This is a genomic window from Bordetella genomosp. 4 (assembly GCF_002261185.1).
GTDB lineage: Bacteria > Pseudomonadota > Gammaproteobacteria > Burkholderiales > Burkholderiaceae_B > Bordetella_A.
In genome coordinates this window covers 1-115,343 of sequence record NZ_NEVQ01000008.1, presented here as the reverse complement: position 1 = coordinate 115,343, position 115,343 = coordinate 1, and the positions used below count along the sequence as shown (strand labels likewise).

Here is a 115,343-nt window from a genome sequence, read left to right as displayed (position 1 = left end):
GTCAAGCCATTGCCAGCGATCTTGGTCCGGTACCGCGCCCCCACGTCTACGCGCGTCGCGGAAGGGATCTTGAGCTCGTTGGCCTGATCGACATATTGCGAGCCGGTGTAGACCACGCGCGCGTTCACGCCAAATCCGGGAGTCATGACATTGTCCCAATCGACGCCCAGAGACGCCTGGACACGGGGCACGCCAATCGCATCATTGCCTTCGTAAACACCGTCGGCCATTTTGTCCAGCTTTCCACGCATCAGGGTCAATCCCCCAAGCACGCGCACATCACGCACGACTTCGCCGAAAGCGTTGAACTCGATACCGCGATTGATCTGCTTGCCGTTCTCTGACAGCGCGCCATTCATGGTTGTCGCGCTGGGCCGCTTGATCTGGAACAGGCTGATCGTCGTCGCAAACGTGCCCCAGTCATACTTGGCGCCGATTTCCATTTGCTTGGTCTTCATCGGCGGCAAGGCCGTGGCGGTCGTCACGGTGGGCGGCAACGCCGACGCGCCCAGGGACAAGCCCTCGATGTAATTGGCGTAGAGCGACAGATTGGATACGGGCTTGACCAACAGTCCCACTACCGGCGTTACCGCGAACTCCTTGTACTTCTCGCCAGAGGGCTCGTGAGTGAAAACATCGTAGTTCTGGTTTTCCACGGATTGCCGTCGTGCGCCAACAGTCAGTTGAACGCTGTCATCCAGAATGGACAGCGTGTCGGCCAACGCGTAGCTGGTAAGCGTAGCCCGCTGGTACGCCCCAGTAGGATTACTGATGCCATCCGTGCTGGGCGTGCTCGCAGACGTGGGCGAATACAGATTGCTCAGGTACACGTCGCTCCAGGGAAACACGAAACCTATGTCCGCACTGTCGTTCAGGCGCGAGAAACTGGCGGCTACCTTGTGTTTGATCGGACCAGTTTCGAATTGGCCGTTCACGCCGAATTCCATGCTGGTGGTGGCGGGCTTCATGATTTGCCAGGCGGGTGAGGAAACAAAATCACCCTGCTCGTTCAGCAATGTGATATTGCCCGCGATGGCGTTCATCTTGTCGTAGCGGCGGCCGATAGCGCCATGCACTGAGAGATTGTCGTTGATGTCATACTCGACCCGCCCCGCCACCATCGTGTCCTCGACAACACTACGGCCATATCCGGGATAATTCAGATCCGTATCCGGTGCAGAGGGGATCGAGGTGAGGCCAGGCGACATCGCAAATTGACGCACCACGTTGTCGATGGTCTGCTTTTGGTTCATCACATCGAACGACGCCCGCAAGCGTTCGCCCCGATAATCCAGGCCTAGCGAGATCAAGTGATCTCGCTCGCTCTGCTTGTCAATCGTCGTACTGCCATCGCTATACATGGCGTTGAGCCGGATACCCCACTCGTTGTTTTCCCCGAAACGCCGTCCCATATCCAGATGGGCTCCAACCTGCGAGTCGGACACGTAGTTGACCGTGACCCGTGTCAGAGGATCGTCATAGGCGCGTTTCGGAACGATATTGATGGCGCCTGCCACGTTGCCGCCCGGCGCCATGCCGCTCAACAACGCGGATGGCCCCTTCAACACCTCTACGCTCTCGGCGATTTCCAGCGGCACGCGCCAGTATGGCGACAAGCCGTACATACCGTTGAAGGCCACGTCCTGACTGTTGAAATTCAGCCCCCGGATCGTGAACTGTTCCTGGATATTGGTGCGCGCAGAACCCAAGCGAACAGAAGGATCATTCTCCACCAGATCGGCAAGCGAGCGCGCCTGTTGTTGCTCGATCAACTCTGACGTATAGCTGATCTGATTGAACGGCGTGTCCATGAAACTGGTGCTGCCGAGCAGCCCGAGATCACTGCCGGCATTGACTTGCCCGCCCGCAAAAGGCGTGTTCGCCGGGTCGGTGTCGATCGCGCCCGTCACGGTCACCGCAGGCAAGGTGGCAGCGTCAGTCGCGGTTTGCTGAGCGTAGGCCTGCGCCGAAAGCGCCATGAGGACAAACGCCGAATGCATGGCGATAGCAAGCGTGCAGAAACCCCTGGACTGACCAACATCTCGTCCATGCGCGTGATGGAAAAATGAATGCATGACGTTCTTATGCTTCCCGATACGAGAACAAAGACAGGCTGATTCAGCCAACGCCGGCATTTTATTGAATAAAAATAAGAATTGTTATTATTTTTTCATAAAAATTCATTACGCAAGCGGTTCGGGAGATCCCGGAAAGGCTTTTAGCCTACGCATAGCCTGGTCGGATAGGGATTTACCCGTAGACAAAATCCCTTCCTTTTTTGCGGGTGCCTAGCTCAACGATTCACGAGCTTTGCCGGAATCATCAGCACCAACAGCGCGCCGACCAACAACACTGCCGCAGAGATATACATTGCGATCGTCGAACTCTGGGTCAAATCGCGCAGCCATCCGATGAAATAAGGGCTGACAAATCCAGCCAAGCCTGCAAACGCATTGATCGCCGCTACTCCTGCGGCAGCAGCACTGCCCACCAGGAATGCGGAAGGTAAAGCCCAGAATAATGGCCCCGGTGTAATAACCCCGGCCGCGGCCAGCGACAGCCCGATCAACGCCATGGGAACGTGATTGCCAGACATCGCAACGATGAGATACCCGACCGCCCCCATGAGCATGGGAATGATGACATGCCATCGACGCTCACCCGTACGATCAGAGCTGCGTCCGAAACTCAACATCGCGACGATCGCCACGATATAAGGCACGGCCGACAGCAAGCCGATATTCAACACCCCGGTAACGCCCGAAGCCTTGATCAGCGTGGGCATCCAGAATGTCAACCCATACTGCCCCATGATGACGCAGAAATAGATCAGCGACAGCAGCAGCATGCGCGGATCTTTGAAGATATGCGCGACAGACGACAGCACCTGTCCATGGAGATTGCTGGGCACCTCCAGATCCTTGGCAATATGGGCCTTTTCTGCTGTGCTCAACCACTTCGCTTTCTCGGGACTGCTATCGAGCACAAACAGCGTCGCCACCCCTAGCACGATAGATGGCAACGCTTCGAGAAAGAACATCCACTGCCATCCCGAATACCCATGAGTCTGGTGGAATGCCGAGATGATCCAACCGGAAATCGGCCCACCCAATATGCCCGCCACGGGAATCGCCACCATGAACAGCGCAATGATTTGTGAACGTCGTTTCGGCGGATACCAAGACATCAAGTAGTAAATCACGCCGGGATAGAACCCCGCTTCGGCAGCACCAAGCAGAAACCGTAGAACGTAGTATTGCGTCGGCGTCGAGACCCACACAAAGGCCGCAGAAATCAGCCCCCAGGTGAGCATGATCCGCGCGATCCAGACTCGCGCACCGACTTTACGCAGAATCAGATTGCTAGGCACCTCGAACACGAAATAGCCGAAAAGAATATGCCCGCCCCTAGCCCATAAACGGTTTCGCTGAAGCCTAGCTCATCCAGCATCTGAAGCTTTGCAAACCCGACATTCACTCTATCAATGTACGCCGCCACGTAGCAAAACATCAGAAACGGAATCAGGCGCCAAGTGATCTTGCGATACAAGCGCTTTTCCATATCCATCGGTAACGTAGCAGGTGACGAAAGCACAGCGTTATTCACGGTTTCCCCTCGCTTTATCAATTGTTGGACTACGAACCCGCCAAACTCACCAGCACCTCAGTCAACACTCTCGCCCCATCGGCCGCGTCTGCCGCGGTAATCGATTCGGCCTCGTTATGGGTAATGCCCTCGCGACAAGGGATGAAAAGCATCGCCGATGGGCAGATCGGATGCAGATATCTCGCGTCGTGCCCGGCCGCCGACAAGATCTCCATCCGGGAAATACCCAGCGTATCGGCCGCATCGCGGATGCGTTGCCGCATTGCCTGCGGAAACTCCAGCGACATGGCGCTGGAGAGCTCCTCGACGCGGACCTTGCAGGGTGCAGCATGGGCGTCGCAAATACCTGCGATGGCATCGCCCAGCGCAGTGAGCACCGCCGAGTCCGGATGACGCAGATCGATAGAAAAGCGCACGCTGCTGGGCACCACCGAGGGCGCATTCGGCGTCACGTTGATCCGGCCTATCGTGAATTTCACGATGTCTTGCTCGTCATGCATGCGCGCGGTCAGCGCCTGAATCATGCGCACTGCCGCCAGCAGCGCATCCTTGCGCTCGCTGCGCAACGACGTTCCCGCATGAGAGGCTTCGCCATCGATACTTACGACAAACGTGCGTTTGCCCTGAATCCCACTGACTACACCGATGGTTTTTTTCAGTCGTTCCAGCAAAGGGCCCTGCTCGATGTGCGCCTCTACATAGGCGAAGACCGGTCCTCCAAAATCTCGCGGCGGAATATCGGCCAAGGCTTGTTTGGCATTGCTCAGTGCCTGGCCCACGGAAATGCCCTGTTGATCTCGGACGGTCTCGATGTCGGCGAGGCTGCGCACGCCCGCAAACACCGCTGCACCCATCATCCCGGGCGCAAAGCGCGACCCTTCTTCGTTCATCCAGGCCACCACATCGATCGGTCGCTGCGGCTGAATACCCGACTCGACGATCGACTGACACGCCTCTAACGCCGCCAACACACCGTATGCGCCATCGTATTTTCCGCCCGTAGGTTGGCTATCCAGATGCGAGCCGGAAATGACAGGCGTCGCCAGCGCATCCCTGCCAGCCAAGCGCAGAAAAATATTTCCCGCCTCGTCACGCGACGGCTGCAGGCCGAAGGATTTTCCCCATTCGATCAGTTGGCGACATGCGGCGATGTCCTCCAGCGACAAGGCTTGGCGGTTGACGCCACCTGCCGCAGTAGCGCCAATGCGTGCCAGCGATTCGTGGCGATCCCACAAACGCTGCTGCGACACGTAGGAAGATGCCCGCTTGCTCATCCGTGACCGCTCCGATGTGAAATGGGGATACGTTGTTTTCTGAAAAACCGCGACGTCACGACGTTTTCATAATCTGCGACGGCATCGCGCGGGGATCACGAGGCAGCCAGCGGTTCTGCGACACCGTGGCCAGAAACTCGGCGACCAGCTGATTGAACAGCGCAGGCTCTTCGATATTCAACGTGTGGCCGGCTTTGGGCAGCACTGCCAAACCCGATGCAGGGATAGTCTTTTTGAGGAAAATGCCAGGTTGCAGGCAATGATCGTCTTCGTCTCCGACTACGATCAATGTGGGGACCGGCATGGCTTTCAGCTCATCCTCCAGATCATATAAAGAAGGCCTGCGCGCCTGGACGCCGCGCATCGTCATTGCGGATCCGGTCGCTGAATGTTGCGACAACTGTTCGGCAAACTCCGCCCAGCCACGTGGATCCTTGAGCAAATAGGCAATACGCGATGCCGCCATCGCGTAGGTTTTGGAAAACTCCTTCGATCCTTGTTTTTCGAACTGAGCGGCGACCTCGAGCGACACATTACGGAAGTATTCCTCGTGCTCCTTTTCCGCGCCGTAACCCGCACCGGCCACGACCAGCGACAGCGCGCGCTCGGGTGCGATCAAGCCCAGATGAACCGTGGCAAAACCTCCCATCGACAATCCCACCACGTGAGCTTTAGGGATCTGCAACGCATCGAGCACATCGACAATATCCAACGCCGCACGACGTTGCGAATACTGCTCCAGATTCTCTGGCACATCGGACGGCGGATAGCCCCTGGCGTTGAACGCAATGCAGCGATGACGCCGTGAAAAATAGCGCATTTGCGGTTCCCAGCTACGCATATCGCCGCCGAACTCGTGAACGAAAATAATCGGCTCGCCCTCGCCCGCCTCTTCGTAATAGAGCTGGATATTGTCGGAAGTCGTGATAGTCGGCATGTGCGCTCCGCTCAGAACAGGTTTTCAGGGACATCGATGGTGCGCGCCAAGGCCACCATCTCGGGCAACAACTCACAAAAGCGATCTGCCCAGGCCTCTGGCACCGTCAAGCTCACCTTGACGAAACGATGGCCAAAGCGCTTGGTGTGATAGGAGCCCTGGCGAATCATGACGCCGCGCGTCTGATACGCGGCGACCAATGCTTCGGGTTTGATGCCCGCGTCTATCGTTTCGATTACCAGCAGGTTCGCGTGCGACGGATAAACCGGCACCGCAAAACCCGGGATCGCCAATGCCGCACGGGCGACGACCTCCTGATTGCGGCGCTGACGCCGCCATATCTCGGGAAACCACTGCGCCTTGGTCCTCAACCCGGCAATGGCTGCACGCTGTGAAAGCACATTGCTGCCGAGATTGTTGGGCGGGGCCGATGCGAAACGCTCCACCAGATCCTCATGAGCCAACACGGCGCCCAGGCGCATTCCCGCCAAGCCCAACCATTTGGAAAAACTGTAGATCTGGATAGACTTTTCTGGATAGAAGCGGAACGCGGGCGTGAAGTGCTCGGCGAAACTGCTGTATGTCGCGTCGTGAATCAAGTACGCCCCGACCGACCGTGCAATCTCGGTAAAGGCCTTGATTTCGTCCTCGGTGTGGCAGGTACCCAGCGGATTATTCGGATCAACCAGATAGATGACCCGGGTCTTTTCTGTGACGGCTGCGCGCAGTTGCCCGACTGTCAGTTTGTAGTGCTGTTCGGCGTTGTAGATGGGCAGCTCGATCACATTCGCGCCGGCCTTTTTAGCGAAATGGATCGGCCACGCCCAGCTGGGATCCGTGGTGACGAAATCCGTGCCGGGCTCGCAGATATTGCTGCAGACGTTGTAGAGCGCTTCGACGGCGCCGTCGGTCACCAGCACTGAGGCGTCGGGGATGCCCATGTCTTCGCGGATGAGCTGACGCAGTTCCTCGAAACCGGCAGGCGGCGCGTAGGCGTGGTATTCACCGCTGTCGAGGGCCTGAATCACGGCATCGCGCACGGAATCGTGCGGCGGATAGTGGTTGGTGTTCTGGCCCAACCACATCAATCCAGGGGTGTTGCACAGCTTGTCAAAATATTGATTGCGGACTTGGAAGTTTTTCATGGTGTTCTACAAAGGATGAGCAGTCGTCACACCACGGCGCGGCGCGAAGCAATGCCGCCATCGACCGTGAACACCGTTCCCGACGTGTAGCCGGAACGGAAAGAGGCCAGGAACAGGAATAGATCCGTGATCTCGTGCACTTTGGCGGGCCGGCCTAGCGGATAGCGTTCCAGCAGTTCCTCATACCGGTCTGCGTCGCCGAGCCGGTTTTCCGCGAATTTCTTGAGCATGTTGTAGATGCGGCTCGTATCCACCGGACCGGGGTTCACGCCGACGACGCGGATGTTGTCGTCCAGGCTGACGCCGCCCAGGGCGCGCGTGAGCGCCATCAGCGATGCATTACCGGCTGCGCCCTCGATGTAGTTCGGGTCGCAGACCTCGCCGCCGTTGCCGATATTGTTGAGAATGACGCCCCCCCCGCGCTGTTTCATCCGGGGATAAACGAGACGGATCATGTCGGCGTAGCCAAAGCCTTTCAGCGCCCAGCCGTCGCGCCATTTCTTGCCGTCGATGTCGAATAGCGTGCCGCTGGGGATCACGCCGGCGTTGTTGATCAAGACATCGACGTCGCCCGCCTCGGCCACGATTTGCTCGCACGCGCCCTCGACAGTCATGTCGACGGCGGTCACGGTGACTTTGACCTGCTGGCGCTCCTGGATCTCTCGGCGCAATTCATCCAGCTTGTCGGCCGAACGCGCCGTCAGGTGCAAGTCGCAACCTTCCGCAGCAAATGCGTGGGCCAGGCCTTCCCCTATGCCCTGCGAAGCCCCTGTAATGAGAATTTTCTTCCCTGTCAGCTGCAAATCCATATTCCCTGAATCCTCTTGTGAGCACGTAACGGCGATTTATGTATACATGATATGGATTAAATGCATACACAAACAGCTAGGGTTAGTACTTAAAGGCAGACATAGCACTTCCAAACTGGTGCTCATTCAGGAAAATTCGATGTATACAAGAAGTGCGCCCACCCTGAAACGGGGCGGGCAATCAACGGCTGTGCAGGTCAAGCCGCGTCTATGCGATGGGGTGTAAAGCGCGATGAGCACGCACCAGGAGCGTTGGAGGACGTCAAGACCTGCGGTTGGCAAGCGAAGCCCTCCCTACTGTCGTCGGAACGAAATAGGTACCCAGCCTGATAAATAATTAGATCGCGCCGAAGCTCGTCATCGAAGCCTACGCCAGGCAAACTGTGAACCAGCGTGCAGACGCGGATACGCCTGCTCATGATCGATGATCGCCAATCTCAAATCGGGCGCATATTTGATAGGTACAGTTGCACCCTGCTTCAGCCAAGCCGTCGCACCCTTCATGAAGAGTTGTTCTATATGAGCTTGGCGCTCGCCGGTCAAACCCGGCAGCGGAGCCATTTGGACAATAACTTGATACCAGTCTGCCCACACTCTGTCGCCGACCTCTTGCTTGCCGCTATGCTCGACGGCAACCACCCGGCCGGTTGTACGTACTCCGTGTTTAACAACCCGTTCAGCCAAAAAATCAACCACTAAGGCACGAGCTTGGAACAACAAAATACCGAGAAAAAAGGCCCCCATTGCCCACTTCAAAACCGATTCATTACCAAAAAAACCGGTGACTAGTACCATCAGCGCAAAGTAACCGATGAAAAAAGCTACTGCGCCGATCAATAGCACATAGCCAAAGACTGTCGCCAGACGATAGAGGGCCATCGTAAATATCCGTGCGCCACCGTCAGAGAACGATCGGCATCAAGCAGCAAGAACCAGCACTTTTTTCTGGTCCATCTTCAGATACATGCCTAATGTATTCCAGAAATTCTGAAGCGCCAGGCACAGCCAGCGAATCACGAATCCACCGCATGCAATCACCGTGAATGAAAACAACGCAATAGTGGCGCCTAACATAAACAGCGTCCCGGTCGCCACCCCCAGAACCCCCGAAGGCAAGTCTATCGTCAATGGCGCCACCGAAAAAATGTTGTGTGCCGGTTTCTTCTGAATAAAGATGTTGGTGGTCGGCAATTTCATGCAGCTAAGCATGTCATTCTTCGAAACGCCGGTAAGATAAGGTCCCAGCCCGATACTGCGGCCACTACCCATACATCCCCAAAAAGGCATAGTTTTCTCCTGAAGGATCAAGCACTCCACAGTTCGGCTTCGAACAACTCGTCATCACGCTCTACGGCGCCGAGACGTCGTTTGATATCGTCCGAATCGACCAATGCCCTATGAAACCGGGTATTGTTCATCAAGACGCCATCAAAGCCGCACGATTTCAAACCGGAATACGAAAAATCGGCATACTGCATGTCGCTGTCGCGAAACTGGCAATGTTCAAAAGACGTTCTGTTGAACACACTCATGCCGAGATCTGCGCCATCAAAATCCGCTCGCTGAACCAACGCGCCATTCCATATGCTCTGGTTCATCGTGGCGCCAATAAAGACCACGTTCTCCATGGTGGCGTTAATAAACAGGCTATTGCGCAGATCTGCCTGAGCAAAGCTCGCATCCGTGATTTCGGCATCACTGAAGTTGCACATCACTAATCGGCAATCTGCCAGATTCACGTTCGTCAGTATCGCTTCGTTCAATTGCGTGCCAGACAGGTCTTGACCAGAGAGATTCTGGCCTGCCAAATTGCAGCCCGACATCCCCATGTCCTTCATCACCGCCCGGGTGAAAACAGTGCTGCGTAAATCAAGCTCATGAAACAGGCATTTGGATAGATCCGTGCCCGTAAAATCTGTCTCGGTCAGACACGAATCAAGCACATCGGCATCACGTAGGATCAAATCGCGCAGAACGGCCTGCGTTGCATCACAGTGAGAGAATGCCACTTTTTCGAGTTCGCAATGGCGAACAGTAGCATTTTGCAAGCCACAGTCGTCGAACTGCGTCTCAGACAAATTACATCCGTCGAACATCGAGCTTTTCATCGTGCACGATGAAAACAGGCTATGTGCCAGATCGGACCCGTGAAACAGTGTTCCTGAGAACAAACAATCAATAAACACGCACTCGTGCATGATGCAATTCAGAAACCGGGTACCCGAAAAATCGACTTGATCGAATACCATGCCTGTCAACGCATCCCCTTGGAATACTTCATTGCGAACATCGAGGTTCGCCATTTTTTCCAACGTATGGGCGTGTGCAAGAATGTGCGCTTTGCTCATACCGCTCCCCCCCCAAGGCGTGCGTGCTGCCCCTGGCGATAGGGAGCCAAGCGCGTACGTCGCACATAGGGATTCTCAATCCTGGTAGACGCATCCAGCAGCGTCTCAGACATGTCAGCACGGAACAGATTGCAGCCCGAGAGATTGGCCCCCACAAAGGTCGCTTTCTGGAAATTTCCCTGCATCAGGTTGCTGCCCGACAGATCAGCCATATCGAAGCACGTCCGTACAAACACAGACTGCGGTGTCTGAATTTTCCGCATATCGCATCCATAGAGATTGGCCTGCGAAAAATCGCATTGGTCCAACGTCGCTCCCTGAAAGCTCACGCGTGAAAAATCCACGGCGCGGAATGTAGTTTGCTGAAAATGATTCCCTCCCAGTCTGCATTCGCTGAACTTGATATCAGTCATGAAGGCACATTTGCTCATCAGCGAACCCTGCATATGCCAACGATGAAAGGTACTCTCAAGCATAACGCAACCGTTTATCACGCTCGCCTCGATACGTAGATCATCAATACTCGATTGCTCGAAGCTGATCTTGTCGAAATGCGTATCAGCGATATCAACGTTGGAAAAAAGCGCGTGCTCAAACGAAACGTCGCTCAGCTCCATATCACGCATCACGCAATCCCTGAACTCGCTGCGTTGCATACGGAATCGCGTCATTTTTCCAGACTCGAAAGTGCAGTGATCGAACCGCACCGGCAGCTCACAGATTACCTTGTCCAGCGTCGCACTGCCAAACGAGGTATTTGTAAAAACGGCGTCGCTAATATTGGCCCGCGTAAAGACCGCGCCATCCAGACGGCAATCAGTAAAGGAGCCTCTTGCCAGTACGGTTTCTTCAAACTTGGCGCCAGTCAGATCGGTATTCGTGAAGTCGACTTTCTCCAACCAGGTACGCGAAAAATCTGCTCCTGACAGATTCATACCCGACAGATCTGCTCCCGTTAAATCCATGTCGGACAGATTCTTGCTCAGCCGGTACTTTTTCTCTACCTGTTCACGAATTTGCTGTGCGCGATGCGGCCCCACACGAGCCACCCCTTGCTGATAATGTACTGAATAGAGATAGATCTGCTTCAGGGCTCGCTTGCTATGGTCATAAACTTCGCGGGGCGTACTGCCAGCGGCCTCTTTGCCTGAAAATGCCTTGCGCAGCGATTGGCGCGAATCCGATGAACGGACGGTCTGAAATACCGCGTCCAAATCGGGCGGGCCGACCTGGGGCAGAGTGATCCCGCCATCTTTGGGTGACGTGGCCTCAGCAATGGCACTCAGCAACGCAGCATCCTCTTTGGAGCCGCTGCTTTCCACGCTGCGATGCATCTCCTCAAATGCCTTTTGTCTTTCTTTTTGGTGACTCGCCATGATCTCGTCATGTGAGACCTGATACTGCTCCGCCATCTCGGTCAGATCTGCCAGCGTCACCGGCTTGACCGGCCCGATGAACCCTCCGGATGGGTAGGCTCCCGTGTCTCGGCGCAAACGATCGGTCAATTTCGACACCAGCGCCTGCTTCCCCAGCGGGACGTCTTCCAACCACGGAGCCAGAATATCTGCAGGCATCAAGTCAGCGTCGCGTAGCGTATCGAGCGCCGCGGTGTCGAAATTCGTACGCCGCGCATAAATATGCCGATAGTGATCCATGGAGCGTTCCTGAGCTTGATGCTCCATGGCCGCCATGATGGCTTGCACATCCATCGCATCATCATCGGCGATAGGAATCTGCCCATGAAAAATCAGTACATAGCTGGTCCGATTCGGCAAAAACCAAACGGTCGTGGGCCTCAACGGTACCTCGTCCAGATCATCGGCGTCCTGACGTTTGATGAAACAACGGGCCCGAACGTCCAGCAGACGACCCGACCAGCAATGCAATTCTGGATGCATATTCCAGAACTCGAAGTCCTCGTCCATGAACAGCGCATCGCGATCCTGCCAGACCTGGTCATCGGGCGCAGCATTGAAAGCTGACAATTGCAGATCGTCAAAAAAGCCCGCGCCAATGGTATTCACCCATTTTTCATCGCACGAACCGAATTTCTCTAACCGCTGCGGCCAGTCAACCCGAATCTGTCCGAAGTTATAGGGTTCGACGCGCTGGCCGCGCGTGTGAATACGCTCAACGGGAGACTCCAGGTTGGGTAGACGAATTGCCTCAATGCCATTCACCTCAACCGCATCAAGCCCCGTGCCCAAAGGGTTTTCGGGAAACGTACTGCCGCCGAATGAATTGCTCCAGGTCAAAGGCATGGCCTCAAACGGCTGAGGCTCGGTGATCCGGTCTCCCATCCAGTAACGATTACCGAAGACCAGACCATCCTTGCGCTTGTCGCCGACACGCACACTGACAACGCATCGCGTCTTGTCCTCCTGATGCACCGTATAGGCGCTGCCGCTCACCATGTACTCTGGATGAGGTTTCGGCATGACAAAATCCAGCACCTCATCCGCATCCAGTTCAGGCAACACATCATTGACTAAGGTATGCTCCGCCTGAATGCGGGCCCCTTCGCTTCCGTGGTGTACCAGAGCAGCAACCGCCACGGACAAGCCCACCTGGCCCCGCCACCGATACGGGCGGGGCATCACAGTCAGTCGCACCGGCTTGATAATTTTCATGGGCCAGAGTTCCCGCTACGAGAAATCTTGCTCTTGAGCTTGGAGGAGAGGCTGCCAAGCATCGGAGGAATGCTGCTGAATTTTGGATTTCCTCCCAGGAATGTCAGGGTGCTCTTCAACTTTATTTTGATCAAACCTTTATCGGCCATCCGGTGCGCACTCGACATAGTCTTGTCCACGCCCTCTACTGTCATCCCGGCATAATAGAAGTCTTTCTTTGCCTTGGTGACTTTGATAACACCGGGGGAAATAATGTCTTTATAGACAGAGCCGGTCGCAACCGAGGCTCCCACCGACATGCCGGTGAACGTCCATGGATCCGGCGAAGTCATGTAATAGCCGGCCAAATATGTATTCAGCGCATAGGTACGACGGCTGACATCGCGCTGCGCGTGTGCATGGTAATAGTGACAATCCACCGTCAAGTCGACAGCCGTATTCTGAATAAAAGCCGCGCCGATGATCCAGTCTGTCTTGTTTTTGACTTCATGCCGTTCGTTGCTGAGGTTCGTTTCTATCACTATCCCCTGCACCATCGCCTTGAAATAGCCAAAGACTTCCAAGCCTGACGCGAATTCCGGATTGCTTGCTACGGCACTAGCAACCGCAGCGGTGGCCGCAGATTCCGCAGCCATTTCAGGGCTAGCGCCTTGTTTAAGAGCCTCTTTGGCTTTGCTTTCCGCCAGAGTTTTACTCCCACCGGCTTTCTCTGCCTCGATGCCAGCAGCTTCGACGGCCAGCTTCTCCCGATCACTAAGGCTCAAATCACCGCCGGCACGGACTGCTTGACGAGCATTGTTGCCCGCCACGCGAGGGTCAGCGATGGCTGTACCCACCAGACTTTCGGTCAGCGGCTTCAACTCGATATTCGGGTTATTCGTCGTGACCTGACGGGCGGTCTCATTCAATGCTGACGCCGTGACCGGATCCACGTGATACTGCTTCAAGATCGGCCCGATTTGTTCTTCGAAATTAGCCAGGGTCAATCCATCCAGGTCCCGCACTGCCTGGACAGCGTTCGCAGCATCAGATCCGGGTAGAACGTTGAATGGCAAGTTCATTAATTGAACCACTTTGTGATGGTACGCTGGATAGCCTGTTTGGCCTGCTCAACGGTGAGGACTGATGTTTCTCGATGGTCCCTGTCCTCTTCGATAGCTCGGTTGTACATGACCATGTCATTGTCTATGCCTGCCAAGTACAAGCGCTTCTTCGTTCCGTTTAGGCTGTACAGCGTAAATGGTCGCCACTGCATCCCGAGCTTGCCTACTCCGCCATAAAAACTAAAGGCAGACGTCATGAGTGCTTTGTACGTGCCAGGATAATTGCCAACGCCCAGGCCGATATGAAATCGTCCATTCAAAAACTCATTCGTCGATGATGTTTGTATCGTGTCGCACACGATATCGAAGTTATATGCCGACATGTCGTATTTGACGCTCTTCATATGAGAGTGGATAGCACTACCCGAGACATTGAGGGTCTCCGTATTATTGAAGACATACTTGACATCGCCATGCACCAACATAACCAGATAGCCGAAGATCGATAGAGAGTCCGCTACAGGTCCGCCTGCAGCCAATGCAGGAGCGGCAGCAGCAGCGGCAGCCACCTCAGGACTCGCGCCTTGGTCGATATAGTCGTTGATACGCGTTTTCAGGTCGGCATGCGACTGGGTATCCGTGATGCCCGCGCTACGCAGAGCGCCTGATGCCTCGTCGTAAGCCAAGGCTTTTTGTTCGTCCTTGGTCAGGCTGTTCAGTCCACCGCGCTCGGCCACACCACGCTGCACATTCTCGCGAATACGATCACTGATCGTATTGGGATCCGATACCGCTTTAGCAACGATATGCTCGGCGATACCTTGAGTATTGGCGGGATCACGCTCCGCCATGACAGTGACTGTACGCGCCGATGCCGCAGCCGTTACTGGATCACCGCCATACTCGACAATGACGTCTTTGACATACTGCTCCAGCACCGGCAACTGCAAGCCAGCGCCTTGGTCCGCAACATATTGACCCACCTTGGCGACCGCCTTGGCCGCATCCGAACCGGGAAGCACTGTCGGAGGAGACATAAATCCGCCTACTAGATAATAAAGAGCATCGTGAAGGCTGTAGCAATGAGATTCGCTGCCCTGTCCGACTTGGAAGTAGCGCTCTTGAGCGCGACAAATTTTTTGCCATTTCGAGAATCACCGTAATGGCTCATAGCGGCGGCCGTACCCAGCCGGATTGCCCCCAGGCTCATATTGAATACTGAGAAGTCCCCGGCAATGCCAGTTACAGAGTTGTTCGATGTGGCCGTCAGCAAGCCTGAGAGCGAGCCCACACTGATATTGGTGGCATAGCGGTATGACTCCTTGCTGGCTTCTACCGTATTCTTCTCTATCCAGGCATTGATATTGATTTTCGATGCTTTCAAACGCACGTCGGTTGCGTCGATCTTTACCGGCCCCTCGTGGTGGTATACGGTCTCGCCCAAGGTGTTCTTGATATAGGAGTCTTTGAAAGTCAGGACAACCTCATCATGAACCGTCGCGGTCAGCTTCTGTTTGAATTCGAGCCCCGCTGCTATCAACGTGCCGCCTGCCGCTGCATTGACACTTGCCGCAAGTGCTTGTTCGGCAACCGGTGGAGTAACCGGAGCCGCCATGGAACTCGTCCCCAGCCAGGGAATGCCGTTACTGCTTGCGAACGTGCTGATCAGATTCTCGGCTGCTTTGCTCTCCTGCGGCGACAACGGCGCACCGTGGTTCGAAGCGAGATCGGACACCTCCTGAAGCGTCGGCGTTCTCGGCGCCTCGGCCCCCTGGCTAATGCGCAACTCATCGGTAAGCTTTTCCAGATCCGATTTACTCATACGAGCCACCTGTAGAGTTAAATGGAGAAACCGGGTATCCCGATTGCCATGAGCACGGCTTCGTCAACCGACATTGCCGTGGATGACCAATTTGAAATCGCCAAAATGGGTCGAACCATAATTGCCTGTCAGGCTGTGCGTCACGTCGCCTTCTTCCGTCACGGATTGCGCACCGACCTGCTTGGTTGTCAGCACTCCTTCTGTAGAGGCGCCCACGTCGCCCGTCGTCTTGGTAATGACCGGCCCTTCGATAGTGCGGTTATAGGCTTTCATGTTGACCGTCGTCTGCGCTTTGTGCGTCAGATCGGTCGTGCCTTTGATCAATACCCCCAATGAGCCAGCCGTGATGCTGTAGTGTCCGCACACGTCTACGGTGTAATTACATCCGACGGTGTGATTGTGATCGTTCACCACTTCATGACAATGATCCTTCTGCGCCCGCTGATGCACCAACTCCGCCCCCAGCGTGTCATCGAAGATCATCTTGTTGCACATCGTCGGATCGCCATAGACCGACTGGCTGCGGAATCCGCTTTGGTTCGCATTTCCGGGCAATTCCACCGGCGGCATGTTATTGGCGTTATAAACGCGCCCCAAGACAATCGGCCGATCGGGGCAGCCGCCGATGAAATCAACAACCACTTCGTCATTTACCCGCGGCAGTTGCAGGCCGCCAAATCCACCACCGGCCCATGGGCTAGATACCCGTACCCAGCACGAACTGCTTTCGTTTTTCTGACCGTAGCGATCCCAGTGGAACTGGATTTTGATCCGGCCGTATTTGTCGGTCCAGATTTCCTTGCCCGCCGGTCCGACCACGCGCGCCGTCTGCGGGCCGTGCGTGCGCGGAATCGGGGTCGTGCGCGGCGCGCGATATTGCACGTTCGAGGGCAGTGCCGAGAATGACTCCTCGTAGAACTCCTCGGTGCCGCTGCCACTGGAGTAGCCGCCTACGCTCATCCGGTAGTTCACCATCACCACCAGATATTCGCGGTTTTCCGCTTTGCGTGGGTGATTGCGCAAGGTAAACAAATGCCCCGGCGCCAGGCCTCGAGCGTTGCTCAACCCCAGGTTTTGTTCCTGAATACTTTGCAATTCCTCCAGACGAATACGAGCGTATTGCTCGCCATGCTGAGCCTCTTGGAAACCGCCCTGCCATTCGAACATTTCGAGGTTGCCCGGCTCTGAGCCGCCCTTGCGCTTGGACATCGCGTCCAGGCTCGCCCCCGGCTTTGTAAAGTCGTAGTCCACCGTGGCATAGCCATCGGGTGTCACCTGGGCCGAGACTTCCCACATCGAGATGCACTCTTCCTGGGGCGTCGCGACCCGGTCAGGGCCGTAATACGGAATCGTCTCGTAGCCAGGCACGGGGCTATGCGAGGCAATATCGTCAGTCATGACCAGGGTGTGCTGGTCTTTATCATGCTTGAAGTAGTAGTAAATCCCTTCGTGCTCCATCAGCCGGCTGATGAAGGCAAAATCCGTTTCCTGATATTGAACGCAGTATTCCCACGAGCGATAGCTGCCCGTGAGTTTCATTTCGAACGGATATCCGTATTCCCCGAGCACTTCTTTGATGATATCGGGGACGTTTTTCTGCTGGAAAATCTTGTTATCCGAGGTCTGCGTCAGATACCACAGCCACGGTTTCACCGTGGCTTTATATATGTAATTACGCGAGACGCTGTTTTCGCGCCCGACCATGACGCAACGCACCACGTGCCCGCCGAGATAACGCTTCGCGGATGAGGTCGCTAATTCCAGGGTCAAGGGCTTGCCCAGCAGTTGTTTCAAATCCAGGTTGAAATTGTCCGCCAGCAGCTCGACTTCGAACTCGAACAGTTGCGACAACCCCTCGTATCCTGCCATTTGCCGGAATGTCAGGCCGTTGACTGCCGTGTGGGCAATGATGGGGCGAGACTGAAGGACGCTAGGAATATCCACAAACTTTCTCCAGAGACTATCTCCGGCCGTTGCCGCAGGCACACGACTGAACATCCACGGCGTTCATGCCAATGTCATGTAAACCACGCAAAATGGCCCGTTATAGACTAATCATCGCAAGCTACTGGAAGAAAAATAGGGACTCAAGGCGGTTTTCCCTAATAGATGCAACGAATCTATAACTATCTGAAACGCCAGCAGATTCTGCCCAATAGGATGCCTGGCCTCGCGGCTACCTCTTGTTACCACAAAGCCTGAGGGGGTTCCTGTTACAGTGACGGCCGTCACTTATTTTTCGAGGCGCTGCCTGGCGCCGGCTGCCGTGCCTGTCCTTCCCTCTGCTTCGTCCCCCTTTGTCGTGCTGGATGCCTGTGTCCTGATGTCCGGCATCATGCGCCGCCTGATGCTGAGTCTGGCGGCCCATGGCGTCTATCAGCCTGTATGGAGCGAACGCATCGGCGAGGAATGGCGCCGGAATGCTGCTCGGCTCTGGGATATCCCCCTGGATGTGCTGGAGACGCAATGGGCGGAAATGAACGAACGGTTCCCGCAAGCAAGCCAAGGCGATCTGCAGGCATACGAAGCCGGGTTACGTTACAGCGATCCCAAGGATTTTCATGTCATCGCGGCGGGGCTCGCCCAGCGAGCCCGCTGCGGTTTGCAGCAACCGCCCCAGGTATTGGTGACCACCTGGAATCTGAAAGACTTTCGCCGTTCCGAGCTGCGGCGCCAGGGGATGGATGTATTTAACCCAGATAAATTGCTGTCTCAATGGTGGCAAGACGATGCGGACCGGCTGCGTGCATCAATCCGGGCGATACCGGCAGACTATATTGCGCTGGGGCGGGATCCAGAACCGCTGGACGCAACGCTGCATCGCGAGCGGCTATACCGGCTGAAGGCATTGGTCGCGCGCGACGGGCTGTGACGCGCGGCTCAGACGCTCAATGATCGTGATTGCTCGCCGCGAACCCTGCGGCATTCAACACATCGATCACTTCCTGAATATGCTCGGGGCCTCGGGTCTGCAATACGAAATCGACTTCGACGTTCCGTACGGGCAATGCCGTAAAGGCGCGTTGGTGGTGCACCTCGGTAATGTTGGCCTGGGCATCCGCGATCAGTTTGGTGGCGTGCGCCAAGGCGCCGGGCAGATCGCGCAGATCTACCCGGATACGCGCCAGCCGGCCTGCGCGCACCATGCCGCGTTCGATCAACTCGCCCAGCATCAAAGGATCGATGTTGCCGCCGGTCAGCACCAACGCAACGCGTTTGCCGTGGAAACGTTGGCCGCCTTCGGCTTGATCGCGTAGCAACGCAGCCAGGCCGGCCGCTCCCGCCCCTTCGACAACGGTTTTTTCGATTTCCAGAAGCACGACGATAGCGTGCTCGATATCGCTCTCGCTGACCAATTCGATACGATCAACCGCGCGACGAACGATCTCTTGGGTGATCGCGCCTGGGGATTTCACCGCGATGCCTTCTGCGATCGTGTAGTGGCCGGCAGTCATCGACGCGCCCTTCACGGCAGCGTACATGGACGGAAACCGCTCGGTTTGGACGCCGACGATTTCGATACCCGGTTTGATTGCTTTCGCGGCGGTCGCAATGCCGCTGATCAAGCCGCCGCCACCGATGGCGATGACCATCGCGTCCAGGTCTGGTTTGTCCTCCAGCATTTCCAACGCCAGGGTGCCCTGCCCGGCGATGACCGCCTCGTCGTCGTAAGGATGGATCATGATCAGGCCGCGCTCCCGTACGAGTTCGTAGCCATGGGCTTTCGCGTCGTCAAAGGTATCGCCATGCAAGACGACTTCTGCACCGAAGCGCCGCGTATTGGCGACTTTGACCGTAGGCGTGAATCGCGGCATGACGATCACCGCCGGCACCCCCATGCGCTGCGCATGATAGGCCACGCCTTGTGCGTGGTTTCCTGCGGACACCGCAATGACGCCCTTGCTGCGCTCTTGCGGCGTCAGCGCCAGCATTCGATTTAGCGCGCCCCGCTCTTTGAACGAGGCAGTGAATTGCAGGTTTTCGAATTTCAGCCAGATCTCGGCGCCCAGGATATCGGAGAGCGTGCGCGAGTGCGTAAATGGCGTTTTATGCACTTGCCCTTGCAGACGGGCGCGGGCGGCTTGTATGGCGGCGAGATCGATCACGGTCGAATCCAGTAAGAATCGTGGAATCCGCTTCTGTAAGGACGGAAATAGCTGTCAGATACATAGGCAGGTTCATCACAGCCACACGCGGCGGCCGGGACCATGAGTGTAAATCCTCATCGCACGGGCAGGAAATTAAAGAACAGCAGTCCCTGCGCATAATTGATCCCGATGCGCCGGTCGTTCTCGCCCAGCAGATTTGCAATCAAATCCAGTCGGCCAATAATGGCGCCGAATTCGCGCTCGAAACTGAGGTTGGTCACGGTGGGCGATATTTCGTTGGCCAATAACAAAGGCTCGTCTGCCACATTGCGGCGAGATGCGAGCAACCACGCAGCGGCCTCGACGTTGCGCGCGGCGTTGTAGATCCGTTGCCCATGCAGCACATCGGACACGTAAATACGCGTTTTGTCGTTGTGGGCAGCGATCAGCGTATCTGCCAGACCATAAATAAAGGCAGCGACGCGGTCGCGGGTATAGGCAGGATCCAGCGAGACAGCCAGGATCTGGATATCGCGCAAGCCACTCAGATCAGCAGGGGGCGTGCGGGTTTCGATCATTTTTCTCACCCGGGCCACGGCGGCTTCTTGTGTGGGGACGCCGGATTTGCGCCACTCGCGAGGATTGCGGCGATAGAGTTTATCCAACAAGCTGTACAGGCTGTCCAGGTTGTCGCGAATTTCCAGGGTGACGGTCCGGTTGAAATCAGTTTGCGCAAACTGATCCATGGACATCTCTTCGCTTTCCGGGCCGACGGCCTCGGGCTGCCCTAGCGAACAGCCGGCCGCCCACAACAGGCTGCCGCTCGCACATATCCAGGCTACCCACCGTGGGCACCTCATGCCCGTATGATTCCTGTACTAATCAATGAGCGCTCCATCGTATCGCTGCAGGTACACCATGTGCCCGCGTCCTTGCGTCCTTGCGTCCTTGCGTCCTTGCGTCCAGGAATTTACCGCAGATCAAAACAAAAACAGCACCTTTCGGTGCTGTTTTTGCTCAAGAAACGCAAAGCTTATTCAGCTTGCGGCGCCGATTGAGGGGCGGCTTCAGCACCGGGTTGCTGCTGTTGCTCGATCCCGCCGATGGCTTTGATGGACAGACGCAGACGGCCCTTGTCATCGGCCTCGATGACCTTGACGCGGACCTGTTGGCCGACCTTGAGCACATCGTTGATGTTGGCGATGCGGTAGTTGGCGATTTCCGAGATGTGCAGCAAGCCGTCACGGCCAGGCAGCACTTGCACGATGGCGCCGAAATCCAGCAGGCGCAGGACCGAACCGTCGTAAACCTGGCCGACTTCGACATCCGCGGTCAGCTCGACGATACGGCGCTGGGCTTCTTTGGCCTGAGCCTCGTCCACGCTGGAGATCACGATCGTGCCGTCATCAGAGATGTCGATCTGGGTGCCGGTTTCTTCGGTGAGGGAGCGGATGGTAGCGCCGCCCTTGCCGATCACGTCACGGATCTTCTCGGGGTTGATCTTGATGGTCAGCATGCGCGGCGCAAAGGCCGACAGCTCACCACGCGAACCCTCGAGGGCTTCGGTCATCTTGCCCAGGATATGCAGGCGGCCTTCACGGGCTTGTGCCAGCGCGACCTGCATGATTTCCTTGGTGATGCCCTGGATCTTGATGTCCATCTGCAGCGCGGTAATACCGTTTTTCGTACCGGCTACCTTGAAGTCCATATCGCCCAGGTGATCTTCGTCACCCAGGATGTCGGTCAGAACGGCGAATTTGCCGTCGTCCAGGATCAAGCCCATGGCCACACCGGCCACGTGATCCTGCAGCGGCACGCCCGCATCCATCATGGCCAACGAGCCACCGCAGACCGATGCCATCGACGACGAGCCGTTGGATTCGGTGATTTCCGACACCAGGCGGATGGTGTATTGGAAATCTTCGTGAGGAGGCAGCAAGGACACCAATGCACGCTTGGCCAGGCGGCCATGGCCGATTTCGCGGCGCTTGGGCACACCGATACGGCCGGTTTCGCCGGTCGCAAACGGAGGCATGTTGTAGTGCAGCATGAAGCGGTCACGGTACTCGCCCATGAGCGCGTCGATGATCTGCTCGTCTTGCTTGGTGCCCAGCGTGGCGACAACCAGAGCCTGCGTTTCACCGCGGGTGAACAAGGCGCTGCCGTGTGCACGGGGCAACACACCCAGGCGCACGCTGATGGGGCGCACGGTGCGGGTGTCGCGGCCGTCGATGCGGGGTTCGCCATTCAGGATCTGACCGCGAACGATGCGGGCCTCGAGATCGAACAGAATGTTGTCGACTTCGACTGCGTCGGGAGCGTCCTGGCCAGCAGCAGCGGCCTGCTCGGCCAGCTTGGCATGTACGTCGGCGTAGACGTCACGCAGTTGCGTCGTGCGGGCTTGTTTCTGGCGAACCTGATAGGCAGCGACCAGGCTGTCTTGGGCAGCGGCAGTCACTGCAGCAATCAGGGCCTCGTTTTTGGGAGCGGCTTGCCATTCCCAGTCGGGCTTGCCGGCCTCGCGCACCAACTCGTGGATGGCGTTGATGGCAGCCTGCATTTGCTCGTGGCCATACACCACGCCACCGAGCATGACTTCTTCAGACAGCTGCTGTGCTTCGGACTCGACCATCAGCACGGCATTTTCGGTACCGGCGACCACCAGGTCCATCTTGGACGACTTCAACTGCGAAGCGGTGGGGTTCAGCACGTATTGGTCATCAATGTAGGCTACGCGAGCAGCGCCGATCGGACCATTGAACGGAATGCCCGAGATCGCCAAGGCGGCGGAGGCGCCGATCATGGCCGGGATATCGGGGTCGATGTCGGGATTGACCGACAGGGTGTGCAGCACCACTTGGACTTCGTTGTAGAAGCCTTCGGGGAACAAGGGACGCAACGGGCGATCGATCAGGCGCGAGGTCAGGGTTTCCTTTTCGGAGGGTTTGCCTTCGCGCTTGAAGAAGCCACCGGGGATACGGCCCGCAGCGTAGCTTTTTTCGATGTAGTCGACCGTCAGCGGAAAGAACGTCTGACCGGGTTTTGCCTTTTTGGCGGCCACGACGGTGGCCAATACAACCGTATCGTCCACCGACACCAGCACAGCGCCGGAGGCCTGACGGGCGATCTCGCCGGTTTCCAGCACGACCGTATGCTGGCCGTATTGGAACGATTTAGTCACTTTATTGAACATGACGAGAATTCCTTACAAATGAAAAACCGTGGCCGCTGCGACATACGCCGCACCGACCACGGTTGTGTCATGGGGAGCCTGCCCCGTCGATCACTTGCGCAGACCGAGTTTTTCGATCAGTGCGCGGTACGAATCGGGATTGCGACCCTTGAGGTAGTCGAGCAGTTTGCGACGACGGCTGACCATGCGCAGCAGACCGCGGCGCGAATGGTGGTCCTTCATGTGTTCTTTGAAGTGACCGGTCAACTCGTTGATACGAGCGGTCAGCAGAGCTACTTGGACTTCGGGGGAACCGGTATCGCCTTGGGCGCGTTGAAACTGAGCGACGATGTCGGCTTTTTTGATGTCAGCTACGGACATGGAATGACCTCTTCGGACTGGCGGCAGGGCCGAGGTGCCCTACCGTGGTTTTAAAAACGGCAAACAGTTGCGCAGGCGCTGGCATGCGCGAAATACGACTTTTTGTACAACTTTTTGACGTGCGTTCAATATCAATTTGCCCGGCCATACACAATAGCCGGGCAAATCAAGGATGGAATTATAGCCGATTCGCTAGAATTACCCTACTAGGCCGGAATACCCGTCGTCTGGCCGCCCTTTTCGGGTGCTGGCCCCATGGCCGCCGCCCTCCGGAGAATCGCCATGCCCCGTCATATTTACCGCTTGGCAAGCCGCGCCGTGGCGCTGACCGCCGCGCTCGGTGCCCTGTCAGCCTGCGCCAATCTTGCCCAGGTGCCGCCCGGCGCCCCGATGGCCGAGGTTACCAGCCAGTTTGGCCGGCCCAATTTTGAATGCACCCGGGCCGACGGCACGCATCGCGTCATCTGGACCACCCAGCCGTCCGGCCAGTATGCCTGGGGCACGGATCTCACTGCCGACGGACGCACCGAGCAGATCGTTCCTATCCTGACCGATCCCTATTTCAAGCAGCATTTGGCGCAAGGCATGACGGCGGAGCAAGTGCAGTGCGAGTTCGGCCCGCCGGCCGATATCTCGGGCGTAGGCCTGCCCAGCGTGCGCGAAACCGTCTGGGCGTATCGCTATAAGCAGTCGGGCGTATGGAATTCGCTGATGTACGTCTACATGGGACGAGACGGCAATAGCGTGACCCGTTTTCATCCCGGGCCTGACCCGTTGTACGACGAGGACAGGCGTTGGCGCTGAGGAGGTTTTCCAGTCCTTAGGGCGCGCACACCACAGGACTGTGGCAATGCGCGTTTTGCCTCAATGCGGACTGGCTCAATCCGGGTGCGAGCGGCGTTCTTGCTGAAACTTTCTGGCGCGATTCCAGCGCCAGAACATCACTACCCATCCGGACAGGCCATAGAGCACGAACAGGCCGAACAGGACTACCGGGGGATCGCTGGAAACAAAGACGAAGACGGCGACCACGAGCAAAATGCCCCAGAACGGCACGCTACGGCCCAGGGCAAAGCTCTTGCCGCTGAAGAACGAGGCATTCGACACCATGGTGACGCCCGCATACATGGTCAGGGCGAACGCCACCCAGCTCAGCACACCATCCTGAAGGGGTAGCTTGTTATCGATCGCCAGCCAGACAAAACCCGCCACCAGCGCAGCGGCAGCCGGGCTGGGCAGCCCCTGGAAATAGCGTTTATCGACGACGCCGATATTGGTATTGAAGCGGGCCAGGCGCAGAGCGGCTCCTGCCACATACACGAATGCGGCCAGCCATCCCCAGCGGCCCAGATCATGCAGCGCCCACTCGTACATCACCAGCGCCGGCGCAACGCCGAACGAGGTCATGTCCGACAGGGAGTCGTATTGTTCGCCGAACGCCGATTGGGTATTGGTCAGCCGCGCCACCCGGCCATCCATCCCATCCAGCACCAGGGCAACGAAAATCGCAATGGCGGCGGTTTCGAAACGATCGTTCATCGCCTGCACCACGGCATAAAAGCCGGCAAACAGCGCCGCGGTGGTAAAGGCGTTGGGCAGCAAATAGATGCTGCGATGACGATTTTCAGAATCTCGCATTGAAAAATTGGGCATATTTACAAAAAGTGGCGGCGAATAGCTGAAAGGTTAACTCATTCGTAAGGAAAAAAGGCCGCTAACGCCGTGCTAACGGCTTGCTGGCCCATCGCAACTGGCGTGCCAGCCGGAATTTGCCGGGGCACCCAATGGTCTGCCGAGACTGCGCTGCACCGGGGCTTATGCCCCAAGGCCGGCGTCTTTACTGAGTCCGCCCGGCGGCAAAAAAAGCGCCCCCCCACGCTGCGCCTTCGGCTTGCTGCCCCCCCAAGGGGGCGCTTTTTGCCTTGGGGCGGCCCGGCGGCAAAAAAAAGGCATCCTTGGGAAAGGATGCCTTTCTTGCCCTGCCTCTTCGCGGGGCAAAGCGGGACTAATGCGACCTTAGTTCTTGGACTTGTCGACCAGCTTGTTCGCGGCGATCCAAGGCATCATGGCGCGCAGTTTGCTGCCGACTTGTTCGATCTGCGATTCCGCGTTGATGCGGCGGCGCGAGGTCAGGGTCGGAGCGCCGGCGGCGTTTTCCAGGATGAATTTCTTGGCGTACTCGCCCGTCTGGATGTCGGTCAGGCATTGACGCATGGCTTGGCGCGTTTGCTCGGTGACGACCTTGGGACCGGTCTCGTATTCGCCGAATTCGGCGTTGTTCGAGATCGAGTAGTTCATGTTGGCGATGCCGCCTTCGTAGATCAGGTCAACGATGAGCTTCAACTCGTGCAAGCACTCGAAATAAGCCATTTCCGGAGCGTAGCCGGCCTCGACCAGGGTGTCGAAACCTGCCTTGATCAGCTCGACCGTACCGCCGCACAACACGGCCTGTTCGCCGAACAGATCGGTTTCGGTTTCTTCGCGGAAGTTGGTTTCGATGATGCCGGCACGGCCGCCGCCGTTGGCGCTGGCGTACGACAGGGCCACGTCACGGGCCGAGCCGGACTTGTCCTGATACACGGCCACCAGGTGGGGCACGCCGCCGCCTTGAGCGTACGTCGAACGCACGGTGTGGCCAGGAGCCTTCGGGGCAATCATGATGACGTCGATGTCGTCACGGGGCACGACTTGACCGTAGTGCACGTTGAAACCGTGAGCGAATGCCAGCGCGGCGCCAGCCTTGATGTTGGCGTGAACTTCGTTGCGGTAGACCGCAGCGATGTTTTCATCGGGCAACAACATCATGACCACATCGGCGGTTTTGACGGCCTCGGCGACTTCTTTGACTTCCAGGCCGGCGTTAGCGGCTTTTTTCCACGATGCGCCGTCCTTGCGCAGACCAACAACGACCTTCACACCCGAATCATGCAGGTTCAGGGCGTGGGCGTGGCCTTGCGAGCCGTAGCCGATGATGGCAACGGTTTTGCCTTTAACGAGGGACAGGTCGCAGTCTTTGTCGTAAAAAACTTTCATGTTGTGTACTCCGGATTATTTTGAATTCAGTTAATGCAGTAGGGGTGTAGGCAAAAATGCCTGTTAGATCTTCAGGATCCGTTCGCCGCGCCCGATGCCGGACACGCCGGTGCGCACGGTTTCCAGGATGGCGCTGCGATCCAGGGCGTCAATGAATGCCTGCACCTTGTCCTGCGTGCCGGTCAGTTCAATGGTGTACGTCTTGTCGGTCACATCGATGATGCTGCCACGGAAAATATCGGCCATGCGCTTCATTTCTTCGCGCTCCTTACCGACAGCCCGGACTTTGATCAACATCAGCTCGCGCTCGATGTGCGGCCCTTCGGTCAGATCGACGACCTTGACCACATCGACCAGACGGTTCAAATGTTTGGTGATCTGCTCGATGACCTCGTCCGAGCCGACCGTCACCACCGTCAGACGCGACAAGGTCGAGTCCTCGGTCGGGGCCACGGTCAGGGTCTCGATGTTGTAGCCACGCGCAGAAAACAACCCCACGACGCGCGACAGCGCACCGGGTTCGTTTTCCATCAACACGGAAATCACATGTTTCATGACCGCCTCCTTACAGGTCTTCGGAACCGAGCAGCATCTCGGTCAGCCCGCGGCCGGCTTTCACCATGGGCCACACGTTTTCTGTGCGGTCCGTAATGAAATCCAGGAAGACCAGGCGATCCTTGTGCTTCTTGAATGCTTCGCGCAGCGCAGGCTCGACATCAGCCGGACGTTCGATACGCAAACCCACGTGACCATATGCCTCGGCCACTTTCACAAAATCGGGCAGCGAATCCATATACGACTCGGAATAGCGCGAGCCGTAATCGATCTGCTGCCACTGCCGGACCATGCCGAGGAAACGGTTGTTCAGGCAGATGATTTTGGGCGTCAGATGATATTGCTGGCAGGTGGACAGCTCTTGGATGTTCATCTGAATCGATGCTTCACCCGTGATCACGGCGATTTCCGATCCCGGATTCGCCATCTGTACCCCCATGGCATACGGCAAGCCCACACCCATGGTGCCCAGGCCACCGGAATTGATCCAGCGGCGCGGCTTGTCGAACTTGTAGTACTGTGCCGCCCACATCTGGTGCTGGCCCACATCGGAGGTCACGAAGGCGTCGCCGCCGGTGACTTCCCAGAGCTTTTCCACCACGAATTGCGGCTTGATGACCTCGTCGGAGGGGGCATATTTCAGGCATTCCTTGCCTCGCCATGCCTCGATCTGCTGCCACCATTTTTCCTGCGAAGCCGGCTTGGCTTCGGCTCTCGCGGCGTTGTATTGCGCGATGAGTTCGATCAGCACGTCCTTCACGTTGCCCACGATCGGCACATCCACCCGCACCCGCTTGGAAATCGACGAGGGGTCGATATCGATATGGATGATTTTGCGCGCGTTTTGCGCAAAATGACGGGGATTGCCGATCACGCGGTCGTCAAAGCGCGCGCCCACAGCCAACAGCACATCGCAGTGCTGCATCGCCATGTTGGCCTCGTAGGTGCCATGCATGCCCGGCATGCCCACGAATTGACGATTGGTCGCCGGCATGGCACCCAAGCCCATCAGCGTGTTGGTGCAAGGTGCACCCAGCAACTCAGCCACGCGGCGCAGCTCGTCCGAAGCATCCGACAGGATGACGCCGCCGCCCGAGTAAATCATGGGGCGCTCGGCAGCCAGCAGCATCTGCACGGCTTTTTTGATTTGCCCCTGGTGGCCTTTGTTGACGGGCGCGTACGAGCGCATGCTGATCTCGCCCTTGGCGGGGACGTATTTACACGGCTGCAGGCTGACGTCTTTGGGCACATCCACCAACACGGGGCCGGGACGGCCGGTGCGGGCGATATAGAAGGCTTTGCGCAGGGTATCGGCCAGATCCTTGACGTCACGCACCAGGAAGTTGTGCTTGACGCAGGGACGTGTGATCCCCACGGTATCGCATTCCTGGAAGGCATCCTCGCCTATGGCCGCCGTGGGGACTTGTCCGCTGATGATGACCATCGGGATCGAGTCCATGTACGCGGTGGCGATGCCCGTGACGGCATTCGTCACGCCGGGGCCGCTGGTGACGATACATACGCCGACCTTTTGCGACGCGCGCGAATAGGCATCGGCGGCATGCACGGCAGCTTGCTCGTGGCGCACCAGGATATGCTGAAATTTGTCTTGCTTGAAAATTGCGTCGTAGATGTACAGCACAGCGCCGCCGGGATAGCCGAAAACGTGCTCGACGCCTTCTTCGGCCAGGCAGCGCACGAGTATATCGGCGCCTATGGTTTCCATGATATTCATTTCCTGTTTCAGGACCGGCCCTGTTTTCCTGACTGTTGCACGCCCTGATACGGCAGCAACCGAACGAATACCAACGCCGACAACATGATCTGGCGCTTTGAGATTCACGGAACCTCGCCACCCAAACACCTTGCCAACCTGGCACGCATTCGTCGGGAACGCAGTGCAAAACGCCCCACGGGGACGTTCGAGGTCGAAATGGAAGCCTTGGCAACACACGCTTGTGACGCGGCCAACAGCAGGTATTACTGGGGCGTAGCGCCTGGAATGTAGTCTGGGCGGCACGCTTGCCTGAGCGCCAGCATCGGATAGGCAGACTGGCGCAAGAGAGCGAATTTACCGCGTTGCGGCATTAGGAGCAAATCGGCGATTAGCATATTCCCCACACTCATCCGCCCCCATAAAAAAAGAAAGCCCTCCGGGGACCGAAGCGATTCCTCAACCGTGAGTTTGCGGCGGCCCGGCCGGGATGGCAGGCGGGACTGTCGGAGGCTGCCCAGTCCGTGACTCCTCGGCGGGGGCAGTCCGGGGGCCATGTTTGAGCGAAGCGAGTTTGGCCCCCGGCCCGCCGAGGAGTCACGGACGCAGGCCGAGTCCCCGTTCAGGGGACGAGTCAGCCGACCAGTCCCGCCTGCCATCCCGGCCGGGCCGCCGCAAACGGCTTAAGAACCCTCCCGTACCGCCACGCCCGCGCCCAGACGCAGCTATCGCCCCCCACGCCCGCACTTGTTTCTATACTTGCGTCATCACATCTTCAAAGCGGCCCGTTCATGGACTTTCGTATTGCCAGTATTCCGCGCTTTCTTTATAGCCACTACTTTTTTGGCGGAGTACGGCAAGGGGTGGGCATGTTGCTGCCCGTCTTGGTGCTGGGCGGTATTTTTGGCGAATACGCCTTTGGTCTGGTCGCGACGTTTGGCGCACAGTGTCTGGCCATCATCGATCAACCGGGCGGTCCTCAACGGCACCGCACCAATGAGATGCTCGGTGGGGCGTTACTGGCCACGATGGCGGTCGCACTCACTGGCGCAGCGTCGACCTACCCTGTGTTGCTATGGCTGGCGATCATCGGTCAGTGCTTTATTTTTTCGATGTTTTCAGTCTTTGGCAAACGCGGCGGCCTGATTGGTTTCGGCGGGCTGCTGATCATGACGCTGACCATGCATTCGCCGATGACGCCGAGCCAAGTGTTGCCCCACGCCTTGGCGACCTTGGGCGGCGCGCTGTTTTATCTGGCGTTCAGCTTGGCCTTCAGCCGCGTATTCTGGCTGCGCGAAGAGCGTCAGGCCATGTCCGTAGCGCTATTTGCCACGGCGGACTACATGGCTGCGCGCAGCCGTTTTTACGATGAAACGACCGACCTGGACGACATCTACCGCGAGTTGATCCAATCACAATCGGTGATGACGGAAAAACATCAGTCAGCACGCGATATCGTGCTGCGCACACTGCCGCGAGGGCGCGGCTACGGCGACAGCGAGCGCGTCATGCTGTGGAACATGTTTGTCAACATGCTCCAGTTGCTCGATACGCTCGTCGCCTCGCATACGGACTATGCATCGTTACGCCGAGTACTGGCCGGCCATGATTGCCTGCTATTCATGCGTGACGCGCTGGTCAAAATGTCGCTGGAATTGAACCGCATCGCGCTGGACGTCTCGCGCGGACGCGCCGTGCAGTATCGCAGCAGCCCCAAGGCGGAATTGCGCGCCATCGAATACGAAATCGAACAGTTCAAACAACAGGGCATGAGCGAACGCGAGCCCGAAACGCTGGCTCTCATCGTGCAAGTATTGCGGCGGCTGCGCAACGCCTCGCGCATCGTGAGCAAACTGGCTGACCACACCGACGCGCGCATGGATGCGCAGCCTACCGACGAGCTGCGCATCGACAAATCGCTGACGCAGTTCATGTCGCGCCAGGAGCTGCGCATAGGGATGATTACCAGCAACCTGCGGCTGGATTCCCCGTATTTCCGCTATGCGGTGCGCGTCACGCTGGCCGCCGCACTGGCGATGGGATTAATCGGCCAATGGATGACGCCGCAAGTCTCCTCGGCACATAGCTACTGGGTTCTGCTGACGATCGTCATCATCATGAAGCCCGGCTTCGCATTGACCCGTCAACGCAACGGCTGGCGCCTGATGGGAACATTGATCGGCTGCCTGCTGGCGCTGCTGCTGTTTCACGTCACGACTCAGCCGACCATACTATTTGGCGTTCTGCTCATCGCCTGCATCATGGGCAATAGCCTGGTGCAATTGAATTACATGGCGAGCGCGATTTTCAATACGCTGTTCGTGGTCATGGTATTTCACTTCGTAGCCCCGGGCACAGTATCCATGGAGGTCATTGGCGAACGCGCGCTCGATACTGCCATGGGCTGCGCCATTGCGCTCATATGCAGCTACGTGTTGCCTTGGTGGGAAGCGCGTTATATGAAGCCGCTGGCACGCGCGGCCACCAACGCCAATCGCGAATACTTGCGTACGGGCATGAGCTATGTCAGAGCCATGCAGGCGGCAAACGCGGGCATGGCGCCATCAGACGACGTGCCCTCACCCGCCCAGGCCGATATCTCCTGGCGCCTTGCGCGCAAGAACGTGCACATTGCCTTCAGCAATTATGCCGAAGCGTTCTATCGCATGATGAGCGAGCCGCGCTCTCATCAGGTGAACGTGCCGGAATTCAACAATCTGCTCATTCAAAACCACATCATGGCCTCGCAGATCACGGCGGCCATTCCCTTGCTCGCGGGATTGAAAGAGACGCCCGAACCGATGCGCAAGGCGCTAAAGGGTATGGTGGATTTGCTCGACGACAGCAGCCCGGCATCGACGGACTTGCCCACTCAATTCGACACTACGGGCGAACTGGCGGCGCTGGCGTATCCCATCAAGCAGATGCTGCGCGCATCCACGCAAATCCGCCAGGAAATGACAGCGGTCGCAGATCCGCCGCAAAGCCGTCCGTCGGCCATACCCGTTCAGTCTTGATTGCGCAGACCGCGTGACGACAGGGGCGCAGCGGCCAGCGCCCGCGGGTCCACGAGCGCTGACGTCACCGTACGCGACGACACACGGTATCGATGGTGCCGCCGCGTTCGCCATGCATAGCACGCGTCACACAGCACGCTGCCGCTTGCCGCCCTTTTCCGGCCAGAAATACCAAATCGCAGCCGCTACTTGCAGGGCCAGCACGATTCCCCAGGCAGCCAGGTGTGCGGCCGACGGATACGTACCACCCTGCCCCGGCCATAAGTCGACCACCCAGCCGATGCCAACCTGGCACAAAAAGATCGTCAAGAACATCAGCAAGTTCGTCGTCGATGCGACGCGACCCAACAACTCTGGTGGAAACTCGCCCGCCAGGAAAGCGTAAACCAGGATGTTGGCCGAGCCGAACGCGCCATAGCCAGCCCACAGCATTTCCAGAGGCACGGGCGCACGCAGCATGATCAACGCCTGAGTCAGCATGAACAACACCATGCATAGCCCGCCAAACCCATACAACCCCAATCCCAGCCGCTCCATGCGACGAGCCATGGCGCCCAACCCCACATTACCGGCCATCATGGCAAAGCCCATCAACGACACTAAACCTGCCGCATGCGCGGCATCCAGACCGTTGACATCTGTCAGATAGGGCCGCACCCACAACGACTGCACACCGTAAAACGCGCCGCCCGTCATCACCGGCAAGGACACCAGGCGCCAATATCGCCCATCACGCAACAGGGCCCAGGTGCCACGCAGCTGTGACGACAAACTGGGGGCCCTGCGATGATGTGCGCTTTCGCGCGGCGCACCAAACCAGATCAACCCCGCTACGGCCACGGTGAAACCTGCCAATGCGATACTGATCGCCTGCCACGAGCTGCTGTGCAACGCCCAGGAAAGCGGCGACCCGACAAGTACGCCACCCAAGCCGCCGACAGCCATGACCAAACCGTTGATCATGGGCAGGCGTGCCAATGGAAAGGTTTGCGCCAAGGCCTGAAAGGCCGCGCCCAGACACACACAGACGCCAGCGCCAATCAACAAGCGGCCGACCATGAGGCCCGTCAATGTTTCCGACAAACCGTAAACCAAGGTGCCCGCCGCCGCGACGAGCAGCATCACTGCATTAACCCGCCGAGGTCCCCACGTGTCCAGAAACACGCCTGCGGGAATTTGCATCAACGAAAACCCCAGAAAATACAGGCTCGTCAACGTCCCCAGGTCGCCGGCAGTCAGATGCAGTTCCTGCGCCAGAATGGGCCCGAAACCGATATTGACGCCGCGGAACAGGTACGAAACCAGGTACCCCAGCGAGAAAAACAGAAAAACGCGCAATCCAGCGGACATAGTTGAACGGCGTATTAAACCTTGCGTCGAAACACCAGTTTGTCTGCGCTGGAGGCAGCGCCATCATAGGCGTAACCCTCGACGTCGAACTTCTGCAGGCCTTCGGGTTTGGAAACCTTGTGCTCAATGGCGTACCGCGCCATCAATCCGCGCGCACGTTTGGCATGAAAGCTGATGACTTTCCAGGCGCCGTTTTTCCAATCCTGAAAAACGCACTGCACCACGCGCGCCTTGAGGACTTTTTGGTCGACCGATTTGAAATATTCCTCGGACGCCAGATTCACGATGATCGGGTTTTTCTGGGTAGCAAGGCGTTCATTCAGATAGTCCGCAATGGTACTGCCCCAGTATTCGTACAGGTTCTTGCCTTTGGGCGTGACCAGACGCGTACCCATTTCCAGCCGGTACGGCTGCATCAAATCCAAGGGACGCAGCACACCGTACAACCCGCTGAGAATGGCAACATGCTCCTGTGCCCACTCCAGGCGGGCCGCCGACAGGCTCTCGGCCTGCAGGCCCTCGTAGACATCGCCATTAAAGGCCAGCACCGCCTGACGGGAATTGTGCTGCGTGAACTTCGTCGTCCAGGCCCCATAGCGGTTCACGTTCAACTCAGCCAGCGCGGGGCTCAAACTCATCAGATCGGAGACTTCCGAGGCTGACAGTTTCTTCAAGACCTTGATCAACCCCGCAGCCTGATTCACAAACAAGGGCTGCGTGTGCTGCTCGATGTGAACCGGCGTGTCGTAATCCAATTTTTTGGCGGGAGAAAGCAAAAACAGCATGTGCCAGAGTTCCTTGATCGATTAGAAATAGTTAGCGCGCGGTCCAGCCGCCGTCTACCGAGACGGTCGTACCCGTGATCTGCGCCGCAGCGTCGGAAGCGAGAAATACGGCCGTCCCGCCGAGTTGCTCCGGCGTGACGAACTGCAGCGATGGCTGCTTTTCGCTCAGCAGGTCTCGAGCGGCTTCGTCCTGATCCACATGATGTTGTTCCGCCAGGGCCGTGATCTGCTTTTCGACCAACGGTGTACGCACCCACCCCGGGCAAATCGCGTTCGCCGTCACGCCGCTGCCTGCGGTTTCCAACGCGGTTACTTTGGTCAATCCCACCACGCCGTGTTTGGCAGCCACGTAGGCCGATTTATTCGGTGAACCAACCAACCCGTGTGCCGAGGCAATATTGATGATGCGCCCCCAGCCTTGCTTTTTCATATGGGGCAGCGCCGCGGCGCTGCCGTGAAAGACAGCCGACAGGTTCAGCGCCAGAATGGCGTCCCATTTTTCGACGGGGAAGTCCTCGATGAGCGCGGTGTGCTGGATGCCGGCGTTGTTCACCAGAATATCGATGCGCCCCAACGATTGCACGGTATTGGCCACGAGCTGACGCACGGCTTCGCCCTTGGACAGATCCGCGCCGTCATAAAGGACGTTCACGCCAAACTGGCTCGCGAGGTCGGCCCGCAGTTTTTCAATCTCAGCGGCATCGCCAAAACCGTTGAGCACAATATCCGCGCCCTGCTGCGCGAAAGCCGTGGCAATGCCCAAACCGATACCGCTGGTGGAGCCGGTAACAATCGCAACTTTTCCTTTGAGCATGCAAGTTCTCCTGTGTGAGATCGGGCCGCGGCCTGTTGGCCGACGCTGAGTCCAAGTGTAACTGGCCTCGGCATGACAACCGTTCTAGGCCCCACCCGCATCGGGGACATAACAGGCCTTGTTGCCTTGCGAAAAATTCAGGTATAATGCTTGGCTTTGCTGCTCTACGTTCATCGGCGCGCGACCATGGTGCCGATCGATAAATAACCCGTACAGCACCGCCGGAGAGGTGGCAGAGTGGTCGAATGCGCCGGACTCGAAATCCGGTATACGTTTAGGCGTATCGTGGGTTCGAATCCCACCCTCTCCGCCAGGCACCCATTGCCTGGAATACGATCAGGCCCCGCAAGGGGCCTTTTGTTTTGCTCAGAAAAGCTGCTAGAGACGCTGCTTGCATTGATTGAACCAGCCGCTTCGTCAGTCTGCCTTCGACGCGGCCGGTCGATATGCCGCCATAACGGTGATGATCGCCGCGATAACATTTAATACAACGCTGGCCGCGATCGGAATCAAATAGCTCTGGCTGACATCGTAGGCGAAGCCAGCGGCGCTCGGCCCGATGAGTGCACCTACCGCGACGCTGGTATATAGAACGCCAATGATGCGGCCAGCTTGGCGCCCGCCGAACATGTCGGCCACCACTGCCGGCAGGATCGCAACCCAACCCCCATAAAACAGGCCGAAAACGATCGCGAACAAAGCGAGCGGATAGACGGACGAGCTGACAGCCCATATCGCAAAAGAAGCAGCCATGCCGATATACATGGCCACCAGAAACCGCTCTCTACCCATCTTGTCGGCAATGCCGCCGAGAAAGAAACGGCCTGCCGTACTGCCGATACCGATGGCACCAAGCAGCCACACCGCAGTTGCTGCGGAAGCATCGTGGTCGATCGCGTAAGGCGCCAGATGGACGAAAGGGACAAACACACCAAGCGCGCCAATGAGCGATGCGAGATATAACTCGATGAAGCGTCGCGTTCGGATGGCTTGTCCCACGGACAGGCCCGATTGCGGGGAATGGGCTTGCGACACAGGGGTACGATGCCCGCCGTCTGGCTGCAGTCCGCGTTTCGCCGGATCGTCCTCCATCAGCAAGGCTGCCAGAATGCCGAGAATGATGGAGACGATGCCGAGCGTCGTGTACGCGCTGCGCCACCCGATGTGCGAGATCAGCCATGTCGCGAATGGCGGCAGTAGGAGGGTTCCGACCCCGATGCCGCTGACCGCAAGGCCGGACGCAAAACCGCGACGAATGACAAACCAACGCTGCACCGCACCGAGTGCAGGCACATAGGCACTACCAATGCCAAAGCCGATGCCGACGCTATAGGCTGCATACACCTGCATAATGGATTGCGCCCGTCCGGCCAGAATAAGCCCCGACCCGACGAGAATCATCCCGGCTGCGGAAAGCACCTTTACGCCATACCGGTCTGAGAGCGGTGCGGACACGATACCAAGCGCAAAATAGAGAAACCCCGCCAGCGAGAAAACCAAAGATACTGACCCGCGCGACGCACCGAACTCATGCTGAAGCGACTCAAAGAATGAACTGAACGTGTAGGCGCTTCCGAAGCCGACGAAGGTTATGACAAAGGCCGCGGCGACAACGAGCCAGCCATAGAAAATGCCGAAAGGCAGCTTTTTGAAGGTCATCTCTTACGCCCATGAGCCGGATAGCACAGCATTTTCGCGCAACGAAACAGGGCGATGGCCCGGTCAGTCATGCTCATCCCGCTACTCCTGGAATCTGAGATCCTATCCGCCGCCCATCGAGGTCGGGGTGGCGGCGATGCCAATTCGTTACGCGCTGAAATGCCGACCCGAGGCTAAAAAGAGAAGCCTCATCGAATGAGGCCGCGATCAATTGCAGGCCGATTGGCACCCCTTCCGTCGAGAATCCCCCAGGGAATGCGAGTGCCGGATGTCCGCTCATATCGAAGGGGCAGGTATAGCGTTGCAGCTTCGCAATCAGTTCCGGCTGCTCTCCGAGCGTCGCGATTGTGCTTAATGCAAGGGGAGCAAACGGATGGATGGGAGTCAGGATGGCATCGACCGACGAGAACAAAGCTTCGACCTGCCCGCGGAAAATCGCCCGGCGGAGCAATATCCGTTGATATTCCATCCCCGAAACCACCATCCCATTCTCAATGACCGATGACAGAATAGAGCCGTACTGCTCCTTGTGTCGCGGATAGGTCGATTGATGCGCAACAGCTGCCTCGACAGCGCAGTTCGGCGTCCAATCGGCCACGATCTGGCGAACATCAGGAAACGACACGTCCACAATCTCGACACCAAGGTCAGAGAAGACAGCGCGGGCTTCGGTCAATGCCGCCTGCACCTCGGGATCAACATCTTCGCTATTCCAACGCCGGTCGATACCGATCCGCCTGCCGCATACGTCGACGACCGTATCGGCGATGTAGTCGCCGACCGGACGGCGGGTGGCCGTCGGATCATCGAGATCGTCCCCGGCTATTGCGCTGAGGATAGCCGCAACATCAGCGACGCTCCGAGCGATCGGGCCGATATGATCCAGCGAAGGCGCAAGGTCGAATGTTCCATAGCGGCTGACACGGCCCCAGGTTGGTTTGAGGCCGCTCACTCCATTAGCGGCCGAAGGCCAGCGAATGGACCCGCCTGTATCGGAAGCAATCGCCCCAAAACACAGGCCGGCTGCGGCCGCGACAGCCGAGCCGCTAGAAGAAATGCCCGCCCAATAGTCATCATTCCACGGGTTGCGCACCGGAGGTATCGAAGGATGGTAGTCAGAATACGCTCCCTCGGTAAGCTGCGTTTTACCGATCAGCACCGCCCCCGCTTCTTTCAGCTTTCGAACAACGGTCGCGTCTCGTGTTGGAACAAAATCCTTATGGATCGCAGTCCCAGCCGCAGTAGGGGCGCCCTCGACCCAACAGAGGTCCTTCACCGCGATGGGAACACCGTGGAGCGGCCCTCGACGAATGCCTGCCGCAATTTCCCGATCTGCCGTCTCCGCTTGGCGGATTGCGCTGTCGCCCAAGAGCCGCGCATACGCCTTCAATCCACCGTCTATCCGTTGAATGCGCGCCAGAAGCCCTTTAGTGACCTCCGCAGAGGTAAGCGCTCGCTGGGCGATTAGCCCACCCACATCGATCAGATCACGGAACTCTACCTCGAATGACATTCGTCTTAGCCCTGTTACCGGGCGCCCACGTCGAGCCGCGCCCATATGATTTAGAAACTTTAAATATCTACTCACCCGCCGCAACGTTGACGTGCGATAAATATGGAGATTAATCTGCCGTTATCACACTCTACAAACCAGAATAATTAATTCTATTGAGATAGATTTTCTAATTCATGGCTCGCCGACTTCCCCCTCTCAATGCTCTCAAGGCGTTCGAGGCCACTGCCCGTCATCTATCGGTCAAGCTCGCCGCAGAAGAGTTGTGCGTGACGCCGGGAGCAGTCAGCCAGATGCTCAAGATTCTGGAGGAAAATCTGGGAGTGAAGCTGTTCGATCGGGTGACGCGGGGAATCTATTTGACCGACGCCGGCCGCGACTACCTGCCTGCCATACGCAACGCGTTTCGTCAGATCACGGAGGCATCCGAGCGGATTGCGGCCCAGACCGAGTCTGGCCTGCTCACCGTTAGCGTCACACCCTTCTTCGCGTCCGCCTGGTTGGTCCCCCGATTAGCGTCCTTTCGTGAAGCGCAGCCTGACATTGATCTTCAGATTGTCACGAGCAATGCACTCGTCGATTTTTCTCGCTCGGACGTGGATGTTGCGATTCGACACGGGATGGGCCGTTATCCTGGCCTGCGCAGCGATCGTGTCGTGACGGTCGAGATGATCGCTGCGGCGACGCCTGATCTGGTAGAAAAATTGGGGGCCCCGACTCACCCGTCTGATCTTGCACACTGGCCGCAGGTTCACGATGCCGAACGAAAAGGTTGGAGCTTGTGGTTTGACGTGCACAACGTCGCTGAACGAATAGCGGTGCGCGGTCCGTCCTTCGACGACAGCGGGCTTATGCTCAAGGCGGTGCTTGCCGGTCAAGGCGCAGGACTTTTGCCAGCAGCCCTGGTCGAGGACGAACTGGCGAACGGAAAATTGATCCAGTTGCTTCCCGCCACGAACATGGAGGAGTTCGCTTACTATCTCGTCTGCCCCGACAACAGACAGCAGGTGAGGAAGATTGCCGCCTTTCGCGATTGGATACTGAGCGCGCAAGACCGTCCTCGCGCATCATTCAGCAATCATGCGGCGCCTTCACCTCAACGCTAGTTTTTACCAGCATGGATCTGCGGAGCACGTCACGGCATCGTGCTTCCGGGTCAGGCCAGTCACCTACTCGCCATTGACCACCTTGTTCATATACTGTGCAGGACGATCCATAAAGTCTTTGAACGAAGCAATATCGCCATATTCCTGGTGCTCGACATCCCAATAGCCGATGCGCTGGGATTTCGGATTCCATACGAGTAGAGTGTCCGAATAATCGCCCGATTCGCGACTTAATCGCAGCATCTTCTTGCGACCGGCCTTAATCGGCACCGTGTCCGTCAGCCCCAAAAACTCGACGAAACCGACGTCGCAGCCCGGCAAGTCGATGCGCCGTCGTTCGCTTTGCAAGAAATCCACCAATTCCTGCGGCAGCTTGTACGGCTTTAATTCGTATAGTTTGTTGATCACGCTGTGCAATTCCGTCGGTTCCAGGGACTTGAAATACGCTGCCAGTTCGTCATCGCCCTGCTCGACGGCGACGGTGTAAGGCCGTTCGCCATCGCGATTCGTAATCAGCGCGTCCGCACCGTGCTCCACCAGCAGGCGACACATTTTCGCGTCGCGATTACGGGCGGCAACCAACAATGGTGTCGCGCTATCGGAAAACACTTGATCCCGTGTCCTGAAATTGACATCCACACCGTGCGCAAGGAAAAACTCAACTGCCCGCTCATCACGATCAAACACAGCAGAACGAAACGCCTCCCCGCCATATTCTGCGACGCTATGGCCCAGCGACTCGATAACAGGGAGATGCGCTATCTTTTTGCCATACAACGCTTGTTGATAGGCATCGCCACCGACTTTCTTTCGAGCATGGACATCGGCGCCGTGCCGTACGAGATAGCGCATCATGTCGGGGTTTGCGTATCGAGCGGCGATCGGAAAAGCAGGCGCATCGGCTCGATTCAAATTGGCTCTGTGTTCGACCAGCCAATGCACAGAAGCACTCGCCTGCACCGCGAGCGCCAGCACCAGCGGAATCTCTTGTGTGTACTCGCTCAGCTCGATCTCGGCTTCGATATCCAATCCGCTCGCCAAGGCCGCATCGAGCGCAGCAATGTCACTCTCGATTAGCGCCGTCACGAGAGGAGGCACTGTTTCAAAGCTGCCGAAGTCAGCGATCTTCACCATGATTTTCGTCTTCCGAATAAGGCCGTTTTCATCGATTGGTCGGTCCGCGACTGTAAGCACGAGAGCCGAGCGGCGCTCAGCATGCTAGCGCAATACAATCTCTGGAAGTCAATCTCGATAGCAACGCGGTGTCCGCGTATCTCGTTCCTCAACCCCTATGCCTATCCGCGTCACTACTGTCATCCTGTCGCTCGCATTGATCACCCTGCCGGCGTACGCCCATGACTTTACCGAATGGCGTACCGGCGACTTGGTGTTCCAGGACTCCGCAGGGCCGCAGTCCGCTGCGATCCGCATCGCCACAAAAAGCCGCTACACCCACATGGGCATTGTTCGGCTGACTCCATCCGGCCCCGTGGTCATCGAGGCGGCTCGCACGGTTAGCGAGACGCCGCTAGCCAAATTCCTGGCACGGGGACAGCAGGGTCAGTATGCCGTCTACCGGTTGAACACAGCTACGCCTGAGAGTATCCAGACAGCGCTTGCCGAGGCATCTCGTTATACGGGCCGCCCTTACGATATTTTCTTTCGCCTCGAACCGGACGCGATCTATTGCAGCGAGTTGCCCTACTATGCGTTCAAGGCGGCGGGGATTACGCTCGGCAAAACAGAGCGTTTCGGCACGCTGGCCGTAGATAATCCAGCAGTCCGGACATTGTTTCTGGCACGATGGGAAAGACACCCTGACTGCCAGGCCACTGACCAGGCCGGATGCTGGCAACGAATACAAGAACAGTTGCTGGTCACGCCAGCCAGTATCGCGGCCGATCAGCAAATCACACGGATATTCAGCAATTTCCCGCAGGAATAACCTTCGGTAAACATGAATACTGCGGCAAGCTTCTATTGACTGAATTTCTCGAGCAACCCCAATAGCAGGGGACGAATGTTCTGCAGTTGTTCTTGATGCACTGCTGATAGGGATTCCAAGGTGCGCTCGGCCAAGGGAGTCAGGTGTAGCAACGCACGGCGTCCGTCTCTGGGGTCCGTCTGGCGTGTGATCATTCCCATGTGCGCCAGCCGGTTGACGAGTTCAGCAGCGGTGTGGGACTTGACGCAGAGACGCTGGGAGAGCTCGGTCACGGTAGGAGCCACCGCCAGGCCTTTGATCGCCAGCAACGCCTGATGCTGCTGAGGCGCCAGGCCGTGTGCCTGAGCCTCTGACTCGCTGAAGAGCGCGAAACGGCGCAATTCGTATCGGAAATCGGCCAACATGGCGAAATCCGACGACTGCAGCGTAGTGCGCTGTTCAAATGCGTGAGAAGCGAGAGTATCCATAGCACTGACGATGGTACGCATGCTCTGCGGCTTATGGTCATTACAGAATCATTAAGGATTGGCAATGTTGCCAGCAAGCTCTATGCTGTTCCAGGGCATGCCGGCACGTACGTTAGAATGCGCCGCTACAGCTCTTTCCATGATTAAAGGGGGGAACCATGTGGCGCTGCCTGATCGTCGAAGACGACGCCGATAATGCCCGCTATATCGCTAATGGACTGAAGGAACTGGGCTATGACCCGGTCATCAGCATGGACGGTCCCACCGCCTTGCAACGTGCCACCGCGGAAAATTGGGACGCCATCATTCTGGACCGCATGTTGCCCAATGACGTCGATGGGCTGTCGATTTTGTGGTCCCTGCGGGCATTGGGCAAGAAAACGCCGGTGCTGGTGCTCAGCGCGCTGACCGCTCTGGACGAACGGGTCCGGGGGCTGAAAGCCGGCGGCGACGACTATCTGACTAAACCCTTTGCCTTTCCTGAACTGGCGGCACGTGTTGAGGCGCTGATACGCCGTTCTTCACCCCAATATGACCGGCGCCAGTTGACCGTCGCGGATTTATCTCTGGATCTGGTCAGCGGACGCGTGACGCGAGGCGGCCGCCAGATCGCCTTGCAGCCGCGTGAATACAAGCTGCTGGCTTACATGATGAATAACGCGGATCAGGTGCTGACACGCACCATGCTGCTGGCTACGGTCTGGGGCTATCGCTATGACCCCCAAACCAATGTCATTGACGTGCACATCAGCCGATTACGGCAAAAAATCGATGGCGACACGGATACGCCCTTGATTCATACGGTGCGCGGCGTTGGTTATCGACTGTCTGCGCAGCCCCAAATCGAGGGCGACGGCAAACAAGGCGCCGCGTGATTCGCCGCCTGGGACAGATGCTGGGCGCCATCTGGAGCTCGGTCGCATTTCGCCTGACGCTGAACTACAGCATTCTGGCGTTGTTGACGTCATTGCTGTCTCTGATGTTTGTGTATTACCAGAGCGTGAAAATCCTGGAAGCGCAGTTCTCGCGCCAAGTCCAGATCACAGCCCAGCGCCTGAACGCGCACTTCGAGCAAGGCGGGCTGCCAGGCCTGGCACGCGAGATATCGCTGGAAATGGCAGATCACGTCAATAGCGACACAGAAATGTTCATGCTGCTGGATCCGGTCGGCCGTATGCTGGTGGGCAATATCGCGTGGGACCCCAGCGATGCTCCGCTCAATGGCAGCGGGGTGATGCGTTCGGTGCTGCTGCGAGGAGAACCGGCGCACGGCTATCTGGTGGCGCGCAGGCTGCGCGATGGTTCGATCCTGATCATCGGCCACGATTTACGCGATCTCTATGATCTGACCGACGTGATTCAGAAGGTCAGTCTGGCGGCAACGGGAGTGATTGCGCTGCTTGTCTTGCTCGGCGCTGCGCTGTTTCGCCGGGTCTTGCAGCGCCGTGTCGAGGTGATCCGCCACACGGCCGCCCAGTTTGGCGCAGGCCAGTGGGGGCAGCGCATCCCCGAACATCCCAAACAAGATGAATTTGCGCTGCTGTCCAGCGATATCAACGGCATGCTGGATCGCATCGAACGGCTCATGCATGGGGTACGCAATGTCTCCGATGCGGTGGCGCACCAATTGCGCACGCCGTTGACCCGTATGCAGGTGCGGTTGCGCACCATAGACTGGAACACGGCGACGCGGCAAGAGATTCGGGCGAACGTTGACCGCTTGTCGGCGGAGCTCGACGACCTGGTCAAAATCTCGGAAAAATTGCTCCAGATCGCGGAACTGGAGTCCGGCGCGCGACGCAAACATTTCGAACCGGTACACCTGGATGTCATCGCGGCAGACGTGGCCGATTTGTACGAAGCGGTGGCCGAGGAACAAGACGCCCGACTCACCTTGCACACGAGCGGGCCCGCCCCCCTGCGCGGCGACCCAGACTTGCTCGCGGGTGCACTGGTGACGCTGGTGGATAACGCCCTGAAATACGCGGGCCACGGCGCACGCATCCACATCGAGGTCACGCAGACCGCACATCACACCACACTGACTGTGACCGACAACGGCCCTGGCATTCCCACCGACAAGATCCACCGGATTGGCGAGCGCTTTTACCGCGCGCATCAGCATGTGCCAGGCTACGGATTGGGGCTGGCCACGGTCATGGCGATCGCCCGCTTGCATGCCGGCCAGATGACGCTCCACAATGCCGAACCAGGGCTATGTGTGCAGTTGCAGTTTCCCCAGGGGACCGATGCCAAATCGGCTCTGCCCAAACACCAGCCCATTTCCGGAGACGTCGCTTGATACTGGATTTTCTGAAACTGGTGGGCCTGGGGCTGTTCACGTTGCTGCCCGTCGCCAATCCTTTGACTAGCGTCACCCTCTTGCTGGCGTTGAGCCGGGGATATACCCGCGAGGAGCGCAACCGTCAGGTCGATCGGGCCACGTTTTACGTGGCAGGCATCATTTTGGTGTGCTTCTATGCCGGTAACGCGATCATGACAGGCTTTGGCATCTCGATTCCCGGCCTGCGCATCGCGGGCGGCTTGATTGTGGCCTATATCGGTTTTGGCATGCTGTTCCCCGATGTCAACCAAACCGAGGCAGCCGTGCAGATGGATATGGCGCCCAACGAACCCACTGTCCGTATCGACACGCCCCACGGACCGCATCGGCCGCCCCCGCGCGATATTTCGTTCATCCCTCTGGCACTGCCAGGTACAGCAGGGCCCGGCACGATTGCTCTGATCATCAGCAGCGCCTCCACCATGCACAGCGAAGGCGGCTTGAGAATCAGCGAGCACTTGGCGGTGATTGTGGTCGCGGCCCTCGTGGCCGCGGTTTTCTGGATTTGCCTGCGCAGCGCGGACCGCATCAATCGCGTACTGGGTCAGTCCGGCATCGACGCCATATCGCGCGTAATGGGCTTTTTGCTGATCTGCATGGGAGTGCAGTTCGGCATCAACGGCGTTTTTGAATTAATTGGAAAGCCCGTGCCGGCTTAGGCAAACCCCCGCCCTAGCCCCATTACAAGGCTGGGGGCTCAATCCAGAAAAACCGCTCGCCTTGCTGGATCATGTCGGCAACGCCCTGGGCTTGCAGTCTATAGTCCGTTCCCATCAGGGTCGCACCTCCGTCATCATGAATGTGAATGATGGCCAGGGGATCGCTCTCCATGGTGTACCAGTAATAGCCGGGCTTGAGATCGTGCGTTTTCGTTTCCATGAGTCCAGTATATCGACAAACCTTGGTGTTTAAATGTAACTGCAGCGTCTGAGCGCCAGTGTACCAAGGAAATTTCAGTCAATTACAGAGGGCTTCTCCGCCCTGCTGAGCTCACTCGAGGAGTCGCGCTGCAACGCGTCAATTCCGCTGTTGAACGGAACCGCTCTGTAGCGGATTGTCGCTATTGCAGCACGTTCGTTCACGTTCTGAATGAGGAAAAACCCGAAAATAGGGCCGTTCTATCAACTCGGCTGCTTTCAGCAGCAAGGCAGGTGCATATGAAAAAGTGGATTATTGCCGGGATCAGCGCTGCGGGGCTGCTGATGTCGAGCGCCGCCATGGCACGCGTCGATATTGGCGTCTCTATCGGTTTGCCGGGCATCATTTACCCTGCGCCAGTGTATGTGGCGCCGCAACCGGTTTACGTCGAACCCCGGCCTGTGTATTACGACCCGCCGGTGGTCTACCGTGCGCCGCGTTATGTTCGCCCAGCACCGGTTTATTACTACGGTGATGGCCACCGCCACTGGCGCGGCAAGCATGGGCACAAGTGGAAGGGCCACGGGCGCCACCATCATCATCGCCATTACGACGATTGATCTGTCTGCAACTTCTGCAGCGCACGGGGCGGCATGTCAATGCCGCCCTTTTTATTGGCCGGCGAACAGCCTGCCCAGAAATCAAGCGGCTATTGATCCGGCTACGCGTTGCCGCGCAGACGAACTATCTGCTCACCCGGCCGATTGATCACTGACGGGTGCAGGCTTGCTGGGCATGCGCCGCGGGGTGCTGGGCGCACGCCACCAGCCGTTATGCGGACGTGTGCGCGAACTCTGGTTCACCATTGAATCTCACTCCATTGATGCCCTCGAAGACCTGCAGGCTACCCTGCTCGGCTTCGGTGCGGGTTGAGAACGGCGACTGGCCGGGTACAGGCCAGCTTTTCTCGGGAGCGGTGCCTCCAACGCGGCGAGTCCAGACTCGCACTTTGAAGCCTAATTCGTCGTCTTCAACGACATCGCAACGCACACGAAAATCACCGATCATCCTCGAACTCATCTCTATCTACCCCCTTAATCATTGACAGCAAATTCCCGTTGTCGCGGGTGATGCATATTGTGCCTCAAAGATGCGGCCCTATTTTACGCACACACATTTGCTGACATCAAAGATCAGAGAATGGGTGGAAGGATACTGAGGCAACAAGACAGAAATATGGCAATCGGCCGGGATTTCATGCGGCCCAGACGCAGAACGCTAGATTGCGATGTGAGTGGGCCGGATAACTGAAGACTCTGTTGAAGGCGAGTTCAGTGGCAGGCCCAGATTATCCAGATAGCTATCGTGAACCAACTGCGCGGGCGTCACGACGCCGCGCAGCATGCCCAAGCCATCAATCACAGGCACGCAGTGCGCGGGCGAGTTCAGGACTTTCGGCGCGGCAACAGATAGCAAGGTCTGGGGCGTCACTGTCGGCGCGTCGGTAGACAACACATCACGCAGCGGTGTTCCCAGTCCGGCGGCCCCAGGCCAAAGCGCCCAGCCACCCCGGCCCGACGAACGGGCCCTCAATAAGAGATCGACCAGCGTCACCATTCCTTGATAACGCCCTGCTCCGTCGGCCACCGGCAACCCTGGAACGTCGAGACGCTTCAGTACCTTCCAGGCTTGGCGCATGGTGGTTGCGGGCCGCAAGGTCGCCGCGGCAGGCACCATCACATCGCTGCACCGTACGCTTTTGGTACGACGCTCGTGGGCGCGGGAGACGGCCTCGCGCAGTACCTGGTAAATGTCCTCGGAATCGACCGAGAGCAATTCATCCCGCTCGTCCAGGATTTGCTCGATATCCTGGCGCATGAAACCTGCCCACTCGTCCTCCACGGCAGCCTCGTCGTCCTTGCGAGACAAGACGTGCGGGTAATGATGGCGAGTAATGCCGTGGTAGAACAGCGCGCAGATCAAGATGACGCACGAATTCAGCATCACAGGTTCGAGCACAAAGGCATACCCTGCCGAATGCACAGCACTGTCGCCCAGAACCGCCGTCAAAGCAACGGCGCCTGATGGCGGATGCACGCAGCGCAACACAAACATGAGTGCGATAGACACTGAGACGGCAATCGATGCCGCCATCAACGGGTCCGGCAGCCATCTCGCGGCGGTGACGCCGACCAGGGACGCCACCAGGTTACCGCCGATCACGGACCAAGGTTGCGCCAAGGGACTGGAGGGCACCGCAAACAATAGAACGGCGGAGGCTCCCATGGGCGCAATCAACATGAAATGCGACCCTGAATGGCCGAACGCGCTCGACACCACCCCAGTGACGGTCAGCCCCAGCAAGGCCCCCACGCAGGCCCGGATACGCTCTCGCCCATGGACGTGCAACGGCTGAGGCCAGAAACGCATCAACCAGGAATAAAGCGAAGTTTTTATCGCGACCATGACGGCGGGGAGAAGACAGGAAAAAGAACGCTCGCGCGCGCCAGCCGCGAGGGACGCCTTGGCCCGGACGACACGATTTTTACTTGGGATGCGGACCGGACGTGCGTGACAGGGCCGGTGCTGCGCCATGGCAGCCTTGGCCCTGCCGGCGATATCAAGGCTGCAAGATCGTCAAACCGCCCATGTAGGGTTGCAGGACCTTCGGCACGACGATACTGCCATCGGCCTGTTGGTGATTTTCCAGCACTGCGACCAGAGCGCGACCCACCGCCAGACCAGAGCCGTTGAGCGTGTGCAGATACTCAGGCTTGCCTTGGCCGACACGGAAACGCGCTTGCATGCGGCGCGCCTGAAAGGTTTCGCAGTTCGAGACCGAGGAGATTTCACGCCAGGTGTTCTGAGCGGGCAGCCAGACTTCGAGGTCAAAGGTCTTTGCCGCGCCAAAGCCCATATCGCCAGTGCACAACAGCACGACACGATACGGCAGCTCGAGCAATTGCAGTACATGCTCGGCATGCCCGACCATCTCGTCCAGGGCTTCGTACGACGTATCGGGATGCGTGATCTGCACCATTTCGACTTTATCGAACTGATGCTGGCGGATCATGCCGCGTGTGTCGCGACCGCCACTGCCGGCCTCGGAACGGAAACATGGCGTATGGGCAGTCAGGCGAATGGGCAGATCGGCGCCCGCGACAATGGTGTCGCGCACCGAGCTGGTCAGCGTGATTTCCGAGGTGGAGATCAGGTATTGGTCTTCGCGGGCTACCTCGTTGCCGCGATCGTCCAGGACCTTGGGATCATCGTCTTCGCCGCCTTTGGAGACAAAGAACATGTCATCCTTGAATTTGGGCAATTGGCCGGTGCCGAACAGCGTGGAGCTGTTCACAATGTACGGGGTATAGCACTCGGTGTAGCCGTGCTGCTCGGTCTGGAGGTCCAGCATGAACTGAGCCAAGGCACGATGCAGCCGCGCGATCGGGCCGCGCATGAACGAAAACCGGGCGCCGGAAAGCTTCGCTGCCAGATCGAAATCCAGGCCCAGCGGCTCGCCCAGCGCAACGTGATCTTTAGGCTCGAACGCCAGGGGCTGAGGATTGCCATCGGCAGCGGGCTGACCTGGCAGCCAACGGCGCACTTCGACGTTATCGTCGGACGAGGCCCCGGTGGGCACGCTCGCGTGCGGCAAGTTGGGAATCGACATCAGCAACTCATTGAGCGACTGCTGCACGGCGGCGAGGTCTTCTTCGAGTTGCTTTAACTGACCGGGGATCGCTTGCGACTCTGCCAGCACGGCCGAGGCGTCCTGGCCTTGCGACTTGAGCTGGCCAATCTGTTTGGCCAAGGCGTTGCGGCGTGCCTGCAAGGACTCCGTTTCCGTCTGGACGGCCTTGCGGCGAGACTCCAGCTCATTGAACCGTTGCGTGTCGAATTCGACGCCACGGGTTTTGAGGCGGTCTACGACGGTTTGCAGGTCTTTACGCAGCAGGATCGGGTCTAGCATGAGAGGCAGGAGTCAGGTTAATGAAATACGGTGGCATGGCGGCCACCGATACGGTTCCAAATTGCTTTGGAAGTGGAAAAGTCAATTTTGCGGCGAAGCGCTAAAGCCAATTCGCGGCAAACCTTTGGATTTTAGCCTTTTATTTCTTGCCGGCTTCTTCGTCGAGCTTTCTCAGGAAAGCCAGCTTTTCCGCGATTTTGATTTCCAGGCCGCGGGGAACGGGCCGATACCAGCGGGGCTCGCCTATGCCCTCAGGAAAATACTTTTCTCCGGCAGCGTAGGCGTGGGGCTCGTCATGGGCGTAGCGATAGGCGTGACCGTAGCCGAGTTCTTTCATGAGCTTGGTCGGTGCGTTGCGTAAATGCACGGGCACTTCGCGGCTCTTGTCCTGTTTTACAAAGGCCCTGGCCTGGTTGTAGGCGTTATAGCCCGCGTTGCTCTTGGCCGCGACCGCAAGATAAATCACGGCCTGGCCGAGCGCCAGTTCGCCCTCGGGGCTGCCCAGCCGCTCGTAGGTCAATGCAGCGTCATTGGCAATCTGCATGGCGCGCGGGTCTGCCAGGCCGATGTCCTCCCACGCCATGCGCACGAGCCTGCGGGACAGATAGCGCGGATCGCCTCCGCCATCCAGCATGCGCGACAGCCAATACAAGGCCGCATCGGGATCAGAGCCCCGCACGGATTTATGCAAGGCGCTGATCTGGTCGTAGAACGCATCGCCCCCCTTGTCAAAGCGGCGCAAGTTCTGCGACAGCGAAATTTCCAGCCACTCCGCATCGATCTCGTCACGGCCCGCGGCCTGGGCCGACTCGGCCACGACCTCGACGGCACTGATCAATCGTCGCGCATCCCCATCGGCCCAGGCGGCTAATTGCTCACGCGCGTCGGGCTGGATGCGAATCCGGTTTGCCGTATCACGCCCTTCGTTCAGCGCCTCGATGGCCCGATCAATGAGCTGCTGCAGTTCCTCGGCGTTGAGCGACTGCAGCACGTAAACACGCGCGCGCGACAACAGCGCCGAGTTCACTTCGAATGACGGGTTTTCTGTCGTGGCGCCGATAAAGGTGAACAGTCCGCTTTCCACATAGGGCAAAAACGCGTCTTGCTGCGCCTTGTTGAATCGATGCACCTCATCGACAAACAAAATCGTGCGGCGGCCTTGCCCTTGGGCAATCTGCGCCGTGACAACCGCGTCGCGGATGTCCTTGACCCCGCCCAATACGGCGGAAATGGCGATGAACTGCGCATCGAAACCATCCGCCATCAAGCGCGCCAGCGTGGTTTTACCCACCCCTGGCGGCCCCCAGAAAATCATGGAGTGCGGACGGCCGGATTCAAACGCCACGCGTAGCGGCTTGTCGGGCCCCAGCAAATGGGACTGCCCTACGACTTCGGTGAGCGTGCGCGGCCGCAATCGCTCGGCCAGTGGAACATAAGGCCGGTGTGCGGGATCGGCAGCAAAGAGATCGTCGCTCATGACAGCGCTACGGCAGGATTACGGCAGGTTGCACGGCAACCCAGATCACATCTTGACCACGTCCACGCCCGCAGGCGGCACAAAGCGAAATTCGTTGGCGGGCAGGGATGGATTGGATTGAATCTGAGACAGATCGACGCGCGTGGTTTGCCCAAAGGAATCCAGCAACTCGACTCGCGAGGGAAGGTTGTTTTGCAGACCGATGTCGACTTGCGCAAACCCTGCGTCGGCGTTGCGAGGCTTGGCACGCAACCATTCCAGGCCATCGCGCGCAGGCAAGGGAGTCACCTCGAACGCCTGCTCCAGATCACCGGAGCCAAACAAGATGGCGGCTGGCGAGGTACCAATGGCCTGATCCACCTGGCGAGTCGTGACCTGAGCCAGATCAGGATCGTATTGGAACAACTGCTGCCCGTCGGATATCACCAGTTGCTCATAGGGCTGACTCACCGCCCATTTGAATTTACCCGGCCGCTGAAAGGCGAAGTCGCCGCTCTGTGCACGCTGCGCCCCCCCTTGTGGTCCGGTCGTGGTTTGCGTGAACTTGCCCGTCGCGCTATTGACTTGCGAGACAAAGGCCTTGAGTTGGGTGCGCGCATCGGCAGCCGCCGCAGTCAAGGGACTGAGCGACAACCAGACGGCGGTAGTGGCCGTCGCAATGGCGACAGCCCAAGGACGACGTGAACCGAGCATCAGGCTTCCTCTTTGGACGGCACCAGGATTTCCCGGTTGCCGTTGGATTGCATTGCAGACACCATACCCGATTGCTCCATTTGCTCCAGTAACCGGGCCGCACGGTTGTAACCAATTCGCAGATGGCGCTGCACGAGCGAGATCGACGCGCGGCGGTGTTTCAGGACAATCTCGCATGCCTGGTCATACATCGGATCGCTTTCGGCGTCGCTCATGCCTGTGACACTGCCCACGCCATCGCCCGTCTCACCCTCGAGAGCGCCCTCGAGCAAACCTTCGATGTAGTTGGGCTCGCCCTGGGCCTTCAGATGCTCGACCACGCGGTGAACCTCGTCGTCATGCACAAAGGCGCCGTGCACCCGCACCGGCAAACCTGTGCCGGGAGGCATGTACAGCATATCGCCCTGCCCCAGCAGCGTTTCCGCACCCATCTGATCCAGAATGGTGCGCGAGTCGATCTTGGACGACACCTGGAATGCGATACGCGTGGGGATGTTGGCCTTGATCAGGCCCGTGATCACGTCCACGCTGGGACGCTGCGTAGCGAGGATCAAGTGAATGCCCGCAGCCCGGGCCTTCTGCGCCAGGCGAGCGATGAGTTCTTCGATCTTTTTACCCACCACCATCATCAGGTCGGCCAACTCGTCGATGACCACCACAATAGTGGGCAGCGGCGAAAGCGGCTCGGGCTGATCCGGCGTCAGCGAGAATGGGTTGGGGATCGGGGCTTCACGCTTGATCGCGTCGCGGATCTTGGTGTTGTAGCCGGCCAGGTTGCGCACGCCCATCTTGCTCATCAGGCGATAGCGCTTTTCCATTTCGCCTACGCACCAGTTCAGCGCGTTGGCGGCATGGCGCATGTCCGTGACCACCGGCGCGAGCAGATGCGGAATGCCCTCATAGACGCTCATTTCCAGCATCTTGGGATCGATCAGAATCAATCGCGTGTCGGCCGGACCGGCTTTGTACAGCAGCGACAGAATCATGGCATTGATACCGACCGACTTACCCGAGCCTGTCGTACCGGCCACCAGCAAGTGAGGCATTTTGGCCAGATCGGCGACCACCGGATTCCCGGCGATGTCCTTGCCCAGCGCCATCGTTACGACAGAATGGCTGGCGTGATAGGTTTGCGAACCCAGGATTTCGGATAGCTTGACCATCTGACGGCGTGGATTGGGAAGCTCCAGCCCCATTAGGTTCTTGCCCGGGATGGTTTCCACCACACGGATACTGACCAGGCTCAACGCACGCGCCAGGTCTTTGGCCAGATTGACGATCTGGCTGCCTTTCACACCGGTAGCCGGCTCGATTTCGTAACGAGTAATGACTGGTCCAGCCTGGGCCGCCACCACCGTCACGTTCACGCCAAAATCGGCGAGTTTCTTTTCGATGAGCCGAGACGTGAACTCGATGGTCTCGGCCGACACCGTTTCCTGGTTCGGCGTAGGAGGATCGAGCAAACTGATCGCGGGCAGATCGCCCTCGCCTGACGGCGGGGCAAACAAAGTCTGCTGCTTTTCCTTTTCGACGCGATCCGACCGCGGCACCACCGTGATCGCGGGCTCGATGCGCACGGGCTGTTCGTGCGTCAGTTTTTCGTGTTTGGCTTCGACCTGCTCGGTACGGACGGCCTTGGCGACCTCACCGACCTTGCGATCCTGGCGAGCGGTATAGGACTCGCGTATGCGACGCGCCATCCCCTCGAGCCAGGCGCCGACGCGCTCGGCCACATGCAGCCACGAGAACGAGAAAAACAGGCTCAGGCCGATCGCGATCAATACCAGCAGCGCCAGGGTCGCGCCGGTGAAACCGACGCCCTGCGCGAGGTTGCTGGCCAACATTTGGCCGATCACGCCGCCAGCACCGCTTTCGCCATCGGTGCCGCCCGGCAAATGCATGCCCCAGCTATACAGTCGTAATGCCTCGATGCCGAGCGAACCGATCAACACCAGGAAAAATCCGACGCCTTCTTCCCAGTGGACACGCGGCAGGACCTCGGGCTGCTTGCCATCGGCGCGCAACTGGCTGGCCAGGCGACGATAGCCGGCCCGCACCCGATGCAACAGCAGGACTACCCACCACCAGGCGGAATAGCCGAACAAATACAACAAAATGTCCGACAGGTAGGCCCCGAGGGTGCCCCCTCGGTTGTGAATCGCACCATTAGTCACAGAATGCGACCATCCCGGATCGGAGGGCGACCAGGTGGCCAGCACCAGTGTCAGCCAGGCGGCCAGGGCGGCGAACAGAATCCAGCGGGCCTCGCGCAGCAAAGCGGAAATACGCGTTTGCAGCGGCGAAGGGCCGTTACGGGTGTTGCGCGAGGCGCGCGGAGAAGCAGTTGAAATACGCGGCATAGGGCTCATTATAATTGGGCATCCCCTTAAAGATAATGACCTATGTCCACGCCCAAACACGCTAAAGTTTTGATACTAGGATCCGGCCCCGCCGGCTACACGGCTGCCGTCTATGCGGCACGGGCAAATTTGTCCCCTGTCCTGGTTACAGGTCTGGCCCAAGGCGGCCAGTTGATGACCACTACCGACGTCGATAATTGGCCCGCCGACGTCGACGGCGTACAAGGTCCCGACCTGATGCAGCGCTTTCAGCAGCATGCCGAGCGCTTCAACACCGAGATGGTGTTTGACCATATCGCCAAGGTGGACTTATCCAAGCGCCCGTTCACGCTGACGGGCGATACCGGCAATCTGTACACCTGCGATGCGCTGATTATTGCGACAGGAGCTTCGGCCAAATATCTGGGCCTGCCCTCCGAGGAAGCCTTCATGGGCCGCGGCGTGTCGGGCTGCGCGACTTGCGACGGGTTCTTTTACCGCAACAAGGACGTCGTCGTGGTGGGCGGCGGCAATACGGCAGTTGAAGAAGCCCTCTACCTGTCCAATATCTGCCGCAAGGTCACCGTCATTCATCGCCGTGACAAATTCCGCGCTGAACCGATTCTGGTCGACAAGATGATGGACAAGGTCGCCAACGGCAATATGGAGCTCAAGCTGTTCCATACGCTGGACGAAGTCCTGGGCGACGACAGCGGCGTGACCGGCGTGCGTATTCGCAGCACCGAAACCGGTGAAACCGAAGACCTCGACGTCATGGGCGCCTTTATTGCGATCGGCCACCAACCGAATACCGGCATTTTCGAGGGACAACTCGAAATGAAAGACGGCTATATCGTGACCAAAAGCGGTCTGTCGGGCATGGCAACGATGACGTCGGTTCCCGGCGTATTTGCCGCAGGCGACGTGCAAGACCACGTCTACCGCCAGGCCATCACAAGCGCCGGCACGGGCTGCATGGCTGCACTGGACGCACAACGGTGGCTGGAGAATGCGCAATAGCAAAGGCGGCTTGGCCGATCTGAAACGTTTGCACCAGGCCTCGCAACAAGCCCGGGCACGGGCCGAGCAGGCAGCACGGGTCGCTCGCCAGACTGCTGAGGCCAATGCAGCGGACAGCGATCCCGACGCGTTTCGTCGTGCGACCAAGGCCGTCACGCCGCTCAAGCAACCCGGGCGTCGCATCCCCGAGCCAGCCGGCCCTGCCCCCGCGCCTCAGCATGGGAAGCCCGCTGCAGGACTTGCTCCGATCAGCGCTGCCGTCGCCATGCGCCGCGCAGCAGCCATGGGCGAGACGCCGAACCGCGCCGATGCCGGTTTTTCTGATGGGGCCGAAGTCGCCCATCTGCTCTCGGAGGGCGGCACGGCTTTTGTGCGTGCTGACGCAGCGCCCGATACCGCTCGCAATCTGCGCCGGGGCCAATGGCCCGCCGGCGCAGAGCTGGATCTGCACGGCCTGCGTGTCGAACAGGCCCGCCATGCCGTCCTGTCCTTTTTGGATGAATGCCAGGAACACGGCATCCGCTGCGTGCGCATCGTGCACGGCAAGGGCCATGGTTCGCAAGGCCTGGAGCCGGTGCTCAAAGACAAAGTCCGGACCTGGCTGGTCCAGAAAGCCGAAGTGATGGCTTTTTCTCAAGCCTCGGAACGCGAGGGCGGCGCGGGAGCTTTGCTGGTCCTGCTGCGCCAGACCGGCGGGGCCAGGCGCTGATCATAGCAATCCGGCGACGGCACGCCCTGCGGCTTTCCTTTCCGGCACGGTTGCCGGGCTTTCTCGGAATCAAACATGAAATGGGTTTATCTGGGCATCGCTATCGTGGCTGAAATCATTGCCACGAGCGCACTGAAAAGCTCTGAAAGCTTTACTCGGCTGGTTCCGTCCGTAATCACGGTGGCAGGATATGCCGTAGCCTTTTATTTTCTGGCCCTGACCTTGCGCGAAATACCCGTAGGCATCGCCTACGCGGTCTGGTCCGGCGTCGGCATTGTGCTGATTTCGCTGGTGGGCGCGCTGTTTTTTAAACAGCATCTGGATGGGCCGGCGATTCTGGGCATTGCGTTGATCATCGCGGGGGTGGTGATCATGAACGTGTTTTCGAAATCAGTCAGCCACTGACACCTGGAAACTGAGCGCGGAGCCGCGCGCCACGCTGCTCTCTGGACAACGGCACGGTCAAAGTGAGCACCCGACGCGCTCACTGCGATGCTGGCGGCTTGCCATCGGGCTCACGCAAATACTGCACCAGCATCGTCGTCGCCCGGTCGGGCGGCGGCGTCAACAATGACACGACGATGATCGTCAAGAACGCCGCCGGCGCGCCAAATACGCCTGCCGCAATCGGCTGAATCCCCCACCACAAATCCATCGGCTGGGCCCGGTCAATCCCGAATACCCACTCGCGCAACCAAGGATGCGTGTGCGCCATATAGGTGAATGTCACCACTAATCCGACAACCATACCGCAAGTTGCGCCCCATTTATTTGCCCGGCGCCAAAAGATGCCCATCACCAGTGCGGGAAAAAACGATGATGCGGCGAATGAAAAAGCCGCCGACACCATGAACAGAATGTCCGCGGGCTTGCGCGCTGCCACCCAGGCCGCGCCGAACGCCACGACCAGCAACAGTATTTTGGACACCATGACGCGACGTGCGGCCGACATACGTGGTGAGACGACTCGATACCACATATCGTGCGACAGGGAATTCGACAAGGTCAGCAGCAGACCGTCTGCCGTCGACAGCGCCGCAGCCAATCCGCCTGCCGCCACCAACCCTGAAATCACATAGGGCAGACCGCCGATCTCGGGCATGGCCAGGACCACCACATCGGCACCCATGCTGAGTTCGCCCAACTGCACCCGGCCGTCACGATTCACATCGACCAGATCAAGCAAGTTGACGTCCACCGCACTCCAGGCATGCACCCAACTCGGTAAAGACGCGAACTTCGATCCCACCACCTGCGTGTAGACCTCGTATTTGATCAACAGTGCCAACGCTGGCGCCATGAAATACAGCAGCAGGATAAATAACAACGACCAGCACACGGAACGCCGCGCCTCGACGACTGACGAGGTGGTGTATGACCGCATCAAAATGTGCGGCATGCCAGCTGTCCCCAGCATCAGGCATAACACCAGCGCCAGGAAATTGGTGCGCATATCCTGCCGCTCTTGAGGATCTTTCGATGGGAAAGGTTCTGCATGAGGTACAGGCGGCGAGCCCCGGGCCTCGTAAATCGCTCTGGCCTGCGACCAGGCGGCACGGGCTTCTTCGACACTCCCGGGATAGGTTTCGAGTTCGCGCTCCACCGTACGGATGTCGATCATAGGCGCGTTCGCAGCGGCCAGCTGCGCCAGTCGGCTACGCAACCGGTCTTTTTCCTGGGCCCAGGATTGCGGCAGGGCCTGCAGCCGCTGCGTCATTTCATCGGCCCGCGCTTTCCATAATTGCCGTACCTGCAGCTCGGACACGTCCTTGCCCATTTGCGCTTCGCGCTCGGTGATCTCTTGCAGCACCTTTCCGGCAGACAGCTGCGGCAGCGGCATATCTGTGTGTTTCATCGACAGCCACACGACGGGCACCAGATACGCCACTACCAAAATGATGTATTGGCCGACTTGCGTCCAGGTCACCGCACGCATGCCCCCCAAAAAGGAACACACCAACATGCCGCCCAGCGCGACAAAGATGCCGAGCTCGAACGAAATACCAGTCATACGGGTCGTAATGATCCCTACGCCGTAAATCTGCGCAACCAGGTACGTGAACGAACACAGCACCGCGCATGCCACGCCAGCCAGGCGCGCCAAATTACCGCCATAGCGGGCGCCCATGAAATCAGGGATCGTGTATTGGCCGAACTTGCGCAGATATGGCGCCAGCAACAGGGCCACCAGCACATAGCCTCCGGTCCACCCCATGATGTACGCCAAGCCGCCGTATCCCGTCAGATACAGCGTTCCGGCTACGCCGATGAACGAGGCCACCGACATCCAATCGGCAGCGGTCGCCATACCGTTATAAACGGCTGGGACGCGGCGGCCGGCCACGTAGTATTCGACCTGATCGGACGTACGGCACACGATACCGATGCCGGCATAGAGACTGACCGTGACCAACAGGAAAACATAGCCGATCCAGTCGCGCGCCATACCTGCGACCTCGGCTAACGCCAGCAATACGATCAGCAGGGCGAAACCCGCGGTATACAGCACGTAAATACGGCGCAGCCGGATCTTGAACTCGCGCGCGTTATCTCCGGAAAATGGCATCAACTGCCCCGCTCGCCGTCATTGCGAGCCTTTGCATCGGCGCGATTCATCAACCGGGCATAGATTCCTATCAGCACCAAATAAAACAGCGGGGCCCCGTAGGCAGCCATCCAAAACGCAAATGGCCAGCCGATGAAATCGAAGGATAGCTCGCGAGCAAAATAAGCAGGAACAAACGTCAACACCCCCCAACAGAGGATGAGCATGCCAATCAAGATCAGATTACGCCGCCAATAGCGCCGCATCGCAGAGGGAGTGGAACTCGGGGAATCCGGCATATTATTCATTTGTATCCACGTTGCCGCAGTCCGCCCATTTTGCAACATCTGGCGTTCGGAGCGCTATATGCGACAACGGCCGGCACCTGATGGTGCCAGCCGTTGTGCGTTTTGCTCTTATTAGGGTACTGCCAGTTTATTTATACCGGTGCCGCCGGTTGCCCTTTGTGGGCTATTTGTCTCCTCACCTGCATGGACATGATTGTGCACCATGACCGGGATTGTCACACTAGGGGAATGCCCTAAGGTGGCGCAAATACATCTCTCTATTTGCACCAATATGGTGCATTTCAAATGAGAAAATCGTCCAGCCACCGGCGGCAAGCTTTTCCAGCAGAACTGCTTTCGTAGGTAAAAAAAAGCCACCTACAAAAGTAGGTGGCTAAGAACAAGGTGCCCCGACTCCGCTCGGAAAAAGGGCGACCCGTACCTAGATTTTAGAAGCGGTGACGGATACCGACGCCGACGGTCAGCATCTTGTTGCCGTCTACGAAGGAAGCAGCGTCAGCATACGAAGCGACCGAGTACAGGTTGGTACGCTTGGACAGGTCGTAGGTGTAACCCACGCTGTAGATGTCCATCGCTTCCAAGCCCTTGTTAGGATCAGCACGCTGCCACGAGGCGAACACGTTGCTGGCGCCACCGATCGGTGCGCTCAGACCGACCAAGTACGAGTTGATCTTCAGGCCTTTCCACGTAAAGGCGTCGTTGGTATTGCCTTGGCCCTTGGCAGGGGTCGTGTCGGGAGCGACACCGCCCATGAGATCAAAGTCCTGGCCGAGGAAAACGCCATCCTTGGTGAGGCCGTAAGCCAATGCGAGCTTCAGCACTTCAAAGTCGTACGAACCGCCGATGATGAATTGCTTCGGTTGCGGTTGGCTCGGGTACAGGAACTGTTGGTCATACGTCAAAGCGACGTTCAACGGACCGTTGGCATAACGGATACCAGCGGTGACCGCACGGCTGTTGTCGCCCGTCTTGAATTCGCCCGGACGCGTTTCGTCGTCCACATTGAACGAATAACCGACACCGGCCTGGAAGCCGCTCCACGACGGGGTTTGGTACATGACCATGTTGTCGTAGCGAACGGTGTTGGCAGCGCTGAACGCCGAGCCCATCGACGAGTTCAAGTAGCTGAGCGAGAACGGATCGATGCTCGCAAAGTACTTGGAAGCGATGTTGGTCTGGCGACCCAGATCCAGTTGGCCCCACGATTCGCTACGCAGACCGATGGTGGCTTGACGGCCGAACAGACGGCCGTTTTGCGCGCTGTTACCATTGCTGGCGCCGAAACCGCTTTCCAGCACGAACACAGCTTGCAGGCCATCGCCCAGATCTTCGGTGCCACGCAGACCCCAGCGCGAGCCGCTCTGGATGCCGTTGGTCATGCCGATACGGGACTGGTAGTCACCACCGTACAGAGCACGGTTGCCGTCGTCGGTGCCGACTTTGCCGCGTTGGTAGGTGATACCCACGTCGATCAAACCGTACAAGGTCACTTGCGTCTCAGCGTACGCAGTGCCGGCCATGCCGGCGAGGATCGCGCCAGCCAGCAGAGTCTTTGTTAGTTTCATATCCTCATCCCGATCAGTAGAGAAAGCCGCTAGTCCCCACCCGCGGAGACTGCCAGAACCCATACCTTAGGGAAACGTTTTGCTCGCCCCAAAACCAGGAACTACACAATGAATCCAAATATTTCTTACAAAACGGTTAATTCTTTGTTTTATATAGAAATTGTGGATTTCGAATAAATAATTAAGTTACTTAAGACACATTTAGAAATCGCCCCTTTATTGCGTGTTAACAACAACCATGGGGTGACATAGTCCGACTTATAAGGTCGCTCTACGCAAGAACCCGACTTCAAGTGTTGGGCCCATTTATGGGGCAGATATTGCGGAATAGAAGCAGTTTTCGGCGAAATATGTCCGGGTAATAACTCATGACATGACACATTGAACTGCAAAGATTCGCAATAAACGCCCTCCGGCCCCTGAAATCGCCACCATCTGACAGGATTTGCTCATATCAATGAACGGCCTCGCGCGCAATACTGCTTCAAACAAAAAAACCGCCCCGAAGGGCGGTTTTCATCGAGGCGTGACCGCGAAACCATCGTTTCGCCGGCAGCGCCTCACATATGGTCGATCATCACCTTGCCAAAACCCGAGCACGACACCTGGGTCGCACCCTCGAGCAAGCGGGCAAAATCATAAGTGACCTGCTTGGACAGGATCGACTTCTCCATACTGGAAATAATCAGGTCGGCGGCCTCGACCCAACCCAGATGACGCAGCATCATTTCGGCGGAAAGGATTTCTGACCCCGGATTGACATAGTCTTTCCCGGCGTATTTAGGCGCGGTGCCATGGGTAGCCTCGAACATGGCGACCGAGTCGGACAGGTTAGCCCCCGGCGCGATCCCGATCCCGCCTACCTGCGCGGCCAAAGCGTCGGAAATGTAGTCGCCGTTCAGATTCAGTGTGGCAATGACGTCGTACTCGGCCGGGCGCAACAGGATCTGTTGCAGAAAGGCGTCGGCAATGGAGTCCTTGATGACGATTTCCCGGCCCGTCTTGGGATTTTTGAATTTGCACCACGGACCGCCGTCGATCAATTGCGCGCCGAATTCCTTTTGTGCCAACGCATAGCCCCAGTCACGGAAGCCACCCTCGGTGAACTTCATGATGTTGCCCTTGTGCACCAGCGTGACCGATGCCCGGTCATTATCGATCGCGTATTGAATGGCTTTGCGTACCAGGCGCTCGGTGCCCTCGCGCGATACGGGTTTGATGCCGATAGACGAAGTATTGGGAAACCGGATCTTCTTGACACCCAGCTTGGTCTGCAGGAACTGGATCAGTTCTTTGGCCTGCTCACTGTCCGCCTCGTATTCGATCCCGGCGTAGATGTCTTCCGAGTTTTCACGGAAGATCACCATATCGGTCTTTTCGGGCTCGCGCACGGGCGAAGGCACACCTTTGAAATAACGTACCGGGCGCAGGCAGACATACAGATCCAACTGCTGGCGCAGCGCCACGTTCAGCGAGCGGATGCCGCCCCCCACCGGAGTCGTCAACGGTCCTTTGATCGACACCACATAGTCCTTGACCACATCCAGCGTTTCATCAGGCAGCCACACATCCGGCCCGTAGACCTTGGTGGCTTTCTCGCCAGCGTAGACTTCCATCCAGTGGATTTTGCGCTTGCCGCCGTATGCCTTTTGAACTGCAGCATCCACGACCTTGATCATCACGGGCGTAATGTCCGCCCCCGTACCATCACCCTCGATGTAGGGGATGATGGCCTGATCAGGCACGTTCAGGGAAAAATCAGCATTGACCGTGATTTTCTGGCCCGCAGAGGGCACCTTGATGTGTTGGTAGGACATGAATGCTCCTGTTGCTCCTGGGGGTTGCTCGCTCGCCACCAGATCGCAGCGGCCAGCATGATTGTCGCCAGCCACCGAGCCAGACGGCGGACCGTAGCTCATTCTAGCGCCCATTCTGGCACCCGTGCGGGGGGATGAAATCCCGCAGGCGTAAAATGAAGACTTTCCTTTCTGTCTCTACAGACGTTACGTCACATGTTCAACCCGTCCCGGGATCAAGTCCGCGAGTTCTTTATCGAAACTTGGCGCAAACACCGCGCCAACGAAATTCTGACGCCATTGGAATCGATGGCGCTGGACTGGATCATTGAGCACCCCGAATATCACGGCGATCTGGAACACCCCGAAGCCATGACAGCGGAGTATCCGGTCGAAAAAGGCCGTACGAATCCGTTTTTGCATCTGTCGATGCATCTGGCCATCGCAGAGCAGTTGTCCATCGATCACCCGCGCGGAATCCGTGCTGCCTACCAAAAGCTGGTCGCGCGCAGCGACGCGCATCAGGCCGCACACGACATCATGGACTGTCTGGGCCAGGTCGTCTGGGAAGCCCAGCGACTTGGCACTGAACTGGATAGCGATGTCTACATCGACCTGATTCGTCAACGCGCAGAGCGTTAACGGCCGCCGTCAACGACGGCCGACCATAACCCTCAACAGAAATCAGCTGAACCGGCGCGGCGATATTTGGCGTGTTTTACTTGCGCACACCGAGATCACTGGGCTGCGCGGACAGCCACTGCGCCACATGTTCGATGTCCTGATCCGACAACTGCGCAGCAAAAGCTCCCATGATGGGATTTTTTCGCACGTTGGCCGTGGCGGGCGTGCCGGCGGCACCTCGCCTGTAGGCCTTTAGCGCCTGGATAAGATAATCCTCGTGCTGCCCTGCCAGCACAGGGTAGGCCGGGTCGACCGATGTCTTGGCATCCGCGCCATGACACGAGGCGCAGTTGAACTTATCGAATACCGCTTTACCGGCAGCCAGATCCTCGGCCTGCACACCGCCACCGGCAGCGGCCAGCATGGTTGCTGCCAAGATCAACGTATAGCGTTTCATCATGTGCCCTCGCATCACTTGAGATTAGAGTAATAAGCGGCCAGGTCGGCAATATCCTGGTCGCTCAGGCTGCCCGCGATGGCATCCATGGTGGGATGGCTGCGCGCGCCTTTTTTGTACTCATTGAGGGCGGCTTCGATATATTTGGCGTTTTGGCCAGCAATCATCGGCACATGATAGAGCTCGGGAAAACTGGCTTTGTAGCCAGGAATGCCATGGCACCCGATGCACATGGACACTTTGCTTTTGGCGTTCTGGATATTGCCGGTCGGTGCTGCCTCGGCAGCAGCCGCCTGACCAGCGATCGCACAGGACACCACTACAACCAGCGAGGACAGATAGGTTTTCAACTTCATTGGAATGGCTCTTTGTAAGGCTGAAAACTGTGCTCGGGATGAGCGGCCGGGCCTGAACCCAGCTACAAACCCGGACGATTGTACGATAATTGTTGCTGAGCCATACTAACCCAAGCGCGGACTCCCTCCGCCCTTCTTTCGCTGCCATTGCCTATGTCTGCTGCCCAGAGTCCCGCTGCATCCCGCTTCGAAGGAACCGACCGCTACGTCGCGACCGACGATCTCAAACTGGCCGTCAATGCTGCACTGACGCTGCAACGCCCCTTGTTGATCAAGGGCGAACCCGGCACCGGCAAGACCATGCTCGCCGAGGAAGTCGCACTGGCGCTGGGGCGCCCGCTGCTGCAATGGCACATCAAGTCCACCACCAAGGCGCATCAGGGCCTGTATGAATACGACGCCGTATCACGCTTGCGCGACTCGCAGCTCGGCGACGAAAAGGTGCGCGACATCCGCAACTACATCGTGCAAGGAACACTATGGCAGGCCTTTGACGCGCCCGAGCCTGTGGTGCTGCTGATCGACGAGATCGACAAGGCAGATATCGAGTTTCCGAATGACTTGCTGCGCGAACTCGATCGCATGGAATTCCATGTTTACGAAACGCGTCAAACCATTGCCGCACGCCACCGGCCGCTGGTGATCATCACCTCGAACAACGAAAAAGACCTGCCTGACGCCTTTCTGCGCCGCTGCTTTTTCCACTACATCCGCTTCCCGGATCGCGAAACGATGCGCGACATTGTCGGGGTGCATTTTCCCGACCTGAAGCAAGACGTCTTGCGTGCTGCGCTGGACACGTTCTTTGCCCTGCGCGAAGCCCCCGGGCTGAAAAAGAAGCCCTCCACCTCCGAGCTGTTGGACTGGCTGCGCCTGCTGTTGGCCGAAGGCGCAACGGCCTCGCAAATCGAAGCGCACGCTGCAGCCTCCGTCCCGATGATGGCGGGTGCGCTGCTCAAAAACGAACAGGACGTGCAGCTGCTGGAACGCCTGGCGGCCATGACTCGCGGCAATACCCGGCGCTGACATGCTGATCGACTTCTTCTACCATCTGCGCGCACACAAACTGCCGGTTTCGGTCAAGGAATACCTGACACTGCTTGAAGCCCTGCAGCACCAGGTCATGTCGCCCACGCTCGATGACTTTTATTTCCTGGCGCGCACGGCACTGGTAAAAGACGAGTCGCTCTACGACCGCTACGATGCCGCTTTTGGCGCCTACTATCGCGGCATCGAGGCGGCACTGCCCGCCGATAAGGACATCCCGCTCGACTGGCTGATCAAGCAATTCGAAAAGAGCCTGACACCTGAAGAAAAAGCCGCGATCGAAAAGCACGGCTGGGACAAATTGATGGAGCTCTTCAAAGAGCGCCTCGAGGAACAAAAAGAACGCCATGCCGGTGGCAGCAAATGGATCGGCACAGGCGGCACGTCCCCCTTTGGCAATGGCGGCTATCACCCCGAAGGCATACGCGTAGGTGGCGATTCCGCCGGCAACCGCACCGGCGTGAAAGTCTGGGACATGCGGCAGTTTCGCGATTACGACAATCAAGTCGAACTGGGCACGCGCAATTTCAAAGTCGCATTACGGCGGCTACGTCGTTTTGCGCGTGAGGGCGCAGAGCTGGAACTGGATCTGGACGACACCATCACCAGTACGGCACGCAATGCCGGCCACCTCGATTTGCGGCTCGTACCCGAACGCCACAACACGGTCAAAGTCCTGATGCTGTTGGATGTCGGCGGCAGCATGGACGACCATATCGCGCGCGTCGAAGAACTGTTCTCCGCAGCGCGCAGCGAGTTTCGCAATCTGGAGGTCTATTACTTCCATAACTGCCCATACGAAACGCTGTGGCAAAACAACCGCCGGCGCAACAGCGAACGCTTTGACACCTGGGACGTGCTGCGCAAATACAACCCGGATTGGCGGCTGATCATCGTAGGCGATGCCACCATGAGCCCGTACGAGATTCTGCAGCCAGGCGGCTCGGTCGAGCACTACAACAAAGAACCTGGCGCAGTCTGGCTGCGCCGACTGCTCGATGCTTGGCCCAAAGCCGCGTGGCTCAATCCCGAGCCCACGGCATCGTGGCAATATCGCCAGTCCATCGCACTGCTGCGCGACATCATGCAACAGCGCATGTACCCCGTCACCGTCGCGGGCCTGGAACAGGCGATGCGGCAGTTATCGAAATAATTCCGCTCAACCGTCAATCGGCTCGACGGGGGTATCGAGGATCAACTGGTAAAACGCCAGATCCAGCCAGCGTCCAAACTTGAAGCCTGCATGCCGGATCGTTCCGGCATGCACAAAACCGAGCTTCTCATGCAGCCTGATGCTGCCCTCGTTCGTGGCGTCAATGCCACCGACCAGCACATGCAATTGCGCCAGCCGGGCGCGGTCGATCACGATACGCATCAGCGCCTCAGCCAGCCCTCTGCCGCGAAAACGGTTCTCGACATACACCGAGTGCTCGACCGTATATTTGTTGGCGGGATAGGCGCGAAACGAACCGTAACTGGCAAAGCCCATCAACGCGCCCGCCTCGTTTTCAAAGCCGACGACAGGGAAGCCGCCTGCTGCTTTCGCCTGAAACCACGCCTGCATCGAGGTCAAAGTGCGCGGCTTGTAGTCGTACAAGGCCGTCGAGGTCAGGATGGCGTCATTGAAAATTTCCAGGATCGCCGCAGCGTGGCGTTCGTAAGAACACTCGACCAACGTGGCGCCGGCAGGCAACGCAGGAGATAGATGGGAATTCATTGGAAAGTCCGGGGTCGCCTTTCTGGTGAACGACGGCATACGCATCGGCCCTGAGGCAGGCCAGACGTCATACTGGTTCGGGCGAATTATAACGGCGAGGTTTGCCGGGCTTCTCCGACGGTAAAGCACCGCAACGCGTAAAACGGCGTCCCCTGCACTGTCAGTCAGTCTTATATAGAACTAGGGCATTTTGATCGCCGCGTCGGATAGGAACCATCCGTTGCGTATACACTCCAACGACTTTCGCCCGTTATGGATGCTTGCTATGCGTTTTTCGCTTTCGGGGCTATTCGCCCGCTTGAACGCCCTGCTGGTCACGTCATTTCTCGCCTTTCAGGCGGGGGCCGCGCCCACACCCGCTGGGATCACAGAGGTCACCTCTGTCGAGGGCATCACGGAATACCGCCTATCCAATGGCCTGCGCGTACTGCTGGCGCCGGATGCTTCCAAGCCGACCACCACGGTCAACATGACCTATCTGGTCGGCTCGCGCCAGGAAAACTACGGCCAGACCGGGATGGCGCACTTGCTGGAACACATGCTATTCAAGGGCACACCCACCACTCGCAATGCCCTGGGCGAATTTTCCCGCCGCGGCCTGCAGGCCAACGGCTCCACCTCCAGCGACCGCACCAATTACTTCGCCAGCTTTGCCGCAAACCCCGAGACGCTGAAATGGTATCTGGGCTGGCAGGCTGACGCCATGGTCAACTCCTTGATTGCCAAAGAGGATCTCGACTCTGAGATGACCGTGGTCCGCAACGAAATGGAAAGCGGCGAGAACAACCCATTTCGCGTGCTGATGCAGAAAATGCAGGCCGCTGCCTACCAATGGCACAGCTACGGCAAGAGCACCATTGGCGCGCGCTCCGATGTCGAAAATGTCGACGTCGGCCAGCTGCGTGCCTTCTATCACGAGTATTACCAGCCCGATAACGCCGTCCTGATCGTCGCCGGCAGTTTTGATCCGCAAACGACGCTGGAGGCGATCAGCGAAACCTTGGGCAAACTGCCCAAGCCCGAACGCAAGCTGCCGCCGGAATACACGGTCGAGCCGGTCCAAGACGGCGAGCGCGCCGTGACCCTGCGACGCGCGGGCGGCACGCCGCTGGTGGCCGCGATGTACCACATTCCCCCGGCCGGCAGCCCCGACTACATCCCGTTCGATCTGGCCGCGACCATCCTGGCCGATACCCCGTCGGGCCGTCTATACCAAGCCCTCGTGCCCACCAAGTTGGCTGCGGAAGTCTTCGGTTTCACCATGGATCAACACGATCCCGGTGTCGCCATGTTCGGCGCCCAGCTGCAGCCCGGCATGAATCAGGACAAAGCCCTTCAAACCCTCACCTCGACCCTGGAATCGCTGGATAAAAAACCCTTTACCCAAGAGGAACTGGACCGCGCTCGCAGCAAATGGCTGACCGCATGGCAACAACTCTATGCCGACCCCGAGCAAATCGGCGTCGCGCTGTCAGAGGCCATCGCGGGTGGTGACTGGCGCTTGCTCTTTTTGCATCGTGACCGTGTGCGACAGGCCAAGCTCGCAGACGTGCAACGCGTCGCGAACGAGTATTTGACCGCCAGCAATCGCACCGAGGGCCGTTATATCCCGACGGAAAAACCGAAACGTGCGCCGCAATTAGTGCGCGCAGACTTGGACGCAGCACTGAAAGACTACAAAGGCGATGCCGACTTCAAGCAGGCCGATGTCTTTGACCCCTCGCCGGCCAACATCGACAAGCTGACGCAGCGCGACAATCTGGACTTGCCCAACGGCGCCGTCCAACTGGCTTTGCTACCTAAAGCCACGCGCGGCGGGCGCGTGCAGGCCGAATTGCTCATCCAGTTTGGCGATGCGGCCAGTCTTCGCGGCCAGCGTATCAACGCCGCGGCCGTCGCCGCTCTGCTTGAACGCGGCACGCCTACCCTGTCGCGCCAAGTGATTCAAGACCGTATCGACGCGCTGCAAGCGCAAGTCTCGTTCAGCGGCTCCGGCACCGATCTGACTGTCTCGATGTCAGCCGCTGGCGAGCATCTGCCCGCGCTGGTCAGTCTGGTGCTGGACGTCGTGCGCAACGCCAATTTCCCGGAAGCCGAAATCGAGGAATATCAACGTCAAGCGCTGACCTCGATACGCAGCGCCATGACCGAGCCTACTGCCTTGGCCTCCCGTGCGCTGGCGCGTCAGGACAACCCGTGGCCGGCCGACGATGTGCGCTATGTGCCTACCTTTGATGAAGCCCTCGCACAGACCGAGGCCATCAAGCGGGATGCGCTGGTGGCCTTTCACAAGCGGTTCTACGGCGCAGGTACGGTGAAGTTCTCCGCCGTCGGCGAGTTTGACGCCAACGCAGTCAAACAATCCCTCACCGAAGGGCTGAAGGGCTGGCAAAAGGCGCCGGCGTACACTCGCCTGGACGACCCTTACCACGACATCAAAGCGCAAAACTTCGATATCGAAACGCCCGACAAGGCCAATGCCTTCTACATTTCGCGGCTGCCCCTCAAACTGCAGGACACCGATCCGGATTTCCCTGCGCTTTACTTGGCCAATTTCCTGCTGGGCACCTCAGAAACCTCACGCCTGTGGGAACGCGTCCGCGAAAAAGAAGGCCTGTCGTACAACGTACGCAGCAACCTGTCAGTGTCCTCGTACGAGCCGTCGGGCAGCTGGACGATCTATGCGATCTACGCGCCGCAGAACCGAGAGCGCCTGGAAACCGCCATCAAAGAGGAACTCGCCCGCGCCGTGAAAGACGGTTTCTCGGCCAAGGAAATCGAAGACGGCATCACCGCCTTGCTGAACTATCGCAAACTGTCTCGTGCCCAAGACAGCGTGCTGGCCTCAGCCTGGGTCGACTACCTGAGCCGCGGCCGGACCTTCGAATGGTCCGCTCAGTTCGATCAGAAAATCGAGGCGCTCACCCCCGATTCGGTCAATGCCGCTTTGCGCAAGTATCTGCAACCCGCGGCGTTCAGCACTGCCGTGGCGGGGGATTTTGCCGCTCAACAGAAAAAGAAGGCGCCCTAGCCGCTTGCTGCATCAAGCACCCGTCTAAGTCGCGTGTGCATTTACCTCGGAACGCCGGCTCGATGCCGGCGTTTTTTATTGCCGGGCCGCCCCAAAACAATTTGGTGGAAGTGTCCGATTTCGCAGCCAAAGGAGCGCGACGAAATCCCTTACCATGGGCAATAGGAATACATTTTTCAGGCAGCCTGATCGTCTCCAGGCTCGGACAAGCGGCGAGGCCCTCGCCTCACACGCCACAAGACTCAATACACGGAAAAGCCGCTGAATTGTTTTAAGGCCAAAGACAAATGGAGATTACCCCATGAGACCCGTATCCTCAGGCCAACCGCTCCCAACCAACCTGGCAGAAGCCGACATTGAGGCGCCGCCAGCCCCCGATCGGGACACGCCCTCAGCTAGCCACGTGCAAACGCCTTCGCCCAATATCGAACCAAACAATATGCCTTTCCAAGGGGTCTACGGCCGGGTCGCCCCTCATGCACTGACCCGCGCAGAGGTTCACGCTGAGGCGGTCCGGGCGAACAAGGCAGGCGAGATACCCCGCGGCGAGCAGCCATACCCCATGCCCCAGGCATCCTCCGTTCCGGGAAAAAGTCGGGAACAAGTCATCGCTGAGCTCGCAGAGGCCAAAGCAGCCGGCCAAGTGACTTACGGCGAACAAGAGTATCCCGCACCGACAGTTTCATCGGCCCCTAGCAAGACCCGTGAACAGGTGCGTGCGGAACTGAGCGAGGCCAAGGCCGCTGGCCTAGTGACCTACGGCGAACAAGAATACCCAGCGACACCCATGCGGCCTGCTCAGAACAAACCTGGCGAGCCGACTCGTGAGTGGTCGCTGATCGACAAACTGCGAGATACGCTCAAAACGCTGTGGGGGCATGGTAAATAGCTGATATTCCTACACTTTTTTCGGCAGCAAACGCGCCATACCAGTCGCTTGGCGCAGCAGGCCCGTCGCGTTCGCGTGACGGGCCTTTATTTGTTCACCACGCCCGACATATCAATTCCATTTTCACCAAAAATCCACGTTATTTATTTGATTACTCATGAAAATGGAAAAATATTTTCATGAAATCCGGGTTTATCCCAGGTCCTGACAAGCGCACAATTCAGTCATCGGGAAACAAACACGGACCACGACGGAAAGCCGCCGGACTCCATCCCACATTCACAGACAAATGGAGGTCGTATCATGAAAACCCTAACTTCTGCCCTGCTAGTTTCGATGAGCCTGTTGAGTGCCGGCGCCTACGCCGCCTCCCCCAACATCGAACCTAACAACGTGCCCTTCCAAGGCGTTTATGGCCAAGTCGATGCCAACGCCCCGACCCGCGCCCAAGTCGTGGCTGATCTGGCTCAGGCCAAGGCTGCTGGCCTGGTGACCTACGGCGAACAAGAGTACCCCGTGGAAATCGCCAACCACTCGAACAAGAGCCACGACCAAGTCGTTGCCGAACTGGCTCAAGCCAAAGCCAACGGCCAATACTCCTTTGGCGAACTGGACTATCCCGTTGTTCGCTAAGTGAGCGGTAAGCGCCACCGCGCTCACAAGGTGCGGCGGCAGCAGTACCTGCAGTTGATGTAGCAGTACCAAGCAGTGAAGTGCAGTATGTGGTTGAAGTAGCAGTAGTTTTAGTAGTTGAAGTTGTAGTAGTTTTAGCAGTTGAAGTTGTAGTAGTTGAAGTTGCAGTCCTGATCGCTGTAGTAGCAAGCCGAGCCCCGTCACATCCGTGTGGCGGGGCTTTCATTTGTCCATGCCGCCAATACATCAATTCCATTTTTCCTACAAATATCATTAATAATGATAATTACATAGGAAAATGGAAAAATATTTCCAACAAACCCGGGTTTATCCTCGGTTCCAGCAAGAGCACAATGAAGTCATCGGGAACCAAACACGAACCACGACGGAAGACCGCCGGATTCCAATCCCAAATTCAGACAAATGGAGGTCTTATCATGAAAACCCTAACTTCTGCCCTGCTAGTTTCGATGAGCCTGCTGAGCGCCGGCGCCTACGCCGCCTCGCCCAACATCGAACCCAACAACGTGCCTTTCCAAGGCGTTTATGGCCGTGTCGATGCCAACGCCCCGACCCGCGCCCAAGTCGTCGCCGAATTGGCCCAAGCCAAGGCTGCTGGCCTGGTGACCTCTGGCGAAGAAGACTATCCGCCTCAAGTCTCCGCCACGTCCGGCAAGACCCGCGAACAAGTTCGCGCCGAACTGGCCGAAGCCAAAGCCACGGGCCAATACACCTTCGGTGAATTGGACTACCCGCCAGTTGCCCGCTAATTGCAAAGCGTTCCGAGCGATGTGAAGCAACAGTACGGAGCGCAGCGCAAAGGCAAAAGCCCCCTGTCATGTATTTGACAGGGGGCTTTCTTCATATCGGGCCGAAGCACGATTCAGCCAAGACCGATGCTCCGCAACGCGGAGCATCCGCCTGACCGACACTTCAACTAAAAAACTCTTTGACTCGATCCGTCCAGGATTTGCTTTGTGGTGAGTGACGCTCGCCGCCGTCTCCCAGCGAAGCCTCGAATTGGCGCAAGATCGCTTTCTGCTCGTCGCTCAGCCGCACGGGCGTTTCGACGACGACATGGCAATACAGATCACCCGGATAGCTGGCGCGCACGCCGCGAATACCCTTGCCACGCAAACGGAACGTCTTGCCCGATTGCGTACCCTCGGGGATCGAGATTTCGGCCTTGCCGCCAAGCGTGGGCACCTGCAGCTCGCCGCCCAATGCCGCCGTGGTGAACGGGATGGTCAATTCGCAATGCAAATCGTCATCGTCGCGCTGGAAGATCTTGTGCTGCTTGATATGGATCTCGACATAGAGATCCCCCGACGGCCCGCCATTGATGCCGGGTTCGCCGTTGCCACTCGATCGGATACGCATGCCGTCGTCGATACCGGCCGGGATCTTGACCTGCAGGGTCTTGTTCCGGCGGATGCGGCCGACGCCATCGCATGCCGTGCATGGATCGGTGACTTCCTTGCCGCTGCCGTGGCAGGTCGGGCATGTCTGCTGCACACTGAAAAAGCCTTGCTGCATCCGCACTGCGCCTGAACCGCCGCAGGTATGGCAGGTCTTGGGCGAGGTGCCGGGCTTGGCGCCGCTGCCGTGGCAGGTGTCGCAATTTTCCCAGCTCGGCACACGGATTTCGGTGTCAAAGCCTTGGGCAGCTTGCTCAAGCGTGATTTCCAGGGCGTACTTGAGGTCAGCGCCGCGGTATACCTGGGGACCACCGCCTCCGCGACGGCCGCCTGCCCCACCAAAAATTTCGCCGAAAATGTCGCCAAAGGCGTCGGCAAAGCCGCCGCCCATACCTGCGCCGCCCATGCCCGCAGCATTGGGATCAACGCCCGCATGGCCATAACGGTCGTATGCCGCCCGCTTTTGTTCGTCGCCCAGGACTTCGTAGGCTTCCTTGATTTCCTTGAACTTTTCTTCGGCGTCTTTGCTGTCCGGATTACGGTCCGGATGGTATTTCATGGCCAGCTTGCGGTAGGCCTTTTTCAGCTCGTCGTCCGTGGCGTTTTTTGCCACGCCTAAAGCTTCGTAGTAATCGCGTTTTGCCATAATGAATCAGCCCGAAAACGAGCTATAACCTCGGTGATACAGAACGAATCCGCCCGGTAACCGGAAATTCCGGGTACCGGGCGAGATCAGGCGTCATAGACGGCCGTTATTGCCCGACTTATTGGTCGCGCTTGACTTCTTTGAAGTCAGCGTCGACCACGTTGTCGTCAGCCGGCTTGGCTTCTGCGCCGCCAGCCTGCTGGGCAGCCTGGGCAGCCTGCATATCGGCGTACATCTTTTCGCCGAGTTTCTGCGAAGCCGTCGACAGCGCCTCTACCTTGGCATCGATCGCAGCCTTGTCGCCGTCCTTGAGCACATCCTCGACTTCCTTGATGGCGGCTTCGATGGACTCTTTTTCAGAGGCCTCGAGCTTGTCGCCATACTCGGTCAGCGATTTGCGGGTGGCATGCACCAGCGCATCGGCCTGGTTGCGGGTCTGAGCCAGCTCGGCAATGCGGTGATCTTCCTCGGCATTCGCCTCGGCATCTTTGACCATGCGCTGGATTTCGTCCTCGGACAAACCAGAGTTGGCCTTGATGGTGATCTTGTTTTCCTTGCCGGTACCCTTGTCTTTGGCGGACACGTGCAGAATGCCGTTGGCATCGATGTCGAACGTGACTTCGATCTGCGGCAGGCCACGCGGAGCCGGCGGAATACCCTCGAGGTTGAATTCGCCCAAGCTCTTGTTGCCGGCAGCGATTTCGCGCTCGCCCTGGAACACCTTGATCGTCACGGCCGGCTGATTGTCGTCAGCGGTCGAGAACGTCTGCGAGAAACGTGTCGGGATCGTGGTGTTCTTCTGGATCATCTTGGTCATCACGCCGCCCAGGGTTTCGATACCCAGAGACAGAGGCGTCACGTCCAGGAGCAGCACGTCTTTGCGATCGCCCGACAACACCGAGCCCTGAATCGCGGCACCAGCAGCCACGGCTTCGTCGGGGTTGATGTCCTTGCGCGGATCCTTGCCAAAGAACTCTTTGACCTTTTCCTGCACCTTGGGCATACGGGTCATACCGCCGACCAGGATCACGTCGTCGATCTCAGAGACCTTGACGCCAGCGTCCTTGATGGCCACGCGGCAGGGCTCGATCGTGCGCTCGATCAGTTCTTCGACCAAGGCCTCCAGCTTGGCGCGCGTGATCTTCAGGTTCAAGTGCTTGGGACCGGAAGCATCTGCCGTGATGTACGGCAGGTTGATTTCGGTCTGTTGGCTGGACGACAGCTCGATCTTGGCTTTTTCAGCGGCTTCTTTCAGGCGTTGCAGGGCCAGGACGTCCTTGGACAGATCCACGCCTTGCTCTTTCTTGAATTCGCCGATGATGTAATCGATGATGCGCTGGTCGAAGTCCTCGCCACCGAGGAAGGTGTCGCCGTTGGTCGACAGAACTTCGAACTGCTTTTCGCCGTCCACGTCAGCGATTTCGATGATGGACACGTCGAACGTACCACCGCCCAAGTCATACACAGCGATCTTGCGATCGCCCTTTTCGGACTTGTCCAGGCCGAACGCCAACGCGGCAGCTGTGGGCTCGTTGATGATGCGCTTGACTTCCAGGCCGGCGATACGGCCGGCGTCCTTCGTTGCCTGACGCTGGCTGTCGTTGAAGTAGGCCGGCACCGTGATCACGGCTTCGGTGACTTCTTCGCCCAGGTAGTCCTCGGCGGTTTTCTTCATTTTGCGCAGCACGTCGGCGGAGACTTGGGGAGGCGCGATTTTCTTGCCGCGCACTTCAACCCAGGCATCGCCGTTGTCGGCCTTGACGATGCTGTAGGGCATCAGGTCGATGTCTTTCTGAACGGCTTTTTCGTCGAATTTACGGCCGATCAGACGCTTGACAGCGTACAGGGTGTTTTTGGGGTTGGTCACTGCTTGACGCTTGGCGGGCGCGCCGACCAGGGTCTCGCCATCGTCCATGTAGGCAACGATGGAGGGGGTGGTACGGGCACCTTCGGCGTTTTCGATGATTTTGACCTGGCTACCGTCCATGACAGCCACGCAGCTGTTGGTCGTGCCCAAGTCGATGCCGATGATTTTGCTCATGGTTGGAATACCTTGAATATTGATTTCGTAAGTACAGAAAATTGGGGAAAAAACTCAGTCTCAACCTAACTGGGGCTGCCAATGGGGTTTTTCAAGACCCTGGCGTGCTTTTCTGCTCGACGGGCGCTGCGCTCTGCAACCGGCTGACTGCCGCCACAAATTGCGGCAGACCGGGCCAACTGGTAATACGTCCCAGCCGCTTGCCACCACGATAGAACACAAAAGTCGGCACACCATGCAAGGCAAATCGCCGTCCTAACGCCTCGTCGGCGTAGACATCAGCCTGAAACCAGCTCAACCCCAGATCCAGCAAGGCCCGCTGATGCAATAGCGCGGCCTGCTTGAACAAATTGCAGTTGTAACAATCCTGGCCCCACAAGAATACGCACCGCAGGTCGTCGCCCGGTGCCTCGATCACCGCCTGGTCAATATCGGCGGTGCCGACGGCACGCATGGCGAACACCTCAAAGACCTGAGACGGATCGAAGGATGTGGAGCCAGACATGGTCGCGCGCCGATCAGCCTGCGGAAACGATCACCAAGGCCGGCCGCAGGGTACGGTCGGCGATCACGTAGCCCTTTTGCAGCGTCTGCACGATCGTATTGGCGGGCTGCTCGGCGGGCACAGAGGAAATAGCCTGATGCAGGTGCGGGTCGAACTTGTCGCCCTGCACCGGCGCGATTTCCTTGAGCAGATTGCGCTCGAATGCGCCGCTCAACTGCTTGAGCGTCACTTCGACACCCTCGCGCAGGGCTTCCAGGGTCTGGTCTGCCTGCGCTAGCGCGGCTTCGAGGCTGTCTTTGACGGGGACCAGGCTTTCGGCAAAGGACTCAATACCGAACTTGCGTGCCTTGGATACGTCCTCCTGGGCGCGACGGCGGACGTTTTCGGCCTCGGCGTGGGTACGCAGTAGTTGGTCTTGCTGTCCAGTGACGGTGGCCTGGGCGGCCTCGAGCTCGGCACGCAACGCGGCAATTTCGGCCTGCAGCGACTCGATGGTGACGGGCGCGGCGGCGCCTTGGTCCTCGGACTCGGGGGCTTGATCGACAGGCTCTTGAGATGCCGTCATGGGAGATCCTCCAAAAAACAATAGCGTAGGCCCCGATAATGGGGGCCTTATAGGCTATTTCAAGAGGCCATGCGGCAGATAGGGCTACTTTTCCTTGGGCTGGGCGGGCGCGGGCGGATCGCTGGCAGGAAAGCTTTCTTCCAGCGCCTCGTCCAGCGCGTCTTCCTCGCCATCCTGAGCGTCCGCGCTCGGCGCGACTGTAGCCGCGGGGTCACTCGCGGGAAAGGTCTCATCGAGCGCCTTGTCGAGTTCGCCTTCGACACGCTCGTCCTGTTTGGTGGGAGATTCGGGCCGGTGCGGCGCCTGCGTCCCAGGTTTATTGGATGTGCTCATTCGCGATCCCCTGAAAGCTGCCGTTCACTCATGCCCCGCCGACGCTGCTTCGGCGGAGCTCTCACGTTCTATTCTAGTGTACGACCTGCGACGGTTCGCGGGGTCCAACCTTGTAAGTGATTGTCGACCAACGCCGCCAGTCCTTCGATCCAATCGGGACGATCGTTCAGTGCCGGGATATATCTGAACTGACGCCCTCCCGCTGCCAGGAAAGCGTCACGGCATTCCTGGCTGATTTCCTCCAGGGTCTCCAGACAATCGGCGACAAAACCCGGGCACACCACGTCAACTTCGGTAACGCCTTGACCCGCCAGGGTTTTCAGCGTGGGTTCCGTATAGGGCTCCAGCCAGCGGGCAGCGCCAAAGCGGCTCTGAAATGTCACCTCGACCTGATCGGGCGTCAACGCCAGGCGTTCGCGTAGCAAGCGCGCCGTTTCCAGGCAGTCCCGGTAATACGGATCACCCAATTCGACCGAATAACGGGGCAAGCCATGAAAGCTCATGACCAGTTTCTGCGGACGCCCCTTCGTCTGCCAATAGTCCGAGATCTGACGCGCCAAAGCATCGAGGTACCCTGAGTCTTGATGGAATCGCTTGATAAATCGCAGCTCGGGCTGATCCCGCAACTTGGCCACATGACCCGTGACGGCATCAACCACAGTCGCCGTCGTGCTCGCGGCATACTGAGGGTACAGCGGGACGGTCAAGATGCGCTGGCAACCTTGTTGCCGCAATCTCGTGATGGCCTGCTCGATAGACGGCTCGCCATAGCGCATGGCGAGCTCGACCCGCACCGCCATCCCACGTGCCTGCAGCGCACGCTGCACGCCCTCGGCCTGACGGCGGCTATACACCATCAAAGGCGAGCCTTCCTCCATCCATATTCCCGCATAACGCGGTTGCAAACGGCGCGGGCGCCTGGCCAGCACCAGGCAATGCAAGATCGGCAGCCATAAATAACGCGGAATCTCGATCACTCGGGGATCGGACAAGAACTCGGCCAGGTAACGGCGTATATCGCGTGGCGTCGGACTGGCCGGCGTTCCCAGATTGACCAGCAGGACGCCGACAGGCCCTGCCTCTCGCGGGGAGGGATTTTCGTCAAAAGGATCCGTCTGTGGGGGTTCGGGCAGGTAACGCTCAGGCCATAAATACTTGAACAAGCGCAAAAACACGAAATACCTCTCAAGAACCAAGCTGCCGGAGAGCCGGCTCAATGATCCGGCTTAATCTTAATGATTATGGCTGAATGCGTTGGACAGCAGACGCGCCGTGATGTCGACAATAGGAATGACGCGCTCGTAAGCCATGCGGGTGGGTCCGATGACCCCCAGGGTACCGATCACCCTGCCATCGACCCCGTAGGGAGCGGTGATCACGGATACTTCTTCCATGGGCAGCAACTGCGATTCGCCGCCGATATAGATCTGCACCCCTTGGGCACGGCTGGAAGTATCCAGCAACTGCAGCAGATCGGTTTTCTTCTCGAACAAGGAAAACATTTTGCGCAGGCGATCCATATCGGACGCGATATCCGTCACGTCGAGCAGCTTGCGTTCACCCGAAATGATCACATCGTCGCCATCCTCGGCGGCCTCGGCTCCGGCCTCGACCGCGGCCTGCATCAGACGCGATATGTCTTCGCGCAATTGCGCTAGCTCGGTCGTCAAGGTCCGGCGCACCGCATCGAAGGATTTGCCCGCGAAATGCACGTTGAAGAAATTGCCGGCCTCGACGAGCTCGGCCTCCGAATAGTCGCGCTGGACAGTCAGGATCCGGTTCTGGACGTCGCCGTCGGGGGTGACGATGATGAGCAGCACCCGTTTGTCCGACAAGCGGATGAATTCAATTTGACGAAATACCTGTGCGCGCTTGGGTGTCAACACCACGCCCGCGAACTGCGTCAGATTGGACAACAGCGCCGCCGCGGCGTTGACCGCTCGCGAAGGCTCGGTAGCCGTCAAGGCAGCCTCGCCGAATTGCTGTGGTTGAAACTCGTACGGCTGCACCGCCAGCAGCGAGTCGACAAACATGCGATAGCCCCGCGGCGTAGGCACGCGGCCTGCCGATGTGTGCGGGCTGTGTATGAGCCCCAGGTCCTCGAGGTCCGCCATGACATTGCGTATCGTGGCGGGAGACAGATCAAAGACCTTGGATAGCGTGCGCGACCCTACCGGTTGTCCATCGGCAATGTGACGTTCTATCAGGGCTTTAAGTAATGCGCGGGCGCGATCATCCATGACGACTATTGTAGGGAAACTTTCAGAAATGGGCGATTTTTGTCCTGCAGCCGGGTAAGCCGCCCCATATAATCGGCGAATCGACCCGGCCAACGTGCCGTTCCTATTGATTATCGGTCCTTTTCGCCATGCATTTTCCCATTGTTGCCCTGATTGGCAGACACCAGGATACGGGCCTGGACGCGCCGCTGCGCACCCTGGCAGAAATGCTGATCAAAGCCGGCCGGCAAGTATTGATCGACGCCGACACTGCCCAGAACACGGGTCTGCGCGATTATCCCGTGGCCACCCTGAAAGAAATCGGCGAAACCGCCTCATTGGCTGTCGTCATGGGCGGCGACGGCACGGTGCTGGGCGCTGCCCGTACGCTCGCCCCGTTTGGCTTGTCGATCGTAGGCATCAACCACGGCCGGCTCGGTTTCATCACCGACATCCCCGTGCAAGAATCGCAAAACGCCCTGGCCCGCATCATCGAGGGCAACTATCGCGCCGAAGACCGCATGCTCCTGGAGGGCTGTGTCTGGCGCGGCGACCAAATGATGTACACCGCGCCTGCCCTGAACGATGTGGTGCTCAACCGCGCCGGACGCGGCGGCATGATCGAAGTCCGTGTCGAGGTAGACGGGGCTTTCATGTATGCGCAGCGCGCCGACGGCCTCATCATCGCCACACCAACGGGATCCACGGCCTATGCATTGTCTGCCAATGGTCCGATTTTGCACCCGGGCCTGGACGCCATGGTGCTGGTTCCCGTGGCGCCGCAGACCCTGTCCAACCGTCCGATCGTCATCCCGGGCACGGGGGTACTCAGCATGACGCTGACAGCCATCGGCCGCGTCGAGACCGGCGCGAGCGTGCATTTCGACATGCAGACATGGTCCGATTTGCAGCCGGGCGATCGCATTTCCGTGCAACGTGCGCCGCATACGATCCGGTTCGTGCACCCGGAGGGCTACAGCTTCTTTTCAACTCTGCGTCGCAAGCTGCATTGGAATCTGATGCCTCAGGCGTCTGACAGCGTGGAATAACCGTACCGACTATCACCTATGTTGCGCACCCTGCATATTCGCGATTTTGTCATCGTCGAACAGGCCGAGATTCACTTCGGCCCGGGTTTTACCGTTTTTTCGGGCGAAACAGGCGCCGGGAAATCCATTTTGATCGATGCCCTGGCACTGGCGCTGGGCGGACGCGCCGACGCTGGCGTCTTGCGCGAAGGAGCGACTCGCGCCGATATCACGGCCCTATTCGATACCTCGGCCGAGCTGCGCAGTTGGCTTACGGAGCATGACCTGGACAACGGAGACGAGCTCGCGTTACGCCGCGTCGTGGATGCACAAGGCCGTAGCCGCGGCTATATCAACGGCATGCCGGCCACCCTGACGCAATTACGCGAACTGGGTGACAGCCTGGTGGATATCCATGGGCAGCATGCACACCAAAGCCTGATGCGCCCCGATGCGCAGCGAGACTTGCTGGACGCTCATGGCGGCCATGCCGAACTGCGCCAAGCCGTCGCCCAGGCATGGAAAGCCTGGCGGGCGGTCGCTCGCCAATTGGAGCTGGCCGAAAAAGACGCGGCGGGACTTGCCGCCGAGCGCGAGCGTCTGCAATGGCAAGCCGACGAGCTCGATCAATTGGCGCTGCAGGCTGACGAGTGGGACACCCTGCAATCCGAACAATCGCGCCTGGCCCATGCCCAGGCGTTGCTGGACGGCGCTGGACAGATCCTGGAGGCGCTCGACGGCGAAGACGACTCAGCCCTCCATCGCCTGAATACGGCTCAGCATCGCCTGCAAAGCATGCTGCGTCACGACGCTGGGTTGCAAGGCGTTGCCGACGAAATCGAATCCGCGCGCATTGCCATGTCGGAAGCCGTCTCGGATCTCAACAACTACGTCAGCCGCGTCGAACTCGATCCGCAGCGCCTGGCCCAAGTCGACACGCGGATGAGCGCCGTGTTTGAAATGGCGCGCAAGTTCAAAACCGATCCAGAGGCCTTGCCGGCGCTGCGCGACAGTGTGCATGCCCAGTTGGCGGACCTGCAAGCCGCAGCCGATATAGACGCCTTGCGCTCGCGCGCCGCGACAGCCGAAACGCAATATCTCGCCGCGGCCAAACAATTGTCCGCAGCGCGTGCCAAAGTCGCCAAGAGCCTGGGCAAACAAGTGACCGAGGCCATGCAGACGCTCGCCATGCAAGGCGGTCGATTCGAACCAGTCGTCTCCGCAAGCGCCCCCTCGGCACAGGGCAGCGATCAAGTCGAATTTCTGGTGGCCGGCCATGCCGGCACCACGCCGCGCCCGTTGGGCAAAGTCGCATCGGGGGGCGAGCTCTCGCGGATATCTCTGGCGCTATCCGTCATTGCCAGCCGTGCAGCACGCGTGCCCACTTTGATTTTCGACGAAGTCGACAGTGGTGTGGGGGGCGCCGTTGCGGAGGTCGTCGGGCAACTGCTCAAGGAACTCGGCGAACGCCATCAAGTGTTGTGCGTCACCCATTTGCCGCAGGTCGCCGCCTGCGGTAATGCGCAATATCGAGTCAGCAAAAAAGAAACGGCAGGCACCACGCGATCGCAGATTGCGGAATTGGACGCCGATCAACGCGTCGAGGAAATTGCCCGCATGCTAGGCGGCATCAAGATCACAGCCACCACGCGCGACCATGCGCGCGAAATGCTGGGCGGCTTGGCGGAACAAGCAGCACGCTAGGACTGCAGACGAAAATGCCCCCATGCATGCATGGGGGCATTTTCGTCTTGAGGCCAGCGGCCCGCACAAAAAAGCAGACCGCGATACAGTCAGAGCAATACGTAACGATTGCTGACTACATGCATGCGTCGTGGCGGCGGCACGAGGCTCGGCAGACCGCCCAGCTACCGCCACAAACCGCTTGGGTCAGCGGCTTTTTTGGCAGTCGCCGCAGATGCCATACAGCACCATGGCGTGGCTTTCCAAGGCAAAATTGTTGTCTTTTGCCACTTTGTGTTGACGTTTCTCAATGTCGGGATCGGAAAACTCGACTACCTTGCCACAATTGGTGCAGATCAGGTGGTCGTGGTGATCGCCGTCATTCAGTTCGAAAACCGCCTTGCCGCTGTCAAATTGGCTGCGGCTCAGGATGCCGGCCTGCTCGAACTGTGTCAGCACGCGATAAACCGTCGCCAAGCCGATTTCGACGTTTTCGCCGATCAGCGCGCGATAAACATCCTCGGCGCTCAGGTGCCGTTGGTCTGCTTTGCGGAAGATATCCAGGATTTTCAGGCGAGGAAAAGTCGCCTTCAAACCCATGTTTTTCAGTTCGCTTTGGTCTGTCATGGTGTAATCGCTCTCTGTCCGCGGTGGCAAGGGCAGAAATTGCGGCGCACAAACTGAAGCAGCGCGCCGCCCTTTTTCCGCTGCCCACGGAGCTACCGCATTGTGAAACCTTTATGATAACGGTTTTACCCGCTTTAAATCACAGATAGGGGCGCTTGGTGTCCATGATTGCACGTATTCCGACCCGGTTCCTGAAAACCGCACTGGCAGCCACCGCCATCGCAGCCGTTGTGGCGGGCTGCTCATCCGATAAATGGGGCTTCCCCTACAAAGCCCCGGTGCAGCAGGGCAACTGGATCACTCAAGAGCAAGTCGCCCTGCTGCAGCCTGGCATGACGCGCGAGCAAGTCCGCTTTGCATTGGGTAGCCCCACGTTGACCAGTGTCTTGCACGCGGATCGCTGGGACTATCCGTATTATTTCAAGCCCGGCTACGGTGACCCTCAAGAACGCAAGTTCACGGTGTGGTTCGACAATGACCGCCTGGTGCGCTGGGAAGGCGACAAGCAGCCCGATCTGCAACCGTTCCAACTGAACGCTGAAGGAAAACCCCAGGAAAAGATCGACGAGCAGATCGACGCGGAAACCGCTCGCCAGAATGCCGAGGGGGCGATTCAATCCGCTGTCCCGGCCGATGCGGCACAGTTGCCCGCACTCGGCACGCCTCCGGGCGGCGCGCTGCCTGCCGATAACGCCAACGGTGCGGTAGCACCCGCCAGTGGCGCAGATGCGGGCACGCAATCGGGCACGGCCGCTCAGCCGACCTCTGACACAGGCAGCGGCATCCGTGCACCCAGCATGTCGGAATCGGACGCATTACCTGCGGAAGATACGTCCAGCGGCACGTCTCGCCAACGGGAATTGCGACTGAATGCACCGAGCACGGGCTCGTCCAACCCCGCCACCGGCGGTGCCGAGCCGCTGCGTTGATCGCTGTCGCCTGAGGAAAAAACATGCGTATCGCAATTGCAGGTGCTGGCGGCCGTATGGGCCGCATGCTCATCGAAGCCGTCCTGAATGCTTCGGATATCACGCTCACTGTCGCGCTGGATCGTGCAGGCTCTCCTGATCTAGGGCAGGATGCCGGCGCATTTCTGGGCCGCGAAACGGGTGTCACGATTACAGATCAACTTGACGCGTTGGCCGATGCTGATTGCCTGATCGATTTCACTCGCCCCGAAGCTACGTTGGCGCATCTGAAGGCTTGCGTGCAACACGACACTCGGATTGTGATCGGCACGACGGGGTTTGACGATGCCGGGCGCGCCGCCATTGAAGTGGCTGCGCAAAAGATCGGCATCGTTTTCGCGCCCAATATGAGCGTGGGGGTGAATGCGACGCTCAAGCTGCTGGATGTCGCTGCGCGTATCCTGAATTCCGGGTATGACGTGGAGGTGTTCGAGGCGCACCATCGCAACAAGATCGATGCTCCCTCAGGCACTGCACTGAAGATGGGTGAGACGGTTGCCTCGGCCTGGGATGTTGCGCTGCCGGACGTCGCGACCTGGACGCGGCATGGCGATACGGGTGTGCGTCAGCCTGGCACTATCGGGTTTTCGGTGGTGCGCGGGGGGGATATTGTTGGCGACCATACGGTGTATTTCTGCGGGGACGGTGAACGTATCGAGATTACGCATCGATCCAGCAGCCGGGCGACTTATGCTCAGGGGGCGTTGCGGGCGGCGCGGTTTTTGAGCGATAAGGGACGTGGGGTGTTTGATATGCAGGCGGTGTTGGGGTTGTAGACTGCTTGCCGATTCTGAAGTTACCTTGACCTGCGGGAGCGGGGTGGGTTCTTTTGGCGTCGATGCGGGGCAGTGGCCGCGTTGGGGCTTCGCGGCGTCGGTCGGCCGCCTGCGCGGCCGACACCGCTTCGTCAACCTCGTCGCTGCGCTCCTTCGGTTTCCCTCGCTCGACGCCGAGGCGCCCCAACGCGGCCACTGCCCCGCATCGACTCGCAATGTCTCCAGCTCGCTGCATCGCTGGAACGAGTTTCTTGCTTAGGCTTCGTAGGATCGGTCTTTGTGAAAAGGAAGATCTTTCAGGGCCGCGATGTGTCGGCGCCTACGGGCGCGCCGACACATCGCATTCGAGCTTGGCTTGCGGTGCGGATGGGGTCTCAGCGCTTATTGTTGCCAGATGACGGGCTCGGGTTCTAGCTGGATGTGATAACGCGCTGAAACATCGCGTTGGATTGCGGCGGCTAATGCCATGATGTCGGCGGCGGTGGCGCTGCCTTTGTTGACTAGGACCAAGGCTTGTCTGTCGTGCACGCCTGCGGCGCCGAGTTGCTTGCCTTTCCACCCACATTGATCGATCAGCCAACCCGCGGCGAGCTTGTAGCGCCCGTCGGGCTGTGGGTAGGATACGAGACCTGGATGCTGCGCCAGCAAGGCGTCGCGAACGGAGGCCTCTACGAGCGGGTTCTTGAAGAAACTGCCCGCGTTGCCGATGACGGCAGGGTCAGGAAGTTTTTGGCGGCGAATATCGCAAACTGCGTTGAAGATGTCGCGCGCGGTCGGTGCGCTGGACGAGTGTGTGCGAGAAATCGCAGGGGCGCCGGTACCACCAGACAGTCCAAAATAACGCTGCAAATCCGGATATTCGAGCACGGCCTGCCACGGGCGCGGCAACGCGAAACGCACCGCAACGATAATCCACTCGCCGGGTTCGCCGTGCTTGAAAATGCTATCCCGATAGGCAAACTGACAGTCGGTTGCGGTCATGTCTACCAAACGGCGCTGACGGACGTTCCATGCTGTCAGCCCCTGAAAACGATCCGCCAGCTCGACGCCATAGGCGCCGATGTTTTGTACCGGTGCGGCGCCCACTGTGCCTGGAATCAATGCCAGGTTTTCCAGCCCATCCCAGCCTTGCTCCACACAGGTGGTCACGAAACCATGCCAGCTCTCGCCCGCCCCCGCCTCGATGATCCAGGCATCTGGCCGCGCCTCGATCAAGCGCACACCGGTCACGGCGACATGTGTGACAAGGCTTTCGATCCTAGCGGGCAGCACCATATTGCTGCCGCCACCCAAGACCAGCAAACGGGAATACTGATCAGCCAGGTCGGACAACGCGCTCAATTGATCAACGGAACGCAAGGTCACAAAAGCATCTGCCCACGCAGACAAGCCCAGCGTATTGAACTGGGTAAGATCCTGACGGGCGGGCGTTAACGGGGCGGTGGATGACGCCTGAGGGAAATCCGGCATGAATACAAGAGAACGCTAAAACCTGGGGCGCTCACATGTTAACAGCAGCCTGGGCGCGTCCTGGTTGACTGCGGCCCAGCTCGCACGTCCGGCCGCAGCAAATGGGCCCACCTTTGATCAAGGCAGGCACCAGCTTTCTATCAGCAACAGCCCAAACGTTTTTTACCGCCATAACGAGCATCCTGACGCTCTCGGAAAAACTCCTCGTACGTCATCGGCGTTTGGTCGGGGTGCGTACGCCGCATATGCGCGACGTAGTTTTCGTAATCGGGCACTCCGACCATCAAGCGCAATGTCTGGCCCAGGTAGCGACCGGCTTTGCCGGTCGCGGCGCCTAAATTGGTGAACATATGGCGCCCTCCGTCGATCAATGTCCGACAGCCGTCGCGGGCAGCGGCTCGTACGGGGTTTCGCGGGACGTGGCCGTGCCTTTGGCACGAGCTTGCAACACAGAACGAATGCCGAATACGACGACGCTCAGTACGACGAACATGAAGATGCCGCACAACGCCGCGTCTACGTAGTCGTTGAATACGACACGGCTCATTTCGGCGAGGTCCTTGGCCGGGGCCAGGACTTGGCCTTGTGCAATGGCTGCGTTGTATTTCGCCGCGTGCGCGAGAAAACTTACCTTCGGATCGGCGTCGAACATTTTCTGCCAGCCCGCGGTCAAGGTGCACACCAGCAACCACAACGTCGGCAACACCGTCACCCACGCATAGCGGTCGCGCTTCATCTTGAACAGCACCACCGTACCCAAGGTCAATGCAATCGCCGCCAGCATCTGGTTCGCAATGCCAAACAACGGCCACAGCGTATTGATGCCGCCTAGCGGATCCACCACGCCTTGATACAAGAAATAGCCCCAGGCCGCGACGCACAGACCGGTCGCGATCAGGCTGGCGGGCAGCGACTCCGTGCGCTTGAGTGCCGGGGCGAACGTGCCCAGCAGATCTTGCAGCATGAAACGGCCTGCGCGCGTCCCTGCATCGACAGCGGTCAGAATAAACAATGCTTCGAACAGGATGGCAAAGTGATACCAGAATGCCATCATGGCCGGGCCGCCGATGACCTGGTGCAAGATGTGCGCCATGCCTACAGCCAGCGTCGGTGCGCCCCCTGCGCGCGAAATGATCGTGCTTTCGCCGACGTCTTTCGCCGTCTGAACCAAATCAGCAGGTGTGACTACGAATCCCCAGCTCGACACGACCTGTGCGACATGCTCGGGCGTGGTGCCAATCACAGCCGCAGGGCTGTTCATCGCGTAGTAGATACCCGGCTCGATCACGCACGCAGCGACCAAAGCCATGATAGCGACGAACGACTCCATCAGCATGCCGCCATAGCCGATATAGCGGGCCTGCGTTTCATTTTCGATCAGCTTGGGCGTAGTGCCCGACGAGATCAACGCATGGAAACCCGATACCGCGCCGCAAGCAATCGTGATGAACAAGAACGGGAACAGATTGCCCGACCACACCGGACCCGTGCCGTCGACGAACTTCGTCAACGCAGGCATCTTCAGTTCGGGAGCAACGATCAGAATACCGATCGCCAGCCCGGCAATCGTGCCGATTTTGAGGAACGTCGATAGATAGTCACGCGGAGCCAGCAACAACCATACCGGCAGCACCGAAGCCACAAACCCGTAGCCGATGAGAATCCAGGTCAGGCCCTTGCCATCAAAATCGAACCACGCAGCCAAGGTCGGATGCGCTGCCACGTCTTGCCCGAACACAATGGCCGCCATCAACAGCACAAAACCGATGATGGATACTTCGCCGATCCGGCCCGGACGCAGATAGCGCAAATACACGCCCATGAACAAGGCAATGGGAATGGTAGCGGCTACGGTGAACGTACCCCAAGGCGAATGCGTGAGAGCCTTGACCACGATCAATGCCAGGACGGCCAGAATGATGACCATGATCATGAACGCGCCAAACAGCGCGATCACGCCCGGCACGGTGCCCAGTTCGGCCTTGACCAGGTCTCCCAAGGACCGGCCATCGCGCCGCGTCGAGATGAACAGTACGATGAAATCCTGCACTGCGCCCGCAAACACCACACCGGCCAGCAGCCACAGCACGCCCGGCAGATACCCCATTTGCGCCGCCAACACAGGCCCCACCAGAGGCCCTGCACCGGCAATTGCAGCAAAGTGGTGGCCGAACAGCACATGTTTGTTGGTGGGCACGTAGTCGAGCCCGTCGTTGTATTTCCACGCCGGCGTCATGCGGGTGGCGTCCAGCTGCAGCACCTTGGTCGCGATGAAGCGGCTGTAATAGCGATAGGCGATCAGATACACACAGACGGCTGCGACCACGATCCACAGCGCGTTGATGGTTTCGCCACGGGAAAGCGCCACCGTACCGAGCGCAAATGCGCCCAGCACAGCAATCGCCAGCCAGACCAGGTGGCTCCCCAGTCCTCTACTGCTGGTATGCATAAACTATGCTCCTCTTAGCCTTCCACCTGGATAAAGCGCGGCCATGCCGATGTCTTGCGGGTGGGCAGACTCGTTGTTGTCTGGCGGCCGGCGGATATGCCAGCCATGCGCCCTTGCAGCGCAGGCCGTAGTATTTCGATTACCCAGCCCCTCAACAAGCGAGAAACTACGTAAATTGACTACGTACTATTACGTATCGCATCGCAACAATCGTTAGGTAAACACTTAAAATGCAAAGCAAAATTCGTAGCTGAACAAAGGAGTTGCGAACGTCCCGCAGCGCACCAATGGCGTTTTTGCCAACCTATGAAACTCCGTCTGAAAATCCTGCTCTTGGCCGTTGTGCCCTTGCTTATTGCCGTCGCCGCCATCTCCGTTGCGGTCTACGTGCAGGGGATGCAGCTCGCCCAACGTGAAAAGCAGGTCGTAGAACAAGCCTGGCTATCCAGCAAAGAAAGCGAACTGCGCCACTATGTCAGCCTCGCCTATAGCGCCGTCGCGCCGCTGCAGAACGCGGGCGACGATCCGGCCACGCAGGCGCGCGCCCTCGCCTTGCTGGAACAGATGGAGTTTGGCCATGATGGTTATTTCTTCATCTACGACCTGCACGGCAAAAATCTGATGCATCCGCGTCAGCCGGAACTGGTGGGACAAAACCTTTGGGATTTACGCGATACGCGAGGCCAACCCGTTATCCAAAACCTGCTGGCCGCAGCCCGCCACGGCGGGAACCAGGGTGAGGCTGTCCGCTATCTTTGGGAAAAACCCTCCACCGGGCAAACGGTCGAGAAGCTGGGCTACGTCGTAATCATGGAACGCTGGGGCTGGATGCTGGGGACCGGCATCTATCTGGACGACGTCGAACAAGCGCTGGCCCACATCGACGCTGCCGCCCAAGCCAATATCCGCAATATGTTTGCCTGGGTAGGCGGCATCGTGGCCGCTGCCATCCTGGGCGTGACCGCCTGCGGCCTCGCGCTGAACATCAGCGACCACCGCCAATCCGACGCCAAGCTGCAGCTCATGGCGCGGCGCGTCGTGCATTCACAAGAAGACGAACGCGCCCGCCTATCCCGGGAACTGCATGACGGCATCAGCCAGATCCTCGTGTCGATCAAACTGTCACTCGAGGCGGCGAGGGACCGCCTGCAAACGCAGGCGGGCGATCCTCACACGCTGGCCCTGATCGACCGCCCCTTGTCCGGCGCGCTCGAGCGCCTGAACACGGCCGTGGGCGAAGTCAGGCGGATTTCCCACAATCTGCGCCCGACGGTGCTCGACGATCTCGGTCTGCCCGCTGCGCTGGAACACCTGGGCCGTGAATTTGCCGTGGCACACGAGGATGGCTCTCCGCCGTTGGAGGTCCGACTGCATACCACGGGTGACGTGCGCCCATTACCCGAGGCGCATGCCACCGCCCTGTTTCGCATCACCCAAGAGGCCCTGACCAATGTCCTGCGGCACGCCCATGCCAGTCGCGCGGACGTCACACTGGACTATGCAAAACGGGGCCTGAGCTTGACGATCGCGGATAACGGCGTAGGTTTCGATTACGCGAACGTACAGCAAGATCCACAACTCGGAATCGGCTTGCGCAACATGCGCGAGCGCATGGCGGCATTGGCGGGTACGCTAACGTGCCACGCCGATGACCAAGGCACCCGCCTGCAAGCGTGGCTGCCCCTTCCGGCCACAGCACACGCCGCCGACGGCGCAGATATAGCGACCTGACATGCCCAATGCCTCCCGTACCATCCGCCTGCTGCTCATCGACGATCATCCCCTGGTGCGCGACGGCCTGCGGCTGCGTCTGGAAACCGTGCCAGGCCTGAAAGTCGTCGGCGAGGCCGGGCATGCGCTGGCTGCGTTGGCGTTTCTGCAGGACTGCCTGGCGCAGGACCCCACGGGCGCTACCTTGCCCCACCTGGTGTTGATGGATCTGAACATGCCAGGCATGGGCGGCCTGTCGCTCATTGCGCAATTACACGAGCAATACCCGCAAATCGCCGTCCTGGTCCTGACGATGCACGACAACGGCGAATACATCGTCCAGGCGGCCAAAGCCGGTGCGCGAGGCTATCTGCTCAAACACGAACCTGCCCAGGAAATCATCACCGCCATCCACGCCGTCATGAGCGGCCGCATGTATTTCAGTGCGGCAGCGACGGTCAGCCTGTCTACCACCAGCTCGCCCGCCCTGCTGCTCACCCAGCGCGAGCGCGACGTACTGCGCCACATCGCCGACGGCCATGCGAACAAGCAAATTGCCCAGGCCTTGAATCTGTCCGTACGCACGGTGGAAACCCATCGGCTCAATATCAAGCGCAAACTCAATATCGAGGGCCAAGCCGAGCTGATCAAATACGCGGTAGAGGCGTCGAAATCGTTGAAAGCGTTGCCGTAAATTCCGCATTGCGCTGCTCGGCGGGCTGCCTGTCCCCGGTCAGCCCGCACGACGGCCGACAGTCAAAACGAATGCACGACTTGCGCAACCAAAAAAAGCCATATAGAATCTCGCTTCTTCGCTGCTGACACATAGTTTGCAGCCACGCGGGAGTAGCTCAGTTGGTAGAGCGCAACCTTGCCAAGGTTGAGGTCGCGAGTTCGAGACTCGTCTCCCGCTCCAGATTCTAAAAAGCCCAAACTTCGGTTTGGGCTTTTTCTTTGCTGCCGAATATTCGTTGCCCTGGCGCTGCGGTGCCGCCACAACATGCGCAACGCAGCTGCCATCGCACCGCAGCCGATGCGGACATAGCTCAGCCTCTGTCCCAGAGCTCCCGGTAGAACTGAATCCGCGTCATATCCGGCTCAATGCCATAGGTTGAGAAAAAGAGCTCATCGTAGCTCCGCCCAAAATTCACCTCCCAGCTGATGCTATAGGTCGCAATAGCCAGATCAGCCCAGCGGTCCGCAACACCCAGCCTGGAAAGGTCAACGTGAGCGGCAAATCCGCCCTCGCTATTCAGCAGCGAGTTCGGCACGCACGGATCGCCATGGCAAACCACTAGGAGATCAGGCTCCGGCATCCCCTCGATTGCCCCACACCATGTACCGCGGTATGGGCAACTATGCACTGGCAAGGCATCATGGAATCGCCGTAACCCTGTCGCAATGGCGCGCACCGCGACTTCCGCTTTATCGCGCCACTGCGAGTCGACAGCGGGTATCGCGTCAATGGCCTCCGTGATCAGCCAGGCGCCGCCATCAACCTCGCCATAGTCAACAACGTGGGGAACCGCAACGAACTGGCCCGCCCAGCGTAGTTTCTCAGCCTCTACGACGAGGTTTACATCCGCCCACTCGACTGGACTCAAACCACCCGAAGGCTGCCACTTGATGTAGCGTGCTCCCCGCTCGCCCTGACAACGAAACGTCAGGCCGCCTAATTCATTACGCCACACAACCTCGATCGCATCTGTCCCGGCGAGGTCCAAGACCTTGCCCGGAATCGTTACGCCGCCAGCCGGAAGGCCTGCCGCTACCCGTTCATGACTCATTTGTTTTCACTACTGTTGTCCCGACTCATGTTATTGAATCATGGCAGTGATCGCCCCTGCAGATTCGCCGATGCATTTATCGCCTGGATGCCATCAGGGATGTTCTAATGCAGATCTCGTCTCTCACCCAATTTGAAAAAGGGCCAGACTTCGGTTTAGGCCCTTTGTCTTGTGCGCCGGCGCATCGGTAGGACATAGAAGGACCACAAGCGATGGACATTGCATTAACGTTGTTGGCAGCAGTCGTGGTATGGCAGGTATTGCGTGTGCGTTATCAGCGCACGCACATCGTTTTGCTCGGGCGCCATTTGGCCAACCTGCAGCTCGAGCGCCACATGGAAACGCTCACGCAAGGCTATATTCGCGCCATCAAAGCAGACACCGAAGCCCGTCAGCTCCAGGTGCTGGAGACCTTTGCTCCCACCGAGCGGTCCGTGGCCGCACAGGTACTGTCACTGGCCAAATCCATGCAACAGGAAAGCCCCCAGGACACGCCCGTGTGCATGCTGTCGTTCTGTGTCCCTTACATCGAGCGCTTTCTACCCAGCATGACGCGGGACTTTCGTGAGCTGCTACATATTCACGCAGCGGGTTTGCGCCATGTCGTGGATAACAACGATGGCTGGGATCCCAAAACCCGCGCGTATCACCTCTCGGCAGAGTTGTACCTGTTTCAGCACAGCTGCCACTGGTACTGCAAATCGCGCAACGTGGCCGATGCACGGCTGATGCTGCGGCACCAGGTGAATCACCAGAAGGTGCTGGATTCGGTCTCCACCGTGACGCGTCTAGCTTATCAGCAATGGCGGGGTTAGGTCGCTGCGACTATCCCGATAGGCGCTCGCCCCTCTGTCTGTACACATCCTTTAATCGCCAATCGAATGATTGAGGCTGATGCGCCAAAACATAACTGGTGACGGGCGATCTTTACGCTTTTAACTGCCGCGCCGCCGCCACAAAAGACGACTCCACAATATCCAGCAGCCGGTGATCCGACTCGGCTTTGCGACGCACCATGGCGAGCTTGCGCACCGGCGCATTTGGCCCCAGGCTCACTTCACGCACCGCGTGTGCATGCAAATGCTCGACGCGTAATCGCGGCAGCACCGACACGCCAACACCCGCGCCAACCATGGCTACTATCGCGTCTATCGACGGCAGATCGATCAACGCCTGGCGTTGAGGCACGAGCTTTTCGACGAATTGCCCGGCCATGCGGCCCGCGACCATACGACGGTCAAACCGAAGCCAGGGCTGCTCACGCAAAATTTGAGCAGGCGGTGCGGCCTTCAATCCCTTGGGCACCACGAGCACCAGTTCGTCATTCAGCAATTCGGTCCACAACAGCCGGCTCGATCCGCCGGTAGGTGGCCGGATCAGCACTGCCACATCAATCCTGCCGGCTTTCAATTCGTCCAGCAAAATCGGCGTCGAACCCCGTTCGATTTGCAGTTCCACCTGCGGCGCGTTGCGCAACAGATCGGTGAACGCCAATGGCAAAAGCGTGGTCTGCGCAGAATCCGTGATGCCCAGCCGAACCAAGCCACCCGGCGCACGGGCTGCATGACTGCGCAACGCCTCGATCTCTGCCATGGCCCGGTCCACCGTGCGCACCACCTCGCGAGCAAACGCTGTGGGCTGCACATGACGCCCGGACCGGTCGAACAGCAACTGCCCGAAATAGGCCTCCAACTGTTTCATCTGCAGGCTGACGGCACTGCGAGTCAGGTTGACCTGCTCAGCGGCGGCGGTAAGGTTGCCGTGCGCAACGACGGCGGAAAGCGTGGCCAAGTACTGCAGTTTCATAGGTTATCCGAGCCCCAAGCTATTCGGAATCCGCAGCGGCAGCCTGTTCTGAGGCAGTTGCACCACTGTCAAGAATTTCTTACTTATCGAACGACGAATTATCGCCCATTACTTGATTATTTCGCTCTAGCATACGACCTTACTCGCTCATTCCGGAATTTTCATGCAAGACGAACTCCGCCTACAGGACTATCCCATCGCCAGCCACACCTCGCCGACCAAATCCAATACGGGTGGATGGCAGGTGCCTAAACGCTTGCAACGCGTGCTGTCCCTGGCGGATTTCGAGGACGCCGCTCGCCGCCATCTGCCCTCACCCATCTTTGCCTACGTCAGCGGTGGCTGCGAGACCGATCGTGCGCTACGCGGCAGCGAGGATGCCTTTGCCGACTACGATTGGATCTCCCGGATATTCATCAGCACCTCGCGCCGCTCGCTGGCCACGACGCTATTCGGCGAACGCTGGGCCGCGCCCATCGGTATCGCCCCGATGGGCGTGAGCGCGTTGTCAGCCTACCGTGGCGATCTGATCCAGACGCAGGCAGCCGCGGCAGCGCAAATCCCCGCCATCATGAGCGGGTCCTCGCTCATCCGCCTGGAAGACATCGCCGCCGCCAATCCTAAAGCCTGGTTTCAGGCCTATGTCCCCGGCGAGCCCGAACGCATCGACGCCTTGGTGGACCGTGTCGCGGCCGCGGGCTTCAAAACGCTCGTCGTGACCGCCGACGTCCCGGTTTCCGGCAATCGCGAAAACAACATCCGCGCACGCTTTTCTACACCGCTACGCCCCAGCCTGCGGCTGGCCTGGGATGGCATCACCCATCCGCGGTGGCTGTTTGGGACCGCATTCAAGACCATTCTGCGCCATGGCGTGCCGCATTTCGAAAACTCTCACGCCACGCGCGGCGCGCCCATCATCGCGTCGAATGTCATGCGCGACTTTGGCGCCCGCGATCATCTGAATTGGACGCACGTGCAGCAGATACGCGAGCGTTGGAAAGGCCGCCTGGTCATCAAAGGCATTCTTTCCCCTGAAGACGCGCAAATGGCGCGGCAATATGGCGCCGACGGCATCATTGTTTCGAACCATGGCGGCAGGCAGCTCGATGGCGCGATCGCCCCCTTGCGCGCGCTGCCCGATGTAGTACGTGCATTAGGTCCGGATTATCCCGTCATGATAGATGGCGGTTTTCGTCGAGGCAGCGATGTCCTCATGGCGCTGGCCCTCGGCGCAAAATTCGTGTTCGTTGGCCGGCCGTTCAATTACGCTGGCGCCGTAGCCGGGCAGGCAGGTGTCACGCACGCCATCGGTATTCTCGCTACCGAAATGGCGCGCAACATGGCCTTGCTGGGCGTGCTGAACCCGTCGGAGTTGGGACGGCAACATCTACGGCAGCGCGGCCGTTGACACAACCCGGGCCGGGATTCATGTACCTCTCTGTATCTACCACCACACAACGGATACAGAACGACCGCAAAACGCATTCGCGCCGACATATAGCAGCGACACTCCATTTCTAGACTGTGATGGCTCGTTCAACCTTGCTCCTGATCTCTGCATCAATTGGAGCCAACCTGGATAACCATCATGCCTCATGCTCTGATTCAGAATTCCCAGTCGATCCGACGTGTGTTTGCTACTGCCACTCTGGCAACGATCGCTCTGGTCGGATACATACAGCCCGCCGGCGCCGCAGGAACTACGGCCCAGGCCACTGCTACGGTACCTGCCGATGCCAACGCCGACGAAAGCATTCGCCCGTTCCACGTACACATACCCCAGGCCCAGATAGACGACCTGCGCCGGCGTATTGCCGCCACGCGTTGGCCGGACAAGGAAACCGTCAATGATGACTCTCAGGGTATCCAGACCGCGCGTATGCAGGAACTTCTGAAATACTGGGGTACCCAGTACGACTGGCGCAAGGCCGAAGCTCAGTTGAACGCGCTGCCTCAATTCGTGACCAAGATCGATGGTATCGACATCCATTTCATTCATGTCAAATCGCGCAATCCGAACGCCTTGCCAATCATTCTGACGCATGGCTGGCCGGGCTCGATCTTTGAGTTCGTCAAGACCATCGGACCGCTGACCGATCCCACCGCCTACGGCGGCCGCGCAGAGGATGCATTCGACGTGGTCATTCCGTCGATTCCTGGCTATGGTTTTTCGGAAAAACCCAAGGATTTGGGTTGGGGCCCCGGTCGCACTGCGCACGCGTGGGACGTCCTGATGAAACGGCTTGGGTATAAGGAATATGTATCGCAAGGCGGCGACCATGGCTCCGTCATTTCCGACGCACTCGCACGGCAGGCGCCGCCAGGACTCAAGGCTATTCACTTGAATATGCCCGCGACGGTGCCTGGTCCGCTGATGAAGTCGCTCCTTGCGGGCGACCCCGCACCGGCGGACCTCACAGATCCGGAGCGCAAGGCCTATCAAACCTTGAGTACTTTCTTTGGCCGCAATGCCGCCTATGGCGCCATGATGGTCACGCGCCCACAAACTATTGGCTATTCATTGACGGATTCACCCCTGGGCCTGGCCTCATTCGCCTATGAAAAAATCGCCGAATGGAGCGACAGCAATGGCAGGCCGGAGCAAGTGATATCCCGTGATGCCATCCTGGACGACATTACGCTGTACTGGCTCACCAATACAGGGGCATCGTCGTCGCGTTTCTATTGGGAAAACAATAACAATAATTTCAGCGCCGAAACCCAAAAGACACGCGACATCAAAGTGCCGGTAGCCATTACCGTCTTCCCGCACGAGATCTATCAAGCACCGGAGAGCTGGAGCAAGCAGGCGTATCCTTCTCTGTACTACTACCATACAGCAGCCAAGGGTGGCCATTTCGCGGCATGGGAACAGCCGCAGCTGTTTGCCGAGGAACTGCGCGCCGCATTCAAATCGGTGCGATAACGCTGTTTCCAATCTTGTAAACACGCATGGACGCGACTCAAGGATCACTAACGCCCTGAGTCGCGCAACCGTTCCTGCGAGGCAGCGAAGATGCCTTCGCCGACGACGATCGGATCACCCGGGTATTCATCAACACCTCGCGCCGTTCGCTGCCTGACGTAGTACGTGCACCAGGGCCGGGATCAATCCCGGTTTTGCGCATCCTCAAATCGATTGACAGTACGCAACGGCGGGAACAGATAACTCCACAGGCCCACTACGCCCAAGGTACAAAGACCGCCCGCTATCGCCGCCGGCACAGCGCCGATCCAGGCCGCGCTGGCGCCGGCACGAAACTCGCCCAACTCATTGGATGAGCCGATAAACAACATGTTCACCGCGTTGACCCGACCACGCATTTCGTCAGGCGTCGCGAACTGAAGCAGCGCCCCTCGTACATACACACTCACCATATCGGCCGCGCCTGCGATAGCCAACGCCACGCACGACAGCCACATCCAGTGCGATAACGCGAACACCAGATTGGCAATGCCGAACACTGCCACCGCCAGCAACATGCGTTGGCCCACCTTGGCGTTAAAGGGGAACATGCTGAGGCAGATACCCGCCACCACCTCGCCGACTGCGGCGGAGCTGCGTAACACGCCCAGCCCCTGCGGCCCGACGTGCAGGACTTCGTGAGCATAAATAGGCAACAGCGCCACCACCCCGCCCAGCAGCACGGCAAACAGATCCAGCGAAATCGTCCCCAGAATCATGGGGCGGCGAAAAATAAAACGGATGCCGATGCCAAAACGCTGCCAGATATTGGTGCAGGCAGTCTGCGACAAGGCGGCCCCACTCTGATGGGCCGTCGAATACAAAACACGCACCTTTTGCAGTAGCAATGCTCCCGCAGCAAACGCAACCATACAGATGGGATACGTCGCGTGGCTACCGCCTGCGCCGTACAACAAACCACCCAGCATGGGAGCACCGATCGCTGCGCTGCGCATCACCATGGTGTTCGTGGCAATCGCCTGGGGCAATTGTTCGCGCGTGACTAATTGGGGCAGCAAGCTTTGCATCGCCGGCCCGGAGAATGCACGCGAGGCGCCGAACAACACCAGCACGGCATAAATATTCGCGACGCCCTCGTGTCCATGATCCGACAGCCACCACAGCAAGGCGCTGCACACCGCGCCTACCCCCCAGCTCACGCCCAGGATGTGTTTGCGCGGCAGTCGGTCAATCAGGTCTCCTGCGGGCAGTAACAGGAACAGCATGGGCAGAAACTGGGCCAACCCCACATAGGCCAACGCCATGGGTTCGCGCGTTAAATCGTAAACCTGCCAAGCCACCACCACGGCCTGTACTTGCGTAGCAACCATGGCCAATACGCGAGCAAGCAGAAACGACAGGAAACCGGAGGGCTGATGAAATAGCGCAGAGCGGCTGGAGGGAGACGGGGCAGACATAAAGTCGAAAAGAAGAGCGGCGCCGGAGACGGTAATTGTCTTCTGGGGAAATCACACAAGAAAGGAAGAGCCGGTGCTGTATTATGCCAGGTCTTATATAAGACTGTCAGGAACGATTGAGCGACGTGGGACCCTTTTTTTTCCGCCGTACCGCCCCAAGCCCCTTAGGGGGCAGCAAGCCGAAGACGCGGCGCGTGATTGCGCCATGCGCATCATTTTTCTGATACCGTCACGGCCTGGGATTTTTGCCGCCGAGCCGCATCAAAGCGCCCTATTCCGGGGCCGCCAGCCGCGATTGCACGACGGAGGCATCTTTTGGAAGTGAGACACAGTAATGCACAAGGAATCAGCCGCAAAATGGCTGCTGGATAGCTTCAGTATCGGCGATATATTTTTCGCGTCCCCGACGACCCAATTCAGGGCGCGTCAGGGCTCGGATACGCTGACCGCCTATCAGCCCGCCACGTCTGCGGCCATCAAGGCTTTATTTGCGCAGGCCGAGCAGCAACACATCAATGATCCGATCATGTTTGGCCTGGTGCCGTTTAATGCAGCCAATCCAGCCAGCCTGACGATTCCCGCACAATATCAACAAGCCGCAGTTCCCGAGCGCCAGGCCCCTCATCAGGCGCACGCAGCGGCTCAACAGACCGGCACGGCGGCGACAGCCTCTGCCCGTCCCAAGGTCATTGATCGCCAGCCCGTGCCCGCGCCCGAGGCCTATGGCGACATGGTCCGCAAAGCCCTCAAACTGTTTGCCCAAGGCGATGTCAAGAAAATCGTGTTGTCGCGCGCTATGGATGTCACGCTGGACCGGCCAGTCGACTACGAGCGTCTATTACCCGATCTGCTGGCGCGCAACGCGCATGGCTATACCTTTGCCATTCCCGCATGGGGATTGAGCGACCGAGACTCGCAGCAAGACGTCGCGCCGACGGACGCCACGACACGTGCGCCCAGCGGCACCATGGTCGGCGCAAGCCCTGAATTGCTGGTCCGGCGCGAAGGCAATCGCATTCACGTAAATCCATTGGCTGGCTCCATTGGCCGCCACCCCGATCCCGACACAGACCGCGCGCGCAAAGAAGGCCTCGCAATCTCGGAAAAAGATCTGCGCGAGCACAGCTATGTGGTGAACGACATTGTCCGCATCCTGCGCACGTATTGCGATGAGCTCGACGTGCCCGATGGCCCCTCTGTCATCGGCACCGACGCCTTGTGGCACCTGTCGACCTACATCACCGGCACATTGCGTGACCCCGAGGTCACGGCGCTGGACCTGTCGTGCGCACTGCATCCCACACCGGCAATCTGCGGGCATCCTACCGATGTGGCTTTTGGCCATATCCGTGACCTGGAGCCCTTCGAGCGAGGCTATTTTGCAGGGTTGGTGGGCTGGCAACGCGCCAATGGCGACGGTGAATGGGCGCTGACCTTGCGCTGCGCCCTGCAAACCGGTGATCGCAACCTGCGTCTTTACGCAGGCGCCGGCACCGTGGCGGGCTCGGATCCCGACAGTGAAATCGCCGAAACCGCCACGAAGATGGAAACGTTTATGCGCGCAATCAGTTGACAGTCAGGTTCAGGCGCTTGATCAAGGGTTCCCAGCGCTTGAACTCGTCATCCATGTATTGACGGAACGCGTCAGGGCCATCGGCTGCGGGCTCCATGTACTGGGAAGCCAGACGCTGTTGTACAGAGGGCGTCTTGATGGCGCTCATCAAGGCATCCGCGAGCTTTTTCTCGATATCGGCGGGAACGCCCGCGGGCGCCACAAAACCGATCCAGCCCGATCCTTCGATACCAGGGATACCGAGTTCCTCGATCGTCGGCGTATCAGGCAAAAAGCTCAAACGCTTTTTGGAAACGGCAGCCAGTGCCCGCAGACGGCCGTCCTTGATCATCGACATCACTGCGATAGGCGGTAATGCCGCAAAATCGGTATCGCCCGATAGCAGCGAGGTCACCGCTGCCGGCGACGACGCATAGGGCACATGCACGGCCTTGCCGCCGGTGCGCTCGAGCAGCAGCTCGACCGACAGATGCGATACGGTGCCCGCCCCGGTCGACGGGAAGTTATAGGGCTTGGCCTGAGACTTCATGGCCTTCAGCAAGTCATCGAATGACTTGATGGGCGAGCTGGCAGGCACCACCAGAATATTGTGTTGATGCACGCCCAGCGTCAGCGGATCGATGTCTTTTTTCGGGTCATACGGCAGATCGCTGTACAACACGGTATTGTTGACCAGCGGCCCCGTGATGGAAACGCCGAAGGTATAGCCGTCGGGTTTCGCCTTTGCGATGGCAGCCGTGCCCAGGTTACCGCTGGCGCCCGGCTTGTTCTGCACCACAATCGGCTGGCCCAGGGTCTCGCCGGCCTGCTCGGCAATCACCCGCGCCATGGTGTCCGGGCTCGACCCCGGGCCGAACGGCACGATCAACGTCAGGGGCTTGGATGGCCAATCAGCGGCCGCGTGAGCGGTATTCACCACAGCCGCCAGCGGTAAAACCGCCAACAAGGTGGCTTGTAAAAGTTTACGCATGAGCGTGTCTCCGTGCAGTTGTTCTAGGATTCTGAGGTTGCCGAGTTTAACTCGGACGGCGAGATGACTCGCAGCGAAACGCCAGCCCTGGAACCACCCGCGACATCACACATACTTTCCGATCAACCCGCCATCCACCACCAGTTCTGTCCCCGTGATGTAGGCCGCTTCGTCGGAAGCCAGGAACGCCACGGCGTTCGCGACTTCCCAGGGCGTGCCCATTCGTCCCATCGGCACCTGACGATTCCGCGCGGCTTTGGCTTGCTCGAAATCGTCAGCCGAGAACATTTTCGCTACGGTATTGCGCACGCGCGGCGTATCGATCAGGCCCGGCACAACCGTGTTGGCCCGTATCCCCTGCCCGGCGTATTGCTGAGCGACCATGCGAGCAAAATGGATGACGGCGGCTTTGGTGACGTTGTAGGCGAGATGCGGATAGCCCAGGTAGCGCAGACCGGCGACCGAAGACACGGTGACGAGCGCCCCACCGCCCTGCGCCGACATGATGGGCAATACCAGCCGACTGGCAATCAGCAGGCTGTCGACGTTGACTTTCTGGATGCGATCCCAATCAGCCAAAGCGATGTCTTCGGGGCCGCCGACTTTGCCTATGCCGGCGTTCGCCTGCAGGATATCGATTCGGCCATAGGCAGACATGACTGCCTGCACGGCTTGCGCCATCGCGGCTGCGTCGGCGACATCGGCCTGCAAAGCCAATCCTTGCCCGCCCAGTGCCTGCACGGCAGCTAAGGCATCCTGGGCCGCCTCGACATTGGCGTCCAGCACGCATACCACCGCGCCATGGCGAGCCAAGGTGGCGCAACACGCCTTGCCTATACTCCACCCGGGCCCACTGGAGCCGCCTCCTGACACCAGGGCAACTTTGCCGGCCAGTCTTGCGCTTGCGGCAGGCAGCACCGTCTGCAGATAGTCGAAATCGGTAGTCATGCAGCGTTCCGCGAGCCTGGCATGGCGTAGATTGCGTTCATGCTCAACGCTCCGTTTGATGATGTGCCGATTTACCAGCTCCTACATACGGAATTTCGCGATCGATCGTTTCCCAGATAAATCGCCCCGACGGATCCTGCTGTTCTTCGGCAATATGCGATACCAGTCCCGCCGCCCGCGAAATCACCGCAAATCCGCGCATCAAGTTGGTGGGAATGCCCAGCTCACCCAACAATGCCGCCACGGCCCCCGTCGCGTTGATGGTGATGTGCCGGCCGTAGATCTCGTCGACGGTGCGGGCGAGCTGTTCCAATGCTCCAACCCACTTGCCTTGCAAATCTGGCTCTGCCTTCGCCAAGGCCAGCAGTTTGAGCGCGCGCGGATCATCGGGCTTGTGCAGGTGGTGGCCGAATCCCGGCAAGGGCTTTTTAGTATCTCGATACGCCTGCACAATGGCACGCGCCTCGGCGTTAGCATCGTCCGCCTTGAGAATCCGATCGAGCAGCACAGAGCAGTTTTCCATTGTGCCGACAAAACTGCTGCCTACTGCCATCAGGCCTGCGGCCACGGCGCCTTGCAGATTCTCCGGTGCGCTCATGTACACCACGCGTGTCGCGATCGCGCTGGGCGTTAAGCCATGCTCCATCAACGTGATCAATACGGCATCGACCATGCGCAAATCCACTGGCCTTGCATCGCGGCCCATGATTTGCGAAAACATCACTTCGGAAAATGTCTTTTTGCCAATCAGATCTTCGACCAGATCGGCATCACGGTACGACATGCCCTCGAGATGATGGGCGCACAGATGGGTAACGGGACGGTTCATACGGCCTCCTTCAGCACGGAATCGCGAACAACGTTTTTGAGCACTTTGCCGACCGGCGAACGCGGCAGGCTATCGATCACATGTATGCATTTGGGCGTGTGCACCGGACCCAGCCGATCGCGGACGAATGTCATCAGCTCTTGCGAATCGACTGATATGCCCGGATGAAATTGCACAGCGGCCTGCACGGCCTCGCCCCACTTGTCGTCTGGAATGCCGAACACCGAGCATTCATAAACCGCGGGATGTTGCGCCAACGCGTTCTCGACATCAATGGGATAGACGTTGAAGCCGCCCGTGATGATCACGTCGCGTAATCGGTCTTTGATATATAAATAACCACGCTCGTCGACGACACCGACGTCACCCGTATGCAGCCACCCGTCGACAAGCGTCTCAGCCGTTTTTTCCGGCAGCCTCCAGTACCCCGTCATCACCAGATCGCCGCGCACGACAACCTCGCCCGGTTGACCTGCCGGTTGAATACGGCCCTCGGCGTCCATGATGGCAAACTCTGAAAACCACGTCGCACTGCCCACGGATCCCACATTGGCGGGATCGGCAAAATCCTCTGGCGTGATGACAGTCACGATTTGCGGCGACTCTGTCTGGCCGTAGGTAGAGCCGATCACAGGACCGAAAAACTCACGGACCTGCTCAAATTTCTCGACCGGCATCGGCGCACCGCCGTAGATCAGATTACGCAGCTTCGGAAAATCCGCACGCGACACACCGGGCTGCGCCATGATCATATAGATCAGTGTGGGCGGCATGAATGACAACGTCCCCCCACGCTCGCGAAACGCCGCGGTAATCGTGGCAGGCGACGACTCCTCGAGAAAGACATGCGTGCCGCCTTGTGCCAACACCGGCAGCAGATATGTCGAGGTGCCATGTGTCACGGGCGCGGCGACGACGTAGCGATCCTCGCTGGTCAATTTCCATGCATGGATCTGATTGACGATCACCGCGGTCCAGGCACGATAAGGTTGCATCACGCCTTTAGGCAGCCCCGTCGTGCCGCCCGTGAATTTGATCGCTTGCGTAGCATCCCTCCCCGGCTCGCAACGCACCGGTTCGCGGCCCTCGTAAGTCTTTAGCAGGCTGGCGAGCGCGTGCCCGCCAGCCTGCGCATCCAGACGTATATGCTCCGTCCGCCCTGCATCCACCAACGCGTCACCCGTGCCGTCGGTTATCACGATACTGGGCTCGGTCGCATCCAGAATACGCGCTATTTCCGGCTTGGTGCTACGGTAGTTCAAGGGTACCCAGATTTTTCCCGCAGCAATCACAGCAAGCAATGCGACGACATGCTGTGCTGTATTGCCGGCGCAGATAGCAACTCGGCTTTGCGGCGCTGGATCCAGCGTTTGCAGCGCCGCGGCCAACGCCAGCGACTCGCGGCGCAGGCGGTCATAGGTCCAGGCGCCTTGCGGCGTGTCCAACGCGATACGGTCACCAAAGCGAGCAGCTGCCCGCAGAAAAAAATCAATCGGGTACACGAACAACTCCTGATAGGGTTATTGCACTTTGAGGCCGGCCGAGGTCACGACTTTGCCCCACTTCGCGATCTCGCTATCGATGAATGCCTGCAAGGTCGCCGGCGTATTGGGTTGTGCAGGCAACACGAACCCGCCGTGCTCATAAGCACTGCGCATCTCGTTACCCGCCAGATCTTTATTGATCGTGGCATTCAGTTTCTCGATGACGGCAGCAGGTGTGCCTGCAGGGGCCATGACCGCAAACCACGACTGCACAGAGAACCCTGACAACCCCGACTCCGCCAAGGTCGGCACGTCAGGCACAAAAGGAACTCGCTCAAGCGACGTCACGCCCAGGACACGCAGCTTGCCTGCCTGGACTTGCGGTAACGAGGACGGCAGGTTGTCGAACATCGAGTTCACCTGCCCGCCTAACAAATCAGCGACCGCCGGTCCGCTGCCTCGATACGGCACGTGCAAAATATCCGTGCCGGTCGCCATTTTGAAGAGCTCGCACGACAGATGGATAGAAGAACCGCTACCCGACGAGGCGCAGGTCAGTTTGCCGGGATGGCTTTTGGCGTACGCGATGTACTCCTGCACCGACTTGATGGGCAGGCCAGGATGCACCACCAGGATGTTGGGGATGGTGGCCAGCAATGCCACAGGCGCGAAGTCTCTCTTGAAATCGTAGTTCAGCTTTTCGTACAGGGTGCGGTTGATCGTGTTCGCGATCGAACCGACGTACAAGGTGTAGCCGTCAGGCTTGGCGCGGGATACCACCTCGGCGCCGATGTTGCTGTTCGCACCAGGGCGATTCTCGACGACCACTGCCTGGCCCAGCGAGTCCGACAAAGACTTCGCCATCAGACGAGCCACGATGTCTGTGGCGCCGCCGGCCGCATAGCCGACGACGAGTGTGATAGGACGCGAAGGGTAGTTGTCCGCCGCTTGAGCGCCAGTTGCAAAGCCGATGCCCGCGAGGGCGAGTGTCAGGCACCCGGCAAAACGTCGCATAACAGAATGCATTGCAGTCTCCAATGGGTTGTTTATTATTTGGACAATATGTATTTGCCCTGCGCGATCTATGATGTGCTCACTCAGATATCTCGCAAAGATGTTGTGTTTGAATAATGAACAAAGACTCCCAAAGCAGTAGCCATGGCGCCAGCACGCTGAGACGGGGGCTGCATATCCTGGCAGCACTGCGGCGCTCCCCCGAAGGGCTGGACATCAACGGGATTGCCCGGGCGCTGTCCATGCAGCGCACCAGCGTCTATCGCTACATCTCCGTCCTCGTCGAAGAAGGCTATGCCGTTCGCGACCCGCAAACGGGCCTGTACCGCGCAGCGTCGCTCTGGCCGCAATTGGGCGACGAGCAGACGCTGTCCGTGGCGCGGCTCGCTCCTGCCATGCGGCGCATCAGCGATCACACAGGCGACTCGTCTTTTTTAATCTGCCGTGTTGGTTCCGATTCGTTGTGCCTGCATCGGGAAATCGGCAGCTACCCCGTGCAGGTATTAGCCGTGACCATCGGCCACCGCCAGCCTTTGGGGGTCGGCGCAGCGGGGCTGGCGTTGCTGGCGGCTTTACCCCCAGATGAGGCGGAAGCCGTCATCCAGCAAAACCGTGAGGCGTTGCGCTCATACGGAAACATGACCGTAGCCCACATGAGGCTGTTGGTCGAGGCCACACGTGACAGAGGATGGGCAACTGTCGGCAATGCAGCCGTCTCGGGCGTGCTCGGCGTCGGCGTCGCGTTGCGCGATCGGTCCGGCTACCCGCGATTGGCGCTCAGCGTCTCGTGCATTGTCGATCGAATGCCTGCCCCTCGCCAACGCACTATCGCAGAGCTGATTCGCCGTGAAATCGGAGATGCCGTGTGACCCCTACCGCTCGACAACCAGCTCCGCCAACCGCCCAACGGCGGCCTGGGCAGCCTCGGGCGTAGCGAAATTGGCAAACCCCATGATCAATCCCGATAGCGGCGATTTACGCATGCACCAATGACTCAATGCCTGAACGGCCAGCCCATTGGCCTGCGCTTGGGCCGCGATGCGTTTGTCATCAAACGGCCCGTGTAAATGCGCCATCACTTGAATGCCTCCCGCCTTCGGCTCGACATATAGCCGATCGCCCAGCGTACGTTGCAGCGCATCGACCGCATAGGCGCGCCTTTCAGCATAAAGCGAACGCATCCTGCGCAGATGCCGCGCAAAGTGTCCCTGCTCGATGAAATCGGCGACCATGGCCTGCGGCAGTATTGAACCTGCGCCCGGCATGTGCTCCACGATGTCTCGGAACTCCTGAACTTGCGAAGCCGGCACGACTAAGTAGGCCAATCGCAATCCAGGAAACAGCACTTTGCTAAAGGTCCCGGTGTAGAGCACCCTGCCCTCGCGATCCAGGCTTTTCAATGCCGGCAAAGGGCGGCCGTGATAGCGAAACTCGCTGTCGTAGTCGTCTTCGATGATCCACGCCTCGCGATGGCTGGCCCATTCCAGGAGTTGTAATCGCCGGGGTAGCGACAAGGCCATCCCCATGGGGCTTTGGTGAGCCGGTGTCACCACCACAAAACGCGCTTGATCCGCGCGCCGTTTTCCGACATCCACATTCAGGCCTTCGCTATCGACCGTAACGGGCATCAAACGCAAGCCGAGTTGATGCAGACACTGCCGAGCAAAGAGATAGCCGGGCTCTTCGTACCATCCCAGATCTCCGGCTTGCAACAGGGTGCGATAGACCAGTTCCAACGCACCTCGATAGCCGACCGTCACGAACACCTGTTCGTGCGAACAAACGATACCGCGGGAAATGCCCAGATAAGTCGCAATGGCGCGCCGCAGGGGCTCGTATCCCGCCGGATCGGGCGCAAGCATCGACGCCGTCTCCAGCGTACGCAGACTGCGCCCCGCCAGGCGTGCCCAGGTTTTACGCGGAAAGGCATCCAATGCAGGCAACCCCAGCCTGAAGGGCACATCGTCCCCTAGCATCTCCGGGGGACGTGCCGACGCATGCATGCCCGAGCTGGACGCCTGGACGTGAACGGGCTCCGATAACGTCCCCAATCGCGGCGACACCACTGTCCCGGCCGCGCCGCGCGCCACAAAATAGCCCTCGGCGACCAGCATCTGATACGCCGTCTCGATGGTTCCACGCGCCAGGTTCAACTCGCTGGCGAGGCTGCGCACAGAAGGCACACGATCGCCTGGCGACAACTTGCCCGACTCGATCGCCTCCCGGTATCGCCGATATAGCTGCAAATAAACCGGCCCTCCGTGCTTGCGGTTCAGCTTCAGGCCACGCCAGTCCATCAATCATGTCCCATTAATTTATTTAAATCTTGCACCTATCCGATAGGTCAAGATTTTCCTAAATTAGAGGCCTCACCACAAGGAAATCCCATGTCAGACCTGCATTTACGCCATCTCGAGAGCGATCAAGATTATCAAGCCGGCTTTGAAGTCATGCGGGAACTGCGTCCGCATCTGACAGACGCCAGTGCCTTTGCCGCCCAGGTACGCCGGCAAGCCGAGCAGGGTTACCGCCTGCTGGCAGCCTGGCGCGACGAACAGATTCAAGGACTGGCAGGGTATCGCCTGCAGGAAAACCTGATATACGGACGCTTTCTTTATCTCGATGACCTGATCACCACAGAAAATGCGCGCCGGCATCGCGTGGGCGCAACGCTGATCGACAGCGTGCGCGACGAGGCGCGACGCCAAGGTTGCGCGCATTTTGTGCTGGACACCGGTCTGGCGAATGCTTTGGGACAACGCTTTTATTTTCGCCAAGGGTTATTGGCCAAGGCGCTGCATTTCGGTCAGCAGCTGTAAATTCCTCTTATCGCTGCTTTTTTATTTTCGAGTATTCCTCATCGGAACAGACAATGAGCACACTACGCCTCCCTTATTGGACGCTTTCGCCCGAAGCCTATCAAGGGTTCATGGCCACCAAAAAAGCCCTGGAAAAAAGCAGCCTGGGCAAATCACTGATCGAATTGGTCTGGCTGCGCATGTCGCAGATCAACGGCTGCGCATTCTGCCTGGAAATGCATAGCAAATCGCTGCGCGGCGACGGCATCGATACGGCGAAGCTTGACAGCGTTGCGGGATGGCGCGTGAGCGAGCGGTTCACAGAACGCGAACGCGCCGCGTTGGCATGGACAGAATCGCTCACGCATGTGGATCAAACGCATGCGCCCGACACAGATTTCGAACCGCTCAAGGCGCACTTCAGCGATGCCGAAATCTCGGATCTATGCTTTGCGATCGCCTTGATGAGCGCGTTCAATCGGCTGGCCATCGGAATGCGACAATGAACATTCTGCATATCGACTGCAGCCCGAGAGCCACATCACATAGCCGCCAACTTTCGGCGGCGATTGTGGCGCGGTTGCTCGCTGCTCATCCTGATGCACGTATCACGCGCCGCGATCTCGGCAGCGATCCGATTCCGCACGCCGAGTCCGATTACGCGACCGCGTTGTCCTCGCGCGAGACATTGGATATAGGCGTAGCCAATGGCGCAACGCGTCTGTCGGAACAGTTGATTCTGGAGATCGAAGACGCGGATATCCTGGTCATCGGCACGCCGATGAATAACTTCACGGTGCCATCCGTACTCAAAGCCTGGATAGACCAGATCGTACGCATCGGCCGCAGTTTTGCGCCGGCGCCCACCGGCGAAAAAGTCGGGTTGCTGCCGGATCGTCCTGTGTATATTGCCATCTCGTCTGGCGGGCTTTTCACAGGAGACAACGCCAAGCAACCGGATTTTCTGACGCCCTATCTATCCGCCGCACTGGGATGCGTGGGATTAAAGAACTTGCAGTTCCTGTCGTTGCAGGGAACGGCGTTTCGTGCGCCGGAGCAATTGGCAGCGGATCAAGAGGCAATGCTTGCCGCGCTCAATCCCGCGTGAATGGCCTTTCCCCTGCAAGATTGTTAATCTCCTTGCAGGAGAGTACAGCCACTCACATTGGGACAAGACGGTGCCACAGACCGGAAATCAAACCGCAACATCATCGACGTCCTATTGGGTGATCGCCTCGCCCGCGCTTTTTCTCTTGCTCTGGTCCAGTGGATTTGTTTTCCTGAAGGCCGGATTGCAGTATGCCGACCCGCTGACGTTTCTGGCATTGCGTTATGTGTGCGTGGTGGGATTGCTCATCCTCGCGTGTTGTTGGCGCCGGCCGAGCTTTCGATTGACGGCCAACGAATGGGTCAGTCTGATCGGCACCGGCCTATTAATTCAGGCAGGTTATTTTGCGTTCACTTATCTCAGCCTGAAACTCGGCACATCCGCCGGAACGATTGCGCTGATCACCTCGCAACAGCCTATCCTCATCGGGCTGCTCGCACCCTGGGTCGCAAAAGAAAGCGTGGGGCTACGCAGGTGGATCGGCTTGATCCTGGGCGTGACCGGCGCAATCGTCGTAATCCTTTCTAAATCATCCATCGCACTGACGTCGACATTGGGGCTGGGATTCGCGGTCCTGGCGTTGCTCACCCTCGCGGGAGGCACGCTGTGGGAAAAGCGTTTTGGCACGCAGGCCGATGTGCTGACGGCCAACACCGTGCAGTACAGCGTCGGTCTGGCCGTCACGGCACCATTGGCATTCTGGCTGGAGCCCATGCAGGTGCAATGGACCGCCGGCCTGTTTGGATCGCTGGCTTATCTGGTCGTGTGCAACTCGCTGCTGGCGATCTCGCTGCTGCTGGCCATGATCCGGCGCGGTGAGGCATCGCGCGTATCCGCGCTGTTTTTCCTCGTACCGCCGATGACCGCGATCATTGCGTTTGTGGTCCTGCGGGAAACGCTGCCGGCACTGGCCATTCCTGGCATGGCGCTCGCCGCAGCGGGGATTTATCTAGTAATGAAGCGATCCTGAGACCCCGCGCTCGTCGGATGAGGTCACACCAACGGCGGCAGCAGATTCAACAGCAACACCATGATCAGACCCACCACGGCCACGATCGACTGCACCACCGAGATGGTCTTGGTCGCCTCGCCCATGACATGCCAAAGGATTCTTTGACGAGCCAGAACCCTGCGTGATTGGCATAGTTGAAAAACAACGAACCGCAGCCGATCGACAAAGCCAGCAACGGCAGATTCAGCGCGGGATCGGCGCCGGCCGCGCTAGATCTCCGTGAGAAAACTGGGTTTCCTGGGGCGAGGCGGCCGGGCGTTTGCCTGATTATTCCATGGGGCACGTGACAGTCTGCTGAGCTTAGGTCCGCTGCTATCGCTGCGCCATCTCGGCCAAACCGGTTTTGGCGCGATCGATCCAATCGCGATTATGTTGGCGCGCGTATCGAGGACCGTGCTTTGCGTCCTGCAAAACATCGTTGTACAGCGCTTGCGCCTGTTTGCGGTCCGCCTCATTATTTTGCTGGACCAGCCAGTCCGCATACAGGCATCGAGCCGCGGCATCCGTCCCATAGGTGACTGCCTGCTCAAATGCCTGGCGTGCCTGCGCCGAGCCAGTCTGGGCCAAGACCCGGGCATACAGCAAAGAGGGGCCCGACTGTTCTTTCGCCGACGGCTGCGCGACAAAGAGTTTTTCCAACGAGAGCTTGGCGCCCGCCGCATCGCCGGTCGCATATTGCGCGCGTGCCAAGCCTTTCAGCAAATCGGGGTCATCCGAAAACGGGCCATTGGCGGCCTGCTGATACTGCTCGCATGCCTCGGCAGCCTGACCAGCCTCGAGCAGCAAATCCGCCAGCCGCATGCGATGCTGGATCGTCGGCGCATGCTCCAGATCCTCGCGCGCTCTGCGGACGGCCTGATTGGGGTCGATCAACCGCGACGCCACCTTTGCTGTCGTACGAAACCCACGGGAATGACGCATTTCCGGCAGATAGATCGCAAAAAAGTACACGATGCTGCCGAGACCGGGGAACGAAAACAGGATGAACAACCAATAGGTGTTTTGCTGGCTACGCACCGCATGGACGGCGAAAAACAGGGCGATGACCACGTGAAGGCCAAGTCCGAGATATGGCATGGAGCAATGAAGTCAGATCTGAAAAGGGGACAATTATGCCCCCGGCGCCCGCGATGGTGGGCCGAAGTTGCGCAACCCGAAAAAATCCTGCTATAATTTTTTTCTTTGGTGCCACGCACTGGTGTCACCAAGATGCGGGAGTAGCTCAGTTGGTAGAGCGCAACCTTGCCAAGGTTGAGGTCGCGAGTTCGAGACTCGTCTCCCGCTCCAAATTTTGATTTACAGACCCCGCGATTGGCGTCTGTAAGTCCTTGAAAAAAGGGGCTTCGGCTCCTTTTTTTTCGTTCCAGGGAATGCCACGACAATCCGCCCACAGCCAGCATTTTGAGGCGCCAATGAGGCACAAGAATGCGGGTGGGCCGGCCAGGGGATAGCTGCTGGGGCGGAGCAGGATGAGATGCCTTCGATAGCAGATCTATCAAACATGCTGAATACGGACCGGGTGATCCGGGTCTCAGTGGGCGCCGAGCCCTCCGGATTTCTGTTCGATGCCATGCAAGGCACGGACGGCCTGTCTACCTTGTCAGAGTACCGCGTTCGCCTGCTGCATCGTTCGATGCACGTCGACGTCGGAAGCCTGCTGGGACAGCCCCTTACCCTGACGATAGAAACGCCGGCCACGCCTCGATATCTCGGCGGCGTGATCGCCAGCTTTGCACTGCTGGGCCAGGCCGACGGCACGGATCGCTATTTCGTCTACGAGGCCGTGGCGGTGCCCTGGCTGTGGCTGGCCACGCACAAGCGAGACTTCCGCATTTATCAGAACCAGTCCGTGCCGGACACTATCAAGCAGGTGCTGGCGCCTTATGGTTACGCATTCGAATTCGAGCTGGCAGAAAACTACGAACCGCGCGTCTATTGCGTGCAGTACGACGAAAGCGATTTTCACTTCGTCAGCCGGCTGCTGGAAGCCGAAGGCATTCACTACTACTTCCGGCACGCCCAGGACGAGCACACGCTGGTGATGAGCGACGAAGTGCATAGCCACAAGACCGTGCCCGGCTATGAACAGGTCCGGTACTTCGCCGAAGACAAGCTGACGCTGCCTCGGCAGGACTACATGACCGGGATGGCGGTGTACCAGGGCCTGCGCCCTGGCCGGTACACGACCAATGACTACAACTTCGTCACGCCCAATGCCGACCTGAAGGCCCGTCAGCAAATCCAGCTGCCCCATGAGCACAGCCAGACCGAGGTGTACGACTGGCCCGGCAACTACGGCGACACGGCACTGGGCGAGCGCTACGCACGCCAGCGCATGGAAGAACAGCATCACGTGCGCAACACCCGTACATTGCGCAGCACGGCCCGGGGCGTGGCGACTGGATCGCGGTTCAATCTGACTGGCTGCCCGCGCACGGAAGAGAATCGCGAGTATCTGGTGCTCGCCACGCGCTACGACCTGAAGGAAAACAACTACAGCTCCGTGGGCAACGATGCGTCGCAGGGCCACAGATGCCTGTTCAACCTGACGGTACAGGATACGAAGCTGCCGTTCCGGCCGCCCCGCATCACCGAAAAACCGCGATCCAGAGGTCCGCAAACCGCGGTAGTAGTGGGGCCGCAGGGCAAGGAGATCTGGACCGACGAGTATGGCCGAGTCAAGGTGCACTTCCACTGGGACCGCTACGACAAGCGCGACGAGAACAGCTCCTGCTGGATCCGTGTATCAAGCAGTTGGGCCAGCGGCAATTTCGGCGCGATCCAGGTGCCACGTATCGGCGACGAGGTCATCGTGGATTTTCTGAACGGGGATCCGGATTACCCGATCATCACGGGACGGGTATACAACGCGGCGAAGATGCCGCCCTGGAAGCTGCCTGACAATGAAACGCAGATGGGCATCTACACGCGCTCCAGCCCTGGCGGGAACTATCACACGGCCAACGCCCTGAGATTCGAGGATAAGGCCGGACAGGAAGAGATCTACGTTCTGGCACAGAAGGACCGCAACGAAAAGACCAAGAACAACCATACCGAGCGGATCGACAATAACTGGGTGCAGTCGGTGGGGAACCACAAGGCCATCGAGGTCGATGGAAATCACAGCGAGTCAGTACACGGCAACATGACGCTGCATGTGGGTCCCAGCGGCGTGGGACGCGTGTTGTCCGATTCGTTCCGCAAATTGGTGAACGGTATTGCTGACGTGGCCAAGGCATTGCCCATCCCGGGCATCAACCAGCTGGGGCGCGGCGTGTATTCCCTATTCGCGGACCAGGCCATCAACGAGGCCACTGCTGGCGTCAAGACCGAGTTCGTGGGCCTGACCAAAACCGTGACGGTAGGCGGTACGATTGTGGAAAGCGCCGGTCATTCGATACAGCTGACGTCGGGCTCCAACATTTCGGTGGACGCTGCGAACACGGTTTCCATGACCTCGAATGGCGAGTTCCATGTTCAGGTCGGCAAATCGGAATTGCGCTTGACTGCCGATGGGTTCATTCGTTTGAGCGGAGACACGCTCTTTTTGAATTTCGAGAACGGCATAGAAATGCAAGCCACGAACGAAATTGCGCTGTCGTCCAAGAAAATCAATCTGAATTGATCGCCCTCTTATCAAGAGTCATCCAATCGCATTAAGCACATCAATCATCATGATCCACAACAAGCGACAGTTTCTTATCTCGAGCGTGACATTGTTGCTCGTGATCGCCAGTGTATTGATTGCATCGCATTTTTTTGGTGAGCAAGGCCAACCGCCACTGGCTTCGACACAAGGGCAGCTTTCTTGTAGCAGCGAGCAGTATTCCGAATACAACAAGAACATGGTGCTGGCCGGAGAATTGACGATCGGCAGGCAACCGCCGTCGGGGACGCTTCAGCAGCAGCAAGCCATGGTCGACGCTTTCGGAACACTCAGCCTGCCCAGAGACAAGACCATCATTTCCGCTGGTCACCTGAAAACGGGCAAGGTGTATACCAAGGTATGTCAAAACGAAAAATGCACCATGAACGAGATGGCGGAGCCCGAGCAGGCCTGCTTGACCGAGAATTGGAGTGGTTGCCAATATCTGGCAATGCAATTCAGAGAAAAACAGTACTGCTTCCTGACGCCCTCGGATCAGTGACATGAGCGACACAGAATTTCCGTTTGGCAATGACCTGATGAAACCCGACGATTGGGTAGGCACCATGGGCGCGAAATCCAAACGTTGGCTCATTTCCTATGAAGGCAGCCTGGCCGTCGTATGCGGCTACCACAGCTTCATTTTTCTTGGCTTGGACAGCATGGCCATCAGCGTGGTGAACATCCTGAACTGCGGTCTCACCGCAAGCGCCCCCATCGGCAAGATATTCAAGGCCGTGGGCGGCACCGCCAGGGAGGCCTTGGCCTTCGAGAAAGCCAACGATCTCGCCGGGAACGCCAAGAAGATCGACGATGCCGTCACCATGGAGCGGGAACAAAGCGAAGCCAACAGCGGCATGGCGCTGTACGAGCGCATGAAGAAGGCGATCCCTCAATTGATTTACGCGAACAAGCCCTTTTCGTTCGACGATCTCGCAGGCATGCCTGGCGGCATTGCCGGCGCCGAGATCGAGGCGGTCGGTGCCGCGGGCGTATACCGAATCGAAGGCTACGACGGCATAGCGGGAGGTTTGACGAGCGATTTTTTCTTCAGGGCCACGGTCGCCAACGCTGGGACAGGGTTGATAGCAGGTGGTGTGGGAATATCCGCGGGCGTCTGGAGCGTCGAGGGTCCACGCAATCTCTATTGGGAACTGGCCGCCAGCGCACGCGCGCGCTGTGCCGTGGAAAACAGCGCACCGAGCTACGACCAGCCCTATCGGCAGATTCCCAACCTTCATCCGTATCTGCAGGGCCTGCCTCCGGCGGGCTGCTCGATGGAAGAAACCCACTTCAATCCTGCCCGCCTCATGCAGCAACCGATCCCATAATCCAATGAATACGCAAAGCGCAATCGAATCCAGCAAGCCGGCATTGGCTGGCGCCAAACTGTCCAAGGGCGGTCAGAGCTTGCCAGATCTGTGGCGCATTCAGCACTCGAACGCCAACCTGTTCGCCCGCTTTGTCAGAACAGGACAACCTCAACGAGCGGCAAGCATCTCGGCGCTGATTGGCGAAGGAGAGAGAGCCATCCGACAGGAACTGCAATCCATTCCCGCAGCGTCCTGGGCAAGCCTGTGCGCGGCGGCCGGCTGGACGCATGTCGGCGCAGCAGCGCTGTCCTGGTGCGAAGGCGCCAGCGAGGCACAGATATGGCAGGCATGGGCTGAGGCCACGCCATCGGCGGCTGCTCCCGAAGATGCCTTCTTCATCGCAGCCAGATCGATGAACCCCGCGTTCCTGTTCGAAGACCAGACCCTGTCGTCTTTCGTGCCGCAACTGTTGGCGGACACGATGAAGGTGTACGTATCGCTGGCAGCACGTTGCGAGCAGGTGTCGATGGATTGTTCGCCGGCAGCGCTACATGCCCTGCCCAGGGAGTTTCAGCAGTTCCTGTCCCATCGAGAAATCAAGTTCGCCCAGACGGACGAGGCGCTGAGCGCCGCACCTACCCGTAGAATCAACCTGTTCGGGATATAGACACGACCATGCCAGCCGCAGCCAGACTCAACGATCAGGCATCCGACCACGATGGTGCGCCGCCGACACCGTGTACCGATGCGTCGCCCGATGTCAGCATCGACGGCCGCGCCGCCGTACGTGAAGGAGACCCCTTCGCCTCGCACGCCCGCCCGAACGAGTCCGATCATGCGCGCAGCCTGGCGGCAGGCTCGAGTTCGGTGTTCATCAACGGCAAGCCTGCCGGCAGGATAGGCGATCCGATTTCATGCGGCGGTCGGATCGCGGAAGGCTCAGAGACCGTGTTCATCGGCGGCTGAGAACGGCTTGCCGGTAAGCCGCCGGCGAGTACCGTCTGCAGTTCTTGCGGACGACACTGCTATGATTCTGTCCTGGCTGATGACATGCGGCGCTCCGATAGTTGCGGTATAGGCGCAACGATTTCTGTTGCCGCCCCAGCTTTTCTGATATCGCGCGCATGCCGCAGCGTCTGCTTTTCTTACGAGTTTGCCGTGAATTTTCTGTACAACCTTGGCGCATCGCTTCAATTCCTGTCTTTTGCGAAACAGCAGCTACAAGGCATGCATGCGCTGATTCATGCGAAACAGATTCCGGTCGAAAAATCACAGGATTTTTTTCAACAAGCGACCGATCTGGAGCGCGCGTTGGGCGATCAGTCGTACGCGCAATCCTTGCGCCGGTACCAGAACGCGAAAAAATGCCTGGTGACCGTCGCCAGCCTGATCCTGGCAATCGCAGTGATTCTTTACGCCTTGTCGCTGTTTGGTCCGACGAGCGGCACGATTAAAGCCGCGGCGGGTCAGCTCATGTCCGATTTCATGCTTTTCGCGACGACGATCAGCATCGTCGCAGGAGTATTGCTGGTTGGCCTCATCGGCGCGCATTTTTATATACGCTCGCTCGAGAAAAAGCTGATTGGGAAGAATCTCAGCGCGCTATGGGCCAAGATCCTGCAACACTGGGCTCCCGATCTGGCTGCAAAACAGGACATCGCGAGCCTCGACCCCGAGTCCATTGCACAGTTCGTCGCCGTGCAAACGCGGATTCAGGATGTGAATCTGGACCTGAAGTAGTCGCTGCGGGGGCCGCCGTCTGGCCCCACTCCGGCCCAAGCACATGGGGCAATTCACAGAATTTGGGCCGAAAGCTGCTCAGCAAAACACAACGCCACAAATTCCTGTACAATAGCGGGCTTGGCTAATCACGCCTACGGCGCAATGGCAGAGTGGTTATGCAGCGGATTGCAAATCCGTGTACGTCGGTTCGATTCCGGCTTGCGCCTCCAATAAAACAACGGCCCGTTCAGGGCCGTTTGTTTTTTCTACGCTGCGTTCTGCGCTGCAGCCGTCGGCTCTACCCCATAAACGGGGGATGGGCATTCATCAGACTCGGTTAATCACACCGTTCCAACCGCACTGAGCCAAGACTCTCATGCGGTAATTCTCAAAATTTCTGAACCCAAACGCCCGGCGTGAGAGCATCTCCATCTTCGTATGGAATCCCTCGGTGATCCCGTTGGACTTGGTGAAACGCCACATTCGTACGATCGGCTCCAGCCACGATAGTAACGTCGCGGCCAGCGCCTTGGCCGGACTTTGCTCGAACTGCCGGATCAACGCCAGGAATTTGGGTAGCATTTTCTGGGAGCGTTCGGCCTTCAGGCTCTTCAGGACTAAAAAGCCGTTGAGCTGCTGCTTGGCAAAATACAGCGCCTGCAGCACCGGCATCTGTGCCAGGTACTGGTGCAGGTTTTCCTTCTGCAGGGCGGTCAGTTTCCAGTGATGGCGGCGCATCAGGCTTAATAGTCCACGGTTTCTGCGACCGTCGGGATCGTGCTGTTGCCACAGCTTGAGGAAATGGTGATTCACCAGCCGAATGACGTGGAAACGGTCAGCCACAATCATGGCATTGGGGAAGTACCGTTGGGCAATTCGGCGATAGGTCTCGGACAAATCCATGACGATGACCCGCACGTG

103 protein-coding genes, 4 tRNA genes and 3 pseudogenes (1 of these 110 running past the window's edge) are annotated in these 115,343 nt (G+C 58.7%); 44 read left to right on the top strand and 66 right to left on the bottom strand.

The window, feature by feature from the left end:
• From CAL20_RS05790 to CAL20_RS05725, 14 genes and pseudogenes are all read right to left on the bottom strand, one after another.
• Positions 1-2,075: the 5' portion of a TonB-dependent receptor gene (locus CAL20_RS05790; RefSeq protein WP_176456452.1), read on the bottom strand. It extends 139 nt beyond the left edge of the window; 2,075 of the gene's 2,214 nt are visible here — the first part of the coding sequence; the start codon lies at positions 2,073-2,075; its stop codon lies off the left edge, out of view.
• A gap of 218 nt (positions 2,076-2,293) precedes the next feature.
• Positions 2,294-3,567, bottom strand: a pseudogene (locus tag CAL20_RS05785) (MFS transporter).
• A gap of 68 nt (positions 3,568-3,635) precedes the next feature.
• Entirely contained in the window at positions 3,636-4,880 is a 1,245-nt protein-coding gene (locus tag CAL20_RS05780; RefSeq protein ID WP_094837405.1) for a Zn-dependent hydrolase, read from the bottom strand.
• Between the two features lie 55 nt (positions 4,881-4,935).
• The gene (locus tag CAL20_RS05775) at positions 4,936-5,817 is read right to left on the bottom strand and encodes an alpha/beta fold hydrolase (protein WP_094820121.1); all 882 of its coding nucleotides are present in this window, start codon (positions 5,815-5,817) and stop codon (positions 4,936-4,938) included.
• 11 nt (positions 5,818-5,828) lie between these two features.
• The gene (locus tag CAL20_RS05770; RefSeq protein ID WP_094837404.1) at positions 5,829-6,962 is read right to left on the bottom strand and encodes a pyridoxal phosphate-dependent aminotransferase; all 1,134 of its coding nucleotides are present in this window, start codon (positions 6,960-6,962) and stop codon (positions 5,829-5,831) included.
• A gap of 26 nt (positions 6,963-6,988) precedes the next feature.
• A complete protein-coding gene (locus tag CAL20_RS05765; RefSeq protein ID WP_094820119.1) occupies positions 6,989-7,771 on the bottom strand; it encodes an SDR family oxidoreductase in 783 nt (260 codons plus the stop codon).
• Positions 7,772-8,128: 357 nt separating this feature from the next.
• Entirely contained in the window at positions 8,129-8,650 is a 522-nt protein-coding gene (locus CAL20_RS05760; protein ID WP_094820118.1) for a hypothetical protein, read from the bottom strand.
• Positions 8,651-8,689: 39 nt separating this feature from the next.
• Complete coding sequence (locus CAL20_RS05755; RefSeq protein ID WP_141217653.1) at positions 8,690-9,058, bottom strand: hypothetical protein; 369 nt, start codon at positions 9,056-9,058, stop codon at positions 8,690-8,692.
• A gap of 17 nt (positions 9,059-9,075) precedes the next feature.
• Complete coding sequence (locus CAL20_RS05750; protein WP_094820116.1) at positions 9,076-10,119, bottom strand: pentapeptide repeat-containing protein; 1,044 nt, start codon at positions 10,117-10,119, stop codon at positions 9,076-9,078.
• Positions 10,116-12,749, bottom strand: a complete 2,634-nt coding sequence (locus CAL20_RS05745; protein WP_094837403.1) for a DUF2169 family type VI secretion system accessory protein — start codon at positions 12,747-12,749, stop codon at positions 10,116-10,118. Before CAL20_RS05745 ends, CAL20_RS05750 begins: the two co-directional genes overlap by 4 nt.
• Positions 12,746-13,810, bottom strand: a complete 1,065-nt coding sequence (locus tag CAL20_RS05740) for a hypothetical protein (RefSeq protein ID WP_094820114.1) — start codon at positions 13,808-13,810, stop codon at positions 12,746-12,748. The genes CAL20_RS05745 and CAL20_RS05740 overlap by 4 nt, the downstream gene beginning before the upstream one ends.
• Positions 13,810-14,829 (bottom strand): hypothetical protein, encoded by a 1,020-nt coding sequence (locus CAL20_RS05735; protein ID WP_094820113.1) that lies wholly within the window; start codon positions 14,827-14,829, stop codon positions 13,810-13,812. The genes CAL20_RS05740 and CAL20_RS05735 overlap by 1 nt, the downstream gene beginning before the upstream one ends.
• Positions 14,830-14,840: 11 nt before the next feature.
• On the bottom strand, positions 14,841-15,614 hold the full coding sequence (locus tag CAL20_RS05730) for a hypothetical protein (protein WP_094820112.1): 774 nt from the start codon (positions 15,612-15,614) through the stop codon (positions 14,841-14,843).
• A 63-nt stretch (positions 15,615-15,677) separates the two neighbouring features.
• Entirely contained in the window at positions 15,678-17,558 is a 1,881-nt protein-coding gene (locus CAL20_RS05725) for a type VI secretion system Vgr family protein (protein ID WP_094820111.1), read from the bottom strand.
• Between the two features lie 379 nt (positions 17,559-17,937).
• Here CAL20_RS05725 and CAL20_RS05720 point away from each other — a divergent pair, with 379 nt between their 5' ends.
• Positions 17,938-18,486 (top strand): PIN domain-containing protein, encoded by a 549-nt coding sequence (locus CAL20_RS05720; protein ID WP_094837402.1) that lies wholly within the window; start codon positions 17,938-17,940, stop codon positions 18,484-18,486.
• A gap of 16 nt (positions 18,487-18,502) precedes the next feature.
• On the opposite strand, the gene CAL20_RS05715 is transcribed toward CAL20_RS05720, so the two are convergent.
• From CAL20_RS05715 to rpsO, 4 genes are all read right to left on the bottom strand, one after another.
• Positions 18,503-19,720, bottom strand: a complete 1,218-nt coding sequence (locus tag CAL20_RS05715; RefSeq protein ID WP_094820110.1) for a threonine ammonia-lyase — start codon at positions 19,718-19,720, stop codon at positions 18,503-18,505.
• 116 nt (positions 19,721-19,836) lie between these two features.
• Positions 19,837-20,562 (bottom strand): hypothetical protein, encoded by a 726-nt coding sequence (locus tag CAL20_RS05710; RefSeq protein ID WP_094820109.1) that lies wholly within the window; start codon positions 20,560-20,562, stop codon positions 19,837-19,839.
• Between the two features lie 173 nt (positions 20,563-20,735).
• Positions 20,736-22,895, bottom strand: coding sequence for a polyribonucleotide nucleotidyltransferase (gene pnp, locus CAL20_RS05705; RefSeq protein WP_094820108.1), 2,160 nt, complete (start codon positions 22,893-22,895; stop codon positions 20,736-20,738).
• Positions 22,896-22,985: 90 nt separating this feature from the next.
• Positions 22,986-23,255: a 30S ribosomal protein S15 gene (rpsO, locus tag CAL20_RS05700; RefSeq protein WP_012248532.1), complete on the bottom strand. Its 270-nt coding sequence runs from the start codon at positions 23,253-23,255 to the stop codon at positions 22,986-22,988.
• A gap of 282 nt (positions 23,256-23,537) precedes the next feature.
• Between rpsO and CAL20_RS05695 the strand changes: the two genes are divergently transcribed.
• Entirely contained in the window at positions 23,538-24,059 is a 522-nt protein-coding gene (locus CAL20_RS05695) for a hypothetical protein (protein WP_094820107.1), read from the top strand.
• Positions 24,060-24,134: 75 nt separating this feature from the next.
• On the opposite strand, the gene pssA is transcribed toward CAL20_RS05695, so the two are convergent.
• From pssA to CAL20_RS05675, 4 genes are all read right to left on the bottom strand, one after another.
• Complete coding sequence (gene pssA, locus CAL20_RS05690) at positions 24,135-24,908, bottom strand: CDP-diacylglycerol--serine O-phosphatidyltransferase (RefSeq protein ID WP_094820106.1); 774 nt, start codon at positions 24,906-24,908, stop codon at positions 24,135-24,137.
• Between the two features lie 363 nt (positions 24,909-25,271).
• A complete protein-coding gene (ilvC, locus tag CAL20_RS05685) occupies positions 25,272-26,288 on the bottom strand; it encodes a ketol-acid reductoisomerase (protein ID WP_094820105.1) in 1,017 nt (338 codons plus the stop codon).
• Between the two features lie 63 nt (positions 26,289-26,351).
• Positions 26,352-26,843 (bottom strand): acetolactate synthase small subunit, encoded by a 492-nt coding sequence (gene ilvN / locus CAL20_RS05680; protein ID WP_094820104.1) that lies wholly within the window; start codon positions 26,841-26,843, stop codon positions 26,352-26,354.
• 10 nt (positions 26,844-26,853) lie between these two features.
• Positions 26,854-28,569, bottom strand: coding sequence for an acetolactate synthase 3 catalytic subunit (locus CAL20_RS05675; RefSeq protein ID WP_094820173.1), 1,716 nt, complete (start codon positions 28,567-28,569; stop codon positions 26,854-26,856).
• 779 nt (positions 28,570-29,348) lie between these two features.
• Here CAL20_RS05675 and CAL20_RS05670 point away from each other — a divergent pair.
• Complete coding sequence (locus tag CAL20_RS05670) at positions 29,349-31,574, top strand: FUSC family protein (RefSeq protein ID WP_094837401.1); 2,226 nt, start codon at positions 29,349-29,351, stop codon at positions 31,572-31,574.
• 126 nt (positions 31,575-31,700) lie between these two features.
• Here CAL20_RS05670 and CAL20_RS05665 read toward each other — a convergent pair whose 3' ends face one another.
• Genes CAL20_RS05665 through CAL20_RS05655 form a run of 3 tightly spaced genes read right to left on the bottom strand, consistent with a single transcriptional unit; the run spans position 31,701 to position 34,523 of the window.
• On the bottom strand, positions 31,701-32,924 hold the full coding sequence (locus CAL20_RS05665; protein ID WP_094837400.1) for an MFS transporter: 1,224 nt from the start codon (positions 32,922-32,924) through the stop codon (positions 31,701-31,703).
• A gap of 14 nt (positions 32,925-32,938) precedes the next feature.
• Positions 32,939-33,709, bottom strand: coding sequence for a peroxide stress protein YaaA (gene yaaA, locus CAL20_RS05660; RefSeq protein ID WP_094837399.1), 771 nt, complete (start codon positions 33,707-33,709; stop codon positions 32,939-32,941).
• A 31-nt stretch (positions 33,710-33,740) separates the two neighbouring features.
• Positions 33,741-34,523: a 3-hydroxybutyrate dehydrogenase gene (locus CAL20_RS05655; RefSeq protein ID WP_094837398.1), complete on the bottom strand. Its 783-nt coding sequence runs from the start codon at positions 34,521-34,523 to the stop codon at positions 33,741-33,743.
• A 223-nt stretch (positions 34,524-34,746) separates the two neighbouring features.
• Between CAL20_RS05655 and CAL20_RS05650 the strand changes: the two genes are divergently transcribed.
• Positions 34,747-34,836: transfer RNA gene (locus CAL20_RS05650), tRNA-Ser, on the top strand.
• A 104-nt stretch (positions 34,837-34,940) separates the two neighbouring features.
• Here the strand turns inward: CAL20_RS05650 and CAL20_RS05645 are convergent.
• Positions 34,941-36,182, bottom strand: coding sequence for an MFS transporter (locus CAL20_RS05645; RefSeq protein WP_094837397.1), 1,242 nt, complete (start codon positions 36,180-36,182; stop codon positions 34,941-34,943).
• A gap of 73 nt (positions 36,183-36,255) precedes the next feature.
• The gene (locus CAL20_RS05640) at positions 36,256-37,695 is read right to left on the bottom strand and encodes an amidase (protein WP_094837396.1); all 1,440 of its coding nucleotides are present in this window, start codon (positions 37,693-37,695) and stop codon (positions 36,256-36,258) included.
• Between the two features lie 176 nt (positions 37,696-37,871).
• Between CAL20_RS05640 and gcvA the strand changes: the two genes are divergently transcribed.
• Complete coding sequence (gcvA, locus tag CAL20_RS05635) at positions 37,872-38,801, top strand: transcriptional regulator GcvA (protein WP_094837395.1); 930 nt, start codon at positions 37,872-37,874, stop codon at positions 38,799-38,801.
• Positions 38,802-38,864: 63 nt separating this feature from the next.
• On the opposite strand, the gene CAL20_RS05630 is transcribed toward gcvA, so the two are convergent.
• A complete protein-coding gene (locus tag CAL20_RS05630; protein ID WP_094837394.1) occupies positions 38,865-39,935 on the bottom strand; it encodes an ankyrin repeat domain-containing protein in 1,071 nt (356 codons plus the stop codon).
• A gap of 157 nt (positions 39,936-40,092) precedes the next feature.
• On the opposite strand from CAL20_RS05630, the gene CAL20_RS05625 reads away from it, so the two are divergent.
• Positions 40,093-40,746, top strand: coding sequence for a YiiX/YebB-like N1pC/P60 family cysteine hydrolase (locus CAL20_RS05625; RefSeq protein ID WP_094820095.1), 654 nt, complete (start codon positions 40,093-40,095; stop codon positions 40,744-40,746).
• A gap of 32 nt (positions 40,747-40,778) precedes the next feature.
• Here CAL20_RS05625 and CAL20_RS05620 read toward each other — a convergent pair whose 3' ends face one another.
• Entirely contained in the window at positions 40,779-41,234 is a 456-nt protein-coding gene (locus CAL20_RS05620) for a MarR family transcriptional regulator (RefSeq protein ID WP_306431362.1), read from the bottom strand.
• 137 nt (positions 41,235-41,371) lie between these two features.
• Between CAL20_RS05620 and CAL20_RS05615 the strand changes: the two genes are divergently transcribed.
• Genes CAL20_RS05615 through CAL20_RS05605 form a run of 3 tightly spaced genes read left to right on the top strand, consistent with a single transcriptional unit; the run spans position 41,372 to position 44,216 of the window.
• Positions 41,372-42,088, top strand: coding sequence for a response regulator transcription factor (locus CAL20_RS05615; protein WP_094820094.1), 717 nt, complete (start codon positions 41,372-41,374; stop codon positions 42,086-42,088).
• Positions 42,085-43,515 carry a sensor histidine kinase gene (locus CAL20_RS05610; protein ID WP_094820093.1) on the top strand — a complete coding sequence of 477 codons (1,431 nt, stop codon included), beginning with the start codon at positions 42,085-42,087 and terminating at the stop codon, positions 43,513-43,515. Before CAL20_RS05615 ends, CAL20_RS05610 begins: the two co-directional genes overlap by 4 nt.
• Entirely contained in the window at positions 43,512-44,216 is a 705-nt protein-coding gene (locus tag CAL20_RS05605; protein WP_094837393.1) for a MarC family NAAT transporter, read from the top strand. The genes CAL20_RS05610 and CAL20_RS05605 overlap by 4 nt, the downstream gene beginning before the upstream one ends.
• Positions 44,217-44,238: 22 nt before the next feature.
• Here the strand turns inward: CAL20_RS05605 and CAL20_RS05600 are convergent, their stop codons facing one another.
• Complete coding sequence (locus CAL20_RS05600; RefSeq protein WP_176456441.1) at positions 44,239-44,436, bottom strand: hypothetical protein; 198 nt, start codon at positions 44,434-44,436, stop codon at positions 44,239-44,241.
• Positions 44,437-44,714: 278 nt separating this feature from the next.
• On the opposite strand from CAL20_RS05600, the gene CAL20_RS05595 reads away from it, so the two are divergent.
• A complete protein-coding gene (locus tag CAL20_RS05595) occupies positions 44,715-45,035 on the top strand; it encodes a virulence factor (protein ID WP_094837392.1) in 321 nt (106 codons plus the stop codon).
• A gap of 211 nt (positions 45,036-45,246) precedes the next feature.
• Here CAL20_RS05595 and CAL20_RS05590 read toward each other — a convergent pair whose 3' ends face one another.
• From CAL20_RS05590 to CAL20_RS05565, 6 genes are all read right to left on the bottom strand, one after another.
• Positions 45,247-45,495: a hypothetical protein gene (locus CAL20_RS05590; protein WP_094820090.1), complete on the bottom strand. Its 249-nt coding sequence runs from the start codon at positions 45,493-45,495 to the stop codon at positions 45,247-45,249.
• A gap of 198 nt (positions 45,496-45,693) precedes the next feature.
• Positions 45,694-46,881 carry an HPP family protein gene (locus CAL20_RS05585; RefSeq protein ID WP_179266621.1) on the bottom strand — a complete coding sequence of 396 codons (1,188 nt, stop codon included), beginning with the start codon at positions 46,879-46,881 and terminating at the stop codon, positions 45,694-45,696.
• A 154-nt stretch (positions 46,882-47,035) separates the two neighbouring features.
• The gene (gene serS / locus CAL20_RS05580) at positions 47,036-48,385 is read right to left on the bottom strand and encodes a serine--tRNA ligase (protein WP_094820088.1); all 1,350 of its coding nucleotides are present in this window, start codon (positions 48,383-48,385) and stop codon (positions 47,036-47,038) included.
• Positions 48,386-48,524: 139 nt separating this feature from the next.
• Positions 48,525-49,862 carry a replication-associated recombination protein A gene (locus CAL20_RS05575; RefSeq protein WP_094820087.1) on the bottom strand — a complete coding sequence of 446 codons (1,338 nt, stop codon included), beginning with the start codon at positions 49,860-49,862 and terminating at the stop codon, positions 48,525-48,527.
• Positions 49,863-49,907: 45 nt separating this feature from the next.
• Positions 49,908-50,555, bottom strand: a complete 648-nt coding sequence (lolA, locus tag CAL20_RS05570) for an outer membrane lipoprotein chaperone LolA (protein WP_094837390.1) — start codon at positions 50,553-50,555, stop codon at positions 49,908-49,910.
• The gene (locus CAL20_RS05565) at positions 50,555-52,915 is read right to left on the bottom strand and encodes a DNA translocase FtsK (RefSeq protein ID WP_094820085.1); all 2,361 of its coding nucleotides are present in this window, start codon (positions 52,913-52,915) and stop codon (positions 50,555-50,557) included. Before CAL20_RS05565 ends, lolA begins: the two co-directional genes overlap by 1 nt.
• Positions 52,916-52,957: 42 nt before the next feature.
• On the opposite strand from CAL20_RS05565, the gene trxB reads away from it, so the two are divergent.
• From trxB to CAL20_RS05550, 3 genes are all read left to right on the top strand, one after another.
• Entirely contained in the window at positions 52,958-53,914 is a 957-nt protein-coding gene (trxB, locus tag CAL20_RS05560; protein ID WP_094820084.1) for a thioredoxin-disulfide reductase, read from the top strand.
• Positions 53,904-54,623, top strand: coding sequence for a Smr/MutS family protein (locus tag CAL20_RS05555; RefSeq protein ID WP_094837389.1), 720 nt, complete (start codon positions 53,904-53,906; stop codon positions 54,621-54,623). The genes trxB and CAL20_RS05555 overlap by 11 nt, the downstream gene beginning before the upstream one ends.
• A gap of 75 nt (positions 54,624-54,698) precedes the next feature.
• A complete protein-coding gene (locus CAL20_RS05550; protein ID WP_094820082.1) occupies positions 54,699-55,028 on the top strand; it encodes a DMT family transporter in 330 nt (109 codons plus the stop codon).
• Between the two features lie 79 nt (positions 55,029-55,107).
• Here CAL20_RS05550 and CAL20_RS05545 read toward each other — a convergent pair whose 3' ends face one another.
• The 4 genes from CAL20_RS05545 to icd all read right to left on the bottom strand — a co-directional run bounded on the left by CAL20_RS05545 (position 55,108) and on the right by icd (position 60,858).
• Positions 55,108-57,189 (bottom strand): sodium:solute symporter family protein, encoded by a 2,082-nt coding sequence (locus CAL20_RS05545; RefSeq protein WP_094837388.1) that lies wholly within the window; start codon positions 57,187-57,189, stop codon positions 55,108-55,110.
• A complete protein-coding gene (locus CAL20_RS05540; RefSeq protein WP_094820170.1) occupies positions 57,189-57,467 on the bottom strand; it encodes a DUF4212 domain-containing protein in 279 nt (92 codons plus the stop codon). The genes CAL20_RS05545 and CAL20_RS05540 overlap by 1 nt, the downstream gene beginning before the upstream one ends.
• Before the next feature lie 437 nt (positions 57,468-57,904).
• A complete protein-coding gene (locus tag CAL20_RS05535; protein WP_094820080.1) occupies positions 57,905-59,041 on the bottom strand; it encodes a porin in 1,137 nt (378 codons plus the stop codon).
• 560 nt (positions 59,042-59,601) lie between these two features.
• Positions 59,602-60,858, bottom strand: coding sequence for an NADP-dependent isocitrate dehydrogenase (gene icd, locus CAL20_RS05530; protein ID WP_094820079.1), 1,257 nt, complete (start codon positions 60,856-60,858; stop codon positions 59,602-59,604).
• A 195-nt stretch (positions 60,859-61,053) separates the two neighbouring features.
• On the opposite strand from icd, the gene CAL20_RS05525 reads away from it, so the two are divergent.
• Entirely contained in the window at positions 61,054-61,479 is a 426-nt protein-coding gene (locus tag CAL20_RS05525; protein WP_094820078.1) for a DUF1841 family protein, read from the top strand.
• A gap of 76 nt (positions 61,480-61,555) precedes the next feature.
• On the opposite strand, the gene CAL20_RS05520 is transcribed toward CAL20_RS05525, so the two are convergent.
• Positions 61,556-61,918, bottom strand: a complete 363-nt coding sequence (locus CAL20_RS05520) for a c-type cytochrome (protein WP_094837483.1) — start codon at positions 61,916-61,918, stop codon at positions 61,556-61,558.
• A 14-nt stretch (positions 61,919-61,932) separates the two neighbouring features.
• Positions 61,933-62,274 carry a c-type cytochrome gene (locus CAL20_RS05515; protein WP_094820077.1) on the bottom strand — a complete coding sequence of 114 codons (342 nt, stop codon included), beginning with the start codon at positions 62,272-62,274 and terminating at the stop codon, positions 61,933-61,935.
• A 153-nt stretch (positions 62,275-62,427) separates the two neighbouring features.
• Between CAL20_RS05515 and CAL20_RS05510 the strand changes: the two genes are divergently transcribed.
• Together CAL20_RS05510 and CAL20_RS05505 are read left to right on the top strand one after the other, a co-directional pair.
• Positions 62,428-63,300 (top strand): AAA family ATPase, encoded by an 873-nt coding sequence (locus tag CAL20_RS05510; protein WP_176456451.1) that lies wholly within the window; start codon positions 62,428-62,430, stop codon positions 63,298-63,300.
• 1 nt (position 63,301) lies between these two features.
• Positions 63,302-64,474 (top strand): vWA domain-containing protein, encoded by a 1,173-nt coding sequence (locus tag CAL20_RS05505; protein WP_094820075.1) that lies wholly within the window; start codon positions 63,302-63,304, stop codon positions 64,472-64,474.
• Between the two features lie 6 nt (positions 64,475-64,480).
• Here CAL20_RS05505 and CAL20_RS05500 read toward each other — a convergent pair whose 3' ends face one another.
• Positions 64,481-65,038, bottom strand: a complete 558-nt coding sequence (locus CAL20_RS05500) for a GNAT family N-acetyltransferase (protein ID WP_094837387.1) — start codon at positions 65,036-65,038, stop codon at positions 64,481-64,483.
• Between the two features lie 265 nt (positions 65,039-65,303).
• Between CAL20_RS05500 and CAL20_RS05495 the strand changes: the two genes are divergently transcribed.
• From CAL20_RS05495 to CAL20_RS05480, 4 genes are all read left to right on the top strand, one after another.
• The gene (locus tag CAL20_RS05495; RefSeq protein ID WP_094837386.1) at positions 65,304-68,069 is read left to right on the top strand and encodes a M16 family metallopeptidase; all 2,766 of its coding nucleotides are present in this window, start codon (positions 65,304-65,306) and stop codon (positions 68,067-68,069) included.
• Between the two features lie 301 nt (positions 68,070-68,370).
• Complete coding sequence (locus tag CAL20_RS05490; protein WP_256981343.1) at positions 68,371-68,958, top strand: DUF4148 domain-containing protein; 588 nt, start codon at positions 68,371-68,373, stop codon at positions 68,956-68,958.
• A 303-nt stretch (positions 68,959-69,261) separates the two neighbouring features.
• Positions 69,262-69,591 (top strand): DUF4148 domain-containing protein, encoded by a 330-nt coding sequence (locus CAL20_RS05485; protein WP_094820072.1) that lies wholly within the window; start codon positions 69,262-69,264, stop codon positions 69,589-69,591.
• 437 nt (positions 69,592-70,028) lie between these two features.
• Positions 70,029-70,361: a DUF4148 domain-containing protein gene (locus CAL20_RS05480; RefSeq protein WP_094837385.1), complete on the top strand. Its 333-nt coding sequence runs from the start codon at positions 70,029-70,031 to the stop codon at positions 70,359-70,361.
• A gap of 163 nt (positions 70,362-70,524) precedes the next feature.
• On the opposite strand, the gene dnaJ is transcribed toward CAL20_RS05480, so the two are convergent.
• The 7 genes from dnaJ to hrcA form a co-directional block, all read right to left on the bottom strand.
• On the bottom strand, positions 70,525-71,655 hold the full coding sequence (gene dnaJ / locus CAL20_RS05475) for a molecular chaperone DnaJ (RefSeq protein WP_094820071.1): 1,131 nt from the start codon (positions 71,653-71,655) through the stop codon (positions 70,525-70,527).
• Positions 71,656-71,773: 118 nt separating this feature from the next.
• Positions 71,774-73,696 (bottom strand): molecular chaperone DnaK, encoded by a 1,923-nt coding sequence (gene dnaK, locus CAL20_RS05470; RefSeq protein WP_094820070.1) that lies wholly within the window; start codon positions 73,694-73,696, stop codon positions 71,774-71,776.
• A 91-nt stretch (positions 73,697-73,787) separates the two neighbouring features.
• Positions 73,788-74,201, bottom strand: a complete 414-nt coding sequence (locus CAL20_RS05465; RefSeq protein ID WP_094820069.1) for a thiol reductase thioredoxin — start codon at positions 74,199-74,201, stop codon at positions 73,788-73,790.
• Between the two features lie 13 nt (positions 74,202-74,214).
• On the bottom strand, positions 74,215-74,766 hold the full coding sequence (gene grpE / locus CAL20_RS05460; protein ID WP_094820068.1) for a nucleotide exchange factor GrpE: 552 nt from the start codon (positions 74,764-74,766) through the stop codon (positions 74,215-74,217).
• Positions 74,767-74,850: 84 nt separating this feature from the next.
• On the bottom strand, positions 74,851-75,099 hold the full coding sequence (locus CAL20_RS05455) for a hypothetical protein (RefSeq protein ID WP_094820067.1): 249 nt from the start codon (positions 75,097-75,099) through the stop codon (positions 74,851-74,853).
• 68 nt (positions 75,100-75,167) lie between these two features.
• The gene (gene hemH / locus CAL20_RS05450) at positions 75,168-76,274 is read right to left on the bottom strand and encodes a ferrochelatase (protein ID WP_094820066.1); all 1,107 of its coding nucleotides are present in this window, start codon (positions 76,272-76,274) and stop codon (positions 75,168-75,170) included.
• 57 nt (positions 76,275-76,331) lie between these two features.
• A complete protein-coding gene (gene hrcA / locus CAL20_RS05445; protein ID WP_094837384.1) occupies positions 76,332-77,339 on the bottom strand; it encodes a heat-inducible transcriptional repressor HrcA in 1,008 nt (335 codons plus the stop codon).
• Between the two features lie 128 nt (positions 77,340-77,467).
• On the opposite strand from hrcA, the gene CAL20_RS05440 reads away from it, so the two are divergent.
• The gene (locus CAL20_RS05440) at positions 77,468-78,367 is read left to right on the top strand and encodes an NAD kinase (RefSeq protein WP_094820064.1); all 900 of its coding nucleotides are present in this window, start codon (positions 77,468-77,470) and stop codon (positions 78,365-78,367) included.
• 18 nt (positions 78,368-78,385) lie between these two features.
• On the top strand, positions 78,386-80,050 hold the full coding sequence (gene recN, locus CAL20_RS05435; RefSeq protein ID WP_094820063.1) for a DNA repair protein RecN: 1,665 nt from the start codon (positions 78,386-78,388) through the stop codon (positions 80,048-80,050).
• 186 nt (positions 80,051-80,236) lie between these two features.
• Here the strand turns inward: recN and fur are convergent, their stop codons facing one another.
• Complete coding sequence (gene fur / locus CAL20_RS05430; RefSeq protein WP_094820062.1) at positions 80,237-80,656, bottom strand: ferric iron uptake transcriptional regulator; 420 nt, start codon at positions 80,654-80,656, stop codon at positions 80,237-80,239.
• A gap of 164 nt (positions 80,657-80,820) precedes the next feature.
• On the opposite strand from fur, the pseudogene CAL20_RS05425 reads away from it, so the two are divergent.
• A pseudogene (locus CAL20_RS05425) lies at positions 80,821-81,252 on the top strand (outer membrane protein assembly factor BamE); the annotation flags it as partial.
• A gap of 356 nt (positions 81,253-81,608) precedes the next feature.
• On the top strand, positions 81,609-82,400 hold the full coding sequence (gene dapB / locus CAL20_RS05420; protein WP_094837383.1) for a 4-hydroxy-tetrahydrodipicolinate reductase: 792 nt from the start codon (positions 81,609-81,611) through the stop codon (positions 82,398-82,400).
• A 381-nt stretch (positions 82,401-82,781) separates the two neighbouring features.
• Here dapB and murB read toward each other — a convergent pair whose 3' ends face one another.
• From murB to CAL20_RS05405, 3 genes are all read right to left on the bottom strand, one after another.
• Positions 82,782-83,870 carry a UDP-N-acetylmuramate dehydrogenase gene (gene murB, locus CAL20_RS05415; protein WP_094837382.1) on the bottom strand — a complete coding sequence of 363 codons (1,089 nt, stop codon included), beginning with the start codon at positions 83,868-83,870 and terminating at the stop codon, positions 82,782-82,784.
• Positions 83,871-84,010: 140 nt separating this feature from the next.
• Positions 84,011-84,220: a YbdD/YjiX family protein gene (locus CAL20_RS05410; RefSeq protein ID WP_094820059.1), complete on the bottom strand. Its 210-nt coding sequence runs from the start codon at positions 84,218-84,220 to the stop codon at positions 84,011-84,013.
• 17 nt (positions 84,221-84,237) lie between these two features.
• Complete coding sequence (locus CAL20_RS05405) at positions 84,238-86,319, bottom strand: carbon starvation CstA family protein (protein WP_094837381.1); 2,082 nt, start codon at positions 86,317-86,319, stop codon at positions 84,238-84,240.
• A 306-nt stretch (positions 86,320-86,625) separates the two neighbouring features.
• On the opposite strand from CAL20_RS05405, the gene CAL20_RS05400 reads away from it, so the two are divergent.
• From CAL20_RS05400 to CAL20_RS05390, 3 genes are all read left to right on the top strand, one after another.
• On the top strand, positions 86,626-88,050 hold the full coding sequence (locus tag CAL20_RS05400; RefSeq protein ID WP_094837380.1) for a cache domain-containing protein: 1,425 nt from the start codon (positions 86,626-86,628) through the stop codon (positions 88,048-88,050).
• Between the two features lies 1 nt (position 88,051).
• Positions 88,052-88,723: a response regulator gene (locus CAL20_RS05395; RefSeq protein ID WP_094820056.1), complete on the top strand. Its 672-nt coding sequence runs from the start codon at positions 88,052-88,054 to the stop codon at positions 88,721-88,723.
• A gap of 146 nt (positions 88,724-88,869) precedes the next feature.
• A tRNA-Gly gene (locus CAL20_RS05390) sits at positions 88,870-88,945 on the top strand.
• 130 nt (positions 88,946-89,075) lie between these two features.
• On the opposite strand, the gene CAL20_RS05385 is transcribed toward CAL20_RS05390, so the two are convergent.
• Complete coding sequence (locus CAL20_RS05385) at positions 89,076-89,816, bottom strand: aminoglycoside 3'-phosphotransferase (protein WP_094837379.1); 741 nt, start codon at positions 89,814-89,816, stop codon at positions 89,076-89,078.
• A 212-nt stretch (positions 89,817-90,028) separates the two neighbouring features.
• Between CAL20_RS05385 and CAL20_RS05380 the strand changes: the two genes are divergently transcribed.
• The gene (locus tag CAL20_RS05380) at positions 90,029-90,631 is read left to right on the top strand and encodes a hypothetical protein (protein WP_094837378.1); all 603 of its coding nucleotides are present in this window, start codon (positions 90,029-90,031) and stop codon (positions 90,629-90,631) included.
• Positions 90,632-90,743: 112 nt separating this feature from the next.
• On the opposite strand, the gene CAL20_RS05375 is transcribed toward CAL20_RS05380, so the two are convergent.
• Positions 90,744-91,622, bottom strand: coding sequence for a LysR family transcriptional regulator (locus tag CAL20_RS05375; RefSeq protein WP_094837377.1), 879 nt, complete (start codon positions 91,620-91,622; stop codon positions 90,744-90,746).
• A gap of 163 nt (positions 91,623-91,785) precedes the next feature.
• Here CAL20_RS05375 and CAL20_RS05370 point away from each other — a divergent pair, with 163 nt between their 5' ends.
• Together CAL20_RS05370 and CAL20_RS05365 are read left to right on the top strand one after the other, a co-directional pair.
• Positions 91,786-93,030 (top strand): alpha-hydroxy acid oxidase, encoded by a 1,245-nt coding sequence (locus CAL20_RS05370; RefSeq protein ID WP_094837376.1) that lies wholly within the window; start codon positions 91,786-91,788, stop codon positions 93,028-93,030.
• Positions 93,031-93,210: 180 nt separating this feature from the next.
• Positions 93,211-94,548 carry an epoxide hydrolase family protein gene (locus tag CAL20_RS05365; protein WP_094837375.1) on the top strand — a complete coding sequence of 446 codons (1,338 nt, stop codon included), beginning with the start codon at positions 93,211-93,213 and terminating at the stop codon, positions 94,546-94,548.
• 182 nt (positions 94,549-94,730) lie between these two features.
• On the opposite strand, the gene CAL20_RS05360 is transcribed toward CAL20_RS05365, so the two are convergent.
• Positions 94,731-96,005 (bottom strand): MFS transporter, encoded by a 1,275-nt coding sequence (locus CAL20_RS05360; RefSeq protein ID WP_094837374.1) that lies wholly within the window; start codon positions 96,003-96,005, stop codon positions 94,731-94,733.
• A 334-nt stretch (positions 96,006-96,339) separates the two neighbouring features.
• On the opposite strand from CAL20_RS05360, the gene CAL20_RS05355 reads away from it, so the two are divergent.
• On the top strand, positions 96,340-97,578 hold the full coding sequence (locus tag CAL20_RS05355) for a chorismate-binding protein (protein ID WP_094837373.1): 1,239 nt from the start codon (positions 96,340-96,342) through the stop codon (positions 97,576-97,578).
• On the opposite strand, the gene CAL20_RS05350 is transcribed toward CAL20_RS05355, so the two are convergent.
• From CAL20_RS05350 to CAL20_RS05330, 5 genes are all read right to left on the bottom strand, one after another.
• Positions 97,571-98,548, bottom strand: coding sequence for a Bug family tripartite tricarboxylate transporter substrate binding protein (locus CAL20_RS05350; protein ID WP_094837372.1), 978 nt, complete (start codon positions 98,546-98,548; stop codon positions 97,571-97,573). The two genes, CAL20_RS05355 and CAL20_RS05350, sit on opposite strands and share 8 nt — an antisense overlap.
• Before the next feature lie 105 nt (positions 98,549-98,653).
• Positions 98,654-99,496 (bottom strand): SDR family NAD(P)-dependent oxidoreductase, encoded by an 843-nt coding sequence (locus tag CAL20_RS05345; RefSeq protein ID WP_094837371.1) that lies wholly within the window; start codon positions 99,494-99,496, stop codon positions 98,654-98,656.
• A gap of 43 nt (positions 99,497-99,539) precedes the next feature.
• Entirely contained in the window at positions 99,540-100,325 is a 786-nt protein-coding gene (locus tag CAL20_RS05340) for a citryl-CoA lyase (protein ID WP_094837370.1), read from the bottom strand.
• Positions 100,322-101,827: a class I adenylate-forming enzyme family protein gene (locus CAL20_RS05335; RefSeq protein WP_094837369.1), complete on the bottom strand. Its 1,506-nt coding sequence runs from the start codon at positions 101,825-101,827 to the stop codon at positions 100,322-100,324. Before CAL20_RS05335 ends, CAL20_RS05340 begins: the two co-directional genes overlap by 4 nt.
• Before the next feature lie 18 nt (positions 101,828-101,845).
• Complete coding sequence (locus CAL20_RS05330) at positions 101,846-102,835, bottom strand: Bug family tripartite tricarboxylate transporter substrate binding protein (protein WP_094837368.1); 990 nt, start codon at positions 102,833-102,835, stop codon at positions 101,846-101,848.
• 104 nt (positions 102,836-102,939) lie between these two features.
• On the opposite strand from CAL20_RS05330, the gene CAL20_RS05325 reads away from it, so the two are divergent.
• Positions 102,940-103,692, top strand: a complete 753-nt coding sequence (locus CAL20_RS05325) for an IclR family transcriptional regulator (RefSeq protein ID WP_094837367.1) — start codon at positions 102,940-102,942, stop codon at positions 103,690-103,692.
• 3 nt (positions 103,693-103,695) lie between these two features.
• Here the strand turns inward: CAL20_RS05325 and pdxR are convergent, their stop codons facing one another.
• Complete coding sequence (gene pdxR, locus CAL20_RS05320; RefSeq protein WP_094837366.1) at positions 103,696-105,120, bottom strand: MocR-like pyridoxine biosynthesis transcription factor PdxR; 1,425 nt, start codon at positions 105,118-105,120, stop codon at positions 103,696-103,698.
• Positions 105,121-105,210: 90 nt separating this feature from the next.
• Between pdxR and CAL20_RS05315 the strand changes: the two genes are divergently transcribed.
• The 4 genes from CAL20_RS05315 to CAL20_RS05300 all read left to right on the top strand — a co-directional run bounded on the left by CAL20_RS05315 (position 105,211) and on the right by CAL20_RS05300 (position 107,699).
• On the top strand, positions 105,211-105,642 hold the full coding sequence (locus tag CAL20_RS05315; RefSeq protein WP_094837365.1) for a GNAT family N-acetyltransferase: 432 nt from the start codon (positions 105,211-105,213) through the stop codon (positions 105,640-105,642).
• A gap of 53 nt (positions 105,643-105,695) precedes the next feature.
• Positions 105,696-106,127: a carboxymuconolactone decarboxylase family protein gene (locus tag CAL20_RS05310; protein ID WP_094820033.1), complete on the top strand. Its 432-nt coding sequence runs from the start codon at positions 105,696-105,698 to the stop codon at positions 106,125-106,127.
• Positions 106,124-106,729, top strand: a complete 606-nt coding sequence (locus CAL20_RS05305; RefSeq protein ID WP_094820032.1) for an FMN-dependent NADH-azoreductase — start codon at positions 106,124-106,126, stop codon at positions 106,727-106,729. The genes CAL20_RS05310 and CAL20_RS05305 overlap by 4 nt, the downstream gene beginning before the upstream one ends.
• Before the next feature lie 70 nt (positions 106,730-106,799).
• Positions 106,800-107,699 (top strand): DMT family transporter, encoded by a 900-nt coding sequence (locus CAL20_RS05300; RefSeq protein ID WP_094820031.1) that lies wholly within the window; start codon positions 106,800-106,802, stop codon positions 107,697-107,699.
• 23 nt (positions 107,700-107,722) lie between these two features.
• On the opposite strand, the pseudogene CAL20_RS05295 reads toward CAL20_RS05300, so the two are convergent.
• Both CAL20_RS05295 and CAL20_RS05290 read right to left on the bottom strand, forming a co-directional pair.
• Positions 107,723-107,946, bottom strand: a pseudogene (locus tag CAL20_RS05295) (GntT/GntP/DsdX family permease); the annotation flags it as partial.
• Positions 107,947-108,053: 107 nt separating this feature from the next.
• Entirely contained in the window at positions 108,054-108,818 is a 765-nt protein-coding gene (locus tag CAL20_RS05290; RefSeq protein WP_094820030.1) for a hypothetical protein, read from the bottom strand.
• 134 nt (positions 108,819-108,952) lie between these two features.
• Here CAL20_RS05290 and CAL20_RS05285 point away from each other — a divergent pair.
• The 8 genes from CAL20_RS05285 to CAL20_RS05250 all read left to right on the top strand — a co-directional run bounded on the left by CAL20_RS05285 (position 108,953) and on the right by CAL20_RS05250 (position 114,652).
• Positions 108,953-109,028 (top strand) — tRNA-Gly (locus CAL20_RS05285).
• A 187-nt stretch (positions 109,029-109,215) separates the two neighbouring features.
• A complete protein-coding gene (locus CAL20_RS05280; protein WP_094820029.1) occupies positions 109,216-111,366 on the top strand; it encodes a type VI secretion system Vgr family protein in 2,151 nt (716 codons plus the stop codon).
• 49 nt (positions 111,367-111,415) lie between these two features.
• Entirely contained in the window at positions 111,416-111,889 is a 474-nt protein-coding gene (locus tag CAL20_RS05275; protein WP_094837364.1) for a hypothetical protein, read from the top strand.
• Between the two features lies 1 nt (position 111,890).
• Complete coding sequence (locus tag CAL20_RS05270; RefSeq protein ID WP_094837363.1) at positions 111,891-112,718, top strand: hypothetical protein; 828 nt, start codon at positions 111,891-111,893, stop codon at positions 112,716-112,718.
• 4 nt (positions 112,719-112,722) lie between these two features.
• Entirely contained in the window at positions 112,723-113,367 is a 645-nt protein-coding gene (locus tag CAL20_RS05265) for a hypothetical protein (RefSeq protein ID WP_094820026.1), read from the top strand.
• Between the two features lie 8 nt (positions 113,368-113,375).
• Positions 113,376-113,666 carry a PAAR domain-containing protein gene (locus CAL20_RS05260; RefSeq protein WP_094820025.1) on the top strand — a complete coding sequence of 97 codons (291 nt, stop codon included), beginning with the start codon at positions 113,376-113,378 and terminating at the stop codon, positions 113,664-113,666.
• Positions 113,667-113,858: 192 nt separating this feature from the next.
• Positions 113,859-114,440, top strand: a complete 582-nt coding sequence (locus CAL20_RS05255; protein WP_094820024.1) for a DUF6097 family protein — start codon at positions 113,859-113,861, stop codon at positions 114,438-114,440.
• A gap of 138 nt (positions 114,441-114,578) precedes the next feature.
• Positions 114,579-114,652, top strand: a tRNA-Cys gene (locus CAL20_RS05250).
• 97 nt (positions 114,653-114,749) lie between these two features.
• Here the strand turns inward: CAL20_RS05250 and CAL20_RS05245 are convergent.
• Positions 114,750-115,343 (bottom strand): transposase (locus CAL20_RS05245; protein ID WP_143277046.1); only part of this gene is annotated, 594 nt, incomplete at its 5' end.

Coding starts and splice junctions, on each gene's coding strand:
- CAL20_RS05380 (WP_094837378.1), top strand. CDS start 90,029: ATGGACATTGCATTAACGTTGTTGGCAGCAGTCGTGGTATGGCAGGTA.
- CAL20_RS05330 (WP_094837368.1), bottom strand. CDS start 102,835: ATGCATTCTGTTATGCGACGTTTTGCCGGGTGCCTGACACTCGCCCTC.
- trxB (WP_094820084.1), top strand. CDS start 52,958: ATGTCCACGCCCAAACACGCTAAAGTTTTGATACTAGGATCCGGCCCC.
- CAL20_RS05375 (WP_094837377.1), bottom strand. CDS start 91,622: ATGAAACTGCAGTACTTGGCCACGCTTTCCGCCGTCGTTGCGCACGGC.
- CAL20_RS05270 (WP_094837363.1), top strand. CDS start 111,891: ATGAGCGACACAGAATTTCCGTTTGGCAATGACCTGATGAAACCCGAC.
- ilvN (WP_094820104.1), bottom strand. CDS start 26,843: ATGAAACATGTGATTTCCGTGTTGATGGAAAACGAACCCGGTGCGCTG.
- CAL20_RS05545 (WP_094837388.1), bottom strand. CDS start 57,189: ATGCCATTTTCCGGAGATAACGCGCGCGAGTTCAAGATCCGGCTGCGC.
- rpsO (WP_012248532.1), bottom strand. CDS start 23,255: ATGTCCGTAGCTGACATCAAAAAAGCCGACATCGTCGCTCAGTTTCAA.
- CAL20_RS05495 (WP_094837386.1), top strand. CDS start 65,304: ATGCGTTTTTCGCTTTCGGGGCTATTCGCCCGCTTGAACGCCCTGCTG.
- CAL20_RS05535 (WP_094820080.1), bottom strand. CDS start 59,041: ATGAAACTAACAAAGACTCTGCTGGCTGGCGCGATCCTCGCCGGCATG.
- ilvC (WP_094820105.1), bottom strand. CDS start 26,288: ATGAAAGTTTTTTACGACAAAGACTGCGACCTGTCCCTCGTTAAAGGC.
- CAL20_RS05630 (WP_094837394.1), bottom strand. CDS start 39,935: ATGGTGAAGATCGCTGACTTCGGCAGCTTTGAAACAGTGCCTCCTCTC.
- CAL20_RS05440 (WP_094820064.1), top strand. CDS start 77,468: ATGCATTTTCCCATTGTTGCCCTGATTGGCAGACACCAGGATACGGGC.
- CAL20_RS05665 (WP_094837400.1), bottom strand. CDS start 32,924: ATGTCCGCTGGATTGCGCGTTTTTCTGTTTTTCTCGCTGGGGTACCTG.
- CAL20_RS05485 (WP_094820072.1), top strand. CDS start 69,262: ATGAAAACCCTAACTTCTGCCCTGCTAGTTTCGATGAGCCTGTTGAGT.
- CAL20_RS05410 (WP_094820059.1), bottom strand. CDS start 84,220: ATGTTCACCAATTTAGGCGCCGCGACCGGCAAAGCCGGTCGCTACCTG.
- CAL20_RS05710 (WP_094820109.1), bottom strand. CDS start 20,562: ATGAGGTGCCCACGGTGGGTAGCCTGGATATGTGCGAGCGGCAGCCTG.
- fur (WP_094820062.1), bottom strand. CDS start 80,656: ATGACAGACCAAAGCGAACTGAAAAACATGGGTTTGAAGGCGACTTTT.
- CAL20_RS05265 (WP_094820026.1), top strand. CDS start 112,723: ATGAATACGCAAAGCGCAATCGAATCCAGCAAGCCGGCATTGGCTGGC.
- CAL20_RS05740 (WP_094820114.1), bottom strand. CDS start 13,810: ATGAACTTGCCATTCAACGTTCTACCCGGATCTGATGCTGCGAACGCT.
- CAL20_RS05730 (WP_094820112.1), bottom strand. CDS start 15,614: ATGAGTAAATCGGATCTGGAAAAGCTTACCGATGAGTTGCGCATTAGC.
- CAL20_RS05595 (WP_094837392.1), top strand. CDS start 44,715: ATGAAAAAGTGGATTATTGCCGGGATCAGCGCTGCGGGGCTGCTGATG.
- pnp (WP_094820108.1), bottom strand. CDS start 22,895: ATGTTCAATAAAGTGACTAAATCGTTCCAATACGGCCAGCATACGGTC.
- CAL20_RS05645 (WP_094837397.1), bottom strand. CDS start 36,182: ATGACCTTCAAAAAGCTGCCTTTCGGCATTTTCTATGGCTGGCTCGTT.
- hrcA (WP_094837384.1), bottom strand. CDS start 77,339: ATGGATGATCGCGCCCGCGCATTACTTAAAGCCCTGATAGAACGTCAC.
- CAL20_RS05385 (WP_094837379.1), bottom strand. CDS start 89,816: ATGAGTCATGAACGGGTAGCGGCAGGCCTTCCGGCTGGCGGCGTAACG.
- CAL20_RS05325 (WP_094837367.1), top strand. CDS start 102,940: ATGAACAAAGACTCCCAAAGCAGTAGCCATGGCGCCAGCACGCTGAGA.
- CAL20_RS05525 (WP_094820078.1), top strand. CDS start 61,054: ATGTTCAACCCGTCCCGGGATCAAGTCCGCGAGTTCTTTATCGAAACT.
- CAL20_RS05365 (WP_094837375.1), top strand. CDS start 93,211: ATGCCTCATGCTCTGATTCAGAATTCCCAGTCGATCCGACGTGTGTTT.
- CAL20_RS05515 (WP_094820077.1), bottom strand. CDS start 62,274: ATGAAGTTGAAAACCTATCTGTCCTCGCTGGTTGTAGTGGTGTCCTGT.
- CAL20_RS05520 (WP_094837483.1), bottom strand. CDS start 61,918: ATGAAACGCTATACGTTGATCTTGGCAGCAACCATGCTGGCCGCTGCC.
- CAL20_RS05735 (WP_094820113.1), bottom strand. CDS start 14,829: ATGTCTCCTCCGACAGTGCTTCCCGGTTCGGATGCGGCCAAGGCGGTC.
- CAL20_RS05780 (WP_094837405.1), bottom strand. CDS start 4,880: ATGAGCAAGCGGGCATCTTCCTACGTGTCGCAGCAGCGTTTGTGGGAT.
- CAL20_RS05360 (WP_094837374.1), bottom strand. CDS start 96,005: ATGTCTGCCCCGTCTCCCTCCAGCCGCTCTGCGCTATTTCATCAGCCC.
- CAL20_RS05620 (WP_306431362.1), bottom strand. CDS start 41,234: ATGCGTACCATCGTCAGTGCTATGGATACTCTCGCTTCTCACGCATTT.
- CAL20_RS05355 (WP_094837373.1), top strand. CDS start 96,340: ATGCACAAGGAATCAGCCGCAAAATGGCTGCTGGATAGCTTCAGTATC.
- CAL20_RS05315 (WP_094837365.1), top strand. CDS start 105,211: ATGTCAGACCTGCATTTACGCCATCTCGAGAGCGATCAAGATTATCAA.
- CAL20_RS05655 (WP_094837398.1), bottom strand. CDS start 34,523: ATGCTCAAAGGAAAAGTTGCGATTGTTACCGGCTCCACCAGCGGTATC.
- serS (WP_094820088.1), bottom strand. CDS start 48,385: ATGCTAGACCCGATCCTGCTGCGTAAAGACCTGCAAACCGTCGTAGAC.
- CAL20_RS05405 (WP_094837381.1), bottom strand. CDS start 86,319: ATGCATACCAGCAGTAGAGGACTGGGGAGCCACCTGGTCTGGCTGGCG.
- CAL20_RS05590 (WP_094820090.1), bottom strand. CDS start 45,495: ATGAGTTCGAGGATGATCGGTGATTTTCGTGTGCGTTGCGATGTCGTT.
- CAL20_RS05555 (WP_094837389.1), top strand. CDS start 53,904: ATGCGCAATAGCAAAGGCGGCTTGGCCGATCTGAAACGTTTGCACCAG.
- CAL20_RS05615 (WP_094820094.1), top strand. CDS start 41,372: ATGTGGCGCTGCCTGATCGTCGAAGACGACGCCGATAATGCCCGCTAT.
- CAL20_RS05280 (WP_094820029.1), top strand. CDS start 109,216: ATGCCTTCGATAGCAGATCTATCAAACATGCTGAATACGGACCGGGTG.
- dapB (WP_094837383.1), top strand. CDS start 81,609: ATGCGTATCGCAATTGCAGGTGCTGGCGGCCGTATGGGCCGCATGCTC.
- CAL20_RS05600 (WP_176456441.1), bottom strand. CDS start 44,436: ATGGAAACGAAAACGCACGATCTCAAGCCCGGCTATTACTGGTACACC.
- CAL20_RS05290 (WP_094820030.1), bottom strand. CDS start 108,818: ATGCCATATCTCGGACTTGGCCTTCACGTGGTCATCGCCCTGTTTTTC.
- CAL20_RS05465 (WP_094820069.1), bottom strand. CDS start 74,201: ATGTCTGGCTCCACATCCTTCGATCCGTCTCAGGTCTTTGAGGTGTTC.
- CAL20_RS05400 (WP_094837380.1), top strand. CDS start 86,626: ATGAAACTCCGTCTGAAAATCCTGCTCTTGGCCGTTGTGCCCTTGCTT.
- CAL20_RS05340 (WP_094837370.1), bottom strand. CDS start 100,325: ATGAACCGTCCCGTTACCCATCTGTGCGCCCATCATCTCGAGGGCATG.
- recN (WP_094820063.1), top strand. CDS start 78,386: ATGTTGCGCACCCTGCATATTCGCGATTTTGTCATCGTCGAACAGGCC.
- CAL20_RS05755 (WP_141217653.1), bottom strand. CDS start 9,058: ATGCCTTTTTGGGGATGTATGGGTAGTGGCCGCAGTATCGGGCTGGGA.
- CAL20_RS05505 (WP_094820075.1), top strand. CDS start 63,302: ATGCTGATCGACTTCTTCTACCATCTGCGCGCACACAAACTGCCGGTT.
- CAL20_RS05760 (WP_094820118.1), bottom strand. CDS start 8,650: ATGGCCCTCTATCGTCTGGCGACAGTCTTTGGCTATGTGCTATTGATC.
- CAL20_RS05370 (WP_094837376.1), top strand. CDS start 91,786: ATGCAAGACGAACTCCGCCTACAGGACTATCCCATCGCCAGCCACACC.
- CAL20_RS05540 (WP_094820170.1), bottom strand. CDS start 57,467: ATGCCGGATTCCCCGAGTTCCACTCCCTCTGCGATGCGGCGCTATTGG.
- lolA (WP_094837390.1), bottom strand. CDS start 50,555: ATGCTCGGTTCACGTCGTCCTTGGGCTGTCGCCATTGCGACGGCCACT.
- grpE (WP_094820068.1), bottom strand. CDS start 74,766: ATGACGGCATCTCAAGAGCCTGTCGATCAAGCCCCCGAGTCCGAGGAC.
- CAL20_RS05550 (WP_094820082.1), top strand. CDS start 54,699: ATGAAATGGGTTTATCTGGGCATCGCTATCGTGGCTGAAATCATTGCC.
- CAL20_RS05750 (WP_094820116.1), bottom strand. CDS start 10,119: ATGAGCAAAGCGCACATTCTTGCACACGCCCATACGTTGGAAAAAATG.
- yaaA (WP_094837399.1), bottom strand. CDS start 33,709: ATGCTGTTTTTGCTTTCTCCCGCCAAAAAATTGGATTACGACACGCCG.
- CAL20_RS05675 (WP_094820173.1), bottom strand. CDS start 28,569: ATGGAAACCATAGGCGCCGATATACTCGTGCGCTGCCTGGCCGAAGAA.
- CAL20_RS05345 (WP_094837371.1), bottom strand. CDS start 99,496: ATGACTACCGATTTCGACTATCTGCAGACGGTGCTGCCTGCCGCAAGC.
- CAL20_RS05775 (WP_094820121.1), bottom strand. CDS start 5,817: ATGCCGACTATCACGACTTCCGACAATATCCAGCTCTATTACGAAGAG.
- CAL20_RS05770 (WP_094837404.1), bottom strand. CDS start 6,962: ATGAAAAACTTCCAAGTCCGCAATCAATATTTTGACAAGCTGTGCAAC.
- CAL20_RS05275 (WP_094837364.1), top strand. CDS start 111,416: ATGATCCACAACAAGCGACAGTTTCTTATCTCGAGCGTGACATTGTTG.
- CAL20_RS05640 (WP_094837396.1), bottom strand. CDS start 37,695: ATGTCATTCGAGGTAGAGTTCCGTGATCTGATCGATGTGGGTGGGCTA.
- CAL20_RS05565 (WP_094820085.1), bottom strand. CDS start 52,915: ATGCCGCGTATTTCAACTGCTTCTCCGCGCGCCTCGCGCAACACCCGT.
- CAL20_RS05745 (WP_094837403.1), bottom strand. CDS start 12,749: ATGAAAATTATCAAGCCGGTGCGACTGACTGTGATGCCCCGCCCGTAT.
- CAL20_RS05350 (WP_094837372.1), bottom strand. CDS start 98,548: ATGCGTAAACTTTTACAAGCCACCTTGTTGGCGGTTTTACCGCTGGCG.
- CAL20_RS05490 (WP_256981343.1), top strand. CDS start 68,371: ATGAGACCCGTATCCTCAGGCCAACCGCTCCCAACCAACCTGGCAGAA.
- CAL20_RS05310 (WP_094820033.1), top strand. CDS start 105,696: ATGAGCACACTACGCCTCCCTTATTGGACGCTTTCGCCCGAAGCCTAT.
- pssA (WP_094820106.1), bottom strand. CDS start 24,908: ATGCCCAATTTTTCAATGCGAGATTCTGAAAATCGTCATCGCAGCATC.
- CAL20_RS05480 (WP_094837385.1), top strand. CDS start 70,029: ATGAAAACCCTAACTTCTGCCCTGCTAGTTTCGATGAGCCTGCTGAGC.
- CAL20_RS05585 (WP_179266621.1), bottom strand. CDS start 46,881: ATGGTCGCGATAAAAACTTCGCTTTATTCCTGGTTGATGCGTTTCTGG.
- CAL20_RS05500 (WP_094837387.1), bottom strand. CDS start 65,038: ATGAATTCCCATCTATCTCCTGCGTTGCCTGCCGGCGCCACGTTGGTC.
- icd (WP_094820079.1), bottom strand. CDS start 60,858: ATGTCCTACCAACACATCAAGGTGCCCTCTGCGGGCCAGAAAATCACG.
- CAL20_RS05575 (WP_094820087.1), bottom strand. CDS start 49,862: ATGAGCGACGATCTCTTTGCTGCCGATCCCGCACACCGGCCTTATGTT.
- murB (WP_094837382.1), bottom strand. CDS start 83,870: ATGCCGGATTTCCCTCAGGCGTCATCCACCGCCCCGTTAACGCCCGCC.
- CAL20_RS05695 (WP_094820107.1), top strand. CDS start 23,538: ATGCCCCGTCATATTTACCGCTTGGCAAGCCGCGCCGTGGCGCTGACC.
- CAL20_RS05260 (WP_094820025.1), top strand. CDS start 113,376: ATGCCAGCCGCAGCCAGACTCAACGATCAGGCATCCGACCACGATGGT.
- CAL20_RS05395 (WP_094820056.1), top strand. CDS start 88,052: ATGCCCAATGCCTCCCGTACCATCCGCCTGCTGCTCATCGACGATCAT.
- dnaK (WP_094820070.1), bottom strand. CDS start 73,696: ATGAGCAAAATCATCGGCATCGACTTGGGCACGACCAACAGCTGCGTG.
- pdxR (WP_094837366.1), bottom strand. CDS start 105,120: ATGGACTGGCGTGGCCTGAAGCTGAACCGCAAGCACGGAGGGCCGGTT.
- CAL20_RS05765 (WP_094820119.1), bottom strand. CDS start 7,771: ATGGATTTGCAGCTGACAGGGAAGAAAATTCTCATTACAGGGGCTTCG.
- CAL20_RS05510 (WP_176456451.1), top strand. CDS start 62,428: ATGTCTGCTGCCCAGAGTCCCGCTGCATCCCGCTTCGAAGGAACCGAC.
- CAL20_RS05455 (WP_094820067.1), bottom strand. CDS start 75,099: ATGAGCACATCCAATAAACCTGGGACGCAGGCGCCGCACCGGCCCGAA.
- CAL20_RS05305 (WP_094820032.1), top strand. CDS start 106,124: ATGAACATTCTGCATATCGACTGCAGCCCGAGAGCCACATCACATAGC.
- dnaJ (WP_094820071.1), bottom strand. CDS start 71,655: ATGGCAAAACGCGATTACTACGAAGCTTTAGGCGTGGCAAAAAACGCC.
- CAL20_RS05720 (WP_094837402.1), top strand. CDS start 17,938: ATGTCCGGCATCATGCGCCGCCTGATGCTGAGTCTGGCGGCCCATGGC.
- CAL20_RS05625 (WP_094820095.1), top strand. CDS start 40,093: ATGCCTATCCGCGTCACTACTGTCATCCTGTCGCTCGCATTGATCACC.
- gcvA (WP_094837395.1), top strand. CDS start 37,872: ATGGCTCGCCGACTTCCCCCTCTCAATGCTCTCAAGGCGTTCGAGGCC.
- CAL20_RS05670 (WP_094837401.1), top strand. CDS start 29,349: ATGGACTTTCGTATTGCCAGTATTCCGCGCTTTCTTTATAGCCACTAC.